The following is a 115343-nucleotide window of genomic DNA, read 5'->3' as shown; positions in this document are numbered from 1 at the left end:
CCAAGGCACGCTTGCGGGCCTTGCGTAATGCCCGTTGCCGGTCCTTTTCAGCCTGTGCTTTAGCTTCACGAGCCCGTGCTAGCTTGAATGGGTTTTGAATCAGGAACGTTTGTACCAAGGAGAACGCGTTCGTAACCACCCAGTAAATCGACACGGCACTGGGTAAGCTCAGCGCCATGATGAAAATAAAGATCGGCATTACGGCGACCATGATCCAGTTCATGCTGCTCTGGACCGGCTGCGCCATCATCGATACCCAACTCGTGAGCCCGGTGAAGACCGCCGCCAGAATACCCATGATGTACAGGGGGTCAGGACTCCCCAAAGACATCCAGAGGAAGTGCCCCACTTTCAGGGCCTCCGTCCGGAAGATGGCCTGATACAGTGCGAACAGGAACGGCATCTGCACCAGCATTGGCAAACAACCCATGACGGGGTTTACGCCAGCCTCCGCGTACAACTTTTGGGTCTCATCGCGTAGCTTTTCCTGCGTGGCCGGGTCCTTAGCGCTGTACTTTTTTTGCAATTCCTTCATTTGCGGAGCGATTTCGCTCTGCTTAGTCATGTTCTTCGTGGAAATGTAGGACAGTGGGAAGATCAAGATCCGGATAATCAAAGTAAAGACGATGATCCCGACACCACTATTACCGCCAAAGAGCTTGGCCAACCACAAAATGAACTGTGCGGCGTTGTAGATGACGTACCGGTCCCAAAAGCCGGTACTGTGACTCGTAACCGGGCTGGTAGAACAACCGGCCAAAACCAACACTAGGCCGAGCATTGCGACTACCGCGAGGATACGTTTTGTCTGTTTTCTCACGAGATTTTCCCCCACTGAATAAGTATTGAGCGTTACTTGCTGGAACTATGTGTCGTTGACCCTAATGCTGACGGCGGCAACATGCCCGCCAACACGAAAGCGTGGATCAGGTTTTGCTTGGTCCCCGCCATGTCGAGTTCCGCCGCTCCTTTGCGTGCGATGATGAGAAAGTCGACCTGATCGGGCAACTGCCCCTTCAACTCTAATAACGTTTGGCGAATGTAGCGTTTGATCTGGTTACGGGTAACCGCAAAGTGGCCCACCTTTTTACCCACCGAGATACCTACCCGGTAGTGCTTAGCGTCTGGCCGCGCAATGTGGTAGATCACAAAGTTGCGGTTCGCCACGGACTGGCCATGGTCAAAAACATCTTGAAATTCGTCCTCTTTTTTAATGCGGTACGACTTGCGTACACCCATGTCCATCCTCCTGTTACCTATAACCTGCCAACAGTATACCAGTCACCATCAGCTCCCAACAATATGTAGTGGCGCACCACAACCGAAAATTTAACGTCAATCAGGCGACACGCGCCGTAAATAAAAAATAGGGCCCAGGACTCTTACGTCCCCGGTCCCTATTAACGGTACTATTCTCGGAGCAAATGCCCCAACGCTAGCTTTAGGCCGTCAGCTTCTTGCGACCCTTAGCACGGCGACGCGCCAAAACATGGCGGCCGTTTTTAGTACTCATACGCTTCATAAAACCGTGAACGCGTGCACGGTGACGCTTCTTGGGTTGAAATGTACGTTTAGTAGTCATCAGGGCACCTCCTCGCATGAACTTTTTATGTTCAGTACAGATTACAAACTCAAACAAAATAGTATTATACGTGTCCGCGCGGAAACCGTCAAGTATTTCAACTTGAACACCCCTTGCCGATGATACACCGCACCCACTATATACCCGTTATACCCGTTGAACATCGTTCTGCCAGCTAACTGCGGGGGCGGGCAGTGACTTAGTGGCGCGGTAGCGCGTGCGCTAGACCACTACGGGTTTGATAAACCACCCCACGCTAACCGCGGCCAACATGAAACCGTCAACTGGCCCCGAGTACGCCCCAGCGGGCTACTCACTGGGCAACTTATCAACAGGCTGACGGAACTAGCTTGTCCACCAGTCCCCGTTGTCAAAAGCTGTGGATAATTTTCGCAATCCGGTTACACCTGGTCACTTATACCAAACTTATCAACAAGTTTATCGGGAATACACACGGTGTTTAAAAACTATCCACATTTCCGAAAACGTTTGTGGATTTTTGCGATAAATGCCGCTATAGCAGCATTACTTATCCACAAGCAGTGAGTGAATATTCGTTTTTTGCAACCGAGTTATCCAGTTTTCCCCAGCTTGGCCCTGCGCTTATCCACAAGGCTGAGAACATGTGCTTTGTCCACCCGGTGGATTGTGTGGACGAACTTTTTTTACGCTTGTGTCCGCGTGGCCTGTGGAAAACTCCTTACAAAACTGCTAAAATATATCCAGTCAGCACCGTTAACGCCGGTGGCGGAAGAAATTGACCCCACCAGCCGTTTTTTAACGGCGTAAAAGGCCCGTCATACGGGCAATCACGAATAATATGCCGTAATTGGCATGTAAATCAATCAGAGGGGGAGCTGCCGTGGCCGCACTGGATGAACTATGGTCTTACATTGACGAAAAATTCCATAATGATATGACCACCATGAGCTACACAACCTGGATCGGCCAGGCTACACCCGTTAGCCTGGAAAACAACGTCCTCGAAATACAAGTACCGGATCAGTTACACAAAGCTTACTGGGACAAGAATTTAGCTACTAAAGTGATTGAATTTGCGTACGCCTACAACGGAATCGAAATCACCCCCCACATCACGCTCGCTACCGACAACACCAGCACGCCGCAAAAGAACGCGACCAATAGTGATGCGCGGGCAGACATCCCACGGGGGGATGACCGTCTGAACAGCCGGTACACCTTTGAAAACTTCATCATTGGGAAGGGCAACCAAATGGCGCATGCCGCAGCGCTGGCCGTGTCCGAGGATCCCGGGACCCTGTACAACCCGCTGTTTCTATACGGCGGCGTGGGCCTGGGTAAGACCCACCTGATGCAAGCCGTGGGGCACCAGATGTTGGCCACCAATCCTGACATTCGGATCAAGTACGTTACCAGTGAAGATTTCACTAATGACTACATCAATTCCATTCGTAATAATGATGGCGACCGGTTCCGGCGGGAGTACCGTAACGTCGACCTCCTATTAGTAGATGATATTCAGTTCTTCGGCGAAAAGGTCGGAACGCAGGAAGAGTTCTTCCACACGTTCAACGCCCTTTTTGACCGTAACAAGCAAATCGTCCTCACTAGTGACCGCCTGCCTAACGAGATTCCTAGCCTGGAAGACCGCCTGGTGTCCCGGTTCAAGTGGGGGCTATCCGTTGATATCAACCCACCAGATTTGGAGACGCGTATCGCCATCCTGCGGAGCAAAGCTACCAACGAAAACATTTCGGCACCCGACGATGCGCTCACTTACATCGCGGGTCAGGTTGATAGCAACGTGCGTGAACTCGAAGGCGCGCTGCTTCGCGTGAAGGCCTATGCCGCTTTAAAACATGCCGCCATCACTAGTAGCCTGGCCGCCGACGCCATGAAGAGCCTCAACGTGGCCAAGAAAGACAACAGTTTGTCGATCCGCCAAATTCAAGAAACTGTCTCCCGGTATTACCAGGTGGAAGTCGCCGACTTGTTGGGCCGCAAGCGGGTCAAGCAGATCGTGATGCCGCGCCAAATCGCCATGTACCTCGCCCGTGAAATGACGGATAGCTCGTTACCAAAGATTGGTAAGGAGTTTGGCGGTAAGGACCACACCACCGTGATCCACGCGTACGAAAAAATTGAGGGGTTGCTGAAGACGGACAAGGACCTGAAGAACGAGGTTGCCGATATTCGGAACCAACTTAAGAATCGCGGTTAGCCACATGCTTGTGGACAACCTTCCGGGTTACCCCAAGAGTTTTCCACAGGTGGATACACAGGCACTTTGCCGGTCTTATCGGTAGCACCGTTCATTTGCACAGGATTCACAGCACCTACTGCTTTTACTACTTTTTTTCTTTTAAATATTATATATATAACCTACACGCAACCGAGCACTAGGGAGGATTGACCATGAAGTTTACCATCAACCGTAACAGTTTCATCCGGACGTTTAATGACGTTAGCCGGGCCATTAGCACCAAGACCACCATTCCCGTACTAACGGGACTCAAGCTGGTCGTTGAAAGTAACGCCCTGATTCTAACTGGGTCCGACGCTGATATTTCTATTGAATCGACCATCAGTGCCGATGACGAAGATAACGAACTGGTGGTAACCGAACCGGGAGCAATCATCCTGCCAGCCAAATTCTTCGGTGAGATCATCAAGCGTCTGCCCGAAAGTACGATGACCCTCAGCCAAAGCGGTGACTCACTCCAGACCACGATTACTAGTGGGGCCAGCGAATTTACCATTAACGGTTTGGAAGCCTCGACGTACCCGCAATTACCAACCATTACGGCGGCCCAATCGCTGAACCTGCCAGCGGACATCCTGCACCAAGTGATTGCCCAAACAGTCATTGCAGTTTCAACCGAGGAAAGTCGCCCGATTCTTACTGGGGTCCACGTCACCATCAAGGACAACCAGCTCTTGGCAGTCGCCACCGATTCACACCGACTCGCTCAGCGTAAAATTGAGCTTGATGATAGCGTGAGCGACGCCGACTTTGTCATTCCTGGGCGTAGCCTCAACGAGTTGGGGCGGATGCTGGGGGACGACGTCAAGACGGTTGAGTTGCGCATCGCCGAGAACCAGGTACTCTTTAGCTTTGACCACACGGCCTTCTTTTCCCGATTGCTGGATGGTAACTACCCGGACACGTCACGGTTGATTCCCAAGACGGCGAACACCACGATTGAGTTTGAGGCTCCGGCACTACTCGCCGCCATCAATCGGGCCAGCCTGTTATCACACGAGAGTCGCAACAACGTTGTCCGCTTGTCACTCAAAGTTGACGAGCAGACCGCGACGTTGTTCGGTAACTCGCCGGAAGTCGGGAACGTGGAGGAACAGCTAACGTTCACAAACCTGCAAGGTGAGGACATCGAGATCTCCTTTAACCCCGATTACATGAAGGTAGCCCTGCAGGGAGTGGGGCAAAGTACCATTGAGGTGGCGTTTACCGCACCGTTGCGGCCGTTCACCCTGGTCCCGAGCGAGGATCACGAGCACTACGTCCAGCTAATTACACCGGTCCGGACGTTCTAATTAGCAACTGAACAGCAGCACATTGGCGCCATACGCACAGCGGCGGCGGTTCTTTTGACCAACATTCGGTCAGGAACCGCCGCCGCTGTGCGTTTTGTGCATACGGACGGGTGGAAAATGAAAATAATCCGTGAAAATAACGGTACCGGATTAGGCAACCCGGCGGTAACGGCCGTGGCCAAATTTTGGCCCAAATAAACCTGAATCGCCGTAAAACTCATTCTCAGCCGTTTTGAGGGGGACTCGATACCCGATACTACATAAACTTAATGTGCGATAGCGGCCGTTATATGGCGCGTTTAGGTTGTGTGCGGCCATGAAAAACGATATAATATATAAGTAAGAAAAAACACGATTGCGGCAATTAAGGGCTCATGCAGTCCGCGGTTAAGGGAGTGAAAATGAATGCAGACAATTACAATTACCACCCCGTACCTCACTTTAGGGCAGATGCTGAAGGAAGCCGGGGTGATTAGTACTGGTGGTGCGGCCAAGTGGTATTTAGCCGAGAACACCGTTCAGGTCAACGGCGAGGATGAGAGTCGTCGGGGCCGTAAGCTGGTTTCTGGCGATACCGTCACCCTACCTGATGGCGCCATTTTCACGATTGCACAAGCCTAAACATGTACTTGCAACACCTGACCCTGCGCGATTATCGCAATTACCAATCAGTCGACACGGACTTTTCGCCGCAAATCAACGTGCTGATTGGGGCTAATGCTCAGGGAAAAACTAATCTATTGGAAAGCGTATACGCCCTCGCGTTGGCCCGCAGTCACCGCACGAATAACGATCGCGACCTGATTCGCTTTGGCAGCGACTTTGCGCGGGTGGATGGCACCGTGGTGCGTAGTACCGGTCCCGTCAAGCTGGGGCTGGTGGTCAGTAAGCAGGGGAAGCGCGCCCGCGTCAACGGACGTGACGCTCCGCGGCTGTCACAGTACCTCGGCAAGTTGAACGTGATTTTGTTTGCTCCGGAGGACCTCAACCTGGTCAAAGGTAGCCCGGCATTGCGGCGGCGCTTCATTGACATGGAGTTTGGTCAGATGAGCGCCAAGTACCTCTATAACCTGGCCCAATATAAAGCCACGCTCAAGCAGCGTAACGCCTACCTGAAGCAACTGAAGTATGGTCAAGCCCACGATACCGTGTACCTAGACGTGTTGACGGAGCAACTGGCTCAATTTGGGTCGGGCGTGGCCGTCGCGCGGGCAACGTTACTGACAAACATGGGGCAGTTCGCGGGGGTAATCCACCACGATATCACGCGGGGTGAGGAAAACCTAGCGTTACGCTACCAGACGCAGATCGACACGGACGCACTACAAAACGCGGCGGACACTGCGGCGGACCTGATGCAGCAGTACACGCAAGCACGACCGCGCGAACTGGATCAGGGCACGACGTTGGTAGGCCCCCACCGGGACGATATCGAGTTCATCGTTAACGACCGGAACGTGGCTGTGTATGGCAGCCAGGGGCAGCAGCGGACCGCAGCGTTGGCCGTGAAGTTAGCTGAAATTGATTTGATGAAACAGGAAACTGGGGAGTATCCGGTGTTATTGCTAGACGACGTGTTATCCGAACTGGATGATGCGCGGCAGACGCACCTACTCAAAGCCATCCAGGATAAGGTGCAGACCTTTTTGACCACCACCAGTATGGATGGTATTGCCCAGGAAATAATTCAAGCACCCAACGTACTGCGAGTGCAGGCGGGAACCTTACAGGCACAAACGAACTAAGGTTACGCTACTTTGAATCACAGATGGCAACATATTAGGGAGGAATCATAGTGAGCGACAAGGATATTGAGCGCGAGACCAAGGCCCAACGCGCGGCGGAATACGATGCCAGCCAAATTCAGGTGCTGGACGGGCTGGAAGCGGTCCGTAAGCGCCCCGGCATGTACATCGGCTCAACGAGCAGTCAGGGGCTACACCACCTGGTATGGGAAATTATTGATAACGGGATCGATGAGGCTCTGGCTGGTTTTGCTACCACCATCGACGTGACCGTTGAAGCGGACAACTCCGTGACGGTTGTGGATGATGGTCGTGGGATTCCCGTTGACATCCAGAAAAAGACCGGCAAGCCCGCCCTGGAGACGGTTTACACGGTCCTGCATGCCGGTGGTAAGTTCGGCGGTGGCGGTTATAAAGTTTCCGGTGGGCTGCACGGGGTCGGCGCGTCCGTTGTGAACGCGTTGTCGACGCACGTCGAAGTCGAGGTCACCCGTGGTGGTAAGCGTTACGGCATTACCTTTAAGCGTGGCCGGGTAGACAAGCCAATGTATGTCATTGGTGATGCGCCCGCGGACGCGCACGGGACTAAGGTCCACTTTGCACCGGATCCAGATATCTTTACCGAAACCACGGTCTTCGACGACAAGGTGTTGGTACGGCGGATTCGTGAGCTGGCCTTCCTGAACAAAGGCTTGCGCCTGACGTTTACCGACAAGCGTGCCGATACGGCCGAAAAGAAGGAGTTCCTGTACGAAGGTGGGATTCGGCACTACGTTGAATACCTCGATGAGGGGCACGAGACGTTGCTCCCGGAACCAATCTACGTGGAAGGTTCACAGGACGGCATTACGGTGGAAGTGTCCTTGCAGTACACGGATGACTTCAAGACGACGCTGCTCACTTTTGCCAACAATATTCACACCATTGAAGGTGGAACCCACGAATCAGGGTTTAAAGCCGCGTTGACGCGGGTCGTTAATAACTATGCCCGCAAGAGTGGCGTGCTGAAGGACAGCGATGACGCGTTGGGTGGGGATGATGTGCGCGAAGGCTTAACCGCCGTCGTGTCCATCAAGCACCCCGACCCACAGTTTGAAGGGCAAACCAAGACGAAGCTGGGAAATTCGGACGCCCGGACCGTTACGGACCGGATGTTCTACGACCACTTCAGCAAGTACCTGATGGAGCACCCGAGTGAAGCCCGGATGATCGTGGACAAGGCGATGCTGGCCAGCAAGGCGCGTCTGGCGGCCAAGCGGGCCCGCGAAGTTACGCGGCGTAAGAGTGGCCTGGAGATTTCCAGTCTGCCCGGCAAGCTGGCTGATAACTCCAGTAAGGATCCTGAGATTTCCGAGTTGTTCATCGTTGAAGGGGACTCAGCCGGTGGGTCCGCGAAGAGTGGGCGTAGCCGGTTGACGCAGGCCATCCTCCCAATTCGTGGGAAGATTCTGAACGTCGAGAAGGCCAGCATGGAACGCATCCTGGCCAACGAAGAAATTCGGACTTTGTTCACGGCCATGGGGACCGGCTTTGGGGAGGAATTCGATGTCTCCAAGGCGCGGTACCACAAGCTGATCATCATGACGGATGCCGATGTCGACGGGGCGCACATTCGGACGCTGCTGTTGACGTTGATTTACCGGTACTTGCGGCCAATTCTGGACGCAGGCTACGTGTACATCGCGCAGCCACCGTTGTACCGGGTACGGCAAGGCAAAATGATGCGGTACATCGATACGGATGAAGAACTGGAAGAGGTCTTGGGGCAGTTACCACCATCACCGAAGCCAGAAATTCAGCGGTACAAAGGTCTAGGGGAAATGGACGCATCCCAGTTATGGGAGACGACCATGGACCCAGAGCGGCGCCGGTTACTGCGGGTTTCCGCAGCGGACGCGCAGGATGCCGAGCAGGTCTTTGAAGTATTGATGGGTGACAAGGTTGAGCCACGGCGGAAGTTTATTGAAGATAACGCCGTGTACGTGGATGCGAAGAATATCGATGCGTAGAGAGCGGCAACCCGTTGCGGCTTGCCGTGGGGTGTATCTCGAGACCCTCAGTTATGCATTTTAAAGTTTTGAAGTAATGAGGAGATTAACTAATGGACAATTCAGGCGATCACCGCATTGAGACCGTAAAACTGGTACCAACAATGCGTAAATCATTCCTGGAATACGCGATGTCCGTCATTGTGGCGCGGGCCTTGCCTGACGTGCGCGACGGATTAAAGCCCGTGCAGCGGCGGATTCTTTATGGGATGAACGAGTTAGGCGTGACGCCCGACAAGCCGTACAAGAAGAGTGCGCGTATCGTCGGTGACGTTATGGGTAAGTATCACCCACATGGTGATTCTTCCATCTACGAAGGGATGGTCCGCATGGCGCAGGACTTTTCCTACCGGTACATGTTGGTGGATGGTCACGGTAACTTTGGTTCCGTCGATGGTGACGGGGCGGCAGCTATGCGTTACACCGAAGCCCGGATGAGCAGAATTACCATGGAAATGCTCCGGGACATCAATAAGGACACCATCGACTGGCAAGATAACTATGATGGCACTGAAAAGGAACCCGTTGTTTTACCAGCCCGGTTCCCGAACCTGCTGGTCAACGGGGCGACCGGGATTGCTGTCGGGATGACGACCAACATTCCGCCGCACAACCTATCTGAAGTAATTTCGGCGTTGCACGTGCTGATGGATAACCCGGACGCCACTACGGCCGATTTGATGAGCGTGTTACCAGGACCGGACTTCCCTACTGGCGGGATCGTCATGGGCAAGTCGGGGATCCGTAAGGCTTACGAGACTGGTCAGGGGACGATTACGGTCCGGGCCAAAGTCGAAATCGAGACCACCAAGACGGGCCGCGAACGCATTGTGGCGACGGAAATACCGTACATGGTCAACAAGGCTAAGCTGGTGGAACGCATCGCCGACTTGGCACGTGACAAGAAAATCGACGGGATCACGGACGTGAACGATGAGTCCGACCGTGAGGGGATGCGCATCGTCATCGATGTGCGGCGCGACATGAGTGCTAGCGTCATTTTGAACAACCTGTACAAGATGACGCCGTTGCAGGTCGGCTTTTCCTTCAACATGGTCGCCATCGTTAATAACGCCCCGAAGACCCTGTCCCTGAAGGAAATTCTGCAGTACTACCTGCAGCACCAGGAACAGGTTATTCGTCGGCGGACCGCCTTTGACCTGAAGAAGGCGCAGGCGCGGGAACACATCCTGCAAGGGTTGAAGATCGCGCTGGACCACATCGATGAGATCATCAAGATCATCCGTAGTTCGCGGACGGGTGACATCGCTAAGCAGGAATTGATCAACCGCTTTGATTTGTCCGACAAGCAGAGCCAGGCCATCCTCGATATGCGGCTGGTCCGGTTGACTGGTTTGGAGCGGGACAAAGTCGAGAAGGAATTGGCCGACGTCCTGGCGAACATCGCTGATTACAAGGATATTTTGGCCAAGCCGGAACGGATTCACCAAATTATCTATCAGGAGCTGCTGGACATTCAGAAGAAGTTCGGTGACAAGCGGCGGACTGAAATTCAGGTGGGCGATATTGCCAGCATCGAGGATGAGGACCTCATTGAAGAGGAGAACGTCGTGATTGCGTTGACGCACAATGGTTACGTCAAGCGCGTGCCGGCGGCGGAGTTCAAGACGCAGAACCGTGGCGGACGTGGCATCCAGGGGATGGGTGTGCACGACGATGACTTCATGGAGCACTTGATTTCGACCTCGACGCATGACGTGCTGTTGTTCTTCACCGATGCCGGAAAGGTTTACCGGATGAAGGGTTACGAAATTCCTGAGTACGGCCGGACCGCCAAGGGCTTGCCGATCATCAACTTGTTGGGCATTAACGCCGACGAGAAGATTCAAGCGGTCATTACGGTGCCGCGGGACCGTGAAGGGGAACACTACCTCTTCTTTGTCACCAAGCAGGGCGTGGTTAAGCGCACGGCGGTTGCGGAATTTGGTAACATCCGGCGTAACGGGCTGATTGCCATTAACCTCAAAGATGATGATCAGCTGACCAACGTCATGCTGACGGAAGGTAACGACAACATTCTGATTGGGACGCACAACGGCTACTCCGTCACGTTCAACGAGAGTGCGGTGCGTGGCATGGGTCGTTCAGCTGCTGGTGTGCGGGGGATTCGCCTCCGCGAAGGCGACTACGTGGTTGGTAGTGACATTATGCGGCCAGGTAGCGACGTGTTCATCATTTCCGAGAAGGGTTATGGCAAACGGACGCCAGTCAGCGAGTACCCAGTTAAGGGCCGTGGCGGGAAGGGTATCAAGACCGCAAACGTCACGACGAAGAACGGGCCGCTGGCCGGCGTGACGACCGTTGATGGTACGGAAGATATTCTGGTGGTCACCGATGCCGGGGTAATGATTCGCTTCCGGTCGGGAAGTGTTTCGCAAACTGGTCGGGCCACGTTGGGTGTCCGGTTGATTCGGGTCGATGACGACACCAAGGTGGCGTCGATGGCCAAAGTTGAGCCGGATGGCGATGATGATGACGATCAGGCTGTTGGCACTGACGGCACCACACCAGACACTGGTGGTAGCGAGTCGCCGGCAGCCGACTCCCAGGGTGAGGACACGCAGGACGTGGACGAACTGGTACGCCGTGCTGAGGCGGACTCGGACGACGACGCGATTAATGGCAACGGCGATGATAACGTGCGCGGCGAGTAACGGTGCACGACGGTAATGCAGTACGCGACTGTTGCCAGTATTGTGGCTGTAACACTATATGTAGAAATTAGTATGTAAAAAGTACTATATCTTGTGGATAACGGTGTGGGTAAATTGCCCGACCGTTATTTTTATACTCTGCACGCGGGTGGCCGTGCGGGTTATGGGCGTTAGCCGGACACAATTAAACGCTGTGGGTAACCACTCGTTAAGTCCATGCGGAATCCTCCGTGCTGACGTATCCCCACCCTGGTCAGGGTGGTAAACTAAAACCAACAAACATCGTTTATGGAGGCTGCAACTATGCAAAAAATCGGCGTTATCGGGCTCGGCAACATTGCCCAAAAGGCGTACCTACCCATCATGGCAGGACTGCAGGATCAATACGAGTGGCACTTGGCCACGCGGAATCAGCACAAAGGTGAGTACCTGGCGGGCCGCTACGGCTTTACCCACCTTCACCAGACACTGGATGAGTTGCTTGCCGTTCAGCCCGTGGCCATTTTCGTGCACACACCGACCAGCACGCACGTGGAGATTATTGAGCAGCTTCTTAATGCGGGGATCAACGTGTACGTCGACAAGCCCGTAGCGGAAGACATTAATGAGGTCCGGCGCTTGTATGCGTTGGCTGCGGCGAAGGGATTACTCCTGACGTGCGGCTTCAACCGCCGCTTTGCGCCGGCCCAGCGCCGCCTCAAGGACATGCCAAACAAGCAGTTGGTCCAGGCGACCAAGGACTGCAACTTTATTGCGCAGGACGCGCGCTTTGCCATCTTTGACTTGATGATCCACAACGTTGACACGGCCGCGTGGTTGCTCGATGAACCGATCATGGACGCGCGGGCACGGGTCCTGACGGATGATGAGGGCAACCTCTTGCAGGGGTACCTCGAACTGCAAACGGCCCACAGTCAGGGCTTCGTGTCGACGAACATGGATGCCGTTAATAGCGAGGAGGTCACGGTAACCACGCCGGGGATGCGGGCACGCGTCACCGACCTGGCGCACAGCGAGCTTCGCGATGGCAACGGCGCGACCCAGATGGAACGACCCGGTTGGGAAACAACGTTGCGGACGCGGGGCTTTGAATCCCTGGTCCAGACATTTCTCGATGCGGTCAGCAACGGCGGCGACAACCCCGTGAGTCCAGAATCGAGTATCCAAAGTCACGAGTTGTGTACGCTACTGGTTCGGGCCATCGATGCACAAGAGTAAAAAAGCTTCGTTGGTCGTAGTCGGCGGGGGTCTGGTTGCGAAATGACTTTACATCACCGTAACTAGCGTACGCGACATCTGGTGTGCCCGTACCGACGAAATGTATTTGCGACGATGTACCAACTATGGTAAAATGCTAGATTGTGAGTAAGTAGCCATCCGGCTGCAATTACTCCTTGCTCGCGGCAAGGACCGTGGGCCCAAGACCATAAGGAGGTGAATAGTCAAATGGCTGAAACTAAGTACGAGATTACCTACATCATTCGTCCAGATATCGACGAAGCTGCAAAGACCGCACTGGTGGAACGTTTTGACAATGTTGTAAAGGATAACGGTGCTACCATCGTTGATTCTAAGGACTGGCAGAAACGCAAGTTCGCTTACAAGATTGGCAAGTACACTGAAGGTACGTACCACATCATCAACGCAACCGCTGAAGATGACAAGGCTGTCAACGAATTTGATCGTCTTGCTAAGATCAACGGCGACATCTTGCGTCAGATGATCGTTAAGCGCGAAGACTAATCTGGGAATCGACCCAGTCATAGGGGGACGAAGGAATGATTAATTCTGTCGTATTAGTTGGTCGCCTGACCCGAGAAGTAGACTTACGTTACACCCAGAGTGGTGCGGCGGTAGCGAGCTTCTCGGTGGCCGTTGATCGGAACTTTACCAATCAGCAGGGTGAACGGGAAACCGACTTTATCAACTGCGTTATGTGGCGGAAGGCCGCTGAAAACTTCGCAAACTTTACGCGCAAGGGTTCCTTGGTGGGTATCGAGGGCCGGATTCAAACCCGGAACTACGAGAACCAGCAGGGCCAGCGGGTATATGTGACCGAAGTGGTAGCGGACGACTTTAGTTTGCTGGAAAGCCGCGCCACGACCGAAGCACGGCCGCGGGAAAACGGTAACGCCAACAATAATCGTTCTTTCAATAATCAAGCTGCTCCACAGCAGCAGGGTGGTCAGACGGGCGCCCCGTCCGCAGGCTTTGGCAACGATGGTAGTCATAATACTGCACAACCAAGCAGTAGTGCTGCCAGCCAGGACCCGTTCTCCAGTCCCGACCCATTCGCTAACGATAATAACGGTAGCGGATCGATCGATATCTCGGATGATGACCTACCCTTCTAAATAACAGCACTGGGTGGCACCGTGTCGAGGCGTGGTGCTCCCTGACTATGAGAAGGAGTGATTTTAATGGCACAGCAGCGTCGTGGTGGTGGCCGTCGTCGTCGTAAGGTCGACTTCATTGCCGCAAACCATATCGAATACATCGATTACAAGGATACCGACCTTCTGCGTCGGTTTATCTCCGAACGCGGTAAGATTTTGCCACGTCGGGTAACCGGTACTTCCGCAAAGAACCAGCGTAAGCTCACCGTCGCTATCAAGCGTTCACGGATTATGGGCCTACTGCCATTCGTAGCAGAAGACTAACCAAAACTAACAGCGTCGCACCAATCTGGTGTGGCGCTATTTTTGTGTAGTAGTCTGTGTGGTTCACGGTATGTGGGGCCGGCGGGGCTCCGGCAGGTGGGATGTGACCCACGGCCGGAGTGGTGAACCTCACGCGCCGGCCGTACCGCTTTTCCGGCCATATTTTTGCGGGCATCACGCGACGTAATGCGGTATGATGGGCATGATAGGGGGCGTAGATATGTCACTAATAGACAACCTCAACCAATTGACCGGCAATACCGCTGCAGAGCAACGGATTGCGGAATACATTCAGCAAAACTTAGCCACCATCCCCACCACGACGACTGAACAAATGGCGGCGGAGACCTATACGTCGCATTCTGCCATTGTCCGGTTCGCCCAGAAACTCGGCTATGGCGGGTTTGGTGAACTCAAAGCGGCAGCCGCTGAGCTAGCTGAGCAGCAAACACCCGACTTTGGGACGACCGATGCGGGGCTGCCGTTTCACGCGACCGACCCACTGGCCGACATTGCCGACAGCATCGCGCACTACACGGCCCGCAGCGTGGCGGACGCCCGGGCCCGCCTGGACCTACACGGGATCCAGCAGGCGGCACAAGTCCTCCTGAATAAGCAGCGTATCTTTATCTTTGCGCAGGGGGATGCCCAGTTGCAGGCCCGGAACTTTCAGCGCGAGCTGGTGAAGCTCAACCGCTTTGCTATTCCGGCGTTGGACTATGCTGACGCCTCCCGTGTGGCCACCAACCTCGGGCGTCATGACGTGGCGCTGTTCTTCATGGACACCGCCCAGGCTGGTGAGTTTACCCGGGTGCTGCGGTACCTCCACGACCGGCAGGTGGCGACCGTGTTGCTCGCTAACCATCCAGCCAAAGCCATAATGTCACTGGCCGACGTGACCATCAATACCGACCGGAGTGCGGCCGTCCAACCGCAAGGTGGCACCTTTGCCACCCAGGCTGTAGTGGCATACACGCTGGATACGCTATTCGCGGCGATGTACGCCTACGAATTTACTGAAAATATCTTTGCGGACGCACCAACTAATGATGCGCCCGCGGCACCAGTACCACCGACTAACGACCTGTTTGGGGACGGGGAGTAGCGGTACTGGAGGTGATAAGTGCTTGGGGGACGTGTGAGTGCGAAATGCGATAACGAGTATCGGTCTACCGATGTTATTTGCCCAGGGTCTAACGATGCTCTTCTTTGCTCTGGGTTTTGTGGTGTACTATTCTAGATTCTGGCGGTGGCTGACTACCACACGCGCTGAAAAAACGGGGATCAACCGGGCGGTACGGTTATTGCCAGCCCTCGCGGCCATTGCGACCGCAATCTTGTTTGACCGGATGGCCAGCGGCCGGCTGCTACACGTTGGTGGGCTCTTACAACATGGTATGGGCCTTTTTGTCGTGAGTTTTATTATTCTGGACGCGGACATCTGGCCCAGCGAGCTCGTCGTGCGGGCGGCCGGGTTGATGGCTGTGTGGGGACTTAGTCATGGTGAACTTGGATGGAGCGTCGTGGGGACGGCGGCCCGTTTGTTTGCGTTGCTGTGGGCACTTGCCTCATGGTATCTGGGGCCCCGGATTCGTTACCACATCGTGCCACACTTTGTTTGGCTGATGCTAATTGCGGTGGTTTACTGGGGCACGATTCCTAGCGTGAGTGCGGGCTTCCGCATGAGTCCGTTGCTGATCATCCAGGCCTTGGTGTTGTACGCCTGTGCGGTGCTGGCCACTGCCCTGTACCTGTACCTCATGCGGCAGGAAGAACGGGAAAGTGCAATGTATGCGCGGCGGGCAACTTATGATGCCCTGACGAACGCCAAAACGTACGCGGTTTTTCGTGCGGATATTTCGCGGACCTTTAACAACGCGCACGCCAATGGCCAGCCACTGACCATCGCGTCAATTGACGTTGACCACTTCAAGCAGGTCAACGACCATTACGGGCATCTAGCGGGCAACGAGGTTTTGATTGGGGTGGCCACCACCCTGCAGAAGGAGTTGGATCGGCATCCGGGGGAGCACAGTTTGTACCGCACCGGGGGTGAGGAGTTCAGCATTATCTTTAATGAAATTCCGGCGCGCACCGCGACCGCAATCGTGCGGGCTTGTTGGGCGGCGGTAAAGAACAGCACCTATCACGCCAGCAAGTACGCGATCCGCGTGACGATTTCTGCGGGCATCACGGCGGTGCGTGTGACGGACAACCATCTGGACGAGTTGTTAAAGCGTGCGGACGATAACCTTTACCAAAGTAAGCAACACGGACGGGACACGATTACCGTTGAAGGCGACACCCTGCACGATACGACGCACGTGCAGCCGCAGCAGCTGTACGCTTACTGTACAGCGCAGGTTCGGCAGCTATCCGGCAACCACGCCGATATGACGACGGAGGTGCTGACTGCCCGGTACGAGGCGACGACGGACCAGTGGCACCTCGTACCGGGGCCGCGCTCCTTCACACATCAGTACAACTTTGTGCAACAGGTGGCCCAGGAGGCCGGCAAAATCGCGTTAACGGTGCACCTCACCCTAGCTGATTGTCAGTCCACCCGCACCCGGGCGCACATGGCCGCCGTACTGGCACGTAACCAGCGTCCGACGCGGTTGCGGGTGTTGTTGGCGGCTCCCGTGCCGTTAATGACCTTGGCGGCGTTACGGGCGGACTACCAGCACCTGGACGTGGGCTTCGTCCTCGGGCTGAACGCGGACAGTGTGGCGCAGGTGACGGAGCCATTGCTACCGTTGCTCGATGGTATTCGGCTGCCACTATCGTTATTGCGTGCGGCGGAGGAAGATCCGGATACGGCGCAACACTTGCACACGTTGGTGGCGCAGTGTCGGCAGCACGATGTCGTGATCGTGGTCAGTGGCATTGATAACAGCGTGGACGCTGATTACGTACGGCAAAAGTGGCCGGTCGACGGCGGTTGTGGCTACTTTGTTAGTCACCCGGACCTACCGCGAATCGACTAATAGCTGTTACTCATACTCGCCAAAGCGGTGTAGAATAACCAGTATCCGGTATATACATTAAATAAATTTTTCCGGGGAGGAATGAGTATGGCAGAGAAGACGTTTACGCAAGCAGAATTAGCTAAGTATAACGGTGTGGATGGCGCGCCAGCGTACGTGGCCATTGACGGCACGGTGTACGACGTGACGGGAGTGCCGCAGTGGGCTGCCGGCAAGCACCATGGCAACTTGGCGGGCCAGGATCTGACCGAGGCCATCAAGAAGTCACCGCATGGTCACTCAGTATTGGCCAAGTTACCCAAAGTAGGGCAGTACGTCGGCTGATTATCATTATGGCAATTAATAATAGGGCGGCGAGGCTGAACAAGCATCGCCGCCCTTTGTTTTCAGGAGGTAGTTGGATGAACGCAGCATGGTTAGCACAATTACCGTTACCCGCAGTGGCAACGGCCACCCCCGTAAGTGGTGGGGATGTGAACCAAGCGTGGCACTTGCGGACCCAGGCCGGCGAAGATTACTTTTTACTGGTTCAACCAGGACAGCCACAAAGCTTTTATGACGGCGAGGTAGCGGGACTGCGCGCCTTTGCCCGGTCCGGGGTGACCGCCCCCCGCGTGATTGCGCAGGGAACCGTTGAAGGGGATGGCTTTTTGGTGCTGAGCTACTTGACTAGCGGCACGGGCAGTCAGGCCGACCTCGGTCGGTTGGTGGCGCACCTGCACGCCTACGCCAGTCCCAACGGGCAGTGTGGGTTCGAGCAACCAACGGCGGGTACGAGTATCAGTTTTGCCAACCGCTGGACGCCATCGTGGAGCGACCTGTTTGTGGGCGAGCGCCTTGACCGGTTGGCCGCCCAGCTCACGCGGAAGGGGTTGTGGACCGCAGCGGATGCCCAGCAGTACCAGCGGGTGCGCAGCGTGGTGGTGCACGCTCTGCAACACCACCAGGAAGCGCCGGTCTTGCTACACGGGGATTTATGGAGCGGCAACTTTATGTTCACCGCGGACGGGCAACCCGCGTTGATCGACCCAGCAGCCTTGTATGGGGACCGTGAGTTCGACATTGGCATTTCGACCGTGTTTGGTGGCTTCACGGCGGCATTTTATACGGCATACCAGCAGGTACGGCCGTTGGCACCCGGATACGAGCAACGACTACCCTTTTACCAGTTGTACTTGCTGATGGTGCACCTGGATAAGTTTGGTGCCGCTTATTACGATGCGGTCACGAGCGTGATGCACAACATTTTAACGGTCTAACGTATAGCGGAGGCTAACCAAAAGCACCCGGGAAGGGACTTTGGTTAGCCTCCGCTTTTTTTGCTAATGGTGTTGATGGTACGCCATAAATAACGACATCGCTGCGTCCAGCAACATGATGCCCGTCATCAGCTGCATGGCGTGGGTCATGTTTTGCATGTCCATCATGTTGGTGCCAAACACCAGCCAGCAGAGGGCCAAGTTCAAAACGATCATGACCCAGGCCAGTACCTTTGCCCGCATATTTGGGACCTCCTCCCTGCATAACAACTCCCGGTATCAGTGTACCGCGCCTGGGCGCACAGGCAAAACTGCCCGGGTAAAAATGAAAGCGCTCTAATTTACCGCCACCACCAAGCTGATGCAGTGTACAATAGCGGTACACACCACGAATGGAGGGTCAGTAATGCGCACGATGAAAATTGGTACCGCCACGGTGCCGTTCTTAGGAATGGGTACCTGGCACATGGGTGAGATGAGTCCGACACGCACCCAGATGGAGGTGCAGAGCCTGCGCTATGGTCTGGATCACGGGTTGCAGGTAATCGATACGGCGGAAATGTACGGTGATGGCGCGGCCGAGCGGGTCGTGGGGACGGCCATTCAGGGCTACCCGCGCGACCAGGTATACCTGATTTCCAAGTTTTACCCGTGGAACGGGACGCGTGCGGGGATCCGCAAGGCCCTCACGGCTAGCCTGGACCGCTTGGGCACGGACTACCTGGACTTGTACCTGCTACACTGGCGGGGCAAGGTGCCCTTAGCTGAAAGTATTGGTGCCCTCCAAGATTTGCAACGGGAAGGGCTTATCCGGCAATATGGGGTCTCCAACTTTGACGTCATGGACTTGCAGGAGGCGTTGGCGGTGTCTGGTGGCCAGGGTGTGGTCGCCAACGAGGTGCTTTACAACCTGTCCGCGCGGGGCATCGAGTACGACCTGATACCACGGCAGCAGTTGGACCATGTGGCGCTGATTGGTTACTCACCGTACGGTTCTGGTGCGGGGCTGTCAATCAAGTTGCCCGAAGCATTGCGCACCCTGGCGGCGGACAAACACATTACGGGGCACCAGTTGCTGTTGGCGTGGGCGCTACGTTCAGGTAACGTGCTGAGCATCCCCAAAGCCGGAACGCCGGAGCACATGGCGGCTAACGTCGCAGCGGCGGAGGTCACCATCACGGCGGCAGACGACGCCTTGATCAGCCGCTACTTCCCCGCACCGACTGCCAAGGAGCCGCTCAAGGTCATTTAAGCATGGTGTGGCTCGCGCTGCGTGGGACCGTTGGAACCGGTTCCGACGTTGTGGGTGTGTACCAATGTAGTTCATGTTAAAATGAGCTCGGGTGTATCACCAAATTGGGGGGAAATGCTCACACGAGCTGCTGAATATGAAAAATCTTTTAAATCGCATTAAGCTACCGGCGTTCCTCGAGAACACCCAGCTGCGTTACGGCGCGGCGGCCATGGTGGTGTTGGCACTGGCTGGCGTAATTGCGTCCGCCTTTGTGCGCTTGTGGGTCGCGCTGATCATGCTAGTCCTCTTGATTGGACTAGTAGTCGCCTCGTTCTACATGCTGGCGACGATTACCAAGAATACCAATAGATATATTAATGACCTCTCTTACCGCGTTAAGCGTGGTGAACAAGAAGCCCTCATCAGGATGCCAATGGGAATCCTGATGTTTGATGATGACCTCAACATCGAATGGCTCAACCCATTCCTGCGGCAGTACTTTGGTCAGGATCACATTTTGGGGCAAAGCCTCAACGACGTGGACCCGAACCTCGCCAAGATCATCACTAACGCGGGGGATGACACCAAAGCGCAGACGGTTACGTGGGGTGACCACCGCTTCTCAACCGTTGTGCAGAAGAGTATTGGTGTCATCTACCTGATGGATATCACCAATTACGCTCAAATTGAGGAACGGGCCAACGCCGAACGGTTGGTCATTGGCCAAATCTTTATCGATAACTATGATGAAGTGACGCAGGGGCTGGAAGACTCCGTGGTGTCCGGCCTGCGCAGCTTTGTCACCACGACGTTGAGCGACTGGGCCAATCAGTACGGGATGTTTGTGAAGCGTATTGATAGCGACCACTTTATGCTAATTGCTTACGCCAAGTCGCTGCAAGAAGTGATTACGCACGACAAGTTTAAGGTGCTCGACATTATTCGTGAGGAAACCAGTAAGCAGAACGCGCCGTTGACGCTCTCCATGGGGATTGCGTACGGTGACACGGATATCACGACGCTGGCTGCCACCTCACAAAGTAACCTCGACCTTGCGTTGGGCCGTGGTGGTGACCAGGTAGTTGTGAAGAGCCACGACGGGGATGCTAAGTTCTACGGCGGGAAGACCAACCCGATGGAAAAGCGTACCCGGGTGCGGGCACGGATGATTTCGCAGGCACTCCAAGAACTATTTAAGCAGGCGGACAAGGTCTACGTGGTGGGTCACAGCCAGCCAGACATGGACTCGATCGGGTCCGCGTTAGGTATTCGCCGCATCGCCCAGATGAACGGGAAGGACTGTTACGTCGTCTTGAACCCCGACCACCTACACAGCGACGTGGAGCGGTTGATGGAAAAGGTCACCAGTGACACCGAGATTGCCAACTGGGTCATTACCCCAGAGGCGGCCTTGTCGGGTGCCACCGACCACAGCCTCTTGGTGATGGTGGACCACAGCAAGCCGTCTATCACGACGGCTCCAGAATTGTTTGAGCGCCTGAGCAACCGGGCGGTCATCATCGACCACCACCGGCGTGGGGAGGAATTCCCGGACAACCCAATGTTGGTCTACATTGAGCCGTATGCTAGTTCCACGAGTGAATTGATTACCGAAATGTTTGAGTACCAGCCCCAAAATGCGGCGCCGCTGAACAAATTGGAGGCGACGGCGATGCTGGCCGGCATCACGGTGGACACCAAGAACTTCTCGCGGAGTACGGGGACCCGCACCTTTGACGCGGCTAGTTACCTGCGTTCCATCGGGGCGGATAGTACCAAAGTATCGTTGTTGCTAAAGGAAAACATGCACAATTACCTGCAGCGGAACCACCTGATTGAGACCGTGGACATGATTGGTGACGGGCTGGCTTGCTGTACCGGTGAGGAAAACCGGCAGTACGACCCCGTCATTGCGGCGCAGGCCGCCGATACACTCCTCAGTCTATCCGGAATCACGGCTGGCTTTGTGATTACCAAGCGTCCCGACGGCAAAGTGGGTATTTCCGCCCGGAGTCTGGGTGACGTGAACGTCCAGGTAATTATGGAGCGCCTGGGTGGCGGGGGCCACTTGAGCAACGCGGCTACGCAGATGGCCAATACAACGGTGGCGGACGCAAAGCAACAATTGGTGGACGCCATTGCCGCCAACGAGGCCGAAAACGACGCCGAAGGTTAGGCCTACCGTTGGCGTGACGGTAGACAAGTAGTAAAATTGGCCTGTAATACTTGGAAAGAGAGGACGTAGCAAGATGAAAGTAATTTTTACGCAGGATGTCCGCGGTAAGGGGAAGCGCGGTGAAGTCAAGGAAGTCCCCGATGGCTACGCCCAGAACTTCCTCATCAAGAACGGTAAGGCCAAAGTAGCTACCAAGCAGGCCATGAGCCAGCTTGAGGGTCAGCGTAAGGCCGAAGAACGGCACGAGGAAGAGCTGCACGAGCAGGCATTGGCGTTGAAGGCCCGGTTGGAGGACGACAAGACCGTGGTTGAGTTAACGGCCAAGGCGGGTTCCGACTCACGGCTCTTTGGTTCCATCCCCAGCAAGCAAATTGCTCAAGCGCTACAGAAGCAGTTCCAGCTGAAGATCGATAAACGCAAAATTAAGTTACCGGAGCCAATTCGGGCGCTAGGGTACACGAACGTTCCCGTTGAGTTAGCTCCGGGCGTGGAAGCCAAAATTCGCGTGCACGTGGGCGAACAAAAGTAGTTATTCTTGTGCACAAGCACGACATTTTCTTAGAGGATGTCGTGTTTTTTTATTGGCCGTGTGTTTGACCGTAAACGCTCGTAATGGTTGCTTTGGACACCCTTTATTAGCGGCATTTGTATTCGCTTTCTTAATTTGCTTTTTGGTGCACAATTAGGCGGTAATATTAGTAATATTCTGTTATAATCACGGTGGGAATTTGGTTCTGGGGAGATGTGGTCAAAGAATTTTGGAGGGTGAATCGTTATGGAGAAGAAGGATGCACGACAACTACGGCGGCTCATATACGCCTTACGGGATGAGCGGACGCATTTTAAGATGTATAAAGCAGGTAAAAAGTTGGCGTTTGCGAGCATCACTACGCTGGGTTTTGCTACCGCAATGACCGTTCTGGGTGCGGCCCCGGTACACGCCGATACAGCTTCACCAGATGATGGGCAGACGGCGACAACGACCGTTGCACCACAGACGGTGACTAGTGGTGCGGTTGCACTTCAGCACCAGGCCACTAGCGGATCCACGAGTAGCGCGGCGGCAGCTGGTAGCGATAGTAGCACGAGTAGCGCTGATAGTGCGACCAGTTCGGCCGCGACCCCTGTCAGTGCGACCAGCAGTGCCGCTACGGTCAGCGTGACACCTGGTAATTCTGGGAGTAGTGCCGCGACCAGCGCGGCGGATAAGCAGTACGGTAGCAGTGCCACGACTAGTCGTGCGGCCAGTGCCCCGGTCAGCGCCGCACCGACCAGTGCTGCCACGGTGGTGGATGCCACAACGACCAGCCTCGATTTACACGCGGAACAGGACACCATTAAGTCCGGGCAGACGGCCGCCTTTGACCTGAACCTCAATGTGAGCGGCATCACGACGGACGGACAGCCGCAACAACTAGTAGTGGACCTGCCGGACGATTTTACGTTGGCCGCGGGGATGGACTTAGGCATTAATGGGGTCACCCCAACGTCAGATTCGGCGCAACACCAGCTGGTTTACAATTTTGCCACGCCGCAAAACGGCCTGACTGTGGCCAAGCGGTTCACCTTTACCACGCAGTCGGGGCCGGTGGTTAACGGGACCCTGCTCCAGATGCGTGCACAATTTATTGATGGCAGCCAGATCACGGATAGTGGTGTGCAAACCGTGACGGTGACCTCCAAAGCTGTTTACGGGGTGGCCAGCCAGTTCGACGGGGTCATGCCTACTGACGGGGATGGTAATTTAATTACCGACGCTAACGGGAACGCCACTATTGATACCAGCAAGGCCAGTGGCCGGGCTGGGGATCTGGTCGTGTACACGGTCGGGGTCACCGCCCCGAAGCAGACACTAGGGCAGGCGTACCTGGAGCCGGGAACGGTTGTGCAGGTGGCGTTTATGCTACCAAAGGGGCTGACCTTCAAGGGCGTTGATAGTACGACGTTGGCACCCAACGTCACGGTTAATGCTGATGGGACTACGACCCTGCGCTTTTACTTTGAGGCACCAAGTATCGCCGAGCAGGCAGCCGCCGTGAATAACCTGGTGGCCAACCGGTTTAACATTTTGGCACAAATTAATAGTGATCTAGCGTATAACACCTCATTGACGACGCAAGCACTGATGGGCGCGACCTCGATCAACGGTGAGGCAGTAAAGTCCAGCATTGCCACTACCAAGATCGTCACGGTGCCCGACTTTACCAAGAGCGGGATCCCAACTGATGGTAGTGAGGCATACTTTTATACTTGGGGGCCAGCTGACGGTAACGGTAAATTATCAACCTATTCCAACGCGAATGATGATCCCCAGGTTGGCGTCGACGCCCAGTTGCAATTCAGGCTGCAATTAGGGACGGCTGATTACATCTTTGGCCAAGCTGATAACTCCAAGAGTCACCTACTGACGAGCCCGAGCGCAGACATCAAATATACCAGTGAGGGCTGGATTCGAGAATTGCAAAAGTACGAGGCCACGTATGATATTGATGATCACCTCAACGTTAATCAGTTGTATGTAGGTGCGCCTAATGCCTGGATTGAAGGTCATCCATACGCCCTCACGGAGGACCCCAAATTTAATCTTTACGTGCAGTACCGGGGTGAAATGGGCTTTGAGTCAACGCCAATCATTACGGGTATGACGGATACTGCTGGTCAGTGGGTTGATCTATCTAGTCTGTTGGATAATGCTCGTGGCGTTGATAAGCTCCGTTTTGAATGGACGACGCCAGTCGCTGGTCAAAACTATAGTAATATTTGTTTCATGATGACCCCCAAGGCTGGGTATTATGGCACAGTGGGTAATCGGTTGACGGTTAATATCGCTGGTTATTGCGGTTTAGGTTGGGTGGAAACGCAGTACGATGAGAACGGCGCTTATGTAGTCGCCTATGTACCCCACATTGATGTGCACGAAGATCTGGGTGCTGAGGTGCACATGCTTGATGGTCACGGAAGGGCCGTCAGACCTGGTGATGACTACGATCAACGGGCAGTTTTTAACCAGTACATGACCACCAAGACCGCCGAAATTGCGCGCCCGGCCGAAAACACGCCGCGGGTTTTGAACGAGAGCCTCAGCTTTGCCAACCAAACGGCGGGTAAGGTGGATGTTGGTGCGAACCAACTGGTGGTCACCGTCGAGAACAACAAGGCGGCTTTACAAAGTTTTGACGGCCTAGTTAGCTACGTGATTCTACCAGAAGGTGTGGCCTACACAGGCAACGATGCCCAAGTTACGGCCTCCAAACAGGGCGGAAAGACGTTGCTGACGATTCACTGGAAGCGTGACGCGTTGGCACCCAATAGTGTCAACCGCCTGACGTTACCGGTCACCGTAGCCGCAACGCTCAACGCTGCCCAGCTGGCAGTCACCATCGATTCAACGGTCAACCAGGCGGATACTGTAGTGCCGCGGACGATTGACCCGACGGATGCGTCTGACGTGCAAATTCTGGCGAACGTCACGGACATCCTGGGGACGCCGATCAACCAGAAGGTCTACGCGTTAACGCTGGTGACACCGGTCAATGATGATGGTCGCGGTGTGCAGCTACAGTCCACCGCGTTGGCCGCCAACGCTGCTGGTGACGAGGGTGCCCTGGTGACGGTTCGGGCTGGCGAAGACGGGCAGTATCTGTTACGGTTCGCGCCCGCCACGAGCGCAGTACTACAGGACGTCACGATTCACGTCACCCTGCCATACGTGGGTGATCAGGCCGAGTTGAGCGCCACTAGTCGGGGTACCACCACAAATGACGTCCATCTTGCCGGACCGGTACAGTTACCAATGAGCTGGGCAGGCAAAGCTACCGTGCGGTACATCACCGCTGCGGCACCAACTGGCTTGGTGGCGGCTGACGTGACTAACTTTGCGGACGTCACTGGCTTACTGGTCACCTTTAATGATCCCGCTGCCTACCTGGATGGTGGTGCCCAGACGTTGATTCTACCGGTCCACGTGGCCGACGCGGCAACGCCGGGCACGCAGGCTTACGTAAGTGCGGCTGTGAGTGCCAACGGGCTGAGCGCGGCGGAAGGGCTGCGCGCCGGCATCACGGTGGGCGTTCACCAGCAGGCAAGCGCCACGGTCACTTACCATGACGACACGACGGATACCGACCTGCGCACGGTCACGGCAGCAGATGATCCGACGCTGACTGGCTTTGTGGGGACGACGAGTGCCTACGATGCAACGCCAGTGATTGATGAATACCTGCAGGCAGGTTACGGCCTGGCTAGTGATGGGACCAAAGATGCGAACGGTACGCGCCTGATTGCGTTTACGACCGATGGGGTCACGACCAATTACGTGGTCCACCTCTACCACAACTTTGTGGCGGACAAGCCGACGACGAGTAGTCAAACGATCCACTATGTCGATCAGCACCAGCAGCCGCTAGCACCAGACCACGTGGACACAGTGTCCTTCCTGACGGTGCGCGACATGGTTACGGATGCCAGCCAAAGTTATGTGACGCTAAGCACGATTACTGGTCAACCAGTAGTCAATGATGGGGTTCCGACTGGTGAGTGGTTGGTCGGGACGACCGCAGACCTGGCGGCGGTGGCTAACCCCGTAATTACTAATTATCGGGTAGTGGCCACGACGGCTGCTAATGGTGACCTCGTCGCGGTGCCAGCCACGACGCTAATGGCTAATAGCGGTGCGCAGGTCGTGACGGTTAGCTACGACTTTGCCACTGGCGAACCAGGGACCAGCGCAGCTGCGGGACTCCTCACCATCCGTTACGTGAACCGGTACGGTATGCAGCTACGAGCAGCCACAACCCAAACTGGCTACGTGGGCAATGGTTACAGCGTTACGGCGCCAACGCTCACTGGCTACACGTATGTTGGGCCAGCTAAGGATTCGGCGGCCCTGACCGGAACGTTTACCAGCGACCCAACAACGATCACGCTGGTTTACGACCTGATTCAGGGCCAACCAGGTACGAGTGAGGCTGCGGGACCCCTCACCATCCGTTATGTGAACCGGTACGGTATGCAACTACGAGCGACGACAACCCAAACTGGCTACGTGGGCAATGGTTACAGCGTTACGGCACCGACGCTCACTGGGTACACGTATGTTGGGCCGGCTAAGGATTCGGCAGCCCTGACCGGAACATTTACCAGCGACCCAACAACGATCACGCTCGTTTACGACTTGATTCAGGGCCAACCAGGGACCAGCGCGGTCTCGGGACCGTTGACGGTGCGGATAGTTGATCAAGTGGGGCAACCCCTGCGGCCAGCTTTGGTTCGTACTGACTTCGTGGGTAACGGTTACCACGTGACGGTACCAACAATCAGTGGTTATGACTATGTCGGTTTAGCTCAGGGGTCGGCGGCCTTATGGGGCACGTTTGTCGCAACGCCAACGACGATTACGCTGGTTTACCGGCAACAGGAGCAGCCTGGTACTCCCACGCCGCCACGTCGCTACTTGCCGGATACCGGCACCACAAGTACACCGACCGCGCCGACCAGTTCGCCACGTTTGATGGCGCACACCACCGGCACGCGGGTGACCCCCACGCCGACAACGCGTGCGGTAGTGGCCACCAACCGGCCGACTACCCGGACGCTACCGGCTACTGGTGCACACCGGACCCTGCCGCAGACGGGCGACCAAACTGTCCGCAGTGGTGCCACGTTGTCCGTGCTGGGCTTAGGCTTGCTGAGCTTGCTCAGCGGTTTGTGGTTCCGCAAGCGTGAGCACTAAACCTTGTTAGTGATATGACTAAAAAGTTCCACTCCCAGCGTGACTGGGGGTGGAGCTTTTTCATTAGGTACACCCGGCATGGTCGGGCAACGGTGGGCCGCTCAGTATGCTACAATTTAACCAGCTAACGGTGCGGTGAGTACGCACCACGAGAACGGAGGCAAACACCATGGATGAACCGACATTAAGTCGCCAACCACCATACAGCGAGGACGCGGAACAGGCCGTTTTGGGTGGGATTTTACTGAATCCCGACCGGTTGGCAGACGCCCAAGAAGTGCTGGAGCCGGATGATTTCTACCGGCGCGCCAACCAGCTTATTTTTGCGGCCATGAATGCGCTCAACGACCGTGAAATTAATATCGACGTGGTGAGTGTCAAAGAAGAACTGGAACGCGATAACCACCTGGATGATGTTGGTGGGGTCGCGTACATGGCCGAGCTGGCTGACGCCGTGCCGACGTCCACCAACGTCGGTTACTACGCCAAAATTGTCAACGATAAGGCCACCATGCGGCGGTTGATCCAAGCCGCCCAAACCATCGCGGCCAAGGGCTACGAGGGGTCCGAGGAGCCAATCGACCTGCTGACGGAAGCGGAGGAAACGTTTAGCCGCATCAGTCAGGGTGGGCGCGATACCGGCTTCCGGGCAATTCGTGACGTGTTGCAGAACGCCATGGACGAGATCGACAAGATGGCGACCAACGACGACCAGGTAACGGGGTTAGCGACGGGCTACCATGACCTGGATCAGCTGACCACCGGGTTCCACGACGACGAACTGATTATTATCGCCGCCCGTCCCGGGATGGGGAAGACCGCCTTTGCCCTGAACATCGCCCAAAATGTGGGGCGGGACACGAACAAAGCCGTGGCCATCTTCAGTCTGGAAATGGGCGCCGAATCGCTGGTCAACCGGATGCTGTGTAGTGAAGGTAGTATCGACGCCACCCATCTCCGGACTGGTAACCTGAACCAGGACGAGTGGGAGCGGCTCCTGGTGGCCATGGGCAGCTTGTCGAAGATGAACATCTACTTTGATGATTCGGCAGGCATTAAAGTGGGGGAGATTCGCGCCAAGTGTCGGCGCCTCGCCCGGGATCCGGACGTGGACCTTGGCCTGGTGATCGTCGACTACTTGCAACTAATTGAAGGCAACGGGCGTGAAAACCGGCAGCAAGAAGTGTCCGAGATTTCCCGCCAGCTCAAGAAGCTGGCTAAGGAACTCAACATCCCCGTCATTGCCATGTCGCAATTATCCCGGAGTGTGGAACAGCGTCAGGACAAACGGCCGGTGCTGTCTGATATTCGTGAGTCCGGTTCAATTGAACAGGATGCCGACATCGTGGCTTTCATCTACCGTGACGATTATTATCGTGACGAAGATGGGGATGACGATGAGGGTGGTGGTGCACCCAGTGATGATCAAGAGCAAGACGTAGGTGAAGTGGAGATCATTCTGGAAAAGAACCGGAGTGGGGCCCGCGGCACCGTGAAGTTACTTTTTGCCAAGTCCTTAAATAAGTTCGTCAATATCTCGAACCGTACAGAGTAAGGGGTTGCACGCGCCATTGAACGGTGTAGAATGCAACCTAAACAGGAAAGAAGGTGACGCCATGAATACGCTGATTCAAAATTTGCGTAGCGCCAAGCAGCAACACCTACTGATCAACATTTATCAGCGTGATAGCGAGGACTTTTATACCGGTTATGTCCAGATGGTGGGGGACGACGGGGTCGTAGTTGCGACCTACAACGATGCCGGGTTGGCTGACGGAGCGGCCCTCATCACTTATGACGCCATCGATTCCATTGAGATCGGCGGTCCGGACATTGACAGTATGGAGTTTCGCATTGCCGCGGCGGCCAAAGAGGATTTCCGGGCGTTGCCCGCTGCGCCCCTCGCGCTACCGTTGAATAACGAATCACCAATTGCCTACCAGGTCGCCGAAAACATGCGGCGGACCGGTCAGGTGGTCATGGTGATCGCGTTTGACATCGAGAATTACCTTGAGGGCCAGGTGACGGAGGTCACCCAGGACCACTTCACCATGAATGTCCTCAATAAATTTAACTACACGGATGTTCGTAGCATTCAGGTCGACTTTGCCAACCTCGGAGTGCTCGAATACGACGGTTACGACTTGTTTCTGGCGAGCGCCATGGCCGCTAAGCGCGACACGTTGCGGCACGTCACCACTGTCCGCCACCTTAACACCGGCAATTTGAGCGAGGTGCTGGGGGATGCCCGCGACGAGGAAACGCTGATTGCGGTTGTTGGGCGACAAAGCATGGACCAGTTCTACGTTGGGCGTGTGGCCGCGGTTAACGAGACCTTCGTTGTGCTCTCCCTTGTCGACATGGGTGGCCAGTTTGGCGGTTACTCGTTACTGCGGTTACGCGGAATTCATAGCGTGATCGTGGCCTCCGACTACTTGCAGTCAATGCTGATGTACGAGACTTGGGGGGCCACGCACCACTTTGTCCAGGTGCCGAAGCTGAACCGGGAGCGAGTCTTTGACGCGAACGACGACCTCTTGGCGAACCTGATTGGTGAAGGTGAGGTCTTCGGCCGCGTCTTCCGGTTACGGACGGCGATGACCAAGGAACCGCTGATTGGGACCCCGACGAACGTAACGACGGACGGCTTTGATTGGCTACCGTTCGGTGATCCGCAGGCCGAGCCACAACACTTCAAGATGGTGCAGGTGCTCGCCCTGAGCTTTGGTAGTGTGTACTCTTACCTCCAAGAACAGTGGATCCAAGATAATTCAGAAGAATAGCACGATACCGGACGCCAGGTGCGTCCGGTTTTTTGTTGCACTGGTGCCGACGCCATTACTTTGCGATAGTTCGGACATCACCAGACATATTGGCGATAAAGCGGGTGCAAAGACACTATCATCGAAAATAACACGAACATTCTGGGTGCTACCCCTTGTGACCGTACCACTTAACTGCTATCATTATGGTTGTTTTGGGCGTCGTCGACGTTCAACGTACAGACAGTGACCGGAGTGACTTTGCTTCCGTTACAATCGAGGAGGACTTATCAATGGGTACAGCAGTAATTGTTGGTATGCAGTGGGGCGACGAAGGTAAGGGGAAGATTACCGACTTCCTGAGCCAGGGAGCGCACATGATCGCGCGTTACCAGGGTGGTGACAATGCGGGCCACACCATTCACGCCAACGGTCAGGTGTACAAGTTACGGTTGGTGCCGTCCGGGATCCTCTATCCGCACCAGTTATCCGTGATTGGGAATGGTGTTGTGGTCAACCCGGCCAGCCTGTTGCGGGAATTGACGGCTTTGCGTGAGCAGGGGGTACCGGGCGACAACCTGCGGATCAGTGACCGCGCGCAGGTGATCATGCCGTACCACATCCTGTTGGACAAGTTGCAGGAAGCTAAGAAGGGTGATGCCAAGATCGGCACGACTAACCGCGGGATCGGTCCGGCGTACGTGGATAAAGCTGCGCGCGTTGGTATCCGCATGGCGGACCTGCTTGATCGGGACACCTTTGCCGCGAAGTTGCGGTTGAACGTCGACGAAAAGAATGAGCTGCTAACTAAGATTTACGGGGCGGATCCCGTTAATTACGACGATATCTTCGGCCAGTACTGGGAATTTGGCCAGCAGCTGGCACCATGCATTATGGATACCAGCGTGGTGCTGAACGACGCGTTGGACGCGGGGCATAACGTCCTCTTTGAAGGGGCTCAGGGCATCATGCTGGATGTCGACCAGGGGACCTACCCGTACGTTACGTCCTCCAACCCAGCCGGTGGGGTTTCCACCGGGACTGGTGTGGGCGCGTCCCGAATCGACCGGGTGGTCGGGGTCGTCAAGGCCTACACTTCCCGGGTGGGCGACGGTCCGTTTCCGACCCAGCTGGACGACGCCACGGGGGACTTTATCCGTAACGCCGGGCACGAGTTCGGTACGGTTACCGGGCGGCCGCGGCGCGTGGGTTGGTTCGACGCCGTGGTCGTTAACCACGCCCGCCGCGTGGCTGGGGTGACCGACCTGTGCCTGAACTCGGTTGACGTGCTGACTGGTTTGGACAAGATCAAAATCTGTGTAGCCTACGAAAAGGCGGACGGGACCCGCATCACCCGGATGCCTGCGACCTTGAAGGAACTGGGTGAGTGCCAGCCGGTCTACGAGGAGCTTGACGGGTGGACCGACGACATCAGTGGTGCGCGGAGTTTGGACGACTTACCCGCGGCACCGCGCCGGTACGTGGAACGTATCCAGGAACTGGTCGGGGTCAACCTATTGACCTTCGGCGTGGGTCCAGAACGTGACCAGACGGTGGTGCTGGACGATGTCTGGGGTTAACGCACCAAAATGAGTACATTAAAGCGAGGTAGCTGCATTATTGTAGCCACCTCGCTTTGCGTTTCGTGCTTTTATTCCCGGTACTGACAATCCCAGTGCAATGCTTGTAGACGGACTGGCTGGTCAAAGTTGCGCGGGGTCTTACCGGCCGGCGAATTTCCCGCAAGAAGGCGTCGTTACTCCACCTTGGCGCTGGTGGGACGGCCGGTGCAGGTGGCAGCAGTGATGTAGGCTGCAGACTTAATGCCCCTTTGGCTACTTACTTAATACGACGGTTGAGCAATACCGCCATGAGCACGCTGAGCAGGACGGTAATGCCAATGGTGAGCAACCAGGCACCCGTGGTTTTGGCCAGCGGTAGCCCGACGTTCATGCCGTAAAAGCCGGTGACGATGGTCGGTACGGTCAGAATCAGCGACCACACGGTCATCAGTTTCATGGTGTCGTTCAGCTCATTATTTAGCACGTTGGTGTAGGTCATGTTGAGCTGGTCCATTATTTGCGAAGTGGTTTGCGTCATTTCGCTAAACTGTTGCGCTTCGATAATGACGTCGTTGAGCCGCTCCCGCTCATGGGCGTTGAGCCCGCGGAACAGTGGTTGGAGCTTAAATTGTTGGAGCACCATGGCGTTTTGCTTCGCGGCTGTCACCAGGTAGACCACGCCGGTTTCGAGGTCAGACAAGACCAACAGGTTATTCTTGCTGGCTTTGCGGCGAAGACGGTCGGCGACGTCCTGACGCCGCTCATCGACTTTTTCGATCAGCGGGAAGAACGCTTCGGTCAGAATAAAGAGCCCCTCAAAGAGAAACTGGAAAACCGAGATATCATCATTAGCCGCGAGCTGGTCCGCCAGCAGATCACACACGTAGTCAGCCTTCGCGCCGCCAATGGTAAAGATGCGCTGGCCGCGGATGATGAAGGTCAGGGGTACGGCGTCGAAGTGGCCGTGCACCTCGTGCTGGTTGGGCACGTTGTAAACCATCAGGAAGGTGTTAGTCACGGCGTCATATTCCACGTGGGCCCGCTCATGCCGGTCCAGCGCGTACCCGAGCACTTCATCGTCCAGGGCGTAATCCGCGCGCAAGCGGGCTAACTCGGCCTTGTTGGCGTCGGTGACGTGGATCCATTCGTTGCGTCCGTGGTAGAACGTGGTTTGCTTGATCATTCCGTGGCCTCCTGTCTGGTTGTTTGGGGCAAAGATTCTATGTAAATAGTACCGAGTACGCCCTAAAGGGTGGTAGTGATGATCTACCATTTTTCTCGTTCTGGTAACCGGTTAGTATCGGGCTACAGTCTCTCGGCTTAGCTTTGCGAAGCCTCCGCGTGTCAGCGAGTACGTCCTAAAGGGGTGGTAGTGATGATCTACCACTTTTCTTGTGCTGGCAGCCGATTAGTATCGGACTGTAGTCTCTCGGCTTAGCTTTGCGAAGCCTCCGAGTGGCAGCGAGTACGCCCTAAAGGGTGGTAGTGATGATCTATCATTTTTCTCGTTCTGGCAACCGGTCAGTATCGGGTTGCAGTCTCTCGGCTTGGCTTTGCGAAGCCTCCGAGTGGCAGCGAGTACGCCCTAAAGGGCTACTCGCTGCGCAAAAAAAACAGAGGCGTGACTGACGTCACGCCTCTGATTATGTGTGCGGAGTGGGTACTCCGTCAAGTGGCGTTACCAATGAACGCCGAATATGTAACGGTGGGGGCGCTGACCTTCTGAACGCTTGCGCGCCGATCATTGCTATCCCACCCATGGTTTGGCACCACGCTAATAGCTTATCATGGCCGCTTGGTGCTGTCTAGACCGTTGGGGCAATTTTGCTACTTTGCGTGGGCAACGTTACGTTGAATCCAACCAGAACTGGTTCGCCAATTGTTGCGGCGCCGCCACACAACTACCGCGGCCAAGCTCAACCAGCCCACCGGCGCCAGCCACAGCAATACAGTGGTCCACGGTGGCGTCTGGAACCGAATCACCATCGTGTTGCGGCCTGCGAGTGACTGGACGATGGGAGCGTTGATCCGTGAACGGTAGTACTGGTTGCGGTTGAGCCGGCGGCCATTAACCGTCACCGTAGTTTGGTGGTAGGTCACCACTGGTATGGTCTGCCAACCTGCCATGGTTTCGTTCCACCGTATGCGTAAGCGGCCACCGGACAAAGCCGTATAGGTGAAGTAAGGGTGTTTGAAGAGCACTTCCTGGGTGAACACTGCACCGGGGCTAACGGTCCCCGGCCCCTGCCGTCCGTTCACGGGTAGGTAGTCGCTACTGTGCTTTTCAGCCGTCACCAAAATGGCTCCAGGATGACTGCTGTTCAGGGCAGACCTGAGGGTGTGCGGCGAACTGTTCACTAGTAGTAGAGCGCCAAAGTTGCGCAGGACGCGGTGGTGCTGTACCTGCACGCTGCGGTATGCCATACGGTAAACATTGGGTACGGCTACTCCCAGTACAGCCACGCTGGCGAGTGCGGTCACCAAGAGCGTTGGTCCCCCGTGGGCATGCCAGTGAATGGTGCTCATGCTGAGGGCTAGGCCGCAAAGCATGAGCGGAAAGGCGACGCTGGTGAGCCGGACGGGGAATTGCAGTAGCTGGGACAACTTTGGTACCAACCGGCCAATAGTAACCCACGGACAGAAACGGGAGGCCAACCACAGGGTGCCGCCGCCCATTACGGTGACACCCCAATTTATCCGGCTATTGCGCCGACCCCGAGCAACAAGCAATACTACCTGCGCACCCATAATCATTGCGGTGACCAGGGTAATGGCATTACGCTTCCCGGGGCCAACCGTGAGCTGCAGGACGTTTTGCGCGAGCGAAAATGCGTGGGGGTAAGCAATATGGTTGGTGCTGAACAGCAGTAGCAGCGCACCCCAGACGTTGGCGGTGAGGATGGTAGCAATACCTACGGCGATGGTGGTCTGCCCCAGCATGCGGAGACGACGTGGTGTACGGACCAAGGCGACCAGCCAGAAGGGCACGAGCGCCAGCACAGCAAAGAGCGTACTGAGGATGTGGGTCTGCAACAGGATCGCCATGATAAATGCCAAGCGGACTGGCCGGATGGGTCGTTCACGGTGGCGTACCATGTATACCCCGCAGGCCAACGCGTACGGCAGGAGTGCAGCGCCAATGCCCGTCATGTTTTGGTTGTACCCCCAGCGCGGCAGCCAACCGATGTTCATCAGGATGAGGGCGGCGGTTAACGCGGGCCACCGCTTCGCCCCAGCCACCCGGGCGAGATAGTACATCCCGAAGCCACCAACGAGGTAAATGGCAAAGGTGGTGACGAGCTGGAAGTGGTACCAACTACGCAGTACAACCAGGAGGGCGCCCATCAGGTAGGCAAAGTAGGGGCCATAAACCGCGTTAACGACGCGCCCGCTTTGCTGGAACCCAAAGTTGCTTTGCCAGTAGCTCCAGTGGCCGGTGCTCAGCTGTTTAGCGGTGTCGTAAATACGGTTGAAGTGAAAAAGGCCATCGCTACCGACGATAGTGCTGCCGGTGATTAGTTGGGGCAGGATCATAATGAAACTCATGATGACAATAGCGGCGAGAGGCATCCACACCGACCGTGATTCATTGATGATTTTGCGCATGACACTTGCTCCTAATGTGATTAATAATTCTATTTTAGGCCTGAGGGAGCGGTTACTTAGCGGTTAGCACTGTGATTTAACTAATGCTTTGCGATTGGCGCTCCCAGTATAACGGAGATATTCGCAACGTTAAGAAATGGCCGGATAAATGGTTGACAAGTTGGTACAATTAGCCTATATTCTGTACTTAGTGTGAATGATATTAGTATTATTCATGATTAATGTTCGTGTTTATGGAGGTAACCGCAATGCAGCCCACCGACGTGTTTGATTACGAAGATATCCAGTTAATTCCCAATAAGTGTGTGGTTAAGAGCCGTAAGGAGATTGATACATCCGTCCAGTTTGGCCCACGTCGGTTCAGGATACCGGTCGTGCCCGCTAACATGGAAACGATTATTGATGAATCGTTGGCGCGGTGGTTAGCCGCTCATGACTATTTTTACATCATGCACCGGTTCAACCCGGAGACCCGCCTCGCCTTTGTCCAGCAGATGCACCGCGATGGGTTGTACGCCTCCATTTCGGTGGGCGTCAAGCACGCGGAGTTTGCGCTTATCGACGCGTTAGCCGCGGCGCAGGCGGTACCGGAATACATTACTATCGACATCGCGCATGGTCACGCCCAGGTGGTCATGGATATGATCGGGTATATCAAGGACAAGTTACCGGGCAGCTTTGTGATCGCGGGTAATGTTGGCACGCCCCAGGCGGTCCGTGACCTGGAGAACGCCGGGGCGGACGCCACCAAAGTCGGGATCGGACCCGGCAAAGTTTGCATCACGAAGATCAAGACCGGCTTTGGTACCGGCGGGTGGCAACTAGCGGCCCTGCGTTGGTGCGCCAAGGCGGCCAGCAAGCCGGTGATTGCTGACGGCGGTATCCGGACGCACGGCGACATCGCCAAGTCGATTCGCTTTGGTGCGACGATGTGCATGATTGGTTCGCTCTTTGCGGGTCATGATGAGACCCCGGGACGCGCCGTTGAGCGCGACGGCCAGAAGTTCAAGGAGTACTACGGTTCGGCTTCGACCTACCAGAAGGGTAGCCACCACAACGTTGAAGGAAAGAAGATTTTGATTCCCGCCAAGGGCCCGATTGCGAATACGCTCACGGAGATGCAGGAAGACTTGCAGTCGGCGGTATCCTACGCCGGTGGTCGTGACCTAATGGGGCTGCGGACGGTCGACTACGTCATCGTTAAAAATTCCATCTTTAACGGCGACCAGTATTAGCAGACAGGCAGTGGCACCGCTGTTATACTAAGGGTGCCAATAACAGTGGGGGTGACAATGATGGCGGATGAAGCACAAACCAAGCAGTACGTATGTCCCAAGTGTGGTAACCAGACCTATAACAGTGGCCAGTTCCAGGCCACGGGTGGCAACTTTGCCAAGTTATTTGATGTTCAGAACAAGAAGTTTACGACGGTGTCCTGTAACCGGTGCGGGTACACCGAGCTGTATCAGGCACAAAGCTCGGCGGGGATGAATGTCCTTGACTTCTTGATGGGTGGCAGCTAAAACAACAACCGTCTACTAAATGGTGGACGGTTGTTTTGTGTTTGTGAGGGCAATATAGCGAATCCGGGGTTGGCGGGGTGACTGCGGCTTACGTGGTTTGCACCATAACTTGTTACAACTCGTTTGTGCAAAAAATTATGCTCGACTTAAAACAATAGTGTCATAATGAGGGCGCAAGTTTCCATAGTGGTTACTTGATAATAGCGTGGCATCGTCTTGGTAAACAGGAGTGAGTATTTGGAGGGGTCATTAATGGATAACTTACCGTTTACTTTTTTGGATAGTTTTGCTTTTTGGAATAAGCCGCAGGAAGATATTGAGCAGTGCACGGATGCCGAACGAGAGAAACTTTTTGGACAAGCCTACCGCCCAAAGTTTTTTCCAAAGGATCAATTACCTCATAATCTTTCTGAATATATTCAGCAATTAAAGTACGTCTTGGTGGGGATGAATCCAGGGAACGCCATCGCAGAACACCCTCAAGAACCCTTTCTCAATTTTCATGGTTCTAAGAATAGTGCTGATTATCGTTTGGCAGCGGCCGTATATGGTACTAAGCTATGGGGAAGTCTCATGACTGACCTTTCTCAACAAATCCAGAGTGATAGTACCAAGGTGAGGATTGATGCCAATGATGTGCAGGCATTGGAGCATCACCTGGATGCGCTGGGCGTTGCCCAAGATGCTGTTTTGGTTGCGCTTGGCCAGACTACCTTCAATAATTTAAATAAGTTTGCACAGCGGAAGGTGCTGTACATTCCGCATTATTCAAACAGTAATAACGGTTCGGGAGATAATCGCTGGGATGCAAAGCGAGTACACAGTCGTATTTTAACGATGACAAAATGATATCTATGTTCCTGGTGTGGTTCAGATAGTGGCGAATTAATGATTGTGCTGATATGTAGCTGTTGTAGGATGTTTAGCTCTAGTATCGCGGTTATTTGTGAGCATAATTTATAGCACGTATTTTTATTTATTGGCCCTTTGCCTAGGGGGCCATTTTTTGTTTACTTTGGCAGTCTCCAACACAAAAGAGGGGCAAGCTACGGCGTAGGATCCGTAAGCCGCAGTCCCAGCGCCCACACCCACCGGCGTAAGCCACGTCTGATATTCCCCGCGGAATGTGCTAAAGTAACGGTATTCGCAAAAGACACGGAGGAACAAACATGACACCAGTTATCTTCAGTACTGATCCTGGAATCGATGACGCGGTCGCCATCGCTATCGCGCTCGCTGACCCGACCCTTGATGTGCAGCTGATCGTACCGCTTAGTGGCAACGTCGACGTGCACCTGGCCACGGACAACGTGCGCAAGCTACTCACGTTCCTGCACCACGAGGACGTCCGGGTGGTACCGGGGAGCGCGGCACCTTTGCTCCGCCCACTAATGAACGCCAAAAATATTCACGGTGCCAGTGGCATGGATGGGTACGATTTCCCCGCCCCAACGGTGAAAGCCGATACCAGCACGACTGGTGTGGAGGCCATGCACGCCATCATTGCGGCCAGCAGTGACCCCATCACCATCGTTGCTATTGGGCCTCTGACTGATGTTGCCGTGTTGTTGCAACAACATCCTGAAGACAAAGACCGCATTGCCCGCATCATGATTATGGGTGGTAGCTTGAGTCGCGGTAACATTGGCGTGCTGTCCGAGTTCAACTTTGCCGTTGACCCCGAAGCTGCCAAGATGGTGTTCAATAGCGGGTTGGAGTTACACATAGCGCCACTTGATGTTGGTAACGCCGCAACGATCCTGCCCGCCATGTCGGAACACATCCGGACGCTCGGACCGGTCGGGGACATGTTCTACCACCTGTTCCGTGCGTTTCGGGGTGGCAGCTTTGAACAGGGCCTGCAGATTTACGATCCGCTAGCCGTGGGAATGTTGCTGCAACCAGATCTGTTTACGCAGGCGCACACACACGTAGCGATTGCGACCGGCGATCCGTTGACGGCAGGGGCTTCGTTGATCGACCTTGAAGGGTATCTGCACCGCGAAGCCAACGCCTACGTAGCAGTGGATGTTGACGTTGAGGGCTTCCGGCGCTGGTTTGTTGACGCCATTAAGCTTAGTGATTAAACGTATGTAAGTAATGAAGTGAACAAAGGCCGGCGGTGATCAACCTAAGTTGTGGTTGATCACCGCTGGCCTTTGTTGTGGTATACATCCACTTAGCGGATGGGAAAGGGGTCCGGCAAACCGTTTGCCGCCTTATCAGCGTGGGCAGCCGCCAGTTCCTGTTCGACTTTGGCGGGTGCATCTGGTGCGGCGTACAGTGATAGCTTGTAGTCGACCTCCCGCAGGTTGGTCGCTAGCTGATGTTGCCGGGCCACCACCCGCGCGCGGTGCTGAGTGAGTAACGCCTTGCGTACGGGGATGCTTTTGGGACCGGCCATCACGGCGTCAACATATCGCCGAATGTCAGCGATGGTCATCCCGGTATTTTTCAAGCAGATAATTGTGTGTAGTAGCTGGAGGTCACCATCCGTAAATGAGCGGTAACCCGCCGCATCACGCGCCACGAATGGCAGCAAGCCAGCTTTATCGTAGTAACGCAGGGTGTACGCGGATAGACCGATCTGGGCCGCGACGTCTTTGATTGAATAGCGCATATTGCCTCCCTGTAAAAAAGTGTTGCCTTAGAGTTTACTCTAACGTGTATGGTTAACAGCATAGTGGAACGGTCACCTAAATACAAGTGGGGAAAAATAATGATCAAAACGGTATTAGTAACTGGGGGTAACGGCTTCTTGGGCCTGCACCTCATTGCGCAATTGTTAGCGGGCGGTTACACGGTGAAGACGAGTTTGCGGAGTATGGACAAAGCGGCGGGGGTCACTGCGGCACTGGCGACCCACGACGTACCGCACCGCGAGCGACTCAGCTTTGTGGTAGCCGACCTGACTGCCGACGCCGGTTGGGCGGACGCGATGGTCGGCGTCGATGGTGTCTTTGCCACCGCGGCCCCGGTTTTTGTTAACGGCGAAATGGTGGCGGACACCGTGGCGCGGACGGCCACTGATGGCGTGCTACGTATCCTGACCGCCGCACGCCACGCTGGGGTCCAGCGCGTAGTCATGACCGGTAATTGGGGCGCGGTGGGCTATTCCAACCACGACCGGCACAGTGTGACCACCGAGGCTAACTGGACTGACCCTGATGAACCGGGGCTGTCGGTTTATGAACGGTCTAAGCTCCTAGCCGAACGGGCCGCGTGGCAGTTTGCGCACGACCATCCCGGTCAGCCTGAACTCGTTACGGTGAATGCTAGTGCCATGCTGGGCCGGTCGCTGAACGACCATGTTTCGGGGAGCCTGGGGCTGGTACAAAACCTCCTGTCTGGGCGTAGCAAAGCCATTCCGCAAATCCCCCTCAACGTGGTGGACGTGAGTGATGTGGCCGCGCTACACCTGTTGGCAATGACGAAACCGGCGGCAGCCGGTCACCGGTTCATCGCCAGTGCGGATGGACAAATCACCTTGCCGGAAATAGCTGCGTTAATTCGGACACAACGGCCGGCAGTGGCAGCCAAGGTGCCACGGCGATTGCTACCCAACTGGGTGATTCGGCTTGCTGCGCCATTTTCAGCCCAGGCGCGGGAAGGGTTGCTGTTTTTGCGGACTAACCGCAACACCAGCATCGCCGCGGCTAAGCGATTGGGTTGGCAACCACAATACACGATAACTGATACCATCTTACGGACTGTTGACCAGTTGACTGGTCATTAACCGTCAGGGGTTACACTAAAAACTCCCGCACCGTTGCTGCTGTGCGGGAGTTTTGTGCCTACATGTTTTTACCAAAGTGGCGTCCCAAAATATCGAGGTCACGACGCTGCCCGTCCATCAAGGCGACGCGCGGGAGGTGGCCCCACCGGTCAAAGCCGTTGCGCGTAAAGAGGTGCTGGCTGGGACCGTTGTGGTGGAATACGAAGGCCACGATGGTGTCAAGGGCGAGGTGGGGCAGTTGGCTGAAGACAAAGTCGAGGGCTGCCTGGCCGAGCTGTTGGTGCTGATAATGTTGGTCCAAGTAGATACTGATTTCAGCAGTATGGCTATAAGCCGGCCGGCCGTAAAAAGCTTCTAGGCTGACCCAGCCAGCAATATTACCGTCCACCATGATCAGCCAGATGGGGTACTTGTCCGGGGTAAACGCGGCAAACCAGGCTTCTTTGCTGGCCACGGTCACCGGTTCGAGGTCCGCTGTCGCCTGCCGGCCCGGAATCGCCTGGTTATAAATATCCGTAATCTGGGGTAAATCTTGGTGCTGCGCGTACTTAAACTCAATCCGCATGACGGGTCACCTCGCGTTCATAGTTAATTTGATTGTAGGTGACCAGTGACGTGGTAACAATCTTTTTTGTCAGGTTAGCTAACATCGGTGGGCCGTGCGGCGACCCATTCCCGGTACAGCTTGGAATAGACGGCAGCGTCATGCAGAATGCCGTTGACGTTGATGTCCTCGCGCAAAATTCCGTCGAGGTGGTAGTGGGCGCGTTCCGCGACGTGGCGGCTCGGCAGATTGTCCGTGGCCGCCAGGATGTCGATTTTGTTCATGCCTAACTGGTCAAACCCGAGATCCTCCATCTGCGCGAGGGCGGTGTGCATGATCCCTTTGCCTGAAGCTGCGGCGCTGAGGAAATACCCAATCTCGGCGTGCCGGTGTTCGCGGTTAACGTTGTGCAGGTCAATGGAGCCGACGATTTGGCCGTTGAACTGAATGGCGCGCATGTACGTCGATCCCAAAGCCTCCTTGTCCGTCATCATGCGCAGAAACTGGATCTCATCATCAACGGTGAGCGTGCTGTACGCCCATGGGAGCCATTGCCCGATGTAGTCGCGGTTGGCGTCAACGACCTGAAAGACGTCCTGGGCCACGCGCGGGGTGGCGGGGATGAGGGTGATGTCTGGCATGATGAGAAGCCTCCGAATTTACTTGATTGTCGCCTATTATACACGGGTTATTGCCACAATAAACCTGCTGTAAGCAAAAGAAATCGCGGCACCCACAGGGACCGCGATTCCTTGACGCTGATTAACAATGGTGGTGCTACCGAATTACTTAGCCAGCGCTGCCAATAATGCTTTGTCGAATGCTGGCAGGTCCTTTGGCTCACGGCTGGTGATCAGGTTGTCATCAACCACGACTTCCTGGTCGCGAGTGCGGGCACCGGCGTAGTACAGGTCAACCTGGACGGTCTTGAAGGCGGTCATGGTGCGGCCGTGAACCAAGCCGGTCGGGATCATGAGCTGTGGGCCATGGCAGATGGCGGAAATGACTTTGCCCTTCAGGAGAAAGTCACGGGTAAAGTCAACGAAGCGCTGATCTTCACGCAACTGGTCAGGGGAGAAACCACCGGGAATGAAGAGGGCGTCAAAGTCTGACGGCTTGACGTCACCAATGGTGGTGTCAATTGCCACTTTGAGGCCGTGCTTACCGGTGATGGTGTTCTTCTCGTACCCGATGACGGTGACGTCGTGACCGGCATCCTTCAGTGCCTGCACGGGGTCGGTGAACTCAACGTCTTCCACCATATCGGTGACAACGACTGCTACTTTTTTCATTGTGGAACCTCCTTTGTTTGTAGTTCTATTATCGGAGTAATTGTTGCGGAGCGCAATAAGGCACCTTTTTGTGCGTGCCAAAGTTGTGTCGGGGATCGTAGTGCGGTATCCTGTTGGCTTACTACGATAACGTATACCGCCAGGAGGAACCCATGTCAGACCCATTAAGAGCCTACGCTCAAGCCAAGTTGCAGCAGCGTGATTACGACTGTGCGAAGGAGTACACGTTGTCGCTGTTTTCGGGCAAGTATAAAATTGTCATCATTTACCACCTGTTTCACGATGGTACGTTGCGGTTTAGCCAACTGCAGCGCCTACTGGATGGGGCGACGCACAAGGTGTTGACCCAACAACTGCAGGAATTACGCGCAGACGGGGTCATTACCCGGCGTGAAGAGCGGATCAATAACCGCAAAGCTGTGTATTACAGCCTTACGCTGATTGGGGCCAGTCTCATGCCCATCGTGGAGGCCATGTTTAGCTGGGGATCCGCACGGTTGGCAGCGTTGCAGCTGGCGGAACCGAAGGGATAAGTTTATGCAAACAGTCAAGCCGTGCGGAAATGGTTAAGGGGCACTAGCATTAATTAAATAATGAAAAGCGCACGGCTACTCACGGACAAATGCGCCTCTAAAGGGGGCGCTGGTCCGTGTTAAGTAGACTAATCAATACCAATCAAGTTATCAATGATAATGCGTGGTGTATACTAGAACTTATTGAAACCGCTGTCGTGGAGTTGAATAAAATGCACTTGTTTTTAATTAATTTATATTTGTTAGCTGCTGGAATTGCGGCAGGGCTTAGTAGCTCAATGGCCGGATTGGCGTCAATTGTTTCATACCCCGCTCTTTTAAGCCTAGGTGTGCCGCCAGTTAGTGCGAATGTCACGAATACGGCAGCTTTAGTTTTTACAGGTATTGGATCGACTGCTTCATCTACCAAGGAATTAGGGCAACATAAAAAAGTCACTATTAAAGCGACTGTACTTGCCCTTATTGGTGGCATCATTGGTAGTTTGATATTGGTGGTTGCCCCGGCATCATCGTTCAAACGTATTGTGCCGTTCCTCATCCTATTCGCTGCACTGCTAATGGTCTTTTCAGGCCGTGGCCAAATGGGTAAGCGATCGCAATTAGACCAGCAATCACTGTTATCACGTGGTGGTGCGAACGTAGCAATGTTGCTGGTGGGATTGTATACCGGTTATTTTGGCGCTTCAGCCGGAGTGATTATGCTAGCCATTATGGCAACTAATGACTTGGACTTTCCGGTTAACAATGCCATTAAGAATTTTGCGTCGTTAATAGCAAATTTTGTCGCGTTTATTGTGTACATCTTCACCGCAAATATTTACTGGTCAATGGTGCTACCGCTGGGGATTGGCTTATTTATCGGTGGGTACGTTGGGCCAATGTTGGTAAGACACATTCCCGCTCTCATTATGAGACGGGTTATTATTGGTCTGGCCTTTGTGCTGGCAGGATACTTGTTCGTCCAAGAATATTTTTAACTGAGACCATCATTAATCATGGAGGTGATGGTGTTGTTGTTTTGTGCGCGATCATCGCGCGGATGGCAACCGTATTGCGCCTTATACTTACGGTAAAAAAAGCTGGAATTAGTGATACCAACAGAATGCATTATCTCAATGATTGGTAGCTGGGTTGAACTGACCAATTGCTTGGCATGAATCAGTCGCTCTGATGTTAGCGCCTGGCTGAAGGTTTTTCCCGTTTCCTTGCGAAATTGGTTACCCAAGTAGTTTGCGTTGTAGGCGTATTTCTTGGCAATGGACGCTAAGCTTGCGTGTTGGTAATTATTATGAATTTCCTGGAGGATTTTGATGATGATTTTTTGTGATGAGGTGGCGTGGTCTGCTGTTATGCGATAGTTTCTGACGAGCTTGGCAATGAGAATAGTTAGGTAAGCTTGGATGATAGTGTCCGCAAAGGGCCGGTGCAGATAGTATTCTTCAATTAGTCGTTCAACGGTCAACTTAACATCGTCGTTATCTGGTTCCTTGGGGAAGAGTAAGTAGGAACCAGACTGTTGCTGCTTAAATACGCGGTTAATGAGGAAGTTATACAATTCACTTTGCCGACTCTGAATTTGGTTGAGTAGATTAATTGAAATATTTTTGTCTCGGAAAAGAATGTTGAGCATAATGTCATTAGCTCCGGGGGATGCAATTGAATGAGAACTACCGACGTCCAGCAATAGCAGGTCGTTTTTTTTTAGCGTAATTGGGTCCCCATTAACTACTTCGTGAATTTCACCGGAGATGACGTAATTGATCTCCAAGAAATGGTGACTATGCAAAGGGTAGGGGGCGAAACGATTATGCTTACTAACGAAAACATTGCGATTATTGAAAAAGTAATCATTAAAAACGGGCCGGTTTAAGCGGTGCATACCCGCTAAGTCTAGAGCAGCTGGAGGAATGTCGTCATTTAACGACTGATTCTTTAGCTGCTCTTTTTCGACAGGTGTGAGTTCTTGTAAACGCTTCAAAATAGTGGGATCCATAATTATCCCCCCTGTGAATTTGTCCTATATCATGTAGAAATCTGACATTGTTAGTGTAGTCTGGAAGCGCTTAAATAGCAACTGTAAGCAAGCAATAACAATAAAAAAATTAGCAGAGGAGGTAAATAATATGGCCGCAGAAGGGTCTTTTAAATCTACAGTCAGGGTGTCAATTACCAACTTTCTGGACTCGGGCAGTATCGTTGCGGGATCTGCTGGGTTGACACTCTGGACCAGTCATTTTGGCCTTAGTAGTTTTGCAGTTGGACTTTTAGGTGCGTTGTCGGCCAATGCATTTGGTGCAGCTATTGGTGCCCTAATTGGCGGTACGTTGTCTGACAAGTTTGGCCGTAAGGTTATTTATACTTATGACATGTTGGTCTACATGGTGGGTACTATTCTCGTTATGTTTGCCGCCAACTTCCCAATGTTACTGATTGGTTTCCTGATCACAGGTTTGGCGGTGGGCGCTGGTGTTCCTGCTAGTTGGACATATATTTCCGAAACTTCAGATGATGATGCCCGGGCCAAAAATATTGGTGTTTCTCAGTTTGCCTGGTCGTTAGGACCAGCGGTTATTTACACACTCGCTGTATTACTTTCACCGCTAGGTCTTTTCGGCAACCGGATTCTATTTGGTTTCTTAACTATCGTTGCCTTCATCGCTTGGAATCTTCAAAAAGGCCTGGGCGAATCCAAGGCTTGGGAAGCTGAGAAGCAGCACGAACAGGCAAGTGGGCATAAGCAGCACCCATACCGTACGCTGTTTTCGAACCACACTTCCGTTAAGTGGTTGTTCTTCCTCATCGGCGTATACATGTTTTGGAACTTAGTTGCTGGCGCCATGGGATTCTTTATGCCATACGTATATGAAACGGCTGGTGGTATTTCCACATCACAAGCGGACATTCTCCAAGCAGTTCTGTGGATTCTTACGGCATTAGCAACTTACTTTGGTTTTGCTAAGTTTGGTGACAAAGTTAACCACCGTATTTTCTTCTTTGTTGGCGCAGCAATGGCTGCAGCTTCGTGGGTTGTCTTAACGTTTGTCGGCATGCAGCAATCCTGGAGTTTGTGGGCATTCGTTATTCTTTGGGGTATTAGCGCTGGTATTGGTGCTCAAGCATGGTATGCACTGTGGGCTACCGAACTGTTTCCAACACAGTTCCGGGCTGGTTCTCAAGGTGTCATGTTCTTCGTCGTACGGGCTTCCGCTGGTGTTTGGTCAATCATTTTTCCTACAGTATTGAGTTCGTTGGGATTCACAGTTGCCGGCATTTGCATGATTGTCCTACTGATCGTATCTCTGGTTATTGGTACTATCTGGACGCCGCAGACAAAGGACAAGAGTCTTGAAGAAATTACGCTTGAACAATATGGCCCCGAGTTTGTGGACGGTCAAGCAACTGACCAAGATATGACTGACTCTACTTCTAAAGGGAGTACTGGTGTCAACATCAGTGGGCACGTCAGTTTACCTCGGACTGGGTCAACAAAATAGCTAAGAGGGTGAGTACATGAAGGCATACGTTGCAGTTGACGTCGGCGCATCATCTGGGCGCCTGATGTTGGCCAAAAAGGTCGACGGTAAGTTAGAGCTTAAGGAAGTGCACCGTTTTAAGAATGGGTTCAAGGAAATTAACGGGCACGATTACTGGCAGATTGATCACATTATCGACGAAATTTTTACCGGTTTGGAAAAAATCAAGCACATGGGTATCAGTCAGGTCGACTTGGGCATTGATACGTGGGCAGTTGATTACGTGCTAGTTGGCAATGATGGTCAGAAACTCCATGATCCAATTAGTTATCGCGATAAGCGCACTGAAGGTGCTATTAATGCACTGACCAGTAAGCTGTCTAAGCAATATATTTATGAAAAAACTGGCATTCAATTCCAAACGTTCAACACGCTTTACCAATTGTACACAGAAGATAAGGACAACTTGGCGAAGACCGATAAGATTTTAATGATTCCTGATTACATTGGTTATGTGCTAACAGGTAACGCAGTGACTGAAGAGACTAACGCTTCAACCACGCAGATGCTGAATTTACGGCAGGGATTGTTCGATAAAGACCTCGCTAAGTCTGTCAACGTTAGTCAGGATCAATTTCCTCACTTAGTTGATGCTGGGACCGTCTTGGGCAGTGTCAGTCATAAGTGGCACGTTAAATATGACATCCCCGAAACTGAGGTAATCACGGTTGCTACACATGATACCGCTAGTGCCGTTGTTGGCACTCCAGGTAAGGGCGACAATTGGGCATTTCTCAGTTCGGGCACTTGGTCACTGCTAGGCGCGGAACTTAATGTTCCCGAGAATGGCCTGGATGCCTTCGCTGAAAATTACACCAACGAATGGGGTGCTTATGGTACTTATCGTTTTCTGAAAAACATCATGGGTCTGTGGATTTTGCAGTGTGTTCGGCACGAACTGAACGATCGTTATAGCTTCAAGGAGCTAGCTGCTCAGGCTACTCAGGTAGCACCGTTTCAGACGTTTATAGATGTCAACGATACACGGTTTACAAACCCTAAGAGCATGATTCAAACCATTCAGAATTACGCGCGAGAAACTAATCAATTTGTTCCGACGACGCCAGGAGAATTGACGCGGGTGATTTACGATAATCTCTCGTTGTACTACGCAAACGAGATTCACAAGCTCAGCGGTATCCTCAGCAAGCCAATTGATACGCTTAACATCGTGGGTGGTGGATCTAACGTTGAATTAATGAATCAGCTCACGAGTACATTGGCTGGCGTTGAAGTGGTGGCGGGCCCAAGCGAAGCCACTGCCATTGGTAACATCATTGTGCAAATGATTACTAGCGGTGAGGTTGATAACGTGGTAGCTGGACGCAAGTTAATTGAAAATTCTTTTGGCTTGAAACATTACCAGCCAGAAGCGAATAAGTATGTGGGTGTGCTTGATCGGTATTGCGATTTTCTGAGTAGTATTCACCACGAATCAAAGGAGGCGGTATAGCAGTGGAGCGAATTGCACAAATTATGTTTCTGCATACTAACGCATTTGATGAGTATCAGAAACGTCATAGTGAGTTGTGGCCGGAAATGAAGGCGGCACTCAAAGAGCACGGCGCTACTAATTATTCAATCTTCCTTAATCAGGACAATGGTGAGTTGTTCGCGTACTTGGAAGTACCTGACGTTGAGAAGTACAACGAGATTGCAAACACGGATATTTGCAAGAAATGGTGGGCTTACATGGAGCCATTGATGTCAACCAATCCGGATAACAGTCCTGTGACTGTGGATCTGAACGAAGTATTTCATCTAGATTAAACAATTTAAAAATTTGAAGGGAAGTATACATGATGGTTAAAGCAGAATTAGTTGATCGAGCTTATGAAGTTGCTAAGCAGCGTTACGCCGAGCTGGGCGTAGACACTGATAAGGCAATGCAGCGGTTATCCAAAATTCCTATTTCTATTCACGCCTGGCAAGGGGACGATGTTAAAGGCTTCCTGTTCCCTGAACATGAACTAACTGGTGGTATTGGTGTTTCTGGCAACTACCCTGGTGTTGCTAAAACCCCTGATGAGTTGACAGGTGACTTGCACGAGGCCCTGACCCTCATTCCTGGTAAGCAACGGGTCCAGATTCACGGATTCCATGCGGTTACCAGTAAGAAGAAGGACCTGAATGAACTTGAACCTGAGGACTTCAAGTACTGGGTTGATTGGGCTAAGCAGGAAGGCATCGGTTTGGACTTTAACGGTACGTTCTTCTCCCACCCAAAGGTTGTTCACAACTTTACGCTGGCATCGCCTGATCCGAAGATCCGTGAATTTTGGATTGAACATGGGAAGCGTTCACGGATTATTTCCAACTACATTGGTGAACAGCTGGGTTCACAGTGTATCAATGATTTCTGGATTCCCGATGGTTTCAAGGACAACCCGATTGACAAGCGTGGCCCTCGTGAGCGGTTGCTGAAGTCGTTGGACGAGATTGAAAAGGATGAGTTCGATGAAAAGAACACGATTGAGTCCTTTGAAGGCAAGTTGTTTGGTACTGGGATTGAATCCTACACTGCTGGTTCACACCTATTCTATGAGAATTATGCTTTGACGCGTGGCAAGTACTGGACCATTGACGCTGGGCACTTCCACCCAACTGAAGACGTGTCAGATAAGTTCTCTTCATTCTTCCCGTTTGGTGGTAAGGGTATGTTCATGCACGTTTCTCGTCCCGTTCGTTGGGATTCTGACCACGTAGTTATTATGGACGATGCGCTCATTCGCATTACGCGGAGTATTATCCGTGATGGTTATGAAGACAAGATCCACTTGGGCACTGATTACTTTGACGCCACTATTAACCGTGTTGCTGCCTGGGTTGTTGGCACTCGTGCAACGCAGAAGGCCCTGTTGATGGCTTTGCTCGAACCAACGGATCAACTGAAGCAGGCAGAACAGAACTTTGACTTTACTACTCGCCTGGCTGAAACCGAAGAACTGAAGTCTATGCCATTCGGTGCAGTTTGGGATAAGTACTGTGAACAAAACGGTGTCCCGGTTGGGATGGACTGGATGAATAATGTTCACCAGTACGAGAAGGATGTTCTGTTCAAGCGTAACTAATTAAATAAGTTAATGAGCTTTGATGGTGAAGGAAGGAAAATAGACATGGCTGATGAAAAGACAGAATTTTTGAACCCGGAGTATACTCAGGCGTTTGTTGATTCTCCGTATGTTGCTCAAATGAAGAAGGTTACCTGGCTACTGTATGATCATGGCTGGGATGAACGTAATGGTGGCAATGTCAGCTACCGCCTGACCGAAGATGAATTGCGAGGTTATGGCGATGTTCACGAAGTAAACCGGGTCATTCCAATTAAGTTTGACGCTTCTGAATTGGCTGGTGACTACTTCTTGGTTACTGGTACTGGCCGTTACTTCAAGAATGTACGCGATTTTCCTGAGCGTGATACTGGGTTGGTACGGATTCGCAAAGATGGCCACAGCGTTGACCTGATGTGGGGCTTCTCTGATGGCGGCCAGCCAACTAGTGAGTTCCCTGCTCACCTGATGACACACATCAACCGCTTGAAGCAAGATTCCAAACAGCATGTGGTAATGCACTGCCATCCAACAAACCTAGTTGCCATGAGTTTCACCGTTCCTTTGGAAGAAAAACGTTTCAGTCGCATTCTGTGGAAGATGCAGGCTGAGTCGATTGTGGTATTTCCTGAAGGCATCGGTGTTCTACCATACATGACACCAGGTACCAACGAGATTGGTTCCGCCACTGCTGATAAGATGAACTCGTTCCGCCTAGTACTATGGCCACAGCATGGTATCTTCGCAGCTGGTGAGTCGATTGATGAAGCCTTTGGCCTGATTGAAACTGTCGAAAAGGCGGCCACAATTTACACGGCTATTAAGGCCCAGGGCGGCACTATCTTGAACGAAATCACCGATAAGAATTTGCAGCAATTGGCAGATCGCTTTGACCTGATTCCGAATCAGGAATTCATGCATGGTGATTTGTTGGTTAGTCCATTGTCCAAAGTTACCGCATGAAGAGATCTGGTCGATTATGAGGCCGGACGCCCAATGTAATCCTTCTACTAAACCAATAGCCAACAAAACAGCCTCGCGGTGCACGCCGCGGGGCTGTTTGTGACTAGACGTATTTAGATGGCTAGACCTTGGTCGTACAAGTCCATCTTGCCACGCACGATGGAGTCGACCAGTTCGGGGTACTTGATTCCCGCAGCTTCGGCTTCCTGTGGCAGCAGGGACAACGGCGTCATCCCTGGCAAGTTGTTGGCCTCAATGACGTACAGCTGGTCGTCCGGCGTCACGAAGAAGTCCACCCGGGCGTAATTCTGCAGGTCGAGAGCCCGCATCGTGTCCTGGGCGATGTCCTTCATCTGCTGGTGAATACTGTCGTCCAAGTCTTCCGGTGGGGTGATAAAGTCGGTGTGGCCGGGCTGGAACTTGTGCTCAAAGTCGTACCAGCCGTCATGCACCTTGATCTCAATGGCTGGCAGCGCCTGACCGTTGACCACGCCCAGAGAGAACTCGCGACCGGTAATGAATTCTTCCACGATGGCGCTGGGGTCAAAGCGGAAGGCTTCCGCCAAACCAGCTTCTAGCTCCGCAGCGTTGTGGGCAATGGTCATCCCCACGCTGGAACCGCCGCTCGTGGGCTTGACGATCATCGGGAAGTCGAACGGCATCTGCTGGTGCGTGCCGTCTTTGCGCAGCGCTTCCTTGAACTTGGCCGTCGGGATGCCGCTTTCCAGCATGATCTTCTTGCTAAAGACCTTGTTCATGGTCAACCCCGACGCCAGGGCACCACTACCCGTGTAGCGGATGTTGTTTAAGTCAAGGTAAGCTTGTACCTTCCCGTTCTCGCCGTCGCCACCATGCAGGGCGAGGTAAACGATGTCCGCCGCCTTGGCAATTTCAAGGACGCCCGGACCAAACAGCTCGGTACTCCCGTCCGTCCGGAGTGCGTTAATATCGTCATCTGTGAGTACGGCGTCGCTGATGGCCAAACCGTCAATTAGGTTGGCATCCGCAAAGACGTCGTTCACGTCGTCGACGCCACTAAGGTCGTAGCCCAAGAATAGGTCGACAAAGGTGGCCTGGTGGCCGGCTTCACGCAGCGCCTGCGTGATACGCGTACCACTAGAAATTGATACGTTGCGTTCGGTACTGCGACCGCCCGCTAAGACGCAAATTTTCATATCCATAAAACCTCCGTTGTATTTAGAACCCTAAGTTTAACATATTCGGGGTGTACGTGGATTTGGCAGCGTTTACACGTTAAGCAAATTTTAATACCGTCGCGGACTATAATGAGTACATCGAGATTGATTCTAGTTGGTGGGCAGGAGAAAGCAGGTGTGGTAATGCTCAGAAGTACGGTAATCAACGGACCACGGGGTCGCTGGATCCTGGTGGCGGATAACCAGCAGGTGGTCTACTTAGGTTTTCCGGGTGAACGGCCGGACGATGTCTACAAATTACTCAGATTGCCAAAGGACGTGGCAATTGCTGACCATGGGGTGCCGCCAACATTGGTGCGGGCGGTGACGCTGATGCTGAATAAGGCAGTGCCGTTACCCGCCCGTGATTATCAGCTGCGGGGGACTGACTTTCAGCACCGCGTCTGGGCCGCGTTGAGGGCCATCCCCCGGGGCCAGACGCGGACCTACACGGACATTGCCCGTGCCATTGAACAGCCAACCGCGGTGCGCGCCGTGGCACACGCGGTGGCAACGAATCCGCTACCGTTGGTTGTGCCGTGTCACCGCGTCGTGCCCGCGGCGGGTGGCGTGGGTCAGTATCGTGGCGGCAGTAAATTAAAGGCTTTCTTACTATCCCGGGAAGGGGTCAATCCGGTAAAATATAACTAAAGGGTGGCTGAGCTCGCGTGCCTAGCCACCACTACTTTGGTTGAATGTTGCGAATTTTGGCGCGAGTGCGCCGTCAAGGTGAAAGGAGCACACATTTTCATGAAGATAGTTTCTTTTGGTACCCGGCCCGACGAGGTGCAGTACTTAACGGAGTGGTCTAAACGGACAGGGAACGAGCTGAAGCAGATTACCGCGACCCTGAACGAGGATAACGTGGACCAAGCTGCTGGTTATGACGGGATCACGTGTATGCAGACGGTGCCATATAGCGCCGCGTTATTCCAGAAGATGGCGGACCTTGGCATCAAGTTTTTGTCGATCCGGAACGTCGGCCTGGACAACATCGATATGGATGGCGCCAAGGCCGCGGGGATCCGCATTAGTAACGTGCCGGCGTACTCACCGGAAGCCATCGCCGAGTTTGCGGTGACGTTGACGATGCACCTGGTGCGGAACTTAGGCCAGGTCGAGGAGCACCTGCGGAACAACGATTACAACGGCGCGATGCACTATATTGGCCGCAACGTGGCTGATTGCACGGTCGGGGTCATCGGCACGGGCCGCATTGGCCGTGCGGCCGTGAAGATTTTCAAGGGCTTTGGTGCCAAGGTGTTGGGCTACGATCCGTACCCCGCCAAGAACAGTGACATCGATTACGTTGACCTGGACACCTTGATCCGTGAGGCCGACATTATCGACCTACACGTGCCGGGTCTGCCGGCGAACACCCACATGATCAACGCGGCGGCCTTTACCAAGATGAAGGACCACGTGATTATTGTGAACACGGCGCGGGGTAACCTGATCGATACCCAGGCGCTGCTGGACAACTTACGGTCGGGCAAAGTCGCCGGGGCCGGGATCGACACCTTTGAGTACGAGGAACAAGACCTGCTGAACCTCGAACAGCACGGGAACTTCAACGATCCTGCTTGGGACGAAATGATGCAGATGCCGAACGTCGTTTTGAGTCCCCACATCGCGTACTACACGGAAACCGCTGTACGCAACATGGTGGAAATTTCGCTGGCAAACTTGATGGGCTTCCTGGAAAAGGGCGTCGCGGAGAACGAAGTGACGCAGTAGACCCAGTAGTATAGAAAAGGGTCGCCATCTAGTGATGGCGGCCCTATTAATGTGTCTGGCAAAGCCACCCCGTTCCCGCGCCAAGGTGGTTTCACGTGAAACATAATCAGGTCAACACTGCTAAAGTCTAGCTGAACATCTTCTTGGTGGCCCGTAGCAATACCTTCGGGTCCTTGTCGTAACGTGGATTCTTGACGAGATGACTCATCGGGATGCCGGCAAAGTGGTACGCCGCAATCTCACCAGAACGAACGGCGCTTTGCTCCGTGAAGATCATCTGGTATGGTTGCTCGACAAACTCACCGGTGAAGGCGAGGTTCGTCGAGTGTGCCGGGATGACCAGCGGCCGGTCGCTCTTGGCCCGGTTGTTGAACAAGGCGGACGCGTACGGCATGTAGACCGGAATGTTGTTGATGATGGAGTCCATGATGGCATCGTGCTTATCGCGGATGTTGCCGGGACCCGGGTCGACTTTGCTCAGTTGGCCGATCAACTCTTCGGCCATTTCCTGACCCGTCATTTCAATATACGGCTTGTCGACGAACTCACCGTGACGCCGTGGGTAGAGGAAGTACCCCCACAGGACGGTTTCGTTCGGCTTCTGGGTGGTGAAGTGGGGCTGGTGGTGTACCACGATCGACATGTTCACGTCGACCTGCCCCAGTGGGGTGATCGGGCTAGTGGACAGGAACGAGTTCAACGCGTTGCCCGGTACCTGGGTGGTAATACGGCTGATTTCGTTGAGCAACAGGTGGTTTTTGGTGGTCAAAGTGAAGCTGACCCACTCGCTGGCGTTGCGATCCGCGAAGAACTTGTCCGGGTTACCGACGTTGTAGAAGCGTTCCGCCACCTTCTTCCAGAGGCTGGCGGCGGCACCGTAGTCCATGTTCTCGGCAGCTGGGGTGTTGAAGTCACCCTGGGTGGCGGAATCGGTAATGGAGCCGTTAGTGAAGAGCACCGCGGTGTCTGCGTCAACGTCAACGTGTTGCTCCTCACCGTTATCGACGTCAATCATGTGGATGCCGGTGACGGTGATTTCGTCCTGCATGGTGGAAGGTGCAAAGTCGAAGTCGGTTACGCGCCGGTTGAGCACAATCTGGACGTGCTGATCCTGCAGGTACTTGATCAGTGGCAGCATAATACTCTCGTACTGGTTGTAACGGGTCCGGTTAACGCCGACCAGGTGCTCAATCTGCGTGAATTCATAGATCATTTGGTGCATGTACCGGCGTAGTTCTTGGGCTGAACTTTGGGTGCGGAAGGCAAAGGTGGTCTCCCACATGTACCAGAAGTTGGTTTGGAACATGTGTGGGTCGTCCTTGAAGTACTCGGCGATGGAGACGTTGTCGAGTTGCTCCTCATCGCGGTCGGGCATGAGCACGAGTTTACTCAGTAACAGCCGGTCCTGGTTGTTCAGGCCAAGGTGACCGCCATTGATGATGCCCTTGCCGCCTTGCAGTAGGCGGGCCTTGTCAAAGGTCCGGTGCTTGCTATCAAAGTCGTGGGTGTCCTCGGCGGCAGTCATGCCGGGCTCGGTGACTGACTGGACCCGTTGCAGTAAGTCCATCAGGTCCACGTAGGTGCGGTAGTTCAACATGCGGCCACCACGGGCAACGAAGCCCTTGGTGTTCGCCATGGGGTGCTCACGGTTCCAGTATTCATCGGTGGTATCGGTGGTTGCCGCACCGTCATTACTGCCGTGATCATCCAGGGAGTAAAAGGTGATGTTTTGACCCGGCCAGTGGGCTTCCTGAATTAGGTACACGGCAGCAGCCATGTTTGCCAGGCCGGCGCCAATCATAATTGCTTTGGTTTTGGTCATAATTGTTCCCCCAATCTAATCCTCTGGTTCAAACGGCCGGTAATCATCGGCTTCGTTATGACATAGGTCAAGCCGCTGAATGATCGTTGCGGCAGCAGCGACCACGGCCACGACACAGGTCAACGCAAAGACTTTCTTCATCAATACCAACTCCTATCACTATATTCAGGCGCTTGATCAAACCTGCCTTACGACTATAGTGTAAGCGCTGCCTCTGGCCGAATGAATGGACAAACGGTGGGGTTTGTTTAAAGTCGCTTGGTGTGCCGTTAACGGTGTATCCACTGCTTTCCAGGCTAATATTCCCCGGTGGCTGGCGAATTTGTCAGGCCACAACTGAGTCATTACAATGAGAGGTAACGAAAGGGAGGGCGTAGTCATGACGCAGGCGACAACCAAAGAGGTCCTTGCACGGACACTCAAACAGATGATGGAAACGACGTCGTTGGATCACATTACGATTGGCAAGCTCTCGGCGGCGGCACACATCAACCGCAACACCTTTTACTATCATTTTGACGATATATACGAGTTGTTGCGGTGGACGTACAAGCAGGATATTGTGCTCCAATTGCAGCAATACACCCAGATCGACCGTTGGGAGCACGCCTACCAGTTGATGTTGGACTACATTGCGGATAATAAGGCGTTCTGTCAGCATTCGCTGCGGTCAGTGGCCCGCGACCTCCTGGAAAACTTTTTGTACTCGGTCGCCACGGATATGGTCGCGCGGGTAGTGGTCAGTGCTGATCCCAACACGCCGGCGAAAATCAGCCACGCCATCACCGATTTTTACGCCTGGGCTATCGTGATGCAGGTCATTCAGTGGTTGGATCATGATTTGTCGGAGAGCAAAGACGACATGATCAAGAAGGCAGAAATTGTGCTCAACGGTACGGTGGCCAACGCCATCCGGAACGGGCACGCGATTTATGGCATTTAGGTTACACATAAGGCATTTTGAGCCCCACATCGCTTGCGGTGTGGGGCTTTACCGTGTTGTTGACCAATTATGGACACAAATCGTTCGGATAATTACGAACAAATTAGGGAAAAGCGTTGCAATAGTTCACTAATTATCGTAAAATGAGGCCATCAAGAGCAAAAGGAGCACAAAATGGAACGACTTTTTAAGCTAAAGACGTACAATACGTCCGTTGGTACTGAAATTTTAGCTGGTTTCACGACCTTCTTCGCCATGTCATACATCCTCTTTGTCAATCCTGAGGTGCTGTCGCTGACCGGGATGCCTTCCCAAGCGGTCTTCCTGGCCACCATTATCGCCAGTGCCGTGGGGACCTTAGTCATGGGGTTGTTCGCCAACGTACCCTACGCCCTGGCACCAGGGATGGGGCTCAACGCCTTCTTTACATACACCGTCGTCTTTGCCCTCGGCTATTCCTGGCAACAGGCGCTGGCCCTCGTCTTCATTTGTGGTTTGATCAACATCACCATCACGGTGACGAGCATTCGGAAAACGATTATCGCCGCCATTCCCCAGGTGATGCAGCACGCCATTAGTGGTGGGATCGGGGTGTTCGTCGCCTACATTGGGTTGAAGAACGCCGGCTTCCTGCAGTTCACCTCAGATTCATCCGACATTCTCTCCGTCAACAACCACGCGTACAATGCGCACGCGGTCATCAAAGGGGTCACGGGCGTGGTTACCGGTGGTGGCATCGTTCCGGCCCTGACCAACTTCACCGAGTCGGGTGCGCTGCTGGCACTGATTGGGCTGTTCATCATGACCATCCTGGTAGTGAAAAAGGTTCCGGGTGCGGTGATGATCAGCATCGTGTTGACCACCATCATTGGGATCCCGATGGGTGTGACCGACCTGAGCATGACGTCCAGTAACTCACTGGGTGCAGCCTTCAGCCAGTTAGGGACGACGTTTGGTGCGGCCTTTAGCCATGCCGGTTTTGGGACGCTGTTTAGTAATAGTAGTCACATCCTGCTGACGCTGATGACCATCTTTGCTTTCTGTTTCTCCGATACGTTCGATACGATTGGGACCTTCATCGGTACCGGGCACCGTAGCGGTATCTTCACTGATGACGAAATTCGCCAGTTGGAAACGACGAAGGGCTTCGCCACCCGGCTGGATAAGGCCCTGGTGGCTGACTCCGTGGCGACGAGTATTGGGGCCATCTTTGGTACTTCCAACACCACCACGTACGTTGAAAGTGCGGCGGGGATTGGTGCTGGTGGTCGTACCGGGCTGACCAGCGTGACCGTAGCGATTCTGTTCGTTATTTCCGGACTGTTTGCCCCGCTGATTTCGGTGGTACCGACCCAGGCGGTGGCTCCGGCCCTGATCCTGGTTGGGGTGATGATGGCGTCCAGTCTGAAGGAAATTAACTGGTCAGACTTGTCCGAAGCCATCCCGTCATTCATGGCGTCCGTCGTCATGGGACTGATCTACAACATCTCGTACGGGATTGCGGCTGGGTTCATCTTCTACTGCCTGATCAAGATCATCGAAGGTAAGATCAAGGAGATCCACCCGATGTTGGGTATCGTTACAATTGGTTTCATCTTGAACTTCGTGGTCCTCGCAATTCTGTGACCGCGCACTGACATTGAGATTGGTACGGCCACCCGGCAACTGCTGGGTGGCCGTTTTTGATCAATTTAACCGCAGAGTCATGGGTGTCTGGAAGCTAGCAGTTACAACAATATTAATTACAACCATATTTTGGGTCTGATACGTGGCCCACCCAATTTTGCAACAATGTGCAAGTGGCGGGCCGGCTGGCTGAGGTGTGGAGTGCTAAAATAAAATGGGTAAGTAAGTAGACAGGGGGTGGCGTCATGGCCATCTTTGAAAAGTATCACCCAATTATGTCGGTGCACTACACGATGGACTGGCTGACCCAGGCCAAGCTCAAAGAAGTGTTTATTCTGCGGCACGATCCCGAAATTGCTCGGGGCCAGGAACGGCCCGTTGACGCCAATATCGGGGAGACTGCACACTTCGTTAACCGCGCCATGGCCCTCGTGATGCGCAACCAGGCGTTGCTCTATGCCGTTTTGGACCGTAGCACCGGGTCATTGCTGGGCACCTTGGGTTTATTCGACATTGACGAGGAGCGCATGACGGCGTCCATCCGCCTAGCCACGCTGGCGGGCACGGATCCGGCCGTGATGGCGGAAGTGCTGCCCCGGATGCTGGGGTTCGCGGTGCACGAGTTGGAATTACAGTGGCTGACAGCGGAACAGATTATCCGGCCAGCGGATGCGGCTTTGTACCAGCGCCACCACTTTGCCCCTGAAAGTGACCGGCTCGTGCTGGATGCCGACCGGATCATTAATGATGAACAGTACATGTTTTAGGTAGCAGAACGGGGGTGTCGATCAATGCGGCAAGAATCACTATTTGGTGACGATGCGGGGGACGTGCGGCAACCGCATGACGACCAGGGGTACCAGCCACTGGCTAGTCGGATGCGGCCACAAACCCTCGATGAATTTGTTGGCCAGAAGAACCTGGTGGCACCCGGGCAGGTCCTGTACAACCTGATCGAGCGTGATGAAATCAGTTCGATGATTTTCTGGGGACCACCTGGGGTCGGTAAAACGACGCTGGCACGGCTGATTGCGCGGCAGACCAAAGCCGCCTTTGTGACCTTCTCCGCGGTCACCAGCGGCATTAAGGAAATCCGCAACGTGATGGAGGAGGCTGAGGCCAACCGGGAGCTAGGCCAAAAGACGTTGGTCTTTGTAGACGAAATTCACCGGTTTAATAAGGCCCAGCAGGATGCCTTTTTGCCCTACGTCGAGCGGGGCAGCATCATCCTGATTGGGGCGACGACCGAAAACCCGTCGTTTGAAGTCAACGCCGCCTTATTGTCGCGGATGCGGGTGTTTGTATTGCACGCGCTGCAGCCTGACGAACTGGTGCAGCTGTTGCACAACGCAATCAAGAGCCCGCGCGGCTTTGCGGACTTCAAAATCGATATCAGTGAAGACCTACTCCACGCCATTGCGGACTACGCCAACGGGGACGCCCGGACGGCGCTGAACACGCTAGAAATGGCGGTGACCAACGCCCGGATCGTCGACGGGGTCACGCAGGTCAACAAAGATGACTTAATGCAAATCATGGGTACCAAAGCCCTGCTGTATGACAAGCACGGTGAGGAGCACTACAATATCATCTCGGCACTGCACAAGTCGATGCGTAACTCGGACGTGGACGCGGCCATCTACTGGCTGGCACGCATGCTGGAATCGGGTGAGGACCCGCTGTACATCGCGCGGCGCCTGGTTCGCTTTGCCAGTGAGGATGTCGGCATGGCCGATTCACGGGCGTTGGAGATCACGGTGGCGGCGTACCAGGCCTGTCAGTTCCTGGGGATGCCCGAGTGTAACGTGCACCTGACGCACGCGGTGACGTACTTGGCACTAGCGCCTAAGAGTAACCAGTTGTACGTGGCGTACAACAGCGCGGCGGCGGACGCCAAGAATACGATGGCGGAGCCGGTGCCACTACAGATTCGTAATGGGGTGACGAACCTGATGAAGGATCTGGGCTACGGCAAAGGTTACCAGTACGCACATGACACGAAGGACAAGTTGACGACGATGCAGACGATGCCGGATAACCTGGTCGGTAAGCACTACTACCACCCGACGGATCAGGGCAGTGAGGCCCGGGTACGCCAGCGGTTGGCGCAGATTAGGGAATGGCATAAGGAACACGACCACGACGGTGAGTGAGTCCCTGCGGACCGCGACTGAAGCATTAATCCAACTAACAGAGTGAAGGAGAATTAGCTATGTGGCAGGCACTGACCGGCATCTTTGCCGTTGTATTCATCGTGACATTGGTCCTGACCATCGTCATGATCATCAAAAAGCAACGTAACTGGGCCTCAACGATGGTGACGTTGGCCACCATCAGTTTTATCGCCACGCTGGTTTGCGCCTACGTGTGGGATCAAGCATAGAACAACAAAGTAAATACTAAACGGGCGGCATATGATGCCGTCCGTTTTTTGAATCTGTGATTTTTAGCATTGAGTAAATTGGTTGCTGGAGGGTGTAACTCCTTTTACGATAAACCAGACCCTTATTACATTGATGTATTGAGTGGTGAAACAGGCGGATCGGTAACGTCCAATTTTAATACCATAAACTTTTGTTAACCAGCTCAATTGTTCTTATACAAATTCACTACCTTCAACGCCTCATCACGGATTGCTTCAGCTAACCGCGCGGGGGATAAGATGGTGACCTTGCTGCCCGCACTCAGTGCCCAAAGCTTGATTCCATCGTAGCTGACATCCGGAATTACGAATTCCCACCTATTTTCCTCATCCGGGTATTTTTTGAGTTGCTGTGCTGTTGGGAAGGCTTCCTTCAGTGTCTGGGGATAGTCCTGGTAGAGTAAGTGCACCCTCACGTGCTCACTGTCGAACAGTAGATAATTATGCTGTCGGTAAGCCTGCAAGTCGAAGCGACCAGGCTTAAGTGACAGATTAACACGCGGCTTTTCAATTTTGACAATCCGGTCTAGTCGGTAGAGATAGTAATGGTCAGCTCGCTGCGTTTCGTGTTCAAACAGGGCAACATAAAAACGGTTATTATTGACAAACAATGCACCGGGCTTACCAGTGTGTCGGCGATTAAGTTTGACGCGTGTCAAGCTCCGGCGCGACCGATAGGTGAATGTTACCGCCTTCTGCTCAGTGATCGCATCCGTTAAGGTGCCAATCATTTCCAGTAGCGGAACCTCCCTGTTATAGGGTAAATATGCTTCCACATCATGGGCTAAGGCTTGCTTTAGTCGATGGCGCTCGCTACCCGCAAAGTGATTTAACAGGGTGGTCATTATTGACTTCATTTCGGCGGGAGGAAAGGCCCCACTCGCTAATAAAAGGTGAGACAATGCCACTACCTGTTGGAATTCAACGTGTGTATCCAAGTAATACTCGCCTTGTTTGTGCTCCAAAGTGAGGTCTTGATCGGTCAAGGCCACAGTTAAATGTTGCATATCACGGTAAAAATTGCGCTTACTGATTTGTGCCTCGTCGTTTGTGTTTGCTGATAAATGTTATCCCTGCAGTAAGGACAATAACTCACTAATAATCCGTTCTATCATTGCCAAGACAAATTCCCCTTTTCCTGCCCATTTTTGACAGCTCGTGTCACTGGTAAATGCTATTATGAGCCTGCCTAAGGAGGTAATGATATGAAGCCACAAGATCAACCTAACAAACCTATATATACTCCACAACTAGGCCGTGCAGAGTTGGTTGCACGGCACTATCTCAAAGAATACACCGCACGCGGACTAGCTGCACCTACAGCCACCGACGGGCAATGGCAAATTCTGGCCGACATGAAAACCGCTGGATGGCACCTGCCACTACCAATCCCCAGTTCTGTACAACTGCGTTTAACCACCTTATTTTTACCTCAAATGATGGCCAATGTCCCGGATGATCCTGACCCCAAGCTCATTACTTTACTCGAAAATTACGCGTGGTGGTTGGATGACCAGCGCTTCTACTACGGTTGGTACGAAGATTCTCCATTTACCGATGAAGAGTTGTCAAGCCCGGAGCAACAAACGGCCTGGCGCGAATTTCAAGCTGAGGCGGCCGCTGATGCCAAGAAAATATGCACAGCTATTTTTGGTACAGGTATTCCTGTAGCTTCGCGCAACCTTGATGACGATGTCTGCACTGAGGAAAATTGGCCTTTATTGACCGTCCTCACAAACCTGCGTTGGCACCACATACCGTATCGTTTCATCCCCAACAATGCAGCCACGCCTCAGACTGGTGGTGAACTCCGAGTTGCCGGCCTGTGTTTGTACTATACACTCTATGATTTTGATGCTTTGCCGAGAATTGAATTAGACTACCTGGATTACCTACCAAACTGATTTTGATTAATGTCTACCAACAATAAAAAACCAGACTCCAAAACTTTAATTTGGAGTTTGGTCTATTATTTTATCTATCGTTTAAGTGGCTCAAATGGCTGATTTTGACTAGGATCAAGCCCCAATTTACGCAATAACTCTACGTTCTGCGTAGCTACCCAATTTGCAAAATTACCGATGGTGGCATAGTGGCGAACTACCTTCAACTCATCAATTAAAGCAGTTAGTTGTGTATTGCCACTGAAGAAGGGTTTCATCTGACGCAAGACCGTGGCTGCATCCTGACCAAATACCACCAACTGTTTGGGCTCGATTACGGCGCATTCTTGAGCAAAAATGCACGCACTCTTTGCGAATGTTTCCGCGTTAGCTGTCAAACGAGCTACCGCTTCATCTTCAGTAGCAGCGGCCGCTCCGACACCAGCATAGGACCTCATTAGCACCCTAATTGCAGCTGCTTGATGTTGTTGCCAATTAGCCAAGGTTATGGTTTTGGGCCCGGCAATCAAAAATGCGGCCTTTAGCTTCTGGGAGTCGCTTTCTGACTTGTTTTTAATGGCATCCGTGATGTAAGCGTCCTGTAAGCGGCGATCGTTGACTTGAGCGTAGAGCTTGAACGTGTTTGTAGGCCTATCGGTATCATGAAACATTGTGAAATTATCGAATGTCTTGTTATCCCCCTTGCCATCAGTACGTACAGCCGAATTTTCCGCCACGAACATCACACGCCGGTTGATGGGCCGTTTATCGAGTGCTTCGTCCTCTTCATCTAATTTTAGGTTGACGTCCTTGAATAGCTGCTTTGTGATAGTGGTCGGTGTGAGCTTAACATGCTGCCTTGCAGCCTCAGCAAGTAAATCTTGGTTACTAGGCAACGGTGAATTGTTGTCCAGAAAGGAACCAAACTGCCTCACATATATTTTCTCTTTTTTGTCAGTGTACATCTGCGTGTCGATTGCATTCAATTCTGCCTTAATTTCTTGAATTTTTGTCATAATTATCGCTCCATTCTTACGTAAGTATCGACTTTAGCTGAACCTTGTTGATCATGCCCAAAAACACAGATGCAAGGAAATAAACTGCATGTGGCTGGGTTTACAACCCAGTCAATATATTCTTGGGGTAACGCCCAAAATAAAGGGTAGGGGCCGCCTTCAGTTGTGATGGCAGGATACTGCCCGCCCGTTTCAGAATCGACGACCAACCGCGCATCGAGAACTTGAAATGTACGACGAGCAATCTCGAGGTTGGTATCGACCCAGCGGTTGTTTTCCATGGCTAGTTGACATTCAGCCCCAAAGGCGTCGATGTCGACGTGGGCGTCACCAACCGCCACCGTTGTGTTGGGGATGGATGTAGCCTCGTCGCTCACTTCACTGGTAACAAGCACACATTGATGGATGACGACTTCATAAGCAATGGGCGTCTCCGTATAAGTTACTACAGCTGAATCAGCGCTAGGCCGCCGTAATAATGTCTGAAAAAGTTGGAGACGTTGCGCCATGGGTACATGCAAATCAGTCACCAGAGTCACAGGCGGCCTATCAGTATTTGCAAAGACCAACGCAAACTGCGAGTCGATACGATCATAAGTGTAACCTGCAACCAGCTGGCCACTTTGACGATCGCGGAAATTAACTTGTTGTAACGTCAACTGCCTCACACCCTTCCTTAACAACTGTGGTTAGAATACCAAAACTTAATGACAAAATATGTCACTGAGCGACCTATTTGCCGATTTTTAGCATGTGGCAACCCTGCAATTTATAATTGAGCCTTGAAATCAGTGCCGTTAAAATATGTCTAGTTACAAGTTAAAAGTGACCGTACACGACGAGCGCTGGTAGGACCATACTACCGGTCAGTAGCTCAACGAATTAAAGGTCGCGTTTTAAACTGGATCCCCATACGGAGAAAGATTGCACCACCTCTAGCATCTGAAAACGGGCAGCGACCGTTGCTGCGTAGGCAATTATAAACATTAAAAGAGCTCCGTCAGCAACAGCAAAACGCTGCACTGACGGAGCTTTTCATGTTGTTAATGACGGTTATTCCTCACTGTGTTCGCCATCGCTACCAATGATGTACCCAATGGCGGGAATCATTAGGGCGACGCTGATAACAGCAATCAGAACGAGAATGACGATGCTGGTCATCACGGTACTCGAGGCAATCCCGTCGGTCAGGGCCTCACGGTAGCCGTTGATTGCGTACGTCATCGGCAGGAACTTCTGCATCGATTCGTATAGCGGGCTAATCGTTTGGGCGGGGAAGAGACCGCCCGAACCACTCAGCGTCAGCAGTGCCAGGGCGATGAAGATACCAACACGGTTGAACGCGAGGTTCAGGAGCATCGTTAGGTACTGAGCCGCGAGGGCGAAGAGGATGGTGATGCCGTAGAAGGCGGCAACGTGGTTGACGTCCAGACCGAACGCCATGATGAGCGTGGCTTCAACCACGGCCATGGCAACGGCAACGCCAGTCCCAACGATGAGCTTGCTACCAAGCATCTGGAAGACGGATTCGTCTTTGCCGTTCCGTCGACGCATTGGGTAACCAAAGTTGAAGATGATGATCCCAATGAACAAGGCTAATGCCAGCACGTATGGTGCGAGGGCCTGGCCGTAGTTAACGACGTTGGTGTACTTCACCTCGGTATCCTTGGACGGCTGGGCGAACATCTTGGCGGTCTTACCCGTCAAATTGGTTTTGGCAATGGTGTTGCTGCCCTTCTTCAGGCCGGACGTCAACTTGGTCGATCCCTTGTGGAGCTTCTTCACGCCGCTTACCAGGGTAGGCACGCTACTATTGAGGGTACCGATACCGCCACTGATCTGGCTAGAGCCGGAAACCAGGGCGCTGGAGTTGGCGTTCAATTGCTTAGTCCCGTTGTACAACTGGGTAACGCCGGAGGCCAAAGTTGGTACGCTGCTGTTCAGAGTGGCGAGACCAGCATTGAGCTGACCAGACCCCGTGTACAACTTGGAGACGCCAGTTGAGAGCGTCGGGATGTTACCGCTGAGGGTGGTGAGGCCACCGGACAACTGCTGGGCACCACTGTTTAGGGCGGCAGAGTTGTTGTTGAGGGTAGTAGCACCATTAGCTAACTGGTTGACGCCAGATGCCAGGGTTGGCACTTGGCTGTTCAAGGAGTTAAGGCCGGAAGATTCTTGGCTGGCACCGTTAGCCAACTGCTGCACGCTACTGGTTAAGGTTGGTACCTGATCCTCAAGTTGCTGAAGGCCGGTACTTTCTCGCTTAGCGCCATCAGTCAGCTGCTGAATACCTTGGGCTAGCTTGGGAGCCTTACCGTTCAGTGTGTTTAAGCCGGTATTAATTTGGGTGGAGCCGGTCTTTAACTGATCGAGGGCACTATCAAACTGTGTGATTGCTGCTTGCAGCCCGGTTGGATCGCCGGCAGAATCGGTAGCGGTACTGGTTAAGTTGGTCTTCACGATGGACATGACGCTACTTTGCGTTGAGTAAGCACTCAGCGTTGATGTCTGGGCAGTTTTGACCTTGGTCCAGGCAGCGGTAAGTGCCGCTTTCTGATTGGCATCCGTCACACTGTCAATGGCAGTCTGCATGGCCGTGTTGGCAGTGTCCTGGTTGGCCTTGAGTGAAGCGTATGACTTCATGATGCCGGACATCAGGTTCAGAGTAGCGACCTGTGAGTTGATCTTACTCTGCAACTTGGTCATCTTGTCCTTCATCTGGCTGATGCCATCAGCAAGTTGCTTACTACCGTCATCCAGCTGTTGGACGGAACTGGTTAAGTCGGTGTCGGCAGTATTGCCGTTAACTTGGTTGTTCAGATCGTTAGCACCGCTATAAATCGTCCCGGCGCCCGTGTTGAGCTGGCTGACCGCGGAACTCAATGAGGTGCTACTGCTGCTACCAGTCGTAACGGCAGTGTATAACTGTTTCAGACCGATGCTCAACTTGGAGCCACCACTGTTCAATTGTGCAACACCGCTGGACAGAGCAGGAACATTATTTTGCAACTGCTTAGTTCCGCCTTGAACTTGGCTAACGCCGTTAGTGTAGGCTTTGACCCCTGATGCTAACGTCTTACCGCCATTGTTCAGCTTGGTAACGCCACTGGCCAACGTTGGTACCTGGGCATATAGCTGGCCTAACCCCTTGTACAGGGAGCCGCTACCAGTGTAGAGCGCCTGCACACCGCTGGAGAGCGTTGGTACCTTGGCGTATAACTGGGACATGCCGTTGTTGACCTGGGTCACACCGTTAGTGTAGGTGATGATGCCACTGGTCAGTTGCTTACTGCCACTAGCTAGTTTGGATACACCACTGGGCATCGCGGACGTACCGCTTTGCAGGGTGCCAATGCCATCGGTGATCTGCTTGGAACCATTAGCGGCGGTCTTCAACTGCTTACCAATGCTACCAATTTGCTGAATAAAGGTCTTGGCGTACGTCTGGGTCACCTTGGCCTTGATTTGGTCGTTCAGCTTGTCGCTACCGACTTGACTCATAACTTCCCCGATGTAGTTGAGGGAGCCGTTCGTCTTGTAAGCAAAGTGCATTTGCTTAGGCGTCTTATTAAGGACCGTCGCAGCATCGCGGGAGAAGTCCTTCGGGAAGGTAATGACCGCGTAGTACTTGTTGTCCTTCAGACCCTTGGCGGCTTCCTTGGAGCTGGTGATGTGCCAGCCGAGCTGGTCATCCTTACGCAGTTTAGCTACTGTTTGGGCGCCGACGCTCACGCGCTTACCCTTCAGCGTCGTCGGTTGATCCAGGTTTACGACCGCAATCGGTAGTTTACTGGTATGACCGTACGGATCCCAGGCTGAGGTCAGGAAGCAGTAGGCGTAAAAGATGGGGATAAGGATAGTCGCAACCATCAACCAGATCACCCATTTATGTTGCATGATGTGACGCAACTCTTCTTTGATCATTGTTATTTAACGCTCCTTCTCTGATATCGTGTGCATCTGATACACGTGTAACGGATAACAGACATTTATCCGTTCGTGTGGTATGGACTATCAAATAACGCCGTGATATCAATCGTTTAGAACCCATGTGGTAATTAAAATGCATCTAAAAATGACAATGTCCACGTGGCTCATGGGAGCTAGTTTACAGATTTCTTTATAATTTTTGAACGATACGTTTGTAACCTATATGCTTTGGTGATGGTGAACCACTCTGGTCACTTGTCGCACGCAACCGCTTACTAGAGTAAAATGTAACTATCACCATAGAGGAGGTAAGAATCATGGCTGACCGGTTACCACAACAGTTCGAAGAGTTACTCGCTGCGGAGAGTGTGTACCACGCTGTGGAACGGGGCGAAACCAAGCGGCTGTTAGCTAACCTAACTAAGACGGAGCGAGAAGCGCTGATTACGGCAATTCCCAAGATTTTGCTGGCCGCTGACAGTAAGCCGCAACCGGATGGCAAACTGGACGTCGAGCAGATGATGCAGGATTCCCATAACCTGCGACGGGATTACGACCTCTTCGGCGAGTTCAGCCATATTTTTGATAGTCGGCGCAAAAAAAAGTAGCCACCCTGTGGCTACCGAATGCGTTTATGTGGCCGCGGCTGACTGGCGACGTTACCCGCGATGACGCGGGTACGATGGCGTTGTGCGGGGCGTGGAATGCGTTGTGGTTCTGCGGCTGGTAATGGCTGCGGTGCTTGCGGTAAGTCGGCCGGAGCTTCAACGAAGGTAATGCGTGCGTGGACGTGCTGAATGAGCATAACCGTGGCGGCGCCGGCAACAAAGGCGAGTGCGGTGGTAGTTTTGGACATAACGATTCCTCCCGTAACTTTTATTACCATTATTCTAACATGGTGTGCGTTGCGTGCGGTACGCGTTAAAATGGGGTTATGTGGTCCAACGGCCACGGGTTCTGCGCTATACTAAAGTAAGACGTCACAACGATTGCTTGTGGCCGGTCCACAATTGGTGTAGCGGGCTGCCGCGCACCTTTGACCCAATAAAATGGAGGTTGCTGTAATGACGGAATATTCTACACCCGAGTACTTTGCAAAGATGACTCGGTACTGGCAGGCTGCCAATTACTTGTCTGTCGGCCAGTTGTACCTGAAGGACAACCCATTGCTTAAACGGCCCATTGTGGCTGCGGACGTTAAGGTTCACCCAATTGGCCACTGGGGCACAATTGCCGGTCAAAACTTTATTTATACGCATTTAAATCGTGTCATTAATAAGTACCATCTCAACATGTTTTACATTGAAGGCCCAGGTCATGGTGGCCAGGTCATGGTGTCTAACTCCTACCTGGACGGCACGTATACCGAAGCTTATCCAGACGTAACGCAGGACGAGCAGGGGATGCAGAAGCTGTTCAAGCAGTTTAGTTTTCCTGGTGGGGTGGCTAGCCACGCCAGTGCCCAAACGCCAGGTTCCATGCACGAGGGTGGCGAACTGGGGTACTCCCTCAGCCATGGTGTGGGGGCCATTTTGGACAACCCTGACCAGATTGCGGCCGTTGTGATCGGTGATGGTGAAAGTGAAACCGGCCCACTTGCAGCTAGCTGGTTTAGCAACACCTTCATTAACCCGATCAACGACGGGGCCGTACTGCCAATTTTGCACATGAACGGCTTTAAGATCAGTAACCCGACCATCCTGGCCCGCAAGTCCGACGAAGATGTGCGGAAGTACCTCGAAGGGGCTGGCTGGGCACCAGTCTTTGTTGAAGGCGACGACCCGGAGAAACTGAACCCAGAAATGGCGCAGGCCCTGGATGGTGCTATCGAACGAATTCACAGCATCCAGCAGCATGCTCGCGAAACGGGCGATGCGGGTCAGCCACGCTGGCCAGTAGTGGTCTTCCGGTCACCAAAGGGCTGGACGGGTCCCAAGGAGTGGGACAACGAACCAATCGAGGGCTCGTTCCGCGCCCACCAGATTCCAATTCCTGTTTCCTCTGAGGACATGACCCACGTGGATGCTTTGACTGCTTGGTTGAAATCATACCACCCCGAAGAGCAGTTTGACGCGAATGGCCACCTGGTTCCTGAATTGCAGGAACTGTTGCCAGATCATGACCACCTGATGGCGGCTAACCCAATCACCAATGGCGGATTAGCGCCACAGCCATTGAAGTTGCCCGACTTCAAGAAGTACGCGTTGGACAACTCCAAGCCGGGTCGTTTGACCAAGCAGGACATGATTATCTGGTCTGACTACCTGCGTGACTTGATCAAGTTGAACCCGAACAACTTCCGCATCTTTGGTCCCGACGAGACGATGAGTAACCGCCTTTATGGCATCTTTGAAGAAAGTGCGCGGCAATGGCTGGAACCAATTAACGACCACACCGACGAAAAGATGGCTAGCGCCGGCCGGATCATTGACTCCCAGTTGTCTGAACACCAAAGTGAGGGCTTCCTGGAGGGTTACACCCTGACCGGGCGTCACGGCCTGTTTACCAGTTACGAAGCGTTCCTGCGCGTCGTAGATTCCATGCTCACACAGTACTTCAAGTGGATCCGTGAAGCTAGTGAACAGCCATGGCGGCGGCACTACCCGTCACTGAACGTGGTGGCGACATCCACTAGTTTCCAGCAAGATCACAACGGTTACACCCACCAGGATCCGGGCATTTTGACCCACCTGGCGGAAAAGAAGCCGGAGTTCATCCGCGAGTACCTGCCCGCAGATGCCAACTCCCTGCTGGCTATTTCACCAAAGCTGTTTAGTAGCTCGGAGACGGTCAACCTGCTCGTCACTTCTAAGCAGCCGCGGCCACAGTTCTACAGTATTGAAGAAGCCCAGCGTCTGGCCGAGACCGGCATGGGTCGCATCGATTGGGCCAGCACCGATGACGACGGCGCACCAGAGGTCGTCATCGCGGCGGCCGGAACGGAGCCAAACATGGAAAGTTTGGCCGCAATCGACTTGCTGCGGGTCACGTTCCCGAACATGCGGATTCGCTTCATCAACGTCATTGACCTGTTGAAGCTCCGTCGTCCGGAGCAGGATCCACGGGGTCTGACTGATGAACAGTTCGATGACCTGTTTACGGTGGACAAGCCGGTTATCTTTGCCTTCCATGGTTACGAAGGCTTGATCCGTGACATGTGGTTTGGTCGGCACAACCAAAACCTGCGTGTCCACGGCTACCGTGAAGACGGGGACATCACCACGCCGTTTGACATGCGCGTGCTGAACGAACTGGACCGGTACCACCTGGCCAAGGACGTCATTGCGGCCGTTGGTGGCTACGGTGACGAAGGGGCGGCCTTTACCGCCCGCATGGACGCTACGTTGAAGTATCACAACGACTACATTCGCCGCGAGGGTGACGACATTCCTGAAGTGCGTGAATGGCAGTGGACGCCAGTTAAATAGGCTTTGTTCATGGAGAGTGACTAAGCACGTTTGGGGCCGTGACTTTGGTTACGGTCCCTTTGTGTTCACCTCTGCACCACGGGTAAAAAGCCCTAGTTAAATGTCCACCGCGAGCTTTGATATTTGTTGAGCGTGTGCGATACTGATAGCGAGGAAAGTGGCCGCGTTGGGTGCGTAGCCACGGATAAATGTGGTTCACAATGAGCGAATGGAGCACCAGTGTATGAAAGTGGTTGTGATAGGTTGTACCCACGCGGGTACGGCTGCAGTCCAGGAAATATTGAACCGTGACCCCAGTACGGAGATTGCGGTGTACGAACGCAATGAGGATATTTCGTTTTTATCGTGCGGCATTTATCTCTACCTAGGCGGTGTAGTGCGGGATCTCCGTGACGTTTTTTACGCCACGGGTCCCGAACTAGAAGCCATGGGGTTGCACGTCGGTGTACACTTACGCCACGATGTAACCTCGGTGGACACGCACCGCAAAGTCGTTGAGGTGCAGAACCTGGCCACCGGTAAGAAATTCAGCGACACATACGACAAGCTCATTGTGACGACAGGCTCCTATCCGGTGGCGTCGCCTATTCGCGGGGTCAACGTCAAGAACGTCTACCTGTGCAAAAACTACAAGGACGCCCTCGCAATCAAAGCCGCATCGGATCACGCCAAGCGGATCGCCGTTGTTGGCGGTGGTTATATCGGGGTGGAGATTGCAAGTTCCTTTGCCCAGCAGGGACACCACGACGTGCTGCTGGTCAATGGCCGTCACGGTTTGCTCAGTCATTACGTGGACCGAGGCTTGGCTGGCGTCATCGGGGATGACCTCCGTGCGCACGGGGTTGACCTACATGACGGTGAGCACGTCTTGGAGTTTGACGGCGATGAGGATGGGCAGGTGTTCATTCGCACCGACAAGGGTGAAATTGAGACCGACATCGTGATTCTGTGCGTCGGTTTCCAGCCCATGACGGAGCTGATGGCCGGCAAGGTCGACCTGGATCGCAGCCAGGCAATCATCGTTAATGACGAAATGCAGACGAGTGATCCGGATATTTATGCGGCCGGCGACTCCACCGTGGTGCGGTTTAACCCCACCGGGCAGTTTGCCTACGCGCCGTTAGCCACCAACGCTGTGCGCCAGGGTAAGATTGCTGGCGCGAACATCGTGCAACCCGGTAGTATTCAGTACATGGGGACGCAGTCAACTAGCGCGTTGAGCATTTTGGAGCACAACATGGCGACTAGCGGGTTGACTTACGCTCGTGCCCGCAAGTACTTTGACGACGTCGAGTACGTTGAATTTAAGGACAATTACCGACCGGAGTTTATGCCCACCACGACCACGATTGATGGTACCTTGGTGTTTCGGCGGTCGAACCGCCAGATTTTGGGCGGGCAGTTTTACAGTAAGTTAGACATCTCAATGTGCGCTAACCTGATTTCGGTCATGATTCAAAATAAAAATACGGTGGATGATTTGGGGTATGTGGATATGCTCTTTAACCCCAACTTTGACCGTCCGTGGAACTTTATGAACCTACTCGGGCAAGCGGCAATGGCTAAGCTTGATCACGAGCAATAAACACGCACTCTGGGAGGAAGAACCATGAACGCATGGAACTTTATTGGTGTGGCGGCCTGGATCATTCTGGTCGTTTACCTCATTTTTATCGTTATCAACATTCGGCAACGGCACCTCAAGATGATCGTGGTTCACGGTCAGCACCATTCGGGGAGGACCATACTGATTGATTTAGTTGAGGTCGTCGTCTTTTTGGCCGCCCTGTACGGGTTGGTTTACGCGGCCTGGCTACGTCCGACGAACTTTACGAATAGTGCGGAGGCAACGGTATCCTACAAGTACCAGCCGCTGGTACTACAGACGGACGATAAGCATTCGTACTACGTTGAGGTGCGGTCCGGGTCGGGTAAAAACTCGCTGATGCACTACACGTACTGGGTGGAAAACGCTAAGGTTGAGGTCAACAGCAACGACGCGACGGTGTCGGATGGTAGTGGCATCCTCAACCTGCAGGCATCACACTTCCCGTGGCACGCCAAGAAGCTCGCTAGCATGGACCGGCAGACGGACAAAGCGTTCGTTGCCACGATTACGGCGCGCTACAAGGGCAACTTCCTGAATGGCTTGGGCCTGCGTGCCGGCAAGACGGGCGACCGCTTCTCGCTGATTCGTGTGCCTAGTGATGATTTTTCGACCATTGTGCCGTTGAATGACGGTGAGTAACGAATAGTAGTGTTGGGCCTACCGCGGGGTAGGCCCTTTTTAATGTCAAAACGTGTTGTACGGATGACCACGATGTTTGCCGAATTGATAAATTTACCAGCAAACTCTACGCAGCGGTGGGGTTTATGGGCATAATGGGAGTAAACCCTTGGCGATGAGCTGGGCGTGGCTAGGGTGACAAGGAGGTAATTCCGCGTGGTTTTGAGCATTATTATCATCATCTGGCTGCTACTGGCCTGCGTGTCCGGTTGGCGGCAGGGCCTAGCAATAACGATTATTTCGATGATTGGCAACGTGATTCTGTGGGTGTTTGCGATTGCGAACTATCAGCGAGTAGCGATGGCGTTGGGCGGCGCGGATGTCGGCTTTGGCACCAAAGCCCTGGCGTTTATCGTGATTATTGTGGCCGGCCGGTTCTTGATTCATCTGCTGGCCAAATGGTCGCGGCATATTACGTGGATTCCGGTGATCAAGCAGGCGAATAGCCTCGGCGGCGCCATTGTGGCTGTTATTTTTCACTACATTGCAATCTTCATCGTGCTGTCACTCTTGTTGTTGGTACAAAACACGTGGGTGACCTCACAGTACGCCGAGTCGGGAGCCGCACAGTTTATTGTGACAAATTCTCCGTTATTAAATAGCAACCAGTTCCAAAACTGGTTGGGTACAAGCGACAACCAGACAAATACCAGTAATACGACGCATACTGACAGCACGAACACTAGCGACAGTTCCAGCAGTAGTTATTAGGCCAATAACAACAGTGGCGTCCTACAAAGGTTATTGTGGGACGCCACTTTGCTTTGCTTGGATGAGTGTAGTGGTACCAGAAGTGCAGTGACACCTACCAAAAAAGGGACCCCGTCATCTATCGGTGTCCCCAGGGCGTCGGTTACCGGGCGCCCTTACGTTGTCAATACCTGCCGCAAAGTTGGTGTGCACACCGGCGGGACCCCGTACCCGCCGCGTTAGGTACTTGCTTAATTTTGTGGCGGATCAACGAGGGGGAGGCGGTGTGACAAGTGTAATCCGGCATTCATTTCCCCATACTTGACTAACAGTCTTGATTCATTGTAATCACTCAGCACGTCTGCGGCCATGCGGTCCAACTCGGCGGTGATCCCGGCACTCACCGAGGCGTCCCGTAATAACACGGTTGCTCGTCTAATCATGTTATATTCCCGCAGTTGGCGTAACGCGCGGTGATAGTGATCAACGGTAGCTTGTTTAACTGTTAAAGTTGCGGTATCCATTAGGCACACCTCCTACCCAGAGCGTTATTTTTCCCCACGCCCATAGTTTATATGCAGTTGTCCCAAAAGTCCGTCACTTTTCTGATATTTGACTATTTTATTTTTAGAAAGCGGCGCGGGCCGGTTAGAAAGCGCGAGCTCGTTTCAATACCTGGCAGCAGCCGGCAATCCTCGTGGCGCGGTTCACCAAGCCATAGTGCTCCCGCCCACTCAGCAGGGCCCACTAACTTCCGCACCCCACGCGTGTTATAATGACGGAATAAATTACTCGAGGAGGATCATAATGGCTGAACCGATACGGATTGCGTACCTATACGAAGACTTGATGAACACGTACGGTGACAGTGGCGACGTGAAGATTCTCCGTTACCTGTTAGAACAGCGCGGGTATACCGTGCAGGTCGATAACGTGAGTCTGGGTCGCGACTTTGATGCGGACAATTACGACTTTGTGTTCTTCGGCGGTGGGCAGGATTACGAACAGACCGTGGTGGCCAAGGATATTAGCCGCTTCAAAGACACGCTGACTAAGTACATCGAGGCGGGCTACCCGATGCTGGGTATTTGTGGTGGCTACCAGTTCTTGGGTACCAAGTACGAAATGGTCGACGGTACTACCATTCAGTGTCTGGGTATCCTGCCTTTGCACACGGTGTTCCGTCCAGAGGCCCGGATGATCGGGGATACCAAGTACGAAACGGACTTTGGCACGGTCACCGCTTTTGAAAACCATAGCGGGTGTACCTACTTTGATGACAAAGACAAGTTACGGCCGTTCGGTAAGGTGGTGGAAGGCTTCGGTAATAACCCGGAGGAAGGCGTTGAAGGGGTGCGGTACAAGCAGACCTTTGGCAGCTACTCTCACGGTCCGCTATTGCGGAACATGAACGTCGCACGGGCGTTTGCTGATATGATCGTCAAGCGGCACGAGCAGCGGGTCAACGTTGCGGTGCCAGCATAAATGTAATCACGGTTCGTAGCACATGCTACGGGCCGTTTTTTTGTTCCTCAACGGCAGTGATGGGGGTCACATCAGTTCCCGTTGCGTCTCATCATGGTGATTGCGCTTGTCGTCTGGATATGTTTCACGTGAAACTGTCCGGAGTCGCGTTCGCGGGTTGTTAAAGCATGCTGGGTGGGCTAAAATTGAACATGACGTGAAACGCGTAGGTGTTCCACAATTATCTGTTCACAAAGCCTGTTGTAGCGGGCAATAGCTAAAATTTTAGACGATGAGGAGACGGCAATGAATCCAGAAGAATTTGCGGCCGCATTGGCACGGTTTGACGTGGTATTAAGCGCCGAGCAGCAAGCACAATTTGCCGAATATTATTCGTACCTGGTGGCAGAGAACCAAAAGATGAACCTGACGGCCATTACTGCTGAGGGTGATGTCTATCTCAAGCATTTTTACGACTCGGTCACGCCCTTACTGGAATTTCCGGAGTTATGGACGACCACGGTCACGCTGTGTGACGTCGGCGCCGGAGCCGGGTTCCCGTCGTTACCGATGAAAATCCTCAACCCGCACTTGGAGGTCACCATCGTGGACTCCCTGCAAAAGCGGATCGACTTTCTGGAGCGACTTTGCCAACGGCTCCACCTCGACGGTGTCCACCTTGTGCACGCGCGCGCGGAGGAATTTGGGCGCAAGCAATCACCCGACCGGGAATCGTTTGGGTTGGTCACCGCACGGGCGGTCGCAGCTCTCGACGTACTGGCGGAACTGTGTTTGCCGTTAGTGCAACTGGGTGGCAAGTTTATTGCGATGAAGGGGGCCCAGGGTGCTAACGAACTGGCCCAAGCCGATAAGGCCATCAAGATTCTGGGTGGTCATGTGGTTGCGGACCGGGCACTGACGTTACCCGTCGAGGAGGCCCCACGGCACCTCGTGGTCATCGACAAAGTGGTACGGACGCCGAAGAAGTACCCGCGTAAGCCCGGAACACCAGCAAAACAACCAATTGGGGGACAGTAAGCATGGCATTCAACTTTTTTAACCGCAAAAAGGCTGACGGTGAAGTCGTTCGGAAGATTCCCACGGACGCCATTGTGCCTAATCGCTTTCAGCCGCGCAAAGTGTTTCAGGAAGAGTCACTGAATGAACTAGCACTAACAATCAAGCAGCACGGGCTACTCCAACCCATTGTGGTGCGTGAATACGAACCGGGTCACTACGAGATCATCGCGGGTGAACGGCGCTTTCGGGCGGTGACCACGCAACTGGCCTGGACGGAGATTCCCGCCATCGTGACCACAATGGCTGATGACGAATCGGCCGCCATGGCGTTGATTGAAAACCTGCAACGGGCAGACTTGTCGCCAATCGAAGAGGCGCAGGCGTACGCGGACTTGATGAACCAAAACGCGATCACCCAGGAGGGCATCGCGCGGCGGGTCGGCAAGAGCCAGTCGTTTGTGGCCAACAAGTTGCGGCTGCTCAAACTCAGCCAGCCGGTCCAGGCAGCCATTATGAATGGTTCCATTACGGAACGGCAGGGCCGGGCGATGCTTAAGTTGGATGATCACCAGCAGCAGCACGTCTTGGACCGCATCGCGGCGGATCGCCTGAACGTTAAGGAGACCGAGGCGCTGGTGCAAAGCATCCTCAATCCCGACGCGGTGGACAACCATGCCGGTAAGGGCCGTCCAGCCAAGAAGACGGCCAAGAAAGCCCAACGGCGGTCAACGCTGAACAAGGACGCCCGGGTGGCGGTGAACACCATCAAGAAGTCGCTCAAGTTGGTCCAGCAGGCGGGGATGAACGCCTCGATGCGTGAAGAGGACGCAGACGGCATTCACCGCATCATTATTGAAATTCCTGATGCCCAGGTGACGGATGGCAAAGCTGCCAAAGCTACGAACCGTCCCACCAAGGCACAAACGAGCAAATAGTAAATACAGCATGACAGGATGCGTAAAGTTAACGGTTTGAATTGGAGGTCAACATGGCACACGTAATTGCGGTGGCGAACCAAAAGGGCGGTGTGGGTAAAACCACGACGACCGTCAATCTGGGTGCGTGCCTCGCGAACGCCGGCAAACACGTTTTGATTGTGGACGCTGACGCGCAGGGTAACGCAACCAGCGGGGTAGGTATCGATAAGCCCCGCGTTGAAAAAGATATTTATGACGTTTTGGTGGACGAGGAGCCCATCACCTCCGCAATTTTGCACACGGATCACCCGGGATTGGATATTGTGCCGGCGACGATCCAGTTAGCAGGGGCGGAGATTGAGCTGACTTCACAAATGGCGCGCGAAATGCGCCTGAAGTTAGGCTTGGCACCCGTGCGCGCGGATTATGACTACATTTTGATTGACTGCCCACCATCATTGGGCCAGTTGGCCATTAACGCGTTCACCGCCACGGATACGATTCTCATTCCGGTACAAAGTGAATACTACGCCCTGGAAGGGTTGAGCCAGTTACTGAACACGGTTAAGTTAGTACAGAAGCACTTCAATCCCGATTTGGCAATTGAAGGCGTGCTACTGACGATGTTTGACGCCCGGACGAAGCTGGGCAACCAGGTCATCACGGAAGTACGCTCCCACTTTGGTGATAAGGTGTACCACACCGTTATTCCGCGGTTGACCCGGTTGGCGGAGGCCCCGAGTTACGGGCAGCCCATCGTGGACTTTGACCCGAAGTCACGGGCGGCGGCAGTGTATGAAGATTTAGCGCGGGAGGTGCTTGCAGCTCATGGCGAATAACAAGAACAAAAAGGGGCTTGGTCGCGGGATCGACGCGATCTTTAGCAACTTCGAGGATCAGGAACCCCAGATGGACGCGGTCACGGAAATCAAGCTGGACGAGATCCGGCCCAATCCGTATCAGCCCCGGCGGACGTTCGACGAGGACGCGCTAAACGACCTGGCTAAGTCGATCAAGGAAACCGGGGTCTTCCAGCCCATTATCGTGCGTGAAAGTGTTAACGGGTACGAGATCATCGCCGGTGAACGGCGGTACCGGGCTTCCAAGCTGGCGGGGAAGGATACCATCCCGGCCATCATCCGCAGCTTTGACGATGAGTCGATGATGGAAGTCGCCGTGCTGGAGAACCTGCAGCGCGAGGACCTGTCACCCATCGAAGAAGCCCAGGCGTACGATACGCTGATCAAGAAGCTGAACATCACCCAGGCCGAGGTCAGCAAGCGGTTGGGGAAGAGTCGGCCATACATTGCCAACTACCTCCGCCTATTGTCGCTCCCCGAGGCGGTCAAGAAGCTCGTCAGCAACGGTGACCTGTCGATGGCGCAGGCGCGTAGCCTGCTGAGCCTGAAGCGGAAGTCGCAAATCGTGCCGATGGCCAAGAAGACGGTCAGCGAGGGGTTGACGGTACGGCAACTGGAAAAGCTGATTGCCCAGGCCAATGCTAATGGCCGGACGCCGGCCAAGACGACGCGCAAAGTGGTGAAGTCGCCGTACGTGCGGGCCAGTGAGAACCAGTTAGGGGACCGCTTTGGGACCAAGGTCAACATTGCCCAAACCAAGAAGGGTAAGGGTAAGATCGAAATTGACTTTGAAAGTGAAGCAGACCTAAACCGTGTGTTAGCATTACTAGATGTAAACCTAGATTAAGGCGCGTGGAGGTACGAGTATATGTACGATTTACACGATATTGTGGAAATGAAAAAACCGCATGCTTGTGGCACCAATAGTTGGGAAATTATTCGCATGGGTGCCGATATCAAGGTGAAGTGTCAGGGTTGTGGCCACATCGTCATGATGAGCCGCCGCGACTTTGAGAAGCGCCTGAAGAAGGTTTTGCAGCACGCAGAGCACGACGCGCAAGCATAGTGCCGCCACGTACTGGTCAGTTACAGATTATCAAGAGAAAGTAGGAATATTGTCATGTCACTTACAGCCGGAATCGTCGGGTTGCCGAACGTCGGCAAGTCGACCCTGTTTAACGCAATTACCAAGGCGGGGGCCGAGATGGCTAACTACCCGTTTGCCACCATTGATCCTAACGTGGGGATGGTCGAGGTGCCAGATAGTCGTCTGGCCCGCATCGATGAGTTGATTCCCGCCAAGAAGGTGATCCACACCACCTTTGAATTTACCGACATTGCCGGGATCGTGAAGGGTGCCAGCAAGGGTGAAGGCCTGGGGAACAAGTTCTTGGAGAACATTCGCCAGGTGGACGCCATCGTGCACGTGGTGCGGGCGTTTGATGACGACAACATCACCCACGTTAACGGGAAGATCGATCCCATCGACGACATGGCCACCATTAATATGGAGTTGGCCATCGCGGATCTGGACAGTGTGAATAAGCGTTACGCCAAGGTTGAGAAGACGGCCCGGGCGCACGACAAGGACGCCGAGGCCGAGTTTGAGGTCCTGAAGAAGATCAAGCCGGTATTGGAAAACGGTGATCCAGTGCGCAGCATCGACTTTGACAAGGACGAACAGAAGATTGTGAAGGGGTTGTTCCTGCTCACGAGCAAGCCCGTGCTGTATGTGGCCAACATCGCTGAAGAGTACATGGCGAACCCGGATGAGAGTCCGTACATGGCGGACATTAAGGCGCAGGCCGAGAAGGAAGGCGCTGAGGTAATTGCCCTGGCTGCCGAGGCCGAAGAGGAAATTAGTGAGCTGGACGATGACGACAAGGCTGACTTCCTGGCTTCCGAAGGCGTGGATGAATCCGGGCTGGACAAGCTAATCAAGGCTAGTTACCACCTACTGGGTCTGGCAACCTTCTTCACGGCCGGCGGTAAGGAAACCCGGGCATGGACGTTCCGGCGGGGGATGAAGGCGCCGCAGGTTGCGGGCATCATTCACTCGGACTTTGAGCGCGGGTTCATCAAGGCGGAAACGATGTCCTTTGACGACTTGGATAAGTACGGCAGCGTGGCGGCGGTCCGCGAGGCTGGCCGGCTCCGCCAAGAAGGCAAGGAGTACGAGGTCCAGGACGGGGATATCATCGAGTTTAGGTTTAACGTGTAGAAGGTTGCGCAGGCCTATGGCACTCATTTCCATTCCATACGGTAGCCAGCCTGGCACGTACCTGAGCGCATGACGTAGTAACCATCGGTAATGAAAGTAGGGCAGAGTAGTGGCAAAAAAAGCAAAGCAGCAGGAACAGCAGCCAACGGAGCCGGAACAAACGGTCGACGAGATGTTGGCACAACTGACGAAGAAGAACGCAGAATACGTGGTCAAGTTCCGCCGGTCGATGAAGGACAGCGGCGCTGACGACGCCAAGGAAACGGCAGAATTAAAGAAGATGCTGCCGGAGATGTTGAAGGGTCAGCGTGAAGGTAAGCCGGCAGTGCAACTGTTTGGCCCGGCCGTGGAGCGGGGGAACAAAGTTGCCTCGTCCAAAACAGCAGTCGATCCCATTCAGCAGCAGCCGTTTTGGATTTCAACGGCCGACCTGGGCTTCACGTTTCTGGCCATCTTTGCCGTTCTGTACGGCTTGATTGGTAGCTTTTCGAAGGTATCGGGCAGCCAAGGCGGTGGGTTCGCCTCACTGGTTATTATGTCGTTTGTGGCGGCATTGGTGTTCACGTACTACACCCAGTGGAGCCTTACCCCCAAGGGCGAACGGCCAAAGTTCTGGTTCATTGCTATCGGCGGGATTATCCTGATTATTTTTGCTTCCCTGGCATCATCCTACCTGACGGTGGTGAAGTCGTTCTTGACGTCACCAATGAACAACTGGGGCCTGTTTATCCTCGCGGTCGTCGCCTACGGGATTCACTACCTGTTGAAGTCGCGCTACCACCTGCGCAGCTTCTTTGCCCCACTACCACGGCGGTAATGATGATCAATGTAGCGGTTGCCATCAGGCAGCCGCTTTTTTGGTGCCTGATGGTTTAAGTACGGTAATGGTCCGTTGTCTGGATATCCTCGCGCATGTTATAAATTAAACAAGCAAAGTTATACGAATGTTGAATTTACGCCCCATTGTGGGGCATAGCGTCACCTACAGGCAATGTTTTTTGCTAAAAAAGCGTTTACAAAAAATGATGTAAGCGCTACACTAATGTTGTCGATAGGAATATTAGTGAGTGTTACTGTTAAGTCAGGCATGATCACGAACCAAAGGCGCATGAGCGCTCGGTTTGTGGTCATTTTTTATTGTCATTTTTTTGAACGGAGATGAGAAAAATGCTACGCATAGCCCAAGTGTTAAATCACAATGCTGCCTTAGTTAACATTGATGATCATCGGGAAGCCATTGTGAGGGGGAAAGGTGTGGCTTTTAACAAGCGGAAGGGTGATCCGGTTTCGGCCGACCGGGTGGAAAAGATTTTTTATCTCAACACTGCAACTGCTCGTGAAAATTTATTTCTCTTACTCAAAGATATTCCCATTGATGTAGTGACGACGACGTATGAAATTATCGACATGGCAAGAAGCAGGTTTCATGTTCGGATTCTTGATTATATCTACATCACTCTTAGCGACCACATTTTAGGTGCTTACACGCGTATGCAGGCGGGAACTTACAAAGAAACTATGGTTCCGGACCTGCGGCAGCATTACCCACACGAGTACGCGGTGGCTGACGTCGCGTTGGATATCATTCAGCGTAACTTGAAGGTTAATTTTCCTGAGTCAGAGGTACGCAGCTTGGCGTTACATTTCATTAATGCTTCAGGTGACGTTAACGCTGCCACTGCTGATGACGATACTAGTGACGCTGGAAGGGATACCACTGAAGCCGTGAACAACATCGTGTTAGATGTACTGAATCATCACAACATTTACCGCTCGGCGAAGAATGGTAATTACTATGACCGATTCATGATTCACCTTCAGTATCTGGTTGATCGCATTAGGCACCTAGAAACTGACCAGACGCAACTAGCGCCCGAAGTAGAAGAGGATTACCAGCGAATGTATCCCCAATCTTATGCAATTGGTGTGGAAATATTTAACCGGATTAGGGCAGAACTATTTGCCGGTATTAGCAATAATGAGCGTCTGTATTTCATTATTCACATCCAGAGATTGCTTGGGGAAAAGCCACAAAAATTTTGTAAGGAGTGATTGATATGGCAACAAAAGAAGAAATTTCAATGACTGGTTTTGCAATTGTTGCGTATGCAGGTGATGCCAAAACGGCGTTGCTGCACGCACTAGATAGCGCCCGCGCAGGTGACTTTGATAAGGCACGTGAATTTGTTAAGGATTCGGAATCCTCCATCAACGATGCCCATAATGAGCAGACTAAGTTGCTCAGTAAAGAGGCTGGTGGTGAGGATCTTGATGTTACCTTCATCATGGTTCACGGTCAGGATACTTTGATGACCACAATGATGCTGAAGGATGAGGTTACCTACTTCATTGATGAATATGAACGTCTTGCCAAAATTGAACAGAAACTCGGTCTCAAAGAACACGTTTAATCCACTCGTTTGAACCTAGGGGGTTTCGTTATGAACTGGATTGTTAAACAGATCGAGAAAGCCCAACCGTTCTTCAAGAAACTGTCTGCCAACATTTATTTGCAGGCGGTCCGTGATGGGTTTATCTCGTTAATGCCAATCATTATCTTTTCAAGTATCTTTATTCTGGTAGCCGACGTGCCAAATATCTGGGGATTCTACTGGCCTACGGCGGTGAGTGATTCACTAAATAAAGTCTATAACTTCTCGATGGGTGTGCTATCACTGATGGCAGCCGCTAACGTTGCGCGGGCATTAACTCGTAGCAAGAACGTACGGTTACCAAAGGTGGACCAAATGCCTGAAGCTGCGGTTATGTTTGGGGCCCAAATCAGCTTCCTGCTGGTCGCCGTTGATCCCTTCACCACTAAGACTGGTGCTTACTTTGACACGGCCTACATGGGCACTAAGGGTTTGATTTGTGCCTTCCTGGTAGCATTTATCGTACCAAACATCTACTACGTCTGCTTCAAGCACCACATCACCATCAAGTTGCCTGAACAAGTCCCACAAAACATTTCGTCCGCTTTCACTAACATCATTCCGTTTGCGTTTGCCACGACGTTCTTCTGGTTGTTTGATGTTGTTTTCCGGACACTTACGCACACCAACCTGGCTGCATGGATCATCCAGGTACTATCACCACTGTTTACGGCGGCCGATGGTTACCTAGGTCTGGCAATTGTTTACGGCGCGATGGCCTTCTTCTGGTTCATCGGTATTCAAGGTCCATCCATTGTTGAACCAGCGGTTACGGCTATTTACCTGACCAACGTTGAAGCCAACCTGCACGCATTCCAGGCCGGCGCACACGCAACCAACATTCTGGCACAAGGTACGCAATACTTTATCGCCACGATCGGTGGTACTGGTGCAACGTTGGTTATCACCTACATGTTCGCCTTGATGTCTAAGTCCAAGGAACTAAAGGCGGTCGGGCGTGCCGGGGCGATTCCTGTTTCGTTCGGGGTTAACGAACCAATTCTGTTTGGTGCCCCGCTAATTCTGAACCCAATTTTCTTCCTGCCATTTATCATCACACCAATTTTGAATGTATGGCTGTTCAAGATCTTCGTTGATGTTTTAGGTATGAATGCCTTCATCTACAACCTGCCTTGGACGACGCCTGGTCCAATTGGTATCTTCATGGGTACCGGGTTCGCGATGTTGTCATTACTGTTCATTGTGTTGATTTTGGTACTAGACTTTGCATGTTACTACCCATTCTTCAAGGTTTACGATGCGCAAAAGGTTGCTGAAGAAGCTGCGGCTGCTGCTGATGGCACCGCTCCGGCTACTGAAGCTACACCAGTTGAAATTGATAGCGGCGAAATTCCGCTGAGTATGACTAAGGACGGTAAGAACCTGAACATCATGGTTATTTGTGCCGGTGGTGGTACTAGTGGTATTTTGGCCAACTCGCTGAACAAGATGGCGAAGGAAGACAATTTACCGGTCGAAGCTGCTGCGGCAGCTTACGGTGCACATGGTGATTTGCTTCCCGACATGGATGTCGTAGTTTTGGCTCCACAAATGGACGCGATGCGTGATTCACTGAAGGCTGAAGCTGATGCATCTAACGTTAAGATGATTACGACTACTGGTAAGCAGTACATTGACCTAACGCGGCACGCGGACAAAGCCCTCGACTTTATTATCAACAAACTACGCGGTAACGATGACGGCTCAGATACACCAAATTCACCAGCGACTGCTTAATAAGGAGGAATAATTAATCATGTCTGATTTGTTAAATCGAGTGACTAGTCTACACCACGGCTTTATCTGGGGTGGTGCCACGGCTGCTTATCAAGTTGAGGGTGCCACCACAGCCGATAGCAAGGGCAAAACGATGTGGGATGACTACCTAAAGGCGCAAGGACGTTTTGCACCCGATCCGGCTAGTGATTTCTACCACCGGTACCCGACAGACATTAAGCTGGCACAGAAATATGGCTTGAATGCGATTCGGGTTTCCATCGCGTGGACGCGTATTTTTCCCAAAGGGTATGGTGAGCCAAACCAGGCCGGGGTCGAGTACTACCATAAGTTATTTAAGGAGTGTCTTGATCACGGGTTAACGCCTTATGTATCACTGCACCACTTTGATTCTCCGAAGACGTTGTTTGATGATGGCGACTGGTTGAACCGTAAGAACATTGATTACTTTGTTCAGTACGCGGAGTTCTGCTTCAAGGAATTCACGGAGGTTAAGAACTGGTTCACAATCAATGAACTGATTTCGTTGGCACTATCCCAGTATATTGCTGGTAACTTCCCGCCTAACCACCACTTTGACGTGACAAGCGCCATTCAGGCGGAGCATAACGAATTGCTGGCTCACGCGCGAGTAGTTAACCTGTACAAGTCGCTTAATCTCGATGGGCGTATTGGCCTGATTCATGTCTTGCAGCCAATTTACCCGATCACTGATAGTGCAGCCGACAAGCACGCTGCGGCTTTGTATGATGCGTTCATCAATCGCTTCCTGTTGGACGGTACGTTCTTAGGTGAATACACCCCAGAGACGATGTCGTTGATCAACGAAATTTTGCAGAAGAACGATGCACACCTAGACATTCAGGATGGTGATATGGACATCTTGAAGGAGGCATCGACGCAAAATGATTACTTCGGCATGAACTACTACCAGTCCGCATTTATGCAGGCCTATGATGGTCCTAGTGGTAACCAGTTTAATGGGACCGGTGAGAAAGGAACAACGTCGTTTAGCTTCCACGGTGTTGGGCAAATGGTACAAAAGCCAGGTGTGCCAACCACGGACTGGGATTGGAATATTTATCCAGAGGGCCTGTACGATGTTTTGAAGCGTGTGGCTCGGGAATATCCTAACAGTCACATGATCATGATTACCGAGAATGGCCTGGGCTTGAAAGAACAGTACCATGGTGAAGAAATCATGCAGGATGATAAACGCATTGATTTTATTGACCAGCATATGGCGGCCGTTTTGAAAGCACGGGCTGAGGGCGTTAACGTTCAAGGTTACTTTGTCTGGTCGTTGCAGGATCAGTTCTCCTGGGCCAACGGTTACAACAAGCGCTACGGTTTATTCTACGTAGACTTTGATACGCAGGAACGGCACGTGAAGAAGAGCGCGCTGTGGTTCAAAGCTTTAGCTGATACGATGTAGGATTCGGTTACAATCACCCCTTTGGCGCGACGTTGATGTCGCGCCTTTTTGTGAATTGAGCCGGAAAAATTTATTCAAGTGAGGTAATTGCGATGAGCAGTTTGTGGAACAAATTAATTCCACCAACGACGTGGACAGTCACGTTTCCTGATAGGGACACAGCCCACCAGGTATACCAACATGCTGGTTATGCAGTAGTACACGCACTGGCAAGCACTGGCGTCGTGAACGGGGATACTTGGTACGTCAATACCCGAATGAAGGAGGCAGATTTTAAGTCCCATTTTGTCCGGGCCATGAACCAGCGGGCGGTCAAGCCTGACCAGTACACGTTGGCGGTGACACGCATTGGTTGGGGCGCCGCATTACGATGATTTGGTTGTGAAGAATACGGGTAGAAACGTGAAGCTTGCAGTCAGGAAATTGTTGTCGACTTAAGTAACAAAGCGATTAAACTCCTGCCATAACTCGCTAATGTTCGGCTTTATCCCCGTAAATAACGCTAATAATTGCCAAGTCCGCCCGAAGGTGCTAAACTCACTACAATTCTAAAAAAGGTAGGTTAATAAATTGACTAATTGGGATACCAAGTTTGAACGGCGTGGGTTTACGTTTGATGATGTCTTGCTAATACCAGCAGAGAGCCATGTGCTCCCGAATGAAGTCGACTTATCCGTGGACCTCGCGGACAATCTCCACTTGCACATCCCAATTATCAGTGCGGGGATGGACACAGTTACGGAAAGTGCCATGGCCATCGCGATGGCCCGTCAGGGTGGTCTTGGGGTCATCCACAAGAACATGTCCATCGAGGCGCAGGCTGAAGAAGTTGCCATCGTGAAGCGCGCCGTTAATGGTGTTGTGGGCAAGCCATTCACCGCTACGGCTGACCAGACCGTCGCAGAAGCCGCGGCTACTATGGATGCAGAGCACATCAGCGGGGTACCGATCGTCGCTGGGAAGGATGACCACCACTTGGTCGGCATCTTGACCAACCGGGACCTCCGTTACGTCGCTGACCGCAACGTACCGATCGCTGAAGTTATGACCAAAGACGTGGTCACCGCTCCGGTGGGCACAACTTTGGAACAGGCGGAAGCCATTTTCCAGGAACACAAAATTGAAAAGTTGCCGTTGGTTGACGCCAACGGTGAGCTGGCTGGTCTGATCACCATCAAGGACTTGCGTCAGGTCACCCAGTTTCCGAACGCCGCTGTCGACGCTCAGGGTCGCCTGTTGGTCGCTGCGGCAGTAGGGGTCACTAGTGACACCTTTGAACGTGCCCAAGCTCTCCTCGATGCCGGTGCGGACGCCATCGTCATTGATACGGCCCACGGTCACTCCGCTGGCGTGCTACGCAAGATTGCAGAAATCCGCGAGCACTTCCCCAAGGTGACATTGATCGCCGGGAACGTGGCCACGGCCGAAGCTACCCAGGCGCTTTACGACGCGGGTGTAGACGTGGTCAAGGTCGGCATCGGACCAGGTTCGATTTGCACAACCCGGATCGTGGCCGGTGTTGGCGTACCGCAGTTGACCGCCGTGTACGACTCTGCTAGTGTGGCCCGCAAAGTTGGTAAGACCATCATTGCCGATGGTGGGATCAAGTACTCTGGTGACATCGTTAAGGCCCTGGCTGCCGGCGGTAACGCCGTGATGCTGGGTTCGATGTTGGCAGGGACCGACGAAGCTCCTGGCCAGATGGAATTCTTTAATGGCCGTCGTTACAAGACTTACCGGGGGATGGGTAGCCTGGGTGCTATGGAAATGGCCCACGGCTCATCCGACCGGTACTTCCAGTCTGGCGTTAATGAAGCCAACAAACTCGTGCCGGAAGGTATTGAGGGCCGGGTTGCCTACAAGGGTTCAGCTGGCGACGTCTTGTTCCAGATGGTTGGTGGCCTCCGTTCGGGGATGGGCTATGTTGGTGCACCCGACATTAAGCACCTGAACGACAACGCGCAGTTTATGCAGATTTCGAATGCGGGTCTGCGTGAAAGTCACCCACATGACGTGCAAATTACCAAGGAAGCTCCTAACTACAGCGTTAAGTAAATTAAACTAATCATCACGGGATTGTGGCATGAAATATTGTCACGGTCCCGTTTTTTATTGTCCGCAAGGGCGTGGATAGCAATTGGTCCAGTGACTGGGGGCTGTTTTTGCTATAATAGGCGGGTAAGCACAAACGAGCGGAGGGCTAGCGGTATGTGGATCTGGTTATTCAACTTTTTCTTCCATAACATGTTGTTTCGCGAAATTATCATCGTGGTCCTGATGGTCTGGGTACTTTTTCGCTTTTACCACGAATACATGCGCGCGGCTAATAGCCACAGTGACCGCATCCGCCGCTTTGGTACGCGAAACATCGTGATTTTTACCCGCAAAGTGCTGGTGACCCTGCTGTTGGTGTTAGTCCTGGTATTAGCTTACGATCGCGTCCTTCCACATTGGGGGATCGGTGCAGAGCAGGCGTTGGCGGCGCGCAAAGCCGACCGCGCCAATAGCCAGTCACAGGCAGCTAGTCTGCAGCGCGTGTCCCGTTCGAGCAGCAAGGCGACCAGTAGCAAGCGTGTTAGTAGCAAGGTTAGCCACAGTAGTCAGACCAAGCAAAGTAGCCACAAGTCTAAGACGCGCCGTAGCCGTAAGCAGGTCGCTAAGCGCTCAAGTAGTAGCCAGAACTTGAATCGCGGCAGTAAACAGACGGCAGTCGCCATCGTCCAGCGGTACTTTAAGAAACACCCGGATGAAAAGTCGTCCGATATTGACACGTTTAAGTATGCGGGGAAAACGACCGCGTACGAGCGGGTGGCCTACCAGGTTGGTGGCTACGCGAAGGGCAACACGAAGATGCTCCACCTGTTCTATGTCTACAAGGACGGGCGAATCGCGACGGTTTATTAGTTAAAGCAAAGGTGTAGACGGTGCGTGACCGTCAGCGGGGGCCGCCGGGTGCGGGCCCCGCTTTGGTTCTTGGTGGCTAAATGGCCAAACCCGGGTCTTTTAGTCAGAGTGCCTTGTTAACCCGGTGCGCTACGCTCGCGCACTAAACGAGCTCCGCGAACCAGCAGCCTGCCACATGAGTCACTTCACCCATAATGGCAAAGTACGAGCCATCATGGGTGAAGCACCTCACGCTATGGCTGCTAATCTAGTGTGCTACGCTCTCGCACTTATAAACTTCTCCTAAGCTCCCTCCGTTGCGTAGTATTAATAAACCATTCTGCTAGAATCAAACTATAAAAGTGTTTCGATAAGGAGCCTAATTATGAAAATTCTGATCGTTGACGATGATAAAGAAATCGTCCAGTTACTCAGCATTTACGCCACTAATGAAGGCTACGAGCCTATTGCTGCCTACAGTGGTAAAGAGGCCATTACTAAATTAGCGACCAATCCCGATACTGCCCTGATGATTCTCGACATCATGATGCCTAATATGTCTGGTATCGAAGTGGTCAAGGAAGTTCGTAAAGATAATCAGATCCCCATTATCATCGTGTCCGCCAAGACTGCCGACATGGACAAGATCCAGGGCCTGATCACCGGTGCCGACGACTACGTTACTAAGCCGTTCAACCCGCTGGAAGTTATGGCGCGCGTCAAGAGTCTTCTACGGCGGAGTGAGGGCCAGGTGCAGAATACGACGCCAGATACCCTGGAAGTGGGGCCCCTTAAAATCAATAAGGATAGCCATGAAGTCGTGACCTTGACCGGGAAGCAGATTCAGCTGACCGCTTTGGAGTTCGGGATCCTTTACCTGCTAGCTAGTCACCCCAACCGTGTCTTTTCTGCGGACGAAATTTTTGAGCGCGTTTGGCAGCAGGAATCCATCGTGTCGGCTAAGACAGTCATGGTGCACGTTTCCCACCTGCGCGACAAGATTGAGGAAGCCACTGGTGGCGAGAAAGTCATCGAGACTGTTTGGGGCGTAGGCTACAAAGTCGAAGGCTAAATAAGTACGTTGGGGGGATGGTCGTCCTCGGGGACAGTACGTGTGGCGTATTGGCGCCCGGTGGTTGGCCATGCCCCCTTTGGGTAAGGGAGAGGTAATATGGGCGAAAAAATCCGCCTCACCGCGAAGGAGAAATCTGAATTACTAGTTGAGGGTGTCGTCACGATCATCCTGCTCCTACTGCTGAACTTTGCCATCGTGGTGATGCTCAACCAGATGATTGCTAGCAGCCCGCAGTGGCAGGAGGCAATCTTTACCATCAAGAGTACCCTGGCGTTTGGCCCCGAGCACAGTTGGCACCTGTGGAGTTGGGAAAACATCTTCATCGGCATGATGGGTGTGATCGATGCGGTCATCGTATATTGGCGGCTCATTCGGCGCTACCACCAGATGCAGATGCGCCACGTCATCAGCGAGCTGCATTACATCGCCGATGGTCACCTTGACCATCGTATCCACCTGGCCGTGAACTCCGACCTGCAGCGCGTGGTTGATAGCATCAACGCGTTGGTGGAATCCACGGTGGAATCCATGAACGAAGAACGGCGAATCGAGGCCAGCAAAGACGAACTGATTACGAACGTCAGCCACGACATCCGCACGCCGCTGACGTCCATCATTGGCTACCTGGGGCTGATTGAGGACAAACAGTACCACTCGGAGGAGGACATGCAAAAGTACGTCCACACGGCCTACCTGAAGTCCAAACAGATGAAGGTGTTGGTTGAGGACCTCTTTGAGTACACCAAGGCCCGGCAGACGACCACCAAGATGAACGCACAGCGCTTCGATATGGCCGCGATGCTGGATCAGCTCGCCGCCAGCTTTGAACTGGAAGCCGAAAAGCGCGGCATCGAGTTTGTGGTGGATAGTGACCCGAAGCCGCTGATGATGGAGGCTGATACCGACAAGTTGGGACGGGTCTTTAATAACCTGATCGTGAACGCCCTGAAGTACGGCAAGGGGGCGCGGCATATTTACCTTAACAGCGAGAAGATCGGCAAGGAAGTCATCATTCACGTTTCTAACGACGGGGCGGAGATTCCGAACGATTCGTTGAGCCAGTTATTTGATCGGTTCTACCGGGTTGAGGAAAGTCGGTCCCAGGAAACGGGTGGCTCTGGCCTTGGCTTGGCGATTGCACAGAGTTTCATTACCCTCCACGGCGGGTACATTTACGCGGAATCAAGTCCAAAATTGACGAGTTTTGTGATCCATTTGCCGTTGCGTATTGGTGAGCAGTTGGCCCATAATGGAAAGCAGGGTTTACCAGCGGGTACCAGTAACCAGAGCGCCACGAATTAGTCGTGGTGACACCGCACTCGTGGGTGCGGAATACATAAGCACGTTGCGTGAACTCAAAAATGTTGGTATGGAAGATGGAGACTTATTACGATGAAGAAATTGTTCAAAGTGGTTGTGGCGCTGTTAGCCGCAATCACCGTTGCTAGTGTTGCGGTTCCAGTAGCGACGGCCCACGCCGCCACGGATGCCAATATTAACGCGTCGGCTGCCATTGCCATTGACGCCGATAGCGGCAAGATTATGTACGCTAAGAACGCAAACCAAGCGCTGCCAGTAGCGTCCATGTCGAAGTTGCTGACGATCTACTTGGTACGTGAGGCCATCAAGCAGGGCAAAATTAAGTGGACGGACACCATCAGACCCAGCAAGGCCCTTGCGGCGTTGAGCCAGAACCGGAGCTTGTCTAACGTTCCAATGCGGACGGACACCACGTACACGGTCAAGGAATTGTACCAAGCAACGTTGATTTACTCCGCGGATGCGGCGGCAATGTTACTCGGCGACGCGGTGGCCGGCAACCAGACGAAGTTTGTCCAGATGATGAACAACAAATTGCAGTCATGGGGCATCAAGGACGCCACGATCGTTAACGCCAATGGTTTGAACAACAGTGACCTCGGTAGCAACATGGTCCCTGGTACCGGTAAGAATGCGGAAAACAAGATGAGCGCTAAGGATATGGCCATTTTGGCTCGTAACTTGCTCAAGGATTACCCGGATGTCCTCAAGACAACGAGTATTACTAAGATGACGTTCCGTAAGGGCACCAAGGACGCCACGGAAATGGACAACTGGGATTGGATGCTACCCGGACTGATTGCTAGTTACTCCAAGCTCAAGGTCGATGGTTTGAAGACTGGGACGAGCGATGAGGCTGGCGATTGCTTCACTGGTACCGTCAAGATCAACGGTATGCGGATGATTACGGTGGTCCTGCACGCTAACGGTTCCGGCACGACGAAGCGGTTCGTGCAGACGGCTAAGTTAATGAGCTACGTGGTGCACAACTGGCAGACGGCTACGTTGGTCAAGAAGGGTGGTACGGTTAAGGGCCACAAGACCGCGACGGTCACCAAGGGTAAGAGCAAGACGGTAGCCATCGCGGCGAGCCGCACCCTGAAGACGGTGGTACCGACGGGGACGACCAGTGCAAACATCACCAAGACGTACACAAGCAAGAAGTTGGCGGCACCAGTCAAGCGTGGCGCAACGGCAGGCACCCTGGACGTGAAGGTCAAGGGCGACAACTTGGGCTACGTGGATGGCGCTGGTAGCAAGGTCGCCGTCACGACCAAGACGGCAGACGCAAAGGCTGGCTTCTTCCGGCTCTTGTTCCGCGGTATCGGTGAATTTTTCAGTAACCTGTTCTAATAGTAAGGCCCCGGCAATCCGGGGCCTTTTGCTATGTCCGGCAACCGCAGCCGTTGCTCACGGGCGAACATTAAGATTTGCTAGCAAAGACTTGCCACCGGTCCGGCCTTGTTGCACAATCGACGTACTGAAAGACGGAAAGGTAGATGCACAATGGAGTACTTCGACATTACGCCGAACGGAATGCAACATTTACGCACGGAAATTGAACGCTTAAAGCAGGAACGGCCCGCATTAATCAAACGGGTGGCCGCTGCGGCCGCCCTGGGGGACCGGTCCGAGAACGCGGAGTACACGGAATCGAAGCGTGAACTGCGCCACCTTGAAAGCCAGATGCGCTACATGGATAAACAGACACGTTACGGGCAGGTCGTGAAGCCCGTCGATGATGACGAGGCCACCCTGGGTAAAACCGTGGAGCTACTCTTTGACGATGATGACGAAAGTGAAACTTATCACTTGGTGGGTCCGGCCGAAGCCGACTTTGCACCGAATAATTTAACGAGTGTATCGCCGTTAGGACGGGCGATTCTGCACCACCACGTGGGTGATCAGTGCACCGTCGAGGCCCCCAATGGTGAATACGTTGTCAAACTTGTCGCGGCGCGGCTCACCCCGGGTATGCTATAATCTAGACAAACTTGTCTTGAATAGATAGGAGAAGACTATGGCAATTTCACTAACGGCATGTATTTTGCTATTAAAGGAACACCACTTGTTAAAGAGTAGTGCGGTTCAAAGTGATGTAAACGTCGAAATGACGGGCATATCCTATGATTCACGTAAAGTGGAGGGACCGACCCTGTTCTTTTGCAAGGGGGATAAATTCCGCCCTATCTACCTGTCGATGGCCAAGGACAGCGGGGCCACAACCTACGTGGCGGAAAAGCCGTACGTCGAAGGTAACGGGCTGAACGCCCTGATTGTGGTCAACATTACCAAAGCAATGGCGATCCTGAGCGCAGCGTTCTACGACTTTCCGCAGGACGACCTCGAGGTGATCGCCTACACCGGGACGAAGGGTAAAACCACATCGGCCTACTTTACGCGCGGCATTCTGGAGGCCGCACATCCGCACCACGTGGCGTTGTTTTCAACGATTGAACGGATTGTGGGGCCGAACCCCGACCAGCGGTTTAAGTCCGACCTGTCCACGCCCGAAAGTATGGACTTGTTCCACGATATGCGTGAAGCCGTCAATAACGGCATGACCCACCTTGTCATGGAGGTCTCCAGCCAGGCGTACCTGCGCAACCGTGTCTTTGGCCTGACTTACGATGTGGGTTTCTTCCTCAACATTACGCCAAACCACATTGGGCCGAACGAGCACCCTAACTTTGAAAACTACCTGCACAACAAGGTGCAGGTGCTGGTGAACTCGCGGCAGGTCGTTATTAACGCCGAGACGGAGCACTTTGACGCAGTGTACGCGGCGGCACGGACGACCACGTATGCGGACAGCATTTACCTACTTGCTAGCACCGACTTCAAGCCGACCAACCCGGACCTGCCGATCGATTTTCGCTATGAGCCAATCGAAACAGACCTGGAAATCAGTAAGTTTCGGCTGGTACCGGTGACCGATAAGGCCGTGGAGCTGAACATTGGTGGTCAGTACCAGCTCGGCCTAGTGGGCGACTTTAACGTCAGCAACGCTAGTGCTGCAATCATTGGTGCGGGGCTGATGGGGACGGATGCTACCAAAGCCGCGGCGGGGATCGCAAACGTGGCGGTACCGGGCCGGATGGAATCCGTCGTGGTGCCGCACCACGGACACGTGTTTATCGACGACGCGCACAGCTACACTAGCCTGCACACGTTGCTATCGTTTATGCACCGTGCGTACGCGGCACCCCACCTGCGCGTTGTGTTAGGTGCTCCAGGTGGCAAAGGTGTCGAGTTACGTGGCGACTTTGCCCGGGCGCTTAATGAACAGGCGACGGATGTTTACCTGACGACTGACGACCCAGAGTTTGAGGACCCGGCGGCCATTATCGACCAAATTGACGAGCAGATTGATCACGAGCGGGTCACGGTGCGGAAGGTTTTAGACCGGCGTGCTGCGATTCGAGCGGCGATTGCCGACAGTGCCGCCGATGATATCGTGCTGATTACTGGCAAAGGTGAAGAGGCGTCCCAGCGGGTTCGCGGCGTGGACGGCGAATGGCCGGGTGACGTGGTCGTGGCTAACCAGGAAGCGGCCAAGTTAGGCCAAGAAGAATCAAAGTAAACGTGATGGGTCGCGCTACCCATTTGCAAAAGCGCGTTCAAAAACCGGTGTTGGTTAAACACCGGTTTTTTTGTGTGGTTTCACCGTCATTGTAATGGTCAACTGTCCGCATATCTGTGCAACGCATCCAGATTTTGCTGGCTATCGTGCCCCAAAAGTTACCCAATTTTGCAGAACAACTGTCACTTATTGGTTCTAGACCAATATATGACAGCATAAAACGTTTACATATCAAAATCTCAGAAATGGTGTCAGCATACCTAACCGATAATGTGGCATTTCAGTGCTGGCGGGATTATCGTGAATTTATTGCATGACGGCTTTGGTGAGAAATACATAAAGACGACAGTCGTGATGGTATATACCAATTAATTAGTTAATATCTGGTACCAACCAATTTCTAGAAAGCGTTTGACGACGGCGTTGCTAGCGGTTACAATATTACTGGTTGGTACCAATTTGGGGAGGCGGTGTCGGTGACGCTAAGCGAGCAACCATTACACGAGCAGTTAGTTCAGGCATTACAAAAACAGATTCAAACGCGCATGTCGCCCCACGAGCGGCTACCCGGTGAGCGGGAGATTGCGGACCAGTACCGGGTCAGCCGCAATACCGTTCGGGCCGCCCTATCCAAGCTCGAAATGATGGGCCTGGTTTATCGCCGTCGTGGTCGGGGCACGTTTGTTGCCAACGATCCCAACGAGTCGACCGATTTGGCGGGCATGTACAGCTTTACCGAAGAAATGAACGCTTTGGGACGGCACCCGCGCTCGGAAATCATCTATTTGCACGAACAACCAGCCACGGAGTACCTCGCGGAACACCTCGGCGTGGATCTCGGTACCCCGACGTACAAAATGAAACGGGTGCGGTGGGCTGACGGCGTGCCACTGATGGTGGAACGTACGTTCATGCCAGCGGACCGGTTCCCGCGGCTGTCCGCTAAGGAAATTGAGCGGACGAGCCTCTACACCACGCTGCGGGACCATTACGGGTCACCGGTGTTGGATGCCCGTGAGTCGTTTTACGCGAGCTTGGTGCCCGATAAGGACGCCGAGTTACTCAAGGTACCACTAGGATCGCCCAGCTTGAATATCAGGCGGACATCCACCAGCATCAATAATGAAGTGATTGAGTACACCTTGAGTGTTGCGCGGGCTGACCAGTTTGTTTACACCGTTCGTCACCACCCGGGACGAACACAAAACAAGTAGTGAAGGTTGAGGAGGATTTAGCATGTTTAGTAAGTCAACAGAAGAATTAAACCAGTTGGGTGCACAAATTACCACCAAGGAAATTAAGCAACAGCCAGAATTATGGCAGGAAGCGCTGAGCAATTTTCAGCAGCAGGCCGACGCGGTCAGCCAGTTTTTGGACCAAGTTGTAGCGGCTGCTGATGGCCAAGTGGTCCGCGTCATCTTCACCGGTGCCGGCACGAGTGCCTACACGGGTGACACAGTCACCCCATATTTAAACGCTCACGGTGACCGGAAGCACTTCCGCTTCGAGTCGATTGCCACCACGGACATTGTGTCCGCGCCGTACGATTTCCTCGAACCGGAGACGCCGACGATCCTGGTTTCCTTTGCCCGTAGTGGTAATTCACCAGAATCAGTCAAGGCCGTGGCTCTGGCGGAACAGCTGGTCAAGAACCTGCACCAGCTGACCATTACTTGCGCTCCCGACGGCAACCTGGCACAACACGCTGAGGGCGAGGCTAAGAACCTGGTCCTGCTCCAGCCAGCAGGCTCAAACGACAAGGGCTTTGCGATGACGGGGAGCTTCTCCTGCATGGCGCTGACCGCCCTGTTGGTCTTTGACCAGGCGGACGCTGAGACCAAAGCCGGCTACGTGAACACCATCACCAAGATGGGCCAAGAAGTGGTAGCGCGTGAAGACTTCATCCAAAATTTGGTCGATGAAGACTTTGACCGGATCGCATACCTGGGTTCCGGTAGTCTCGGCGGGTTGACCCGGGAAGCACAACTGAAGGTCTTGGAACTGACGGCCGGCAAACTTGCCACCATCTTTGACACCTCCATGGGCTTCCGTCACGGCCCCAAGTCATTTGTGAACGACCGGACGCTGGTCTTTGACTTCCTCAGCAACAACCCTTACACGCGGCAATACGATGTCGACGTGATGGAGGAAATCAAGGGTGACCAGATCGCCAAGCGGGTCGTCGCAGTGGGAACGAGCCAGGACAATGACTTCTCCGGCGAAAACTTCTTCTTTGCTAACGGTGATCAGCAGCTGCCCGAAGCTTACCAGGCACTGCCAGACGTGATGTTTGCGCAGACGCTGGCGCTACTGAGTTCCGTCAAGATCGGCAACAAGCCGGACACCCCATCACCAACCGGGACCGTTAACCGCGTGGTCAAGGGTGTCATCATTCACGATTACAACAACTAACAAATAACGTTCCGTTAAGGAGGTGGTGCCGCCAGCGGTCCCGACCGTGAGCACCAGGGCAGTACGACGTAACGCGTGCGGCAATCATGTTTCCACCGGTACGGGTATTCCGTACCGCAGTTCGATGTTGATGCTATTGTTTATTGCACGCCGTGTTACTAGTTATTGTCCGGAGCGGTTGTTAGGACCGTGGGCGTGGTATTAATTAACGGCAACAGTGAGGGTCGGTGTTGGAACCGCGGACCCACTGGTGAACCGCTCCCCGTCATTACTGGAATCTGGGTAGTAATGATCAACCACTAGGTGGCCGGGGATGGTCGGTGAAGTTGTTCGGTTCCAGAAATTTGTTACGCACGGTTTCAGCAGTAGAGGAGGAATAGTTCATGGCGATTATCGCAACGCGGATTGATGGCCGTTTGGTACACGGCCAAGTAGCTAACCTATGGACGACCAAGTTGCAGGCGACCCGGATCATGGTCGTTGACGACAAGGTGTCCAAGAGCCAGATTGAGAAGAGTGGTTTACGGATGGCTACCCCAGCGGGTGTGCGCCTATCCGTTCTGGATGTGGATACAGCTGCCAATCATATTTTGAACCACAAGTACGATTCACAGCGGGTCTTCATCGTCGCCAAAACGCCAGCACCACTGTTGGCGCTGATCAACAAGGGCGTGCCGATCGACAGCATTAACGTCGGCAACATGTCCCAGACCGATGAGACTAAGCACATCACTAAGTCAATTAACGTGATGGATAAGGACGTGGCGGACTTCAAGGAGCTACAGTCCAAGGGCATTAAGTTGACTGCACAGATGGTGCCGGGCGATGAGTCCCAAGACTTTATGAGCCTGCTCAAGAAAGGGTTAGGAGGAGAAGCATAATGCAAATAGCTTGGTGGCAGATTGCACTATTAACGTTGTACGCGGGGTACCAAATCCTCGATGAATTGCAGATCTATTCCTCACTGAGTGCACCCGTCTTTGCCGGTCTGTTTAGTGGGATCGTCATGGGTGACATGAAGGCTGGCCTGATCATTGGTGGGGCCATGCAGCTGACCGTGCTGGGTGTTGGGACCTTCGGGGGTGCGTCCAAGATCGACGCTAACTCCGGGACGATTCTGGCCACGGCGTTCTCCATCAGCACGGGGATGAAGCCAGAAGCTGCCGTTGCGGCGTTGGCCGTACCTGTAGCTAGTCTGATGATCGAAACGGATATCCTGGCCCGGTTCGCGAACACCTTCTTTGCTCACCGCATCGATAAGAAGGTTGACCAGATGGACTACAAAGGGATCGAACGTTACTTCCTGGCTGGTGCCCTACCATGGGCCCTGTCCCGGATGATCCCTGTTGGCCTGGCCCTGACCTTTGGTGGTGGCCTGGTTACCAAAGTCGTTGGTGTTCTGAACGGTAGCTGGAAGTGGCTCGGCGATGGGCTGACCGTTGCTGGTGCCGTATTACCGGCCGTTGGTTTTGCTATCTTGCTCCGGTACCTGCCGGTCAAGAAGCACTTCCCATACCTGATCCTGGGCTTCATGATTACTACCCTGTTCACCGTTACGTTTACTGACATTCAGACGTTGGGTACGGGCCTGACCGCCGCATCCAAGGCGTTCACGACGTCCTTCAACGGTTTGTCCATGTTGGCCATTGCCCTGATTGGCTTTGCTCTGGCCGCAATTAGCTACAAGCAAAGTGCAAGCAACAATGGCGGCGGTAGCGCTGGTGGTACCAAGGCAGCCGTCAAACAAGATAGTTCTGCAGATGAGGGGGAGATCACTGATGACGAGCTCTAATTACAAATTAACTGATAAAGACTTCAATCAGATCAACCGGCGTAGCCTCTTCGGTTTTCAGCTAGGTTGGAACTACGAACGGATGCAGGGTTCTGGGTACCTGTACACCATCCTGCCGCAGCTACGGAAGATCTACGGTGATGACACCCCTGAACTCAAGCAGATGATGAAGACGCACACCCAGTTCTTCAACACCTCCAACTTCTTCAACACCATTATCACGGGGATCGACCTGTCCGTTGAAGAGAATGAAGGTATCAAGGGTGAGGAAACCGTTACGGGTCTGAAAACTGGGTTGATGGGTTCCTTCGCCGCTATCGGGGACTCCATCTTTGCCGCCCTGATTCCAGCCATCTTTGGTGCCATTGCTGCCAACATGGCCAGCAAGGGTAACCCGATTGGGATCCTCATCTGGATCGTTGCCCAAATGGCCGTCAACGTGTTCCGTTGGAAGCAATTGAAAGTGGCGTACAAGCAGGGTGTTTCCCTGGTGACGAACATGCAGAGCCAGTTGTCAGCGTTGACTGACGCCGCTACCTTGATGGGTGTGTTCATGGTCGGGGCCCTAGTGGCCACGATGATCAACGTCAACATTGCTTGGGCGCCAAAGATTGGGTCCGTGCCGCTGAACATGCAAAACTACATGGACATGATCCTGCCCAAGCTGTTACCAGCGCTGATCGTTGGTGCCATCTACTGGTTGCTGGGTAAGAAGCACATGACTTCAACCCGGGCCATCTTCATTGTGTTGATCGTTTCCGTTGCGCTGTCTGCTCTGGGTGTGATTGCTAAGGGTTAGCGCACGACGTTGGTGGAAGGATAGAAAGGTGAATTTTCATGACCAAATTAATCTTGATTAGCCACGGTAGTTTCTGCGTGGAGTTGAAGAAGAGTGCGGAGCTGATTATGGGTCCGCAAGACGACATTCTGACGGTGCCATTGTTGCCAAACGAAGGGCCAGAGGATTTCCAGAAGAAGTTTAAGGATACGATTGCGGGGCTGGACGACTTCACCGTCCTGGCTGACCTAATGGGTGGCACCCCGGCGAACGTAGTATCCCGGATGATTATGGAAGGCGCAGATATCGACCTGTATGCGGGGATGAACCTACCGATGGTCATTAGCTTCATCAATGGCGCGATGGTCGGTACGACACCACAGCTGGTTGATGACGGCAAAGCGGGCGTAGTGCACATTAACGACGTGATTGCCGGTACTACTGGTAACTAATCAAGGCGACCCCGGGCGTTCATTCCCGGGGTTTTGCTATGGCACCGAGTTGACGCCAGGAATTCACCGCTGCTGTGTTGTGGTCTAGACCACCGCATGATACACTGAATGGTGTAAAATGTTAGTAAGCGCTAGCAGTTGGCTGGTGTCGACGAATTTGAGGATAGGAGATTTATTCATGAGCTACTATATTCACGCTGCAAAATTCTTTTTGAAGAATACGACCGAAATTGGCGGTTACCTCGAGGTGACCGACGATGGCAAGTTCGGTGAATTCATTCCGAGTGATCACCAGGCCCCAACCGGGAAGATTGTTGATTACGATGGCCAGTGGATCGCCCCAGGTTTGGTCGACACCCACATCCACGGTCTGTTGGACCACGACGTGATGGATGCGGACTGGGACGCCCTCAACGAAATGTCTGAAGGGTTGCTCCGTACGGGGGTTACGTCCTGGTTGCCCACGACTTTGACCGCTAGCTTTGACCAGTTGAACGCCGTCTGCAAGATGATTGGTGACCACGCCGGCTCCGAAACGGGTGCGAAGATTCAGGGTATCCACTTTGAAGGCCCATTCTTCACCACAGAACACAAAGGGGCGCAGAACCCGAAGTACTTCCGTGACCCGTCGATCGACGAGTTTAAGCAGTGGCAGGAAAGTGCCAAGGGCATGCTACAGAAGATTTCCCTGGCACCAGAACGCAAGGGTGCCGTGGAGTTCACTGAGTACGTCAGTGGTACTGGCAAAGTGGTTTCGTTGGGTCACTCCAACGCCACCTTTGAACAGGCCCGTGACTGTGTTGAAGCGGGTGCCACTTCCTTTACGCACACGTTCAACGGTATGAGTGGTTTGACCCACCGCGAACCGGGGATGGCTGGCGCCGCCATGTTCATGAACATCGTGGACGACGAACTGATTTGTGACGGTCACCACATCCGTCCAGAAGTTGCCGCTACGTTGATTCGCGAAAAGACACCAGAGCACGTGGCCCTGATTACGGACTGCATGCGGGCCGGTTTGATGCCTGATGGTGACTACGTGCTGGGTGAATTCCCCGTTACGGTCGGTGGGGGTACTGCCCGCTTGAAGAGTGACAACCACCTGGCTGGTTCGATCCTGCAGTTGAAGGATGCCGTTAAGAACGTGGTGGACTGGAACGCCGCGACGCCAGAAGCAGCCGTAATGATGGGTTCCTACACTGCCGCTAAGTCGAGCCGCATCAACGACAAGTGTGGGAGCATTCTGCCTGGCCGTGACGCCGACTTCCTGGTTTTGAACCCCGACATGAGCTTGGCTGAGACCTACTTGAACGGGGAGTCCCGGTACCAGGCCTAAGCCGCACTAATTGCTACTAAACCAAAGTTGGCCGCATTCTGTCGGGAATGCGGCCTTTTTGATGTGTACAAGCGGTCACGCCGTCCGCTAACTGCGGCGTAAGGCCAACTACAGGGAACTGTGCTAACATATGGTCAAAAGCTCCACGAAAGGGTGTTGATTATGACCGTTACCTTACCGACCCGCGACGAGGTGCCCACGGACCTGACCTGGGATCTCACCAGCGTGTTCGCTGACGACGATGCTTGGGAAGCAGAGTATGCCGCCGTGCAGAAACTCGTGCCGACCCTTAAGCAACTGCAAGGAACCCTCGGGCAGGGCCCAACGCAATTGGCTGCGGGTATCGCCCAGATTCTGGCCGCGTTCCGCCGGCTGGAGAAGTTGTACGTGTACGCGTCCATGAAGAGCGACCAGGATACTGGCAACAGTCAGTACCTAGGCTACAAGGCGCGTGCGGACAATTTAGCCACCACCTTTGCTAGCGCTACTGCCTACATGAACCCAGAAATTTTGGCAATCTCTGCCGATACGTTGGCTGACTGGGTGGCACATAACGCTGACCTCCACCACGACCAACATTTTTTGGACAACATTACCGCGGAGCGTGACCACGTGCTGGATGCAGCGACCGAGGGACTCTTAGCCGCAGCCGGTGACGCGCTGGATGGCACCACCAACACCTTTAACGTGTTGAACAACTCCGACATCGACTTTGGCATGGTCCAAAATGACGATGGTGACTTTGTGGAATTGAACCACAGCCTTTACGATGAGTTGATTCACAGCACCAACCGCGATGTACGGCAGGGCGCGTTTGAGTCGTTGTACGCGACCTATGACTCCCTGCGTAACACCTTTGCGTCGACGCTGACGGGCAAAGTCAAGGCGGACAACTTCCGCGCGCAGGCGCACAAATATCCAAGCGCACGCGTCGCCGCGATGAGCCACAACCACATTCCGGAAGCCGTGTTCACGACGTTGGTGGAGCAAGTCAACGCCCACCTACCGCTGTTGCACCGGTACGTGGCGTTGCGCAAGCGCGTGTTGGGGTTGGCGGAGTTGCACAGCTACGACCTGTACACGCCACTGACCGGAGAGCCGGCTCTCAGTTACACCGTGCCCGCGGCCAAAGTCGAAGCGGAACGGGCCCTCAGCGTCCTGGGCGATGATTACGTGACCCATGTCCGCGACATTTACGACCACCGCATGGTCGACTTTGCCGCTAACCGTAACAAGCAGTCCGGTGCCTACTCGGGTGGCGCGTATGACACCAACCCGTTTATCCTGATGAGCTGGCACGATTCGTTGGATTCGCTCTACACGCTGGTACATGAGACCGGGCACTCGGTTCACAGTTGGTACTCACGGCACAATCAAGACTACATGTATGGCGATTATCCCATCTTCGTGGCGGAAATTGCGTCGACGACTAACGAAAACCTGTTGACGGACTACTTGCTGGCACACAACGAGGATCCGCAGGTACGCGCCTTCCTACTCAATTACTATCTGGACGGGTTCAAGGGCACCGTTTTCCGGCAGGCGCAGTTTGCGGAGTTTGAGGACTGGATGCACCAGGCTGACCAGGCGGGGACCCCGTTAACGGCGGATGCACTCTCCGATAAGTATGCGGCGATCAACGCCAAGTATTATGGTGACACGCTGGTCGCCGACCCGGAGATCAGCCTCGAATGGGCCCGGATTCCGCACTTTTACTACGACTACTATGTTTATCAATATGCGACCGGCTTTGCGGCCGCAACCACGTTGGCGCAGGGCATCACAGCCGGTAATGACGGGGCGGTAACGCATTACTTGGGTTTCCTCAAGAGTGGGTCCACGCAGTACCCGATTGAGACGATGCGCGCTGCGGGCGTGGATATGACCAAGCCGGATTACCTGGAAGGGGCCTTTAACGTCTTCGCTGACCGGCTGGACGCGTTGGAACAGTTATTGTAATTGAACGGGTACCAGTAAAGGAGTAGTAATAATATGCAGAAAATTGGTTTTATTGGCACGGGTGTGATGGGCACTGGCATCATCAATAACTTGCTTAAAGCTGGGTATGACGTGACGGTGTACAACCGCACTAAAGCCCACGCCCAGCCGGTGATGGATAACGGCGCTCACTGGGCAGATTCGCCCGCCGAAGTAGCGGCTGCCACTGACATCACCATCAGTATGGTGGGCTTTCCCCAGGATGTCGAAAACATCTACTTTGGTGATGAGGGGATTCTTGCGGGAGCTACTACGGGACAGTTGGTGGTGGATATGACTACCAGTACGCCGACGTTGGCGCGCAAGATCGCCGCGGCGGCAAGCGCCCGTGGTGTGATTGCGGTGGATGCGCCAGTTTCTGGTGGTGATGTGGGGGCCAAGAACGGGACGTTGACCGTGATGGTTGGCGGCGACCCGGCTGTCATGGACACCCTGAAGCCCATCTTTGACGTCATTGCCGGTTCTGTGCACCGCTTTGGGGATGCCGGGATGGGCCAGCACGCCAAGATAGCTAACCAGATCATGATTGCCGGCACGATGACCGGACTGACCGAAATGTTGGTTTACGCCCGGGCCACCGGGCTCAACCTCGATGACGTGTTGGCCACGGTTGGTGCCGGTTCGGCGGCTAACTGGAGCCTCACGAATTACGGTCCCCGGGTGCTCAAAGGCGACTACACCCCCGGCTTCTTTGCAAAGCACTTCCTCAAGGATCTGCGTATTGCGCTGGATGAAGCCGATAAGCTTGGCCTGGATCTGCCGGCGACCAAGACCGCTAAGCAGCTGTACGCGCAGCTCGTGGACGCGGGACACGGTAACGACGGGACGCAGGCGTTAGTCAAGCTGTACGCGGCGTGGACTAAGTAGCCAACACCACGCAAGACATTAAAATAGACCCAACGTGCACACCATCGTGTGAGCACGTTGGGTCTATTTAATTGTTACTAGTTTGTCTGTTTCAAATTGTCCGGCAAGTCGTTTGCCGCACTGAAGTCAATGGAGATGGTCTTCGGGTGGTCCTTCACGATAAGAATGTAGGCGTGGCCGAGAAACGGCTTGTCACCTTTGTACGTGATGGGGAATTCTTGTGCTGGCGCAGCGTTGCCCTGAATCATCATGGCGTAGAGTTCATCGTCGGTAAAGTCGTCAGAAAAGATGATGGCGACGGGGGCGACGACGATTTGGTGCGCCTTGACCATTAAGTTCACCACCTGGAAAATTTGGTCGGTGACTTCTTGAGGGAAGACTTGCGCAACCGCGTCAGACACGCGGTGCTTTTTGGTGGGTTCAAACATGGTTATCCTCCTGTAAGTTTGCTGCTGTCAGTGTAGCACAAGTAGGGTGCTATTGCGCGCGTGCGCGCTGGCCCGTAGTGTAGCGGGCACCAGCAGTGAGGTGCGTGCCACCAAAAAAGCTTGCGTTGTCAGGCGCAAGCTTGGGTACGGATTAACAATCTAGAAGCCAACCGTGTCGGGGTCCTGAGCCAACCCGGCAACACCATGAAGTCCGTCGATGAGTTCCATGTCGTGGTGGGACAGCTCGAAGTCAAACAGCTGGGCGTTTTCTTGAATCCGTTCAGCGTGGACGGACTTTGGCAGTGGTAGGAAGTCGTGCTGGAGGCTCCAGCGCAGAACCAGCTGAGCCACACTCTTGCCGTAGCGTTTAGCCATCTTTTGCAGTTCAGGGATGCCGAAGATCTTCCCCGTGCCGAGTGGGCTGTATGCTTCGTTGAGGATACCGTTCTCGGTATCAAACTTGGTGACCTCTTCCTGCATATCGCTAGGGTTCAGGAATGACTGGTTCACCATCGGCTTAGTGTTGGCGGTCTTGAACAGTTCCTGAAGGTGCTTGACCCGCATGTTAGAAACCCCAATGGCGCGGGCCTTCCCGGATTTCAGAATTTCTTCCATGGCGCGCCAGGTTTCGGCGTTGGTTTCCTGCCAGTGGTCACGGAAGGCTTTCGGGTTGCCCCAGTGGATCAAGTATAGGTCCACATAATCAGTGCCCAGTTTACGCAAAGACGTGTCGATTGCCTTCAGCGTGTTGTCGTAACCACGGTCGGAGTTCCACAGCTTAGTGGTCAAGAAGATGTCGTGACGGTCAACGCCACTGGCTTTGAGCCCCTCGCCGACACTCTCTTCATTACCATAAATGGCGGCGGTGTCAATGTGACGGTAGCCAGCGTCCAACGCCGCCTTGACGGAATCTCGTGCGACTTCGCCACTAGGCGTTTGCCAGGTGCCAAAACCGACGATTGGGATTTTGACCCCGTTACTGAGCGTGTACGTGTCAGTGAGTTTCGTTAAGTGAGCCATTGTGCTTCCTCCTTATTATTTATCAGTACTAACAATACTTTAGCACAATATTTTCGCGTGGGGGTAAATTATGCCATTTTGTGTAATCGCTGCCAATACTAACAACACGCACTTGGTGGGGTTCGGTGGTCGTTGTTGGACCCGTGGTAATAAGGCAAATAGGTTACAGAGTTGACACAGTTTCCCTAAAAAAGCGTAAACGTGGCGTTGACGCGGTGGGTGGCTTGATGGCGTATGGTATAATTCTTTCGACTAATGGCGCGCGTTGAAGTGGCCATTACGGTAAAACCATTAGAGGGGTACATACATGGATTCACGTTCGCAAGGCAGTAAGCAGGTTAGACGGGCTCCGCATCACCCGGTGTGGCGCTTTTTAATATTTGCCATCCTTGGCATTTTGTTCTTGGTGGCGGCCTATGGCTTCCGTTTCTTTGCCGAGACCAAGACGGCAATCAACGGTACGTACTCCAACGTCACCCAGACCAGCGCTAAAGCTAACAGCAAGCTGATCAAGGAAGAAAAGCCAATTTCAATTTTGCTCCTCGGTACCGATACCGGGGCTTTGGGCCGTGGCGCTAGTTGGGGTAAGGGGAATAGTGATTCCATTGAAGTGGTCACGATCAACCCCAAGAAGCACAAGACCACAATTACTAGTATCCCACGAGACACGCTGGCGAAGATTTCCGGCACGGGCGATGTGGCCAAAATCAATTCGGCTTACGCTAGTGGTGGTGAGGAGTCAACACTCAAAACCGTCCAGAAACTATTGAACATCAAAATTAACTACTATATTACCGTGAACATGAACGGGCTAAAGAAAATTGTTAACGCGGTAGGTGGTGTTGATGTCACCGTACCGTTTAGCTGGAGTGACCCGAGTCATGACGGCGGGACCTTCACTAAGGGCAAGGCGCACCTTAACGGGACCCGGGCTCTGCAGTTTGCCCGGATGCGGTACGAGGATCCCAAGGGTGATTACGGGCGGCAGCAGCGGCAACAACAGGTGATCAAAGCCATTGTGAAGTCCCTGTTGTCCGCCAAGACACTGACCTCGTACGAAAGCGTGCTGAGTTCACTCAAGGGTAGCCTGAAGATGAACCTAACTTTTGACGACCTGATTACCATGGCGCAGAATTCGGATTACCGTAAAGCTGCCAGCAACATCAAGAAGTACACGTTGCAGGGCAATGATGCAACTATCGACGGAGCATCGTACCAGGTGGCTTCGACGTCAGCACTACAGAAGACGAGCAACCGCATTCGTAAGCAGTTAGGCAAGTCGCAGGAAACGCTGAGTAACTTTAACACGCGGCTGAACGCAATCAACTCATCCTTCTTTAACGGTACGACCACGACGTATTACACTAGTTCGTCTAGTGCAGCGTATGGTACTGGTGCTGCGGAGAGCACCACCGATAGTACGACTGCAACGAATGGTACGGACACTAGCCCCTATGGGGGTACCAGTAGTTACTATGGTGGCAGTACTGGCTACTAATCAGGATGGCTCACGAATGGCTTCTTGCCGAACGTAACGTGAATATTAATGAAAACAACGGGTCCGCTTCCTGCAATTGTTAGGAGGCGGACCCGTTTGTGTCTGGGCAAAGGTGTTGTCTAGGGGCAACAGGTAGTGTGACACCATGTGGGTGAGGTGACGGTAGTGCCTGGTTGGATCGTGCGGCCGCGCCAGAATGGCCCGCGTCCACTAATTTTATCGCCCTTGTCTGTCAGTGAGTATCAAACCTCGGTCGGGGAGCGGTAGTAAATATCATTGTACCGTCAGGGGGTGCCCGGCGGGGTGCAACCACAACAAAAAACCAGCCGGCAATGGTGCCCGGCTGGTGCAGTAATCATGTTTAGTTTGAATTAACCGACGACTTCAACGGTGGCGCTCAGTACACCGGCCGATGGGACCTGATCGTTCGGCATGGCGACGTCCAACTGGCGGCTGTTGCTGTTAGCGAATGAACCCGTATCGTTAACCACGCGGTACCAAACCGTCCCGTCAGACAGGGTGATCTTCAGGTGCGTACCCTTAGGAAAGACGGAGAGGTTGGCCGCTACGCCACCATAACCCATGTTAGAACCCAGTACGGCTGGGTCATAGAAGGTCAGATTGAACGTGCCGTAACTCTTACCACTAGTGGTAGTAGTGGTGGTCGTCGTGGTGTTGCTGGTAGTGCTCGTGTTCTGGGCACTGGCTTGTTGTTGCTGCTGAGCGGCTTGGGCCTTAGCAGCAGCATCCGCGGCGGCCTTCGCCTTGGCGGCAGCAGCGGCTTTAGCTTGTGCTTCCGCCTTAGCCTTGGCTGCTGCTTCGGCCTGAAGCTGCTTTTCAGCCTCATTGTACTTGTTGGTCCCCGGGGTGATCTTGTTACCCTTTTCGGGAATCTTCAAAGTTGAACCACTGGCCAGTGTCAATTTGTTTAAATGAATGTGGTTGGCCTTGGCAATATCGTCAAGACTAACACCGTATTGTTCGCTCAATGTTTCGAGGGTGTCCCCAGTCTGTACTTTGACCTGTACATCCTGCTGTGCGTTACTCGACGCATCAACGATCGTACTGGACTGTGCAAACATTGCCCCTGGGATAATGGCCAATGCCGCTGTCACTACCCACTTCATATACGCAACTTTAATAACTATTCACTCCTAATATTCTCTGTCAGTGGCAAACCACTGCTTCTCAACAAGGAGCAGTATACGGCCCGTTCATGTCATACTAATACCAGTTACATTACAAAAGGCACTTTTTCCGCAACGTTGTAACACAGGCGTAATATAACGGGTGTACTCTTTGAAATTTGACGCAAATTTGAATATTTTGGGATGGCCACGTCAAAAACACGGGCTTGATTGTTACAGATGCCCACTTACACGGTAATATAGCCACAAAAATGGGCCGACATTTTAGCAGTGATATTATTCGACAAATTTTATTAAGGTAGGCGTAGTGCGTTGGGGCATATATAATGGAATGTATGAAAGGAGTGGCTACTGTGACACCATTGGTTTCAGTAATTGTCACCGTGCACAACCTGGCGCGGTACCTCCCCCGGGTACTCACCGCCTTGCGGCACCAAAGCTACCATGCCCTGGAAATTTTATTGGTGGATGACGGTTCGCACGATGATTCACCCGCGCTCTTGCAGCGTGCAGCTGCGCGTGATGACCGGATGCGGGTGCTCCACCTAACGCCAGCTGGCGGGGTGTCGGCGGCCCGCAATGCGGGGTTGGCCCACGTCCAGGGCGACTACGTCATCTTTGTGGATGGGGACGATTGGATGGGCCGCGATTACGTGCGCCACTTTGTTGACGGTGCCACGGTTAATGATGCCGACGTGGTCACCAACCCCTACATCGTCCAGCGTGGCGGTGCGGAGACGGTGGTTGGTCACGGCCAACTACCACGAACACTGACGCGTGATGAATTCATGGCCGGGGTGCTGGCACCCGCAGGTCCCATTCGTGGGTACCTATGGAACAAAATGTTTCGGCGCCGGGTGATCACTCGCCACCAGTTGCGGTTTAATGAGGATTTAGACGCCATGGAAGACGAATTGTTCACGGTGCGGTATGCTATACACGCGGAACGCTTCTACTTTGGCGCTCACCCTGACTACCGCTACGGCGTGCGGTCGGGATCACTAACGACGAGTAATGACACGTTGAGTTTGTTGAGCCAGCAATTGTCGGCCATGCGCGCGATTAAACACACCATCGCGGGTACGCGGCGCCGGCGGCATCGGCGGTGGCGGACGACACGGTCATTAGAAAAGGGCTAATGGTGCTATTTAATGAATGATAGTTTATTTATGACTCGGGCAGAGATGAAAGCACGTGCCAAGGAACGGCTCAGCCATCCGGGAGTGCGGCTCAAGTTGGCGTTGGCGTTGCTACTGCCCGTAGTGATCATGTTGGCAATTAACCTGCTCATTGGGATCGAGTTTGGCCAGGTGTCGGCGCACTTGGCGACGTTAAGCAACGCCGACTTTGTTACCACGGTGCAGAACCTGAGCGCTAATGCCGAGAAAAAGAGTTTGTTTGGCGGCCTGGTCACCTTCTACTTCTTCACGGGGGTGAGCCTGACCGCACTGGACGTGGTGCGAAATCCGGACCGGCGACTACGCGTCTTTGACATCATGTTCAAACTGTTCAGCGGGACGTACTTCTTCAGCATGTTGCTGATGTACATTTTGGTCACGCTGATTGTTAGCGTGGGGACGGCGTTCTTCTACGTGCCCGGGATCATCTTTACCCTCGGCCTGCGGTTGGCGTACTACTTGCTCTACGATGCGCGGCAGCGGGGGGATCACCGCGGTGTATTTACGCTGATGGGTGACTCCTGGCGATTAATGCATGGGTACAAAGCCGACCTGCTGGTGCTCTACATTTCGTTTATTCCGTGGTACCTGTTGTCGATCGTTACGCTGGGTATCGCGGACCTGTACGTAACGCCGTACATCCAGACCACAGTGGCGGTATTTTACGAACAGGTACGGGCGCGGTACGCGATGGACCATCCAGACAGTGACGCGGCGGACGGGCCCCGCGCAGGCCGTGGCGACCAAAATTAATTAATATATACTGATAACCATGCGTGAGGCCTTGCAGAAAGGGCCACCTTTATTGCAAAATGGGCGATGTGTGAGTTGAATCAGGGGCCATCAGGGTGTACTGGTGGCTCATTGTACTTTAATTGGGGAAAGAGAAGGACTAGACACAATGGATGTTAAGAAGTTAATTGCGCAGTACCCAATCGTGGCTGACCTAGCTGCGGAAAGGGAGACGTTGTGGGTCAACCCGGACTACGGCGAGGACGCCAAGCTACCTTTGACCAAGGAGGACCTCTTTGACGCTGAGGCCCGTTACCACCGTTTTGGCCCGTACATGGCGGTAGCCTTTCCGGAGACCGCTGCGACCGACGGGATCCTGGAATCGCCGCTATACCGGATTCGCAAGATGCAGGAGCACGTTACCCAGCGTGAAGGGTACAGTTTGCCGGGGAACCTCTACCTGAAGGCCGATAACGAACTACCCATTTCGGGGTCGATCAAATCGCGTGGGGGGATCTACGAAGTATTAAAGATTGCCGAACGGGTGGCGATGCAGCACGATATGTTGTCGTACGCCGACAACTACGCCAAGCTGAACCAACCGGAATTCCGTGAGCTGTTTAGTCATTACGGCATCGCCGTGGGCTCGACGGGTAACCTTGGTTTATCCATCGGGATCGTGGCGGCCAAGCTAGGTTTCAAGGCGACGGTGCACATGTCGCGTGACGCCAAGCAGTGGAAGAAGGACGTGTTACGCAGCAAAGGCGTTAACGTGGTCGAGTATGATGGCAGCTTCTCCAAGGCCATTACGACCGGACGCCAGCTAGCGGAGGCGGACCCGTCCGTCTTCTTTATCGATGACGAGGGCAGCACCGACCTCTTCCTTGGGTACGGGGTTGCAGCTATTCGCTTGCAAAAGCAACTGCACGACCAGGGCATCCCGGTCGATGAGGACCACCCGTTGTTTGTTTACTTGCCAGCCGGCGTTGGTGGTTCACCTGGTGGGACTACCTTTGGTCTGAAGACTATTCTCGGGCCCAACGTCCACGCAATCTTTGCTGAACCGACCCACGTGCCGTCCGTCGTTTTGGGGATGGCCACCGGTTTGAACGAAAAGATCTCGGTTTACGATATCGGTCTGGATGGACTGACTGAAGCCGATGGTCTGGCGGTTGGCCGGCCATCACGTCTTGCCGGCCACGTGCTGCGGACCATTCTGCAGGGCATTGCCACCTTTGACGATGACCGCGTACTGGCCTACACGGCCGAAATGATGGATACTCAGCAGATGCAGTTGGAACCGAGTGCTACGGCGGGCTTTGCAGCTTTGCGTCAGGCGCAACCGTACCTGACGCAGCACTACCCAATGGCGAACGCCAGTCACATTGTGTGGTCAACGGGTGGAATGCTGATGCCTGCCAGTGAACACGAACGCAACTACAAGTTGGGTAAGGCGATTCTGGACCGCAAGTAATTAATTATTCAATCGACATTAAAAAGGACCCGGGCAAGCAGCTTGATATGGCTGCTTGCCCGGGTCTTTTTGTGCTCATGCCTTTACCCGCGGGGCTCCACGCTCCCAAACGAGTTGCGCCACCCAGAAAGCTGCCGCATAAATAAACCCGCACAGGAAACCAAGTGCAGGTTTCCTATCCGGGTTCACTTATGCTCTCGCTTCCTAAGCGGGCGGTTTCACTCTCTCAAACGAGTTACGCCCCGCAAAAGCTACCGCGTAAAGCACCTGCCCCAAAAGGCCAACCCCGGGCCTTTTCGCCCAGGTGCCTTACGCTCACGCTTTTACCCGCGGGGCTCCACTCTCTCAAACGAGTTGCGCCACCCAGAAAGCTGCCGCATAAATAAACCCGCACAGGAAACCAAGTGCAGGTTTCCTATCCGGGTTCACTTATGCTCTCGCTTCCTAAGCGGGCGGTTTCACTCTCTCAAACGAGTTACGCCCCGCAAAAGCTACCGCGTAAAGCACCTGCCCCAAAAGGCCAACCCCGGGCCTTTTCGCCCAGGTGCCTTACGCTCACGCTTTTACCCGCGGGGCTCCACTCTCTCAAACGAGTTGCGTCGCCCAGAAAGCTGCCGCATAAATAAACCCGCACAGGAAACCAAGTGCAGGTTTCCTATCCGGGTTCACTTATGCTCTCGCTTTCTAAGCGGGCTACTTCACTCTCTAATAAAACTTAAACTTGCTCATTGGCCAGTACCGCATTACGACCACCGACTGGATCTGGCTCCGCTTGAGGAAACCGAACGCCCGGCCGTCGTGCGAGATAATCCGGTTGTCCCCCATCACGAAGTACTCACCCTTTGGTACCTTGGTGCGGTGGGTACTCTTGAGGGTCTTGAGGGAGAAGTCGTACGTGAACTTCACTTTGCTGGCGTCGAGGCCTTCTTGTGCCGCAATTGCCTTGATTTCCTTACGCATAAACTTTTTGTGCAAGTATGGTTGCTTGACTAACTTACCATTGATATACAGCTTGTCGTTCTTGCTTTGAACGGTATCGCCCGGCATGCCAATGACCCGCTTAATGTACAGTTCCGGTTTGCCGGTCGCTTTGTCGGTTGCATCGGGCGCGTACACCACGACGATATCGTTGCGCTTGATCTGCTTGTGCCGTAGTGAGATGAGCCGGTCATTTTGCTGCAAGCCCGGTTCCATGGAGGACCCCTGAACTTCGTCTTTGCTGATCACGAACGTCATGAGTAACTGCGTGATGATAAAGACAGCGGCAAAGAGGACGACTAACTCAAGTACCCAGCGCCAGGTACTACCACCCTTTTTTTCTGTTGGTTCCAAACTTTTGGCCTCCACATATTTAATACCTAATTTTAGCATATTATAACGCCCATGCGTGGTTCCGTGCGCGAGCGTGAAAATTGACGCGCCTCGTCGACTGTGGTAGCGTGAGTCGTTGAGTTGTACGGCGGGCGCTTACTAGGTAGCGCCCCTTTATATAGAAAAAAGAGGTTTTCCAGGTGAGTATTTTAACGGTAACGGGGCTTTCCCAGCAGTTCGTGGACAAGCAGTTGTACACGGACGCAAACTTTCAGGTTAATAAGGAAGACCACCTTGGCGTGGTTGGTCAGAACGGTGCGGGGAAGAGTACCCTTATCAAGATTCTAACGGGGCAGGTTACCCCTGACGCCGGGAAAATCGTCTGGCAAAAGCACCTCCACGTGGGGTACTTGGATCAGTACGCCAACTTGGAACCCGGCCAGACCATCATGGCGTTTTTGCAAACGGCATTTGCAGATTTGTACGCCAAGGCCGATAAGGTCAACCAAATTTATGCCGATTATGCGACTAATCCAGACGATGAGTTGCTGTCCAAAGCTGGTACCTTGCAGCAAGAACTGGAAGCGGCGGATTTCTATAACTTGGACACCCGAATTGAAACGGTGGCCAGTGGGTTAGGGCTGACCGCACTAGGGTTAGACCATCCGGTGGACCAGTTGTCAGGAGGCCAACGCTCTAAGATCATCCTGGCTAAACTCTTGTTGGAAGAGCCCGACATGTTACTGCTGGACGAACCGACCAACTACCTCGATAAGTCACATATCGAATGGTTATCGGATTGGCTCCAGGAGTTCGCGGGTGCTTTTATCGTGATTTCGCATGACTTTGACTTCCTGGAACAGGTGACTAATGCCATCCTGGATATTGAGTTTGCCACGATTACCAAGTACACGGGTAGCCTGCACCAGGCGATGCGGCAGAAGGAAGCCAACAAGGAAACTTATATGAAGGCTTTTAACAAGCAGCAGGCACAAATACAAAAGACGGAGGCGTACATCCGGCGGTTTAAGGCCGGCACGCGTAGCAAGTCCGCCAAGAGTCGGGAGAAGCAGTTGGCGCACATGGAGCGGTTAACGCCACCAGGTAACCGGGCCAAGGCCAAAATTGTATTTCCCTTCATTGAACAAAACAGCCAGGTACTCCTGGACGTCACTGACCTCAGTGTGGGGTACGATCAACCGTTGCTCCAGCCGATGAACTTTACGCTGAGTCATGATGAAGTCATGGCCCTAGAAGGTTTCAACGGTGTAGGGAAGTCGACTTTGCTCAAGACGGTGCTGGGGAAGCTGCCAGCACTAGGCGGTACGGTCGAGATGGCACAAAACGTCGTGGTGGGTTACTTTGAGCAGGAATTGCGGTGGGACGTACCGAAGCAAACGCCCCTGCAGTTCATGATGGCCAAATATCCAGCTGCAACTCAGCGTACTTTACGTCAGGTGCTGAGCCGCACGGCGTTGACACGGGAGAATGTCGACCAACCATTGACGCTGCTGTCAGGGGGGGAACAGTCCAAAGTGAAGTTGGCTGACCTGATGATGCAGACGACTAACTTACTCGTGATGGATGAACCGACCAACCATTTGGATGACGACACTAAGGCTGCTTTGCGGCAAGCATTGATCGAGTATCCGGGTGCGGTCATCCTTGTATCACATGAGGAAGGGTTCTACGATGACTCCTGGGTTGACCGACGGGTAAACATTGCGGACTTACGCGTTAAATAGAATGATAATGGGACCACGCGATGGTGTATATGCCATCAACGTGGTCCCTATTTGTTTTTGTAGGGGCAGTTGCGGCTGGTATGTGGTTGGGGCGAATACCCTGTTGCGGGGGGCTTGGAACTGTATGGTATTGGTGCAGACAATGTCAGTTAGGCAGTCCAATGTTGTTTTGTTACAGCAAACGGTTGACGGGGACCCTGGTTTTAGGGATAATGGTTCTCGTGCTCTTCGGAGGACAGAACCAACGGACGCGGATGCCCACTAATTACTATTAATATTGGTAATGGTTACCCGCCGAAGAAAATTTCATTTTTTATCCAAAAGTTCTGGACTTTGTTAGTACCGATTGATATACTGATTGGGTTGTGTCGGGGCAGTGATAATTAATTGCTGCACACCACGACATGATTATGAAAAAAGTTATTGACATTGGTTGCCAATGACGGTATCATATAAGAGTTGCCTGGTTGATACGTCAACTGCACGGCAACTGGTAGTACTTTGAAAAC

The 115343-nt window shown here is 53.4% G+C and carries 104 protein-coding genes (1 of these 104 running past the window's edge); 80 read left to right on the top strand and 24 right to left on the bottom strand.

The window, feature by feature from the left end; all coding sequences use genetic code 11:
• The 3 genes from yidC to rpmH all read right to left on the bottom strand — a co-directional run.
• Positions 1 to 781: the 5' portion of a membrane protein insertase YidC gene (gene yidC / locus FD19_RS05845; protein ID WP_056969346.1), read on the bottom strand. Its footprint begins 11 nt before the window's first position; 781 of the gene's 792 nt are visible here — the first part of the coding sequence; the start codon lies at positions 779 to 781; its stop codon lies off the left edge, out of view.
• Between the two features lie 71 nt (positions 782 to 852).
• On the bottom strand, positions 853 to 1239 hold the full coding sequence (gene rnpA, locus FD19_RS05840; RefSeq protein WP_056969345.1) for a ribonuclease P protein component: 387 nt from the start codon (positions 1237 to 1239) through the stop codon (positions 853 to 855).
• A gap of 202 nt (positions 1240 to 1441) precedes the next feature.
• Complete coding sequence (gene rpmH, locus FD19_RS05835; protein ID WP_054648404.1) at positions 1442 to 1582, bottom strand: 50S ribosomal protein L34; 141 nt, start codon at positions 1580 to 1582, stop codon at positions 1442 to 1444.
• A gap of 862 nt (positions 1583 to 2444) precedes the next feature.
• Between rpmH and dnaA the strand changes: the two genes are divergently transcribed.
• The 14 genes from dnaA to FD19_RS05765 all read left to right on the top strand — a co-directional run bounded on the left by dnaA (position 2445) and on the right by FD19_RS05765 (position 18493).
• On the top strand, positions 2445 to 3785 hold the full coding sequence (dnaA, locus tag FD19_RS05830; RefSeq protein ID WP_082619515.1) for a chromosomal replication initiator protein DnaA: 1341 nt from the start codon (positions 2445 to 2447) through the stop codon (positions 3783 to 3785).
• Positions 3786 to 3979: 194 nt separating this feature from the next.
• Positions 3980 to 5119 (top strand): DNA polymerase III subunit beta, encoded by a 1140-nt coding sequence (dnaN, locus tag FD19_RS05825; protein WP_054750364.1) that lies wholly within the window; start codon positions 3980 to 3982, stop codon positions 5117 to 5119.
• A 405-nt stretch (positions 5120 to 5524) separates the two neighbouring features.
• Positions 5525 to 5740, top strand: coding sequence for a S4 domain-containing protein YaaA (gene yaaA, locus FD19_RS05820; RefSeq protein ID WP_054750362.1), 216 nt, complete (start codon positions 5525 to 5527; stop codon positions 5738 to 5740).
• A gap of 2 nt (positions 5741 to 5742) precedes the next feature.
• Positions 5743 to 6864, top strand: coding sequence for a DNA replication/repair protein RecF (gene recF, locus FD19_RS05815; protein WP_054750361.1), 1122 nt, complete (start codon positions 5743 to 5745; stop codon positions 6862 to 6864).
• Positions 6865 to 6914: 50 nt separating this feature from the next.
• Positions 6915 to 8873: a DNA topoisomerase (ATP-hydrolyzing) subunit B gene (gene gyrB, locus FD19_RS05810; protein WP_056969344.1), complete on the top strand. Its 1959-nt coding sequence runs from the start codon at positions 6915 to 6917 to the stop codon at positions 8871 to 8873.
• Positions 8874 to 8965: 92 nt separating this feature from the next.
• Positions 8966 to 11587, top strand: coding sequence for a DNA gyrase subunit A (gyrA, locus tag FD19_RS05805; protein WP_056969343.1), 2622 nt, complete (start codon positions 8966 to 8968; stop codon positions 11585 to 11587).
• A gap of 303 nt (positions 11588 to 11890) precedes the next feature.
• On the top strand, positions 11891 to 12805 hold the full coding sequence (locus FD19_RS05800; protein ID WP_056969342.1) for a Gfo/Idh/MocA family protein: 915 nt from the start codon (positions 11891 to 11893) through the stop codon (positions 12803 to 12805).
• 228 nt (positions 12806 to 13033) lie between these two features.
• The gene (gene rpsF, locus FD19_RS05795) at positions 13034 to 13330 is read left to right on the top strand and encodes a 30S ribosomal protein S6 (RefSeq protein ID WP_054750358.1); all 297 of its coding nucleotides are present in this window, start codon (positions 13034 to 13036) and stop codon (positions 13328 to 13330) included.
• A 35-nt stretch (positions 13331 to 13365) separates the two neighbouring features.
• Entirely contained in the window at positions 13366 to 13941 is a 576-nt protein-coding gene (ssb, locus tag FD19_RS05790; RefSeq protein WP_054750356.1) for a single-stranded DNA-binding protein, read from the top strand.
• 66 nt (positions 13942 to 14007) lie between these two features.
• Positions 14008 to 14247, top strand: coding sequence for a 30S ribosomal protein S18 (gene rpsR, locus FD19_RS05785; protein WP_054750354.1), 240 nt, complete (start codon positions 14008 to 14010; stop codon positions 14245 to 14247).
• A gap of 220 nt (positions 14248 to 14467) precedes the next feature.
• Positions 14468 to 15352: a MurR/RpiR family transcriptional regulator gene (locus FD19_RS05780; RefSeq protein ID WP_054750352.1), complete on the top strand. Its 885-nt coding sequence runs from the start codon at positions 14468 to 14470 to the stop codon at positions 15350 to 15352.
• Between the two features lie 37 nt (positions 15353 to 15389).
• The gene (locus FD19_RS05775; RefSeq protein WP_156639647.1) at positions 15390 to 17234 is read left to right on the top strand and encodes a bifunctional diguanylate cyclase/phosphodiesterase; all 1845 of its coding nucleotides are present in this window, start codon (positions 15390 to 15392) and stop codon (positions 17232 to 17234) included.
• 87 nt (positions 17235 to 17321) lie between these two features.
• Positions 17322 to 17558, top strand: a complete 237-nt coding sequence (locus FD19_RS05770; RefSeq protein WP_056969340.1) for a cytochrome b5 domain-containing protein — start codon at positions 17322 to 17324, stop codon at positions 17556 to 17558.
• A gap of 77 nt (positions 17559 to 17635) precedes the next feature.
• Positions 17636 to 18493: a fructosamine kinase family protein gene (locus FD19_RS05765; protein ID WP_056969339.1), complete on the top strand. Its 858-nt coding sequence runs from the start codon at positions 17636 to 17638 to the stop codon at positions 18491 to 18493.
• Positions 18494 to 18556: 63 nt separating this feature from the next.
• Here the strand turns inward: FD19_RS05765 and FD19_RS05760 are convergent, their stop codons facing one another.
• On the bottom strand, positions 18557 to 18736 hold the full coding sequence (locus FD19_RS05760; protein WP_054750345.1) for a hypothetical protein: 180 nt from the start codon (positions 18734 to 18736) through the stop codon (positions 18557 to 18559).
• Positions 18737 to 18899: 163 nt separating this feature from the next.
• On the opposite strand from FD19_RS05760, the gene FD19_RS05755 reads away from it, so the two are divergent.
• From FD19_RS05755 to FD19_RS05725, 7 genes are all read left to right on the top strand, one after another.
• A complete protein-coding gene (locus tag FD19_RS05755) occupies positions 18900 to 19745 on the top strand; it encodes an aldo/keto reductase (protein WP_056969338.1) in 846 nt (281 codons plus the stop codon).
• Positions 19746 to 19881: 136 nt separating this feature from the next.
• Complete coding sequence (locus tag FD19_RS05750; RefSeq protein WP_054750343.1) at positions 19882 to 21903, top strand: DHH family phosphoesterase; 2022 nt, start codon at positions 19882 to 19884, stop codon at positions 21901 to 21903.
• A 73-nt stretch (positions 21904 to 21976) separates the two neighbouring features.
• Positions 21977 to 22432, top strand: a complete 456-nt coding sequence (gene rplI, locus FD19_RS05745; RefSeq protein ID WP_054750341.1) for a 50S ribosomal protein L9 — start codon at positions 21977 to 21979, stop codon at positions 22430 to 22432.
• A 246-nt stretch (positions 22433 to 22678) separates the two neighbouring features.
• Positions 22679 to 27634 (top strand): MucBP domain-containing protein, encoded by a 4956-nt coding sequence (locus FD19_RS05740; RefSeq protein WP_056969337.1) that lies wholly within the window; start codon positions 22679 to 22681, stop codon positions 27632 to 27634.
• Between the two features lie 169 nt (positions 27635 to 27803).
• Positions 27804 to 29189 (top strand): replicative DNA helicase, encoded by a 1386-nt coding sequence (dnaB, locus tag FD19_RS05735; protein WP_054750335.1) that lies wholly within the window; start codon positions 27804 to 27806, stop codon positions 29187 to 29189.
• Positions 29190 to 29250: 61 nt separating this feature from the next.
• Complete coding sequence (locus tag FD19_RS05730; protein WP_054750332.1) at positions 29251 to 30417, top strand: hypothetical protein; 1167 nt, start codon at positions 29251 to 29253, stop codon at positions 30415 to 30417.
• A gap of 272 nt (positions 30418 to 30689) precedes the next feature.
• A complete protein-coding gene (locus FD19_RS05725) occupies positions 30690 to 31976 on the top strand; it encodes an adenylosuccinate synthase (RefSeq protein ID WP_056969336.1) in 1287 nt (428 codons plus the stop codon).
• A 259-nt stretch (positions 31977 to 32235) separates the two neighbouring features.
• Here FD19_RS05725 and FD19_RS05720 read toward each other — a convergent pair whose 3' ends face one another.
• Positions 32236 to 33141: a magnesium transporter CorA family protein gene (locus FD19_RS05720; RefSeq protein ID WP_054750330.1), complete on the bottom strand. Its 906-nt coding sequence runs from the start codon at positions 33139 to 33141 to the stop codon at positions 32236 to 32238.
• Between the two features lie 644 nt (positions 33142 to 33785).
• The gene (locus tag FD19_RS05715; protein ID WP_056969335.1) at positions 33786 to 35564 is read right to left on the bottom strand and encodes a hypothetical protein; all 1779 of its coding nucleotides are present in this window, start codon (positions 35562 to 35564) and stop codon (positions 33786 to 33788) included.
• A gap of 248 nt (positions 35565 to 35812) precedes the next feature.
• Here FD19_RS05715 and FD19_RS05710 point away from each other — a divergent pair, with 248 nt between their 5' ends.
• From FD19_RS05710 to FD19_RS05695, 4 genes are all read left to right on the top strand, one after another.
• On the top strand, positions 35813 to 36799 hold the full coding sequence (locus tag FD19_RS05710; protein ID WP_054750320.1) for a GMP reductase: 987 nt from the start codon (positions 35813 to 35815) through the stop codon (positions 36797 to 36799).
• A 60-nt stretch (positions 36800 to 36859) separates the two neighbouring features.
• A complete protein-coding gene (locus FD19_RS05705) occupies positions 36860 to 37087 on the top strand; it encodes a zinc ribbon domain-containing protein (protein WP_054750319.1) in 228 nt (75 codons plus the stop codon).
• Positions 37088 to 37339: 252 nt separating this feature from the next.
• Positions 37340 to 37936, top strand: a complete 597-nt coding sequence (locus tag FD19_RS05700) for a hypothetical protein (RefSeq protein ID WP_056969334.1) — start codon at positions 37340 to 37342, stop codon at positions 37934 to 37936.
• A gap of 320 nt (positions 37937 to 38256) precedes the next feature.
• Positions 38257 to 39174, top strand: coding sequence for a nucleoside hydrolase (locus FD19_RS05695; RefSeq protein WP_054750318.1), 918 nt, complete (start codon positions 38257 to 38259; stop codon positions 39172 to 39174).
• Positions 39175 to 39266: 92 nt separating this feature from the next.
• Here the strand turns inward: FD19_RS05695 and FD19_RS05690 are convergent, their stop codons facing one another.
• Positions 39267 to 39707, bottom strand: a complete 441-nt coding sequence (locus FD19_RS05690) for a MerR family transcriptional regulator (protein ID WP_054750317.1) — start codon at positions 39705 to 39707, stop codon at positions 39267 to 39269.
• 99 nt (positions 39708 to 39806) lie between these two features.
• On the opposite strand from FD19_RS05690, the gene FD19_RS05685 reads away from it, so the two are divergent.
• Positions 39807 to 40823 carry an NAD-dependent epimerase/dehydratase family protein gene (locus FD19_RS05685; RefSeq protein WP_054750316.1) on the top strand — a complete coding sequence of 339 codons (1017 nt, stop codon included), beginning with the start codon at positions 39807 to 39809 and terminating at the stop codon, positions 40821 to 40823.
• A 58-nt stretch (positions 40824 to 40881) separates the two neighbouring features.
• On the opposite strand, the gene FD19_RS05680 is transcribed toward FD19_RS05685, so the two are convergent.
• The 3 genes from FD19_RS05680 to FD19_RS05670 form a co-directional block, all read right to left on the bottom strand.
• Entirely contained in the window at positions 40882 to 41388 is a 507-nt protein-coding gene (locus tag FD19_RS05680) for a GNAT family N-acetyltransferase (protein WP_054750315.1), read from the bottom strand.
• A 74-nt stretch (positions 41389 to 41462) separates the two neighbouring features.
• The gene (locus tag FD19_RS05675; protein ID WP_054750314.1) at positions 41463 to 42008 is read right to left on the bottom strand and encodes a GNAT family N-acetyltransferase; all 546 of its coding nucleotides are present in this window, start codon (positions 42006 to 42008) and stop codon (positions 41463 to 41465) included.
• Between the two features lie 144 nt (positions 42009 to 42152).
• The gene (locus tag FD19_RS05670) at positions 42153 to 42659 is read right to left on the bottom strand and encodes a type 1 glutamine amidotransferase domain-containing protein (protein WP_056969333.1); all 507 of its coding nucleotides are present in this window, start codon (positions 42657 to 42659) and stop codon (positions 42153 to 42155) included.
• A 152-nt stretch (positions 42660 to 42811) separates the two neighbouring features.
• Here FD19_RS05670 and FD19_RS05665 point away from each other — a divergent pair, with 152 nt between their 5' ends.
• Positions 42812 to 43192 carry a winged helix-turn-helix transcriptional regulator gene (locus FD19_RS05665; RefSeq protein ID WP_054750311.1) on the top strand — a complete coding sequence of 127 codons (381 nt, stop codon included), beginning with the start codon at positions 42812 to 42814 and terminating at the stop codon, positions 43190 to 43192.
• Positions 43193 to 43404: 212 nt separating this feature from the next.
• Positions 43405 to 44169: a sulfite exporter TauE/SafE family protein gene (locus tag FD19_RS05660; RefSeq protein WP_056969424.1), complete on the top strand. Its 765-nt coding sequence runs from the start codon at positions 43405 to 43407 to the stop codon at positions 44167 to 44169.
• Here the strand turns inward: FD19_RS05660 and FD19_RS05655 are convergent.
• Entirely contained in the window at positions 44166 to 45185 is a 1020-nt protein-coding gene (locus tag FD19_RS05655; protein WP_056969332.1) for an AraC family transcriptional regulator, read from the bottom strand. The genes FD19_RS05660 and FD19_RS05655 overlap by 4 nt on opposite strands.
• A gap of 130 nt (positions 45186 to 45315) precedes the next feature.
• On the opposite strand from FD19_RS05655, the gene FD19_RS05650 reads away from it, so the two are divergent.
• From FD19_RS05650 to rhaD, 5 genes are read left to right on the top strand one after another with little or no spacing between them, the layout of a single operon-like run.
• A complete protein-coding gene (locus tag FD19_RS05650; RefSeq protein ID WP_056969331.1) occupies positions 45316 to 46686 on the top strand; it encodes an MFS transporter in 1371 nt (456 codons plus the stop codon).
• 16 nt (positions 46687 to 46702) lie between these two features.
• Positions 46703 to 48178 carry a rhamnulokinase gene (gene rhaB, locus FD19_RS05645; RefSeq protein ID WP_056969330.1) on the top strand — a complete coding sequence of 492 codons (1476 nt, stop codon included), beginning with the start codon at positions 46703 to 46705 and terminating at the stop codon, positions 48176 to 48178.
• A 2-nt stretch (positions 48179 to 48180) separates the two neighbouring features.
• Positions 48181 to 48495 (top strand): L-rhamnose mutarotase, encoded by a 315-nt coding sequence (gene rhaM / locus FD19_RS05640; protein ID WP_054750309.1) that lies wholly within the window; start codon positions 48181 to 48183, stop codon positions 48493 to 48495.
• Positions 48496 to 48527: 32 nt separating this feature from the next.
• A complete protein-coding gene (locus FD19_RS05635; RefSeq protein ID WP_056969422.1) occupies positions 48528 to 49796 on the top strand; it encodes an L-rhamnose isomerase in 1269 nt (422 codons plus the stop codon).
• A gap of 45 nt (positions 49797 to 49841) precedes the next feature.
• On the top strand, positions 49842 to 50738 hold the full coding sequence (gene rhaD / locus FD19_RS05630) for a rhamnulose-1-phosphate aldolase (protein WP_056969329.1): 897 nt from the start codon (positions 49842 to 49844) through the stop codon (positions 50736 to 50738).
• A 113-nt stretch (positions 50739 to 50851) separates the two neighbouring features.
• On the opposite strand, the gene FD19_RS05625 is transcribed toward rhaD, so the two are convergent.
• Entirely contained in the window at positions 50852 to 51913 is a 1062-nt protein-coding gene (locus FD19_RS05625; protein ID WP_056969328.1) for a D-alanine--D-alanine ligase family protein, read from the bottom strand.
• 165 nt (positions 51914 to 52078) lie between these two features.
• On the opposite strand from FD19_RS05625, the gene FD19_RS09880 reads away from it, so the two are divergent.
• Together FD19_RS09880 and FD19_RS05615 are read left to right on the top strand one after the other, a co-directional pair.
• Positions 52079 to 52585 carry a methylated-DNA--[protein]-cysteine S-methyltransferase gene (locus tag FD19_RS09880; protein WP_056969327.1) on the top strand — a complete coding sequence of 169 codons (507 nt, stop codon included), beginning with the start codon at positions 52079 to 52081 and terminating at the stop codon, positions 52583 to 52585.
• 99 nt (positions 52586 to 52684) lie between these two features.
• Entirely contained in the window at positions 52685 to 53671 is a 987-nt protein-coding gene (locus FD19_RS05615; protein ID WP_056969326.1) for a D-2-hydroxyacid dehydrogenase, read from the top strand.
• A 127-nt stretch (positions 53672 to 53798) separates the two neighbouring features.
• Here FD19_RS05615 and FD19_RS05610 read toward each other — a convergent pair whose 3' ends face one another.
• Positions 53799 to 55493, bottom strand: a complete 1695-nt coding sequence (locus tag FD19_RS05610; RefSeq protein WP_054750306.1) for an oleate hydratase — start codon at positions 55491 to 55493, stop codon at positions 53799 to 53801.
• Positions 55494 to 55508: 15 nt separating this feature from the next.
• Positions 55509 to 55634, bottom strand: a complete 126-nt coding sequence (locus tag FD19_RS09935) for a hypothetical protein (RefSeq protein WP_263848871.1) — start codon at positions 55632 to 55634, stop codon at positions 55509 to 55511.
• Positions 55635 to 55872: 238 nt separating this feature from the next.
• Here FD19_RS09935 and FD19_RS05605 point away from each other — a divergent pair, with 238 nt between their 5' ends.
• From FD19_RS05605 to FD19_RS09720, 5 genes are all read left to right on the top strand, one after another.
• On the top strand, positions 55873 to 56436 hold the full coding sequence (locus tag FD19_RS05605) for a TetR/AcrR family transcriptional regulator (RefSeq protein ID WP_056969325.1): 564 nt from the start codon (positions 55873 to 55875) through the stop codon (positions 56434 to 56436).
• 174 nt (positions 56437 to 56610) lie between these two features.
• Positions 56611 to 58062, top strand: coding sequence for an NCS2 family permease (locus FD19_RS05600; protein ID WP_056969324.1), 1452 nt, complete (start codon positions 56611 to 56613; stop codon positions 58060 to 58062).
• 245 nt (positions 58063 to 58307) lie between these two features.
• Positions 58308 to 58829 carry a GNAT family N-acetyltransferase gene (locus FD19_RS05595; protein WP_054750304.1) on the top strand — a complete coding sequence of 174 codons (522 nt, stop codon included), beginning with the start codon at positions 58308 to 58310 and terminating at the stop codon, positions 58827 to 58829.
• A 111-nt stretch (positions 58830 to 58940) separates the two neighbouring features.
• Positions 58941 to 60215: a replication-associated recombination protein A gene (locus FD19_RS05590; RefSeq protein WP_225353507.1), complete on the top strand. Its 1275-nt coding sequence runs from the start codon at positions 58941 to 58943 to the stop codon at positions 60213 to 60215.
• Positions 60216 to 60274: 59 nt separating this feature from the next.
• A complete protein-coding gene (locus FD19_RS09720; protein WP_156321880.1) occupies positions 60275 to 60445 on the top strand; it encodes a hypothetical protein in 171 nt (56 codons plus the stop codon).
• Positions 60446 to 60648: 203 nt separating this feature from the next.
• On the opposite strand, the gene FD19_RS05585 is transcribed toward FD19_RS09720, so the two are convergent.
• A complete protein-coding gene (locus FD19_RS05585) occupies positions 60649 to 61329 on the bottom strand; it encodes a helix-turn-helix transcriptional regulator (RefSeq protein WP_162259463.1) in 681 nt (226 codons plus the stop codon).
• A 360-nt stretch (positions 61330 to 61689) separates the two neighbouring features.
• On the opposite strand from FD19_RS05585, the gene FD19_RS05580 reads away from it, so the two are divergent.
• The gene (locus tag FD19_RS05580; protein ID WP_056969322.1) at positions 61690 to 62388 is read left to right on the top strand and encodes a hypothetical protein; all 699 of its coding nucleotides are present in this window, start codon (positions 61690 to 61692) and stop codon (positions 62386 to 62388) included.
• 74 nt (positions 62389 to 62462) lie between these two features.
• Here FD19_RS05580 and FD19_RS05575 read toward each other — a convergent pair whose 3' ends face one another.
• From FD19_RS05575 to FD19_RS05565, 3 genes are all read right to left on the bottom strand, one after another.
• Complete coding sequence (locus tag FD19_RS05575; RefSeq protein ID WP_056969321.1) at positions 62463 to 63383, bottom strand: hypothetical protein; 921 nt, start codon at positions 63381 to 63383, stop codon at positions 62463 to 62465.
• 2 nt (positions 63384 to 63385) lie between these two features.
• On the bottom strand, positions 63386 to 64042 hold the full coding sequence (locus FD19_RS05570; RefSeq protein WP_054750293.1) for a hypothetical protein: 657 nt from the start codon (positions 64040 to 64042) through the stop codon (positions 63386 to 63388).
• Between the two features lie 394 nt (positions 64043 to 64436).
• The gene (locus FD19_RS05565; RefSeq protein ID WP_056969320.1) at positions 64437 to 67307 is read right to left on the bottom strand and encodes a YhgE/Pip domain-containing protein; all 2871 of its coding nucleotides are present in this window, start codon (positions 67305 to 67307) and stop codon (positions 64437 to 64439) included.
• Between the two features lie 323 nt (positions 67308 to 67630).
• Between FD19_RS05565 and FD19_RS05560 the strand changes: the two genes are divergently transcribed.
• Complete coding sequence (locus FD19_RS05560; protein ID WP_054750287.1) at positions 67631 to 67921, top strand: hypothetical protein; 291 nt, start codon at positions 67631 to 67633, stop codon at positions 67919 to 67921.
• A gap of 11 nt (positions 67922 to 67932) precedes the next feature.
• Here the strand turns inward: FD19_RS05560 and FD19_RS05555 are convergent, their stop codons facing one another.
• Entirely contained in the window at positions 67933 to 68169 is a 237-nt protein-coding gene (locus FD19_RS05555; protein WP_054750285.1) for a hypothetical protein, read from the bottom strand.
• 208 nt (positions 68170 to 68377) lie between these two features.
• Here FD19_RS05555 and FD19_RS05550 point away from each other — a divergent pair, with 208 nt between their 5' ends.
• From FD19_RS05550 to FD19_RS05535, 4 genes are all read left to right on the top strand, one after another.
• A complete protein-coding gene (locus tag FD19_RS05550; RefSeq protein WP_420836029.1) occupies positions 68378 to 70741 on the top strand; it encodes a phosphoketolase family protein in 2364 nt (787 codons plus the stop codon).
• A gap of 223 nt (positions 70742 to 70964) precedes the next feature.
• Positions 70965 to 72326 (top strand): FAD-dependent oxidoreductase, encoded by a 1362-nt coding sequence (locus FD19_RS05545; RefSeq protein WP_056969319.1) that lies wholly within the window; start codon positions 70965 to 70967, stop codon positions 72324 to 72326.
• A 24-nt stretch (positions 72327 to 72350) separates the two neighbouring features.
• Complete coding sequence (locus tag FD19_RS05540) at positions 72351 to 72989, top strand: LVIS_2131 family protein (protein ID WP_054750282.1); 639 nt, start codon at positions 72351 to 72353, stop codon at positions 72987 to 72989.
• Between the two features lie 195 nt (positions 72990 to 73184).
• Positions 73185 to 73739 carry a CvpA family protein gene (locus FD19_RS05535; RefSeq protein ID WP_054750280.1) on the top strand — a complete coding sequence of 185 codons (555 nt, stop codon included), beginning with the start codon at positions 73185 to 73187 and terminating at the stop codon, positions 73737 to 73739.
• Positions 73740 to 73969: 230 nt separating this feature from the next.
• Here the strand turns inward: FD19_RS05535 and FD19_RS05530 are convergent, their stop codons facing one another.
• Positions 73970 to 74242 (bottom strand): hypothetical protein, encoded by a 273-nt coding sequence (locus FD19_RS05530; RefSeq protein WP_054750277.1) that lies wholly within the window; start codon positions 74240 to 74242, stop codon positions 73970 to 73972.
• A gap of 283 nt (positions 74243 to 74525) precedes the next feature.
• Here FD19_RS05530 and FD19_RS05525 point away from each other — a divergent pair, with 283 nt between their 5' ends.
• The 29 genes from FD19_RS05525 to FD19_RS05385 all read left to right on the top strand — a co-directional run bounded on the left by FD19_RS05525 (position 74526) and on the right by FD19_RS05385 (position 104300).
• Positions 74526 to 75203 carry a type 1 glutamine amidotransferase gene (locus tag FD19_RS05525; RefSeq protein ID WP_054750276.1) on the top strand — a complete coding sequence of 226 codons (678 nt, stop codon included), beginning with the start codon at positions 74526 to 74528 and terminating at the stop codon, positions 75201 to 75203.
• A gap of 285 nt (positions 75204 to 75488) precedes the next feature.
• A complete protein-coding gene (gene rsmG / locus FD19_RS05520; protein WP_054750274.1) occupies positions 75489 to 76220 on the top strand; it encodes a 16S rRNA (guanine(527)-N(7))-methyltransferase RsmG in 732 nt (243 codons plus the stop codon).
• Positions 76221 to 76222: 2 nt separating this feature from the next.
• Entirely contained in the window at positions 76223 to 77137 is a 915-nt protein-coding gene (gene noc / locus FD19_RS05515; protein WP_056969318.1) for a nucleoid occlusion protein, read from the top strand.
• Positions 77138 to 77190: 53 nt separating this feature from the next.
• Complete coding sequence (locus FD19_RS05510; protein ID WP_054750272.1) at positions 77191 to 77958, top strand: ParA family protein; 768 nt, start codon at positions 77191 to 77193, stop codon at positions 77956 to 77958.
• Positions 77948 to 78826 carry a ParB/RepB/Spo0J family partition protein gene (locus tag FD19_RS05505; protein ID WP_056969317.1) on the top strand — a complete coding sequence of 293 codons (879 nt, stop codon included), beginning with the start codon at positions 77948 to 77950 and terminating at the stop codon, positions 78824 to 78826. Before FD19_RS05510 ends, FD19_RS05505 begins: the two co-directional genes overlap by 11 nt.
• 21 nt (positions 78827 to 78847) lie before the next feature.
• Complete coding sequence (locus tag FD19_RS05500; RefSeq protein WP_056969316.1) at positions 78848 to 79045, top strand: DUF951 domain-containing protein; 198 nt, start codon at positions 78848 to 78850, stop codon at positions 79043 to 79045.
• A gap of 54 nt (positions 79046 to 79099) precedes the next feature.
• Positions 79100 to 80200, top strand: coding sequence for a redox-regulated ATPase YchF (ychF, locus tag FD19_RS05495; protein WP_054750270.1), 1101 nt, complete (start codon positions 79100 to 79102; stop codon positions 80198 to 80200).
• 109 nt (positions 80201 to 80309) lie between these two features.
• On the top strand, positions 80310 to 81017 hold the full coding sequence (locus FD19_RS05490) for a DUF1129 domain-containing protein (protein WP_056969315.1): 708 nt from the start codon (positions 80310 to 80312) through the stop codon (positions 81015 to 81017).
• A 350-nt stretch (positions 81018 to 81367) separates the two neighbouring features.
• Positions 81368 to 82252, top strand: coding sequence for a PRD domain-containing protein (locus tag FD19_RS05485; protein ID WP_056969314.1), 885 nt, complete (start codon positions 81368 to 81370; stop codon positions 82250 to 82252).
• 5 nt (positions 82253 to 82257) lie between these two features.
• Positions 82258 to 82611 (top strand): PTS lactose/cellobiose transporter subunit IIA, encoded by a 354-nt coding sequence (locus FD19_RS05480; RefSeq protein ID WP_054750266.1) that lies wholly within the window; start codon positions 82258 to 82260, stop codon positions 82609 to 82611.
• A gap of 30 nt (positions 82612 to 82641) precedes the next feature.
• The gene (locus tag FD19_RS05475; protein WP_054750264.1) at positions 82642 to 84369 is read left to right on the top strand and encodes a PTS lactose transporter subunit IIBC; all 1728 of its coding nucleotides are present in this window, start codon (positions 82642 to 82644) and stop codon (positions 84367 to 84369) included.
• Between the two features lie 19 nt (positions 84370 to 84388).
• Positions 84389 to 85804 carry a 6-phospho-beta-galactosidase gene (lacG, locus tag FD19_RS05470; RefSeq protein ID WP_054750262.1) on the top strand — a complete coding sequence of 472 codons (1416 nt, stop codon included), beginning with the start codon at positions 84389 to 84391 and terminating at the stop codon, positions 85802 to 85804.
• A 92-nt stretch (positions 85805 to 85896) separates the two neighbouring features.
• Entirely contained in the window at positions 85897 to 86178 is a 282-nt protein-coding gene (locus tag FD19_RS05465) for a hypothetical protein (RefSeq protein WP_054750260.1), read from the top strand.
• Between the two features lie 196 nt (positions 86179 to 86374).
• The gene (gene guaB / locus FD19_RS05460) at positions 86375 to 87859 is read left to right on the top strand and encodes an IMP dehydrogenase (protein ID WP_054750259.1); all 1485 of its coding nucleotides are present in this window, start codon (positions 86375 to 86377) and stop codon (positions 87857 to 87859) included.
• A gap of 153 nt (positions 87860 to 88012) precedes the next feature.
• Positions 88013 to 88708, top strand: coding sequence for a hypothetical protein (locus tag FD19_RS05455; protein ID WP_054750257.1), 696 nt, complete (start codon positions 88013 to 88015; stop codon positions 88706 to 88708).
• A gap of 364 nt (positions 88709 to 89072) precedes the next feature.
• A complete protein-coding gene (gene croR, locus FD19_RS05450; RefSeq protein ID WP_056969313.1) occupies positions 89073 to 89759 on the top strand; it encodes a response regulator transcription factor CroR in 687 nt (228 codons plus the stop codon).
• Between the two features lie 111 nt (positions 89760 to 89870).
• Entirely contained in the window at positions 89871 to 91064 is a 1194-nt protein-coding gene (locus FD19_RS05445) for a sensor histidine kinase (protein ID WP_476737426.1), read from the top strand.
• Positions 91065 to 91154: 90 nt separating this feature from the next.
• Positions 91155 to 92435, top strand: a complete 1281-nt coding sequence (locus FD19_RS05440) for a D-alanyl-D-alanine carboxypeptidase family protein (RefSeq protein ID WP_054750255.1) — start codon at positions 91155 to 91157, stop codon at positions 92433 to 92435.
• 153 nt (positions 92436 to 92588) lie between these two features.
• Positions 92589 to 93065 carry a transcription elongation factor GreA gene (gene greA, locus FD19_RS05435; protein ID WP_054750254.1) on the top strand — a complete coding sequence of 159 codons (477 nt, stop codon included), beginning with the start codon at positions 92589 to 92591 and terminating at the stop codon, positions 93063 to 93065.
• A gap of 37 nt (positions 93066 to 93102) precedes the next feature.
• Positions 93103 to 94665 (top strand): UDP-N-acetylmuramoyl-L-alanyl-D-glutamate--2,6-diaminopimelate ligase, encoded by a 1563-nt coding sequence (locus FD19_RS05430; protein ID WP_056969311.1) that lies wholly within the window; start codon positions 93103 to 93105, stop codon positions 94663 to 94665.
• A gap of 476 nt (positions 94666 to 95141) precedes the next feature.
• Positions 95142 to 95879: a GntR family transcriptional regulator gene (locus tag FD19_RS05425; RefSeq protein ID WP_054750252.1), complete on the top strand. Its 738-nt coding sequence runs from the start codon at positions 95142 to 95144 to the stop codon at positions 95877 to 95879.
• Positions 95880 to 95901: 22 nt separating this feature from the next.
• A complete protein-coding gene (locus FD19_RS05420) occupies positions 95902 to 97077 on the top strand; it encodes an SIS domain-containing protein (RefSeq protein WP_054750250.1) in 1176 nt (391 codons plus the stop codon).
• A 383-nt stretch (positions 97078 to 97460) separates the two neighbouring features.
• The gene (locus FD19_RS05415) at positions 97461 to 97958 is read left to right on the top strand and encodes a PTS sugar transporter subunit IIB (RefSeq protein WP_054750247.1); all 498 of its coding nucleotides are present in this window, start codon (positions 97461 to 97463) and stop codon (positions 97956 to 97958) included.
• On the top strand, positions 97958 to 98869 hold the full coding sequence (locus tag FD19_RS05410; protein WP_056969310.1) for a PTS mannose/fructose/sorbose/N-acetylgalactosamine transporter subunit IIC: 912 nt from the start codon (positions 97958 to 97960) through the stop codon (positions 98867 to 98869). The genes FD19_RS05415 and FD19_RS05410 overlap by 1 nt, the downstream gene beginning before the upstream one ends.
• On the top strand, positions 98856 to 99668 hold the full coding sequence (locus FD19_RS05405; protein WP_054750245.1) for a PTS system mannose/fructose/sorbose family transporter subunit IID: 813 nt from the start codon (positions 98856 to 98858) through the stop codon (positions 99666 to 99668). The genes FD19_RS05410 and FD19_RS05405 overlap by 14 nt, the downstream gene beginning before the upstream one ends.
• 38 nt (positions 99669 to 99706) lie before the next feature.
• Positions 99707 to 100099 (top strand): PTS sugar transporter subunit IIA, encoded by a 393-nt coding sequence (locus FD19_RS05400; RefSeq protein WP_054750243.1) that lies wholly within the window; start codon positions 99707 to 99709, stop codon positions 100097 to 100099.
• A 178-nt stretch (positions 100100 to 100277) separates the two neighbouring features.
• A complete protein-coding gene (nagA, locus tag FD19_RS05395) occupies positions 100278 to 101435 on the top strand; it encodes an N-acetylglucosamine-6-phosphate deacetylase (protein WP_054750241.1) in 1158 nt (385 codons plus the stop codon).
• 162 nt (positions 101436 to 101597) lie between these two features.
• Complete coding sequence (gene pepF, locus FD19_RS05390) at positions 101598 to 103394, top strand: oligoendopeptidase F (protein ID WP_056969309.1); 1797 nt, start codon at positions 101598 to 101600, stop codon at positions 103392 to 103394.
• A 33-nt stretch (positions 103395 to 103427) separates the two neighbouring features.
• Positions 103428 to 104300 carry an NAD(P)-dependent oxidoreductase gene (locus FD19_RS05385; protein WP_054750239.1) on the top strand — a complete coding sequence of 291 codons (873 nt, stop codon included), beginning with the start codon at positions 103428 to 103430 and terminating at the stop codon, positions 104298 to 104300.
• A gap of 77 nt (positions 104301 to 104377) precedes the next feature.
• Here the strand turns inward: FD19_RS05385 and FD19_RS05380 are convergent, their stop codons facing one another.
• Both FD19_RS05380 and FD19_RS05375 read right to left on the bottom strand, forming a co-directional pair.
• Entirely contained in the window at positions 104378 to 104728 is a 351-nt protein-coding gene (locus FD19_RS05380) for a hypothetical protein (RefSeq protein ID WP_054750238.1), read from the bottom strand.
• Positions 104729 to 104887: 159 nt separating this feature from the next.
• Positions 104888 to 105748 carry an aldo/keto reductase gene (locus FD19_RS05375; RefSeq protein ID WP_056969308.1) on the bottom strand — a complete coding sequence of 287 codons (861 nt, stop codon included), beginning with the start codon at positions 105746 to 105748 and terminating at the stop codon, positions 104888 to 104890.
• A gap of 307 nt (positions 105749 to 106055) precedes the next feature.
• Here FD19_RS05375 and FD19_RS05370 point away from each other — a divergent pair, with 307 nt between their 5' ends.
• Entirely contained in the window at positions 106056 to 107246 is a 1191-nt protein-coding gene (locus FD19_RS05370) for an LCP family protein (protein WP_056969307.1), read from the top strand.
• 371 nt (positions 107247 to 107617) lie between these two features.
• Here FD19_RS05370 and FD19_RS09595 read toward each other — a convergent pair whose 3' ends face one another.
• Positions 107618 to 108328 (bottom strand): LysM peptidoglycan-binding domain-containing protein, encoded by a 711-nt coding sequence (locus tag FD19_RS09595; RefSeq protein ID WP_082383858.1) that lies wholly within the window; start codon positions 108326 to 108328, stop codon positions 107618 to 107620.
• A 419-nt stretch (positions 108329 to 108747) separates the two neighbouring features.
• Between FD19_RS09595 and FD19_RS05360 the strand changes: the two genes are divergently transcribed.
• The 3 genes from FD19_RS05360 to FD19_RS05350 all read left to right on the top strand — a co-directional run bounded on the left by FD19_RS05360 (position 108748) and on the right by FD19_RS05350 (position 111778).
• Positions 108748 to 109533 carry a glycosyltransferase family 2 protein gene (locus tag FD19_RS05360; protein ID WP_056969306.1) on the top strand — a complete coding sequence of 262 codons (786 nt, stop codon included), beginning with the start codon at positions 108748 to 108750 and terminating at the stop codon, positions 109531 to 109533.
• Positions 109534 to 109545: 12 nt separating this feature from the next.
• The gene (locus tag FD19_RS05355) at positions 109546 to 110325 is read left to right on the top strand and encodes a DUF975 family protein (protein WP_054750228.1); all 780 of its coding nucleotides are present in this window, start codon (positions 109546 to 109548) and stop codon (positions 110323 to 110325) included.
• A gap of 148 nt (positions 110326 to 110473) precedes the next feature.
• Complete coding sequence (locus tag FD19_RS05350; protein ID WP_056969305.1) at positions 110474 to 111778, top strand: D-serine ammonia-lyase; 1305 nt, start codon at positions 110474 to 110476, stop codon at positions 111776 to 111778.
• A gap of 705 nt (positions 111779 to 112483) precedes the next feature.
• Here FD19_RS05350 and lepB read toward each other — a convergent pair.
• Positions 112484 to 113110: a signal peptidase I gene (gene lepB / locus FD19_RS05345; protein ID WP_056969304.1), complete on the bottom strand. Its 627-nt coding sequence runs from the start codon at positions 113108 to 113110 to the stop codon at positions 112484 to 112486.
• 179 nt (positions 113111 to 113289) lie between these two features.
• Between lepB and FD19_RS05340 the strand changes: the two genes are divergently transcribed.
• A complete protein-coding gene (locus FD19_RS05340; protein WP_054750224.1) occupies positions 113290 to 114834 on the top strand; it encodes an ABC-F family ATP-binding cassette domain-containing protein in 1545 nt (514 codons plus the stop codon).
• Positions 114835 to 115343 lie beyond the last annotated feature (509 nt).

The organism is Lacticaseibacillus thailandensis DSM 22698 = JCM 13996 (genome assembly GCF_001436135.1).
Taxonomy (GTDB): Bacteria; Bacillota; Bacilli; order Lactobacillales; family Lactobacillaceae; genus Lacticaseibacillus; species Lacticaseibacillus thailandensis.
This window is presented reverse-complemented; position numbering and strand designations above follow the sequence as displayed.

Excerpts from the sequence above, each read along its gene's own strand:
- rnpA (WP_056969345.1), bottom strand. The coding sequence starts at position 1,239 with ATGGGTGTACGCAAGTCGTACCGCATTAAAAAAGAGGACGAATTTCAA.
- rpmH (WP_054648404.1), bottom strand. The coding sequence starts at position 1,582 with ATGACTACTAAACGTACATTTCAACCCAAGAAGCGTCACCGTGCACGC.
- dnaN (WP_054750364.1), top strand. The coding sequence starts at position 3,980 with ATGAAGTTTACCATCAACCGTAACAGTTTCATCCGGACGTTTAATGAC.
- yaaA (WP_054750362.1), top strand. The coding sequence starts at position 5,525 with ATGCAGACAATTACAATTACCACCCCGTACCTCACTTTAGGGCAGATG.
- recF (WP_054750361.1), top strand. The coding sequence starts at position 5,743 with ATGTACTTGCAACACCTGACCCTGCGCGATTATCGCAATTACCAATCA.
- gyrA (WP_056969343.1), top strand. The coding sequence starts at position 8,966 with ATGGACAATTCAGGCGATCACCGCATTGAGACCGTAAAACTGGTACCA.
- FD19_RS05800 (WP_056969342.1), top strand. The coding sequence starts at position 11,891 with ATGCAAAAAATCGGCGTTATCGGGCTCGGCAACATTGCCCAAAAGGCG.
- rpsF (WP_054750358.1), top strand. The coding sequence starts at position 13,034 with ATGGCTGAAACTAAGTACGAGATTACCTACATCATTCGTCCAGATATC.
- ssb (WP_054750356.1), top strand. The coding sequence starts at position 13,366 with ATGATTAATTCTGTCGTATTAGTTGGTCGCCTGACCCGAGAAGTAGAC.
- rpsR (WP_054750354.1), top strand. The coding sequence starts at position 14,008 with ATGGCACAGCAGCGTCGTGGTGGTGGCCGTCGTCGTCGTAAGGTCGAC.
- FD19_RS05780 (WP_054750352.1), top strand. The coding sequence starts at position 14,468 with ATGTCACTAATAGACAACCTCAACCAATTGACCGGCAATACCGCTGCA.
- FD19_RS05770 (WP_056969340.1), top strand. The coding sequence starts at position 17,322 with ATGGCAGAGAAGACGTTTACGCAAGCAGAATTAGCTAAGTATAACGGT.
- FD19_RS05765 (WP_056969339.1), top strand. The coding sequence starts at position 17,636 with ATGAACGCAGCATGGTTAGCACAATTACCGTTACCCGCAGTGGCAACG.
- FD19_RS05760 (WP_054750345.1), bottom strand. The coding sequence starts at position 18,736 with ATGCGGGCAAAGGTACTGGCCTGGGTCATGATCGTTTTGAACTTGGCC.
- FD19_RS05755 (WP_056969338.1), top strand. The coding sequence starts at position 18,900 with ATGCGCACGATGAAAATTGGTACCGCCACGGTGCCGTTCTTAGGAATG.
- FD19_RS05750 (WP_054750343.1), top strand. The coding sequence starts at position 19,882 with ATGAAAAATCTTTTAAATCGCATTAAGCTACCGGCGTTCCTCGAGAAC.
- rplI (WP_054750341.1), top strand. The coding sequence starts at position 21,977 with ATGAAAGTAATTTTTACGCAGGATGTCCGCGGTAAGGGGAAGCGCGGT.
- FD19_RS05740 (WP_056969337.1), top strand. The coding sequence starts at position 22,679 with ATGGAGAAGAAGGATGCACGACAACTACGGCGGCTCATATACGCCTTA.
- dnaB (WP_054750335.1), top strand. The coding sequence starts at position 27,804 with ATGGATGAACCGACATTAAGTCGCCAACCACCATACAGCGAGGACGCG.
- FD19_RS05730 (WP_054750332.1), top strand. The coding sequence starts at position 29,251 with ATGAATACGCTGATTCAAAATTTGCGTAGCGCCAAGCAGCAACACCTA.
- FD19_RS05725 (WP_056969336.1), top strand. The coding sequence starts at position 30,690 with ATGGGTACAGCAGTAATTGTTGGTATGCAGTGGGGCGACGAAGGTAAG.
- FD19_RS05720 (WP_054750330.1), bottom strand. The coding sequence starts at position 33,141 with ATGATCAAGCAAACCACGTTCTACCACGGACGCAACGAATGGATCCAC.
- FD19_RS05715 (WP_056969335.1), bottom strand. The coding sequence starts at position 35,564 with ATGCGCAAAATCATCAATGAATCACGGTCGGTGTGGATGCCTCTCGCC.
- FD19_RS05710 (WP_054750320.1), top strand. The coding sequence starts at position 35,813 with ATGCAGCCCACCGACGTGTTTGATTACGAAGATATCCAGTTAATTCCC.
- FD19_RS05705 (WP_054750319.1), top strand. The coding sequence starts at position 36,860 with ATGGCGGATGAAGCACAAACCAAGCAGTACGTATGTCCCAAGTGTGGT.
- FD19_RS05700 (WP_056969334.1), top strand. The coding sequence starts at position 37,340 with ATGGATAACTTACCGTTTACTTTTTTGGATAGTTTTGCTTTTTGGAAT.
- FD19_RS05695 (WP_054750318.1), top strand. The coding sequence starts at position 38,257 with ATGACACCAGTTATCTTCAGTACTGATCCTGGAATCGATGACGCGGTC.
- FD19_RS05690 (WP_054750317.1), bottom strand. The coding sequence starts at position 39,707 with ATGCGCTATTCAATCAAAGACGTCGCGGCCCAGATCGGTCTATCCGCG.
- FD19_RS05685 (WP_054750316.1), top strand. The coding sequence starts at position 39,807 with ATGATCAAAACGGTATTAGTAACTGGGGGTAACGGCTTCTTGGGCCTG.
- FD19_RS05680 (WP_054750315.1), bottom strand. The coding sequence starts at position 41,388 with ATGCGGATTGAGTTTAAGTACGCGCAGCACCAAGATTTACCCCAGATT.
- FD19_RS05675 (WP_054750314.1), bottom strand. The coding sequence starts at position 42,008 with ATGCCAGACATCACCCTCATCCCCGCCACCCCGCGCGTGGCCCAGGAC.
- FD19_RS05670 (WP_056969333.1), bottom strand. The coding sequence starts at position 42,659 with ATGAAAAAAGTAGCAGTCGTTGTCACCGATATGGTGGAAGACGTTGAG.
- FD19_RS05665 (WP_054750311.1), top strand. The coding sequence starts at position 42,812 with ATGTCAGACCCATTAAGAGCCTACGCTCAAGCCAAGTTGCAGCAGCGT.
- FD19_RS05660 (WP_056969424.1), top strand. The coding sequence starts at position 43,405 with ATGCACTTGTTTTTAATTAATTTATATTTGTTAGCTGCTGGAATTGCG.
- FD19_RS05655 (WP_056969332.1), bottom strand. The coding sequence starts at position 45,185 with ATGGATCCCACTATTTTGAAGCGTTTACAAGAACTCACACCTGTCGAA.
- FD19_RS05650 (WP_056969331.1), top strand. The coding sequence starts at position 45,316 with ATGGCCGCAGAAGGGTCTTTTAAATCTACAGTCAGGGTGTCAATTACC.
- rhaB (WP_056969330.1), top strand. The coding sequence starts at position 46,703 with ATGAAGGCATACGTTGCAGTTGACGTCGGCGCATCATCTGGGCGCCTG.
- FD19_RS05635 (WP_056969422.1), top strand. The coding sequence starts at position 48,528 with ATGGTTAAAGCAGAATTAGTTGATCGAGCTTATGAAGTTGCTAAGCAG.
- rhaD (WP_056969329.1), top strand. The coding sequence starts at position 49,842 with ATGGCTGATGAAAAGACAGAATTTTTGAACCCGGAGTATACTCAGGCG.
- FD19_RS05625 (WP_056969328.1), bottom strand. The coding sequence starts at position 51,913 with ATGAAAATTTGCGTCTTAGCGGGCGGTCGCAGTACCGAACGCAACGTA.
- FD19_RS09880 (WP_056969327.1), top strand. The coding sequence starts at position 52,079 with ATGCTCAGAAGTACGGTAATCAACGGACCACGGGGTCGCTGGATCCTG.
- FD19_RS05615 (WP_056969326.1), top strand. The coding sequence starts at position 52,685 with ATGAAGATAGTTTCTTTTGGTACCCGGCCCGACGAGGTGCAGTACTTA.
- FD19_RS05610 (WP_054750306.1), bottom strand. The coding sequence starts at position 55,493 with ATGACCAAAACCAAAGCAATTATGATTGGCGCCGGCCTGGCAAACATG.
- FD19_RS09935 (WP_263848871.1), bottom strand. The coding sequence starts at position 55,634 with ATGAAGAAAGTCTTTGCGTTGACCTGTGTCGTGGCCGTGGTCGCTGCT.
- FD19_RS05605 (WP_056969325.1), top strand. The coding sequence starts at position 55,873 with ATGACGCAGGCGACAACCAAAGAGGTCCTTGCACGGACACTCAAACAG.
- FD19_RS05600 (WP_056969324.1), top strand. The coding sequence starts at position 56,611 with ATGGAACGACTTTTTAAGCTAAAGACGTACAATACGTCCGTTGGTACT.
- FD19_RS05595 (WP_054750304.1), top strand. The coding sequence starts at position 58,308 with ATGGCCATCTTTGAAAAGTATCACCCAATTATGTCGGTGCACTACACG.
- FD19_RS05590 (WP_225353507.1), top strand. The coding sequence starts at position 58,941 with ATGCGGCCACAAACCCTCGATGAATTTGTTGGCCAGAAGAACCTGGTG.
- FD19_RS09720 (WP_156321880.1), top strand. The coding sequence starts at position 60,275 with ATGTGGCAGGCACTGACCGGCATCTTTGCCGTTGTATTCATCGTGACA.
- FD19_RS05585 (WP_162259463.1), bottom strand. The coding sequence starts at position 61,329 with ATGACCACCCTGTTAAATCACTTTGCGGGTAGCGAGCGCCATCGACTA.
- FD19_RS05580 (WP_056969322.1), top strand. The coding sequence starts at position 61,690 with ATGAAGCCACAAGATCAACCTAACAAACCTATATATACTCCACAACTA.
- FD19_RS05575 (WP_056969321.1), bottom strand. The coding sequence starts at position 63,383 with ATGACAAAAATTCAAGAAATTAAGGCAGAATTGAATGCAATCGACACG.
- FD19_RS05565 (WP_056969320.1), bottom strand. The coding sequence starts at position 67,307 with ATGATCAAAGAAGAGTTGCGTCACATCATGCAACATAAATGGGTGATC.
- FD19_RS05560 (WP_054750287.1), top strand. The coding sequence starts at position 67,631 with ATGGCTGACCGGTTACCACAACAGTTCGAAGAGTTACTCGCTGCGGAG.
- FD19_RS05555 (WP_054750285.1), bottom strand. The coding sequence starts at position 68,169 with ATGTCCAAAACTACCACCGCACTCGCCTTTGTTGCCGGCGCCGCCACG.
- FD19_RS05550 (WP_420836029.1), top strand. The coding sequence starts at position 68,378 with ATGACGGAATATTCTACACCCGAGTACTTTGCAAAGATGACTCGGTAC.
- FD19_RS05545 (WP_056969319.1), top strand. The coding sequence starts at position 70,965 with ATGAAAGTGGTTGTGATAGGTTGTACCCACGCGGGTACGGCTGCAGTC.
- FD19_RS05540 (WP_054750282.1), top strand. The coding sequence starts at position 72,351 with ATGAACGCATGGAACTTTATTGGTGTGGCGGCCTGGATCATTCTGGTC.
- FD19_RS05530 (WP_054750277.1), bottom strand. The coding sequence starts at position 74,242 with ATGGATACCGCAACTTTAACAGTTAAACAAGCTACCGTTGATCACTAT.
- FD19_RS05525 (WP_054750276.1), top strand. The coding sequence starts at position 74,526 with ATGGCTGAACCGATACGGATTGCGTACCTATACGAAGACTTGATGAAC.
- rsmG (WP_054750274.1), top strand. The coding sequence starts at position 75,489 with ATGAATCCAGAAGAATTTGCGGCCGCATTGGCACGGTTTGACGTGGTA.
- noc (WP_056969318.1), top strand. The coding sequence starts at position 76,223 with ATGGCATTCAACTTTTTTAACCGCAAAAAGGCTGACGGTGAAGTCGTT.
- FD19_RS05510 (WP_054750272.1), top strand. The coding sequence starts at position 77,191 with ATGGCACACGTAATTGCGGTGGCGAACCAAAAGGGCGGTGTGGGTAAA.
- FD19_RS05505 (WP_056969317.1), top strand. The coding sequence starts at position 77,948 with ATGGCGAATAACAAGAACAAAAAGGGGCTTGGTCGCGGGATCGACGCG.
- FD19_RS05500 (WP_056969316.1), top strand. The coding sequence starts at position 78,848 with ATGTACGATTTACACGATATTGTGGAAATGAAAAAACCGCATGCTTGT.
- ychF (WP_054750270.1), top strand. The coding sequence starts at position 79,100 with ATGTCACTTACAGCCGGAATCGTCGGGTTGCCGAACGTCGGCAAGTCG.
- FD19_RS05485 (WP_056969314.1), top strand. The coding sequence starts at position 81,368 with ATGCTACGCATAGCCCAAGTGTTAAATCACAATGCTGCCTTAGTTAAC.
- FD19_RS05480 (WP_054750266.1), top strand. The coding sequence starts at position 82,258 with ATGGCAACAAAAGAAGAAATTTCAATGACTGGTTTTGCAATTGTTGCG.
- FD19_RS05475 (WP_054750264.1), top strand. The coding sequence starts at position 82,642 with ATGAACTGGATTGTTAAACAGATCGAGAAAGCCCAACCGTTCTTCAAG.
- lacG (WP_054750262.1), top strand. The coding sequence starts at position 84,389 with ATGTCTGATTTGTTAAATCGAGTGACTAGTCTACACCACGGCTTTATC.
- FD19_RS05465 (WP_054750260.1), top strand. The coding sequence starts at position 85,897 with ATGAGCAGTTTGTGGAACAAATTAATTCCACCAACGACGTGGACAGTC.
- FD19_RS05455 (WP_054750257.1), top strand. The coding sequence starts at position 88,013 with ATGTGGATCTGGTTATTCAACTTTTTCTTCCATAACATGTTGTTTCGC.
- croR (WP_056969313.1), top strand. The coding sequence starts at position 89,073 with ATGAAAATTCTGATCGTTGACGATGATAAAGAAATCGTCCAGTTACTC.
- FD19_RS05440 (WP_054750255.1), top strand. The coding sequence starts at position 91,155 with ATGAAGAAATTGTTCAAAGTGGTTGTGGCGCTGTTAGCCGCAATCACC.
- greA (WP_054750254.1), top strand. The coding sequence starts at position 92,589 with ATGGAGTACTTCGACATTACGCCGAACGGAATGCAACATTTACGCACG.
- FD19_RS05430 (WP_056969311.1), top strand. The coding sequence starts at position 93,103 with ATGGCAATTTCACTAACGGCATGTATTTTGCTATTAAAGGAACACCAC.
- FD19_RS05420 (WP_054750250.1), top strand. The coding sequence starts at position 95,902 with ATGTTTAGTAAGTCAACAGAAGAATTAAACCAGTTGGGTGCACAAATT.
- FD19_RS05415 (WP_054750247.1), top strand. The coding sequence starts at position 97,461 with ATGGCGATTATCGCAACGCGGATTGATGGCCGTTTGGTACACGGCCAA.
- FD19_RS05410 (WP_056969310.1), top strand. The coding sequence starts at position 97,958 with ATGCAAATAGCTTGGTGGCAGATTGCACTATTAACGTTGTACGCGGGG.
- FD19_RS05405 (WP_054750245.1), top strand. The coding sequence starts at position 98,856 with ATGACGAGCTCTAATTACAAATTAACTGATAAAGACTTCAATCAGATC.
- FD19_RS05400 (WP_054750243.1), top strand. The coding sequence starts at position 99,707 with ATGACCAAATTAATCTTGATTAGCCACGGTAGTTTCTGCGTGGAGTTG.
- nagA (WP_054750241.1), top strand. The coding sequence starts at position 100,278 with ATGAGCTACTATATTCACGCTGCAAAATTCTTTTTGAAGAATACGACC.
- pepF (WP_056969309.1), top strand. The coding sequence starts at position 101,598 with ATGACCGTTACCTTACCGACCCGCGACGAGGTGCCCACGGACCTGACC.
- FD19_RS05385 (WP_054750239.1), top strand. The coding sequence starts at position 103,428 with ATGCAGAAAATTGGTTTTATTGGCACGGGTGTGATGGGCACTGGCATC.
- FD19_RS05380 (WP_054750238.1), bottom strand. The coding sequence starts at position 104,728 with ATGTTTGAACCCACCAAAAAGCACCGCGTGTCTGACGCGGTTGCGCAA.
- FD19_RS05375 (WP_056969308.1), bottom strand. The coding sequence starts at position 105,748 with ATGGCTCACTTAACGAAACTCACTGACACGTACACGCTCAGTAACGGG.
- FD19_RS05370 (WP_056969307.1), top strand. The coding sequence starts at position 106,056 with ATGGATTCACGTTCGCAAGGCAGTAAGCAGGTTAGACGGGCTCCGCAT.
- FD19_RS09595 (WP_082383858.1), bottom strand. The coding sequence starts at position 108,328 with ATGTTTGCACAGTCCAGTACGATCGTTGATGCGTCGAGTAACGCACAG.
- FD19_RS05355 (WP_054750228.1), top strand. The coding sequence starts at position 109,546 with ATGAATGATAGTTTATTTATGACTCGGGCAGAGATGAAAGCACGTGCC.
- FD19_RS05350 (WP_056969305.1), top strand. The coding sequence starts at position 110,474 with ATGGATGTTAAGAAGTTAATTGCGCAGTACCCAATCGTGGCTGACCTA.